This window comes from Enterococcus sp. DIV2453a, from assembly GCF_050533535.1.
Lineage (GTDB): Bacteria > Bacillota > Bacilli > Lactobacillales > Enterococcaceae > Enterococcus > Enterococcus faecalis.
Window position 1 is genome coordinate 2,367,501 of the sequence record NZ_CP172899.1, and the last position, 115,343, is coordinate 2,482,843.

At 38.7% G+C, this 115,343-nt stretch carries 102 protein-coding genes, 2 rRNA genes and 1 other annotated feature (1 of these 105 only partly in view); of the genes, 20 read left to right on the top strand and 84 right to left on the bottom strand.

Annotated elements, in window-relative coordinates:
• The 5 genes from IGK03_RS11500 to IGK03_RS11520 form a co-directional block, all read right to left on the bottom strand.
• Positions 1-811: ribosomal RNA gene (locus IGK03_RS11500) — 23S ribosomal RNA — on the bottom strand (it extends 2,102 nt beyond the left edge of the window).
• 226 nt (positions 812-1,037) lie between these two features.
• Positions 1,038-2,598 (bottom strand): 16S ribosomal RNA (locus tag IGK03_RS11505).
• Together the 16S and 23S rRNA genes form the textbook arrangement of a ribosomal RNA operon.
• Before the next feature lie 434 nt (positions 2,599-3,032).
• Positions 3,033-3,281, bottom strand: coding sequence for a hypothetical protein (locus IGK03_RS11510; RefSeq protein WP_002392518.1), 249 nt, complete (start codon positions 3,279-3,281; stop codon positions 3,033-3,035).
• Positions 3,265-3,636, bottom strand: a complete 372-nt coding sequence (locus IGK03_RS11515; RefSeq protein ID WP_002385270.1) for a hypothetical protein — start codon at positions 3,634-3,636, stop codon at positions 3,265-3,267. Before IGK03_RS11515 ends, IGK03_RS11510 begins: the two co-directional genes overlap by 17 nt.
• A 64-nt stretch (positions 3,637-3,700) precedes the next feature.
• Positions 3,701-4,069 (bottom strand): CvfD/Ygs/GSP13 family RNA-binding post-transcriptional regulator, encoded by a 369-nt coding sequence (locus IGK03_RS11520; protein ID WP_002365178.1) that lies wholly within the window; start codon positions 4,067-4,069, stop codon positions 3,701-3,703.
• 183 nt (positions 4,070-4,252) lie between these two features.
• Here IGK03_RS11520 and IGK03_RS11525 point away from each other — a divergent pair, with 183 nt between their 5' ends.
• On the top strand, positions 4,253-5,419 hold the full coding sequence (locus IGK03_RS11525) for a MalY/PatB family protein (protein WP_002368299.1): 1,167 nt from the start codon (positions 4,253-4,255) through the stop codon (positions 5,417-5,419).
• Positions 5,420-5,452: 33 nt separating this feature from the next.
• Here IGK03_RS11525 and IGK03_RS11530 read toward each other — a convergent pair whose 3' ends face one another.
• Both IGK03_RS11530 and IGK03_RS11535 read right to left on the bottom strand, forming a co-directional pair.
• Positions 5,453-5,659: a DUF3955 domain-containing protein gene (locus IGK03_RS11530; protein ID WP_002355151.1), complete on the bottom strand. Its 207-nt coding sequence runs from the start codon at positions 5,657-5,659 to the stop codon at positions 5,453-5,455.
• Positions 5,660-5,823: 164 nt separating this feature from the next.
• A complete protein-coding gene (locus IGK03_RS11535; protein WP_002355150.1) occupies positions 5,824-6,414 on the bottom strand; it encodes a peptidylprolyl isomerase in 591 nt (196 codons plus the stop codon).
• A 204-nt stretch (positions 6,415-6,618) separates the two neighbouring features.
• Here IGK03_RS11535 and IGK03_RS11540 point away from each other — a divergent pair, with 204 nt between their 5' ends.
• Together IGK03_RS11540 and IGK03_RS11545 are read left to right on the top strand one after the other, a co-directional pair.
• Positions 6,619-7,629 carry an NAD(P)/FAD-dependent oxidoreductase gene (locus IGK03_RS11540; RefSeq protein WP_033625126.1) on the top strand — a complete coding sequence of 337 codons (1,011 nt, stop codon included), beginning with the start codon at positions 6,619-6,621 and terminating at the stop codon, positions 7,627-7,629.
• 148 nt (positions 7,630-7,777) lie between these two features.
• Positions 7,778-8,740, top strand: a complete 963-nt coding sequence (locus IGK03_RS11545; RefSeq protein WP_010707121.1) for a phosphoglycerate dehydrogenase — start codon at positions 7,778-7,780, stop codon at positions 8,738-8,740.
• Between the two features lie 64 nt (positions 8,741-8,804).
• On the opposite strand, the gene IGK03_RS11550 is transcribed toward IGK03_RS11545, so the two are convergent.
• The 19 genes from IGK03_RS11550 to efrA form a co-directional block, all read right to left on the bottom strand.
• A complete protein-coding gene (locus IGK03_RS11550) occupies positions 8,805-10,358 on the bottom strand; it encodes a bifunctional metallophosphatase/5'-nucleotidase (protein WP_033625127.1) in 1,554 nt (517 codons plus the stop codon).
• A 97-nt stretch (positions 10,359-10,455) separates the two neighbouring features.
• Complete coding sequence (locus tag IGK03_RS11555) at positions 10,456-11,736, bottom strand: extracellular solute-binding protein (RefSeq protein WP_002359172.1); 1,281 nt, start codon at positions 11,734-11,736, stop codon at positions 10,456-10,458.
• Between the two features lie 23 nt (positions 11,737-11,759).
• On the bottom strand, positions 11,760-13,049 hold the full coding sequence (locus IGK03_RS11560) for an MBL fold metallo-hydrolase (protein WP_430602326.1): 1,290 nt from the start codon (positions 13,047-13,049) through the stop codon (positions 11,760-11,762).
• Positions 13,033-13,851 (bottom strand): carbohydrate ABC transporter permease, encoded by an 819-nt coding sequence (locus tag IGK03_RS11565; RefSeq protein WP_002355144.1) that lies wholly within the window; start codon positions 13,849-13,851, stop codon positions 13,033-13,035. Before IGK03_RS11565 ends, IGK03_RS11560 begins: the two co-directional genes overlap by 17 nt.
• 4 nt (positions 13,852-13,855) lie before the next feature.
• Positions 13,856-14,731, bottom strand: coding sequence for a carbohydrate ABC transporter permease (locus IGK03_RS11570; protein WP_002355143.1), 876 nt, complete (start codon positions 14,729-14,731; stop codon positions 13,856-13,858).
• Positions 14,731-15,864 carry an ABC transporter ATP-binding protein gene (locus IGK03_RS11575; protein WP_002385276.1) on the bottom strand — a complete coding sequence of 378 codons (1,134 nt, stop codon included), beginning with the start codon at positions 15,862-15,864 and terminating at the stop codon, positions 14,731-14,733. Before IGK03_RS11575 ends, IGK03_RS11570 begins: the two co-directional genes overlap by 1 nt.
• Positions 15,865-16,010: 146 nt before the next feature.
• A complete protein-coding gene (locus IGK03_RS11580; protein ID WP_010707118.1) occupies positions 16,011-16,949 on the bottom strand; it encodes a glycosyltransferase family 2 protein in 939 nt (312 codons plus the stop codon).
• 207 nt (positions 16,950-17,156) lie between these two features.
• On the bottom strand, positions 17,157-17,486 hold the full coding sequence (locus tag IGK03_RS11585) for a HesB/YadR/YfhF family protein (protein WP_016616794.1): 330 nt from the start codon (positions 17,484-17,486) through the stop codon (positions 17,157-17,159).
• A 54-nt stretch (positions 17,487-17,540) separates the two neighbouring features.
• On the bottom strand, positions 17,541-18,206 hold the full coding sequence (locus IGK03_RS11590; protein WP_002355139.1) for a potassium channel family protein: 666 nt from the start codon (positions 18,204-18,206) through the stop codon (positions 17,541-17,543).
• Positions 18,207-18,309: 103 nt separating this feature from the next.
• Complete coding sequence (locus IGK03_RS11595; RefSeq protein ID WP_002355137.1) at positions 18,310-18,942, bottom strand: response regulator; 633 nt, start codon at positions 18,940-18,942, stop codon at positions 18,310-18,312.
• A complete protein-coding gene (locus IGK03_RS11600) occupies positions 18,917-20,020 on the bottom strand; it encodes a sensor histidine kinase (protein WP_002365182.1) in 1,104 nt (367 codons plus the stop codon). Before IGK03_RS11600 ends, IGK03_RS11595 begins: the two co-directional genes overlap by 26 nt.
• Positions 20,017-20,748, bottom strand: a complete 732-nt coding sequence (liaF, locus tag IGK03_RS11605; protein WP_002381168.1) for a cell wall-active antibiotics response protein LiaF — start codon at positions 20,746-20,748, stop codon at positions 20,017-20,019. The genes IGK03_RS11600 and liaF overlap by 4 nt, the downstream gene beginning before the upstream one ends.
• 150 nt (positions 20,749-20,898) lie before the next feature.
• Positions 20,899-21,378, bottom strand: coding sequence for a transcription elongation factor GreA (greA, locus tag IGK03_RS11610; protein WP_002355133.1), 480 nt, complete (start codon positions 21,376-21,378; stop codon positions 20,899-20,901).
• Between the two features lie 260 nt (positions 21,379-21,638).
• A complete protein-coding gene (mltG, locus tag IGK03_RS11615) occupies positions 21,639-23,024 on the bottom strand; it encodes an endolytic transglycosylase MltG (protein ID WP_002415850.1) in 1,386 nt (461 codons plus the stop codon).
• A gap of 207 nt (positions 23,025-23,231) precedes the next feature.
• Positions 23,232-23,909 carry an HAD family hydrolase gene (locus IGK03_RS11620; protein WP_025192103.1) on the bottom strand — a complete coding sequence of 226 codons (678 nt, stop codon included), beginning with the start codon at positions 23,907-23,909 and terminating at the stop codon, positions 23,232-23,234.
• 75 nt (positions 23,910-23,984) lie between these two features.
• A complete protein-coding gene (gene wecB / locus IGK03_RS11625) occupies positions 23,985-25,136 on the bottom strand; it encodes a non-hydrolyzing UDP-N-acetylglucosamine 2-epimerase (protein ID WP_002385282.1) in 1,152 nt (383 codons plus the stop codon).
• 13 nt (positions 25,137-25,149) lie between these two features.
• Positions 25,150-25,641: a gamma carbonic anhydrase family protein gene (locus IGK03_RS11630; protein WP_002367316.1), complete on the bottom strand. Its 492-nt coding sequence runs from the start codon at positions 25,639-25,641 to the stop codon at positions 25,150-25,152.
• Between the two features lie 242 nt (positions 25,642-25,883).
• The gene (gene efrB / locus IGK03_RS11635) at positions 25,884-27,653 is read right to left on the bottom strand and encodes a multidrug efflux ABC transporter subunit EfrB (protein ID WP_430602329.1); all 1,770 of its coding nucleotides are present in this window, start codon (positions 27,651-27,653) and stop codon (positions 25,884-25,886) included.
• Positions 27,650-29,377 carry a multidrug efflux ABC transporter subunit EfrA gene (gene efrA, locus IGK03_RS11640; protein ID WP_010708444.1) on the bottom strand — a complete coding sequence of 576 codons (1,728 nt, stop codon included), beginning with the start codon at positions 29,375-29,377 and terminating at the stop codon, positions 27,650-27,652. Before efrA ends, efrB begins: the two co-directional genes overlap by 4 nt.
• 228 nt (positions 29,378-29,605) lie before the next feature.
• Between efrA and IGK03_RS11645 the strand changes: the two genes are divergently transcribed.
• From IGK03_RS11645 to rnjA, 3 genes are all read left to right on the top strand, one after another.
• Positions 29,606-29,992: a YbaN family protein gene (locus IGK03_RS11645; protein ID WP_002355126.1), complete on the top strand. Its 387-nt coding sequence runs from the start codon at positions 29,606-29,608 to the stop codon at positions 29,990-29,992.
• Positions 29,993-30,297: 305 nt separating this feature from the next.
• Positions 30,298-30,510: a DNA-directed RNA polymerase subunit epsilon gene (locus tag IGK03_RS11650; protein ID WP_002355123.1), complete on the top strand. Its 213-nt coding sequence runs from the start codon at positions 30,298-30,300 to the stop codon at positions 30,508-30,510.
• Position 30,511: 1 nt separating this feature from the next.
• On the top strand, positions 30,512-32,197 hold the full coding sequence (gene rnjA, locus IGK03_RS11655) for a ribonuclease J1 (RefSeq protein ID WP_002355122.1): 1,686 nt from the start codon (positions 30,512-30,514) through the stop codon (positions 32,195-32,197).
• A 105-nt stretch (positions 32,198-32,302) separates the two neighbouring features.
• Here the strand turns inward: rnjA and IGK03_RS11660 are convergent, their stop codons facing one another.
• From IGK03_RS11660 to IGK03_RS11675, 4 genes are all read right to left on the bottom strand, one after another.
• Positions 32,303-32,503 (bottom strand): cold-shock protein, encoded by a 201-nt coding sequence (locus IGK03_RS11660; RefSeq protein ID WP_002355121.1) that lies wholly within the window; start codon positions 32,501-32,503, stop codon positions 32,303-32,305.
• Positions 32,504-32,656: 153 nt separating this feature from the next.
• A complete protein-coding gene (gene radC / locus IGK03_RS11665; RefSeq protein WP_002365188.1) occupies positions 32,657-33,355 on the bottom strand; it encodes a RadC family protein in 699 nt (232 codons plus the stop codon).
• Positions 33,356-33,409: 54 nt separating this feature from the next.
• Positions 33,410-34,069: an HAD family hydrolase gene (locus IGK03_RS11670; protein ID WP_016616796.1), complete on the bottom strand. Its 660-nt coding sequence runs from the start codon at positions 34,067-34,069 to the stop codon at positions 33,410-33,412.
• Positions 34,053-35,375 (bottom strand): bifunctional folylpolyglutamate synthase/dihydrofolate synthase, encoded by a 1,323-nt coding sequence (locus IGK03_RS11675; protein ID WP_033625128.1) that lies wholly within the window; start codon positions 35,373-35,375, stop codon positions 34,053-34,055. Before IGK03_RS11675 ends, IGK03_RS11670 begins: the two co-directional genes overlap by 17 nt.
• 248 nt (positions 35,376-35,623) lie before the next feature.
• Here IGK03_RS11675 and IGK03_RS11680 point away from each other — a divergent pair, with 248 nt between their 5' ends.
• On the top strand, positions 35,624-38,188 hold the full coding sequence (locus IGK03_RS11680; protein WP_016616798.1) for a YfhO family protein: 2,565 nt from the start codon (positions 35,624-35,626) through the stop codon (positions 38,186-38,188).
• Positions 38,181-38,780 (top strand): TVP38/TMEM64 family protein, encoded by a 600-nt coding sequence (locus IGK03_RS11685; protein ID WP_002355114.1) that lies wholly within the window; start codon positions 38,181-38,183, stop codon positions 38,778-38,780. The genes IGK03_RS11680 and IGK03_RS11685 overlap by 8 nt, the downstream gene beginning before the upstream one ends.
• Before the next feature lie 46 nt (positions 38,781-38,826).
• Here IGK03_RS11685 and IGK03_RS11690 read toward each other — a convergent pair whose 3' ends face one another.
• The 7 genes from IGK03_RS11690 to IGK03_RS11720 all read right to left on the bottom strand — a co-directional run bounded on the left by IGK03_RS11690 (position 38,827) and on the right by IGK03_RS11720 (position 47,376).
• A complete protein-coding gene (locus IGK03_RS11690; RefSeq protein ID WP_002397611.1) occupies positions 38,827-41,469 on the bottom strand; it encodes a valine--tRNA ligase in 2,643 nt (880 codons plus the stop codon).
• A gap of 103 nt (positions 41,470-41,572) precedes the next feature.
• Positions 41,573-41,812 (bottom strand) — a binding site (T-box leader).
• 49 nt (positions 41,813-41,861) lie between these two features.
• The gene (tpx, locus tag IGK03_RS11695; protein ID WP_002355111.1) at positions 41,862-42,350 is read right to left on the bottom strand and encodes a thiol peroxidase; all 489 of its coding nucleotides are present in this window, start codon (positions 42,348-42,350) and stop codon (positions 41,862-41,864) included.
• Between the two features lie 63 nt (positions 42,351-42,413).
• Positions 42,414-43,061, bottom strand: coding sequence for a redox-sensing transcriptional repressor Rex (locus IGK03_RS11700; protein WP_002365189.1), 648 nt, complete (start codon positions 43,059-43,061; stop codon positions 42,414-42,416).
• Positions 43,062-43,190: 129 nt separating this feature from the next.
• Positions 43,191-44,405, bottom strand: a complete 1,215-nt coding sequence (gene thiI, locus IGK03_RS11705; RefSeq protein ID WP_010707108.1) for a tRNA uracil 4-sulfurtransferase ThiI — start codon at positions 44,403-44,405, stop codon at positions 43,191-43,193.
• 158 nt (positions 44,406-44,563) lie between these two features.
• Positions 44,564-45,877 carry an NCS2 family permease gene (locus IGK03_RS11710; RefSeq protein WP_002355107.1) on the bottom strand — a complete coding sequence of 438 codons (1,314 nt, stop codon included), beginning with the start codon at positions 45,875-45,877 and terminating at the stop codon, positions 44,564-44,566.
• Between the two features lie 180 nt (positions 45,878-46,057).
• Positions 46,058-46,795, bottom strand: coding sequence for an SDR family oxidoreductase (locus IGK03_RS11715; RefSeq protein ID WP_002359155.1), 738 nt, complete (start codon positions 46,793-46,795; stop codon positions 46,058-46,060).
• Positions 46,795-47,376: a DapH/DapD/GlmU-related protein gene (locus IGK03_RS11720; RefSeq protein ID WP_002375707.1), complete on the bottom strand. Its 582-nt coding sequence runs from the start codon at positions 47,374-47,376 to the stop codon at positions 46,795-46,797. Before IGK03_RS11720 ends, IGK03_RS11715 begins: the two co-directional genes overlap by 1 nt.
• Positions 47,377-47,483: 107 nt before the next feature.
• Between IGK03_RS11720 and IGK03_RS11725 the strand changes: the two genes are divergently transcribed.
• Entirely contained in the window at positions 47,484-48,368 is an 885-nt protein-coding gene (locus tag IGK03_RS11725; protein ID WP_430602332.1) for a LysR family transcriptional regulator, read from the top strand.
• A gap of 19 nt (positions 48,369-48,387) precedes the next feature.
• Here IGK03_RS11725 and rbsU read toward each other — a convergent pair whose 3' ends face one another.
• The 4 genes from rbsU to rbsR all read right to left on the bottom strand — a co-directional run bounded on the left by rbsU (position 48,388) and on the right by rbsR (position 51,711).
• Complete coding sequence (rbsU, locus tag IGK03_RS11730) at positions 48,388-49,275, bottom strand: ribose/proton symporter RbsU (protein WP_002359154.1); 888 nt, start codon at positions 49,273-49,275, stop codon at positions 48,388-48,390.
• 20 nt (positions 49,276-49,295) lie between these two features.
• A complete protein-coding gene (gene rbsD, locus IGK03_RS11735; protein WP_002359153.1) occupies positions 49,296-49,691 on the bottom strand; it encodes a D-ribose pyranase in 396 nt (131 codons plus the stop codon).
• A gap of 15 nt (positions 49,692-49,706) precedes the next feature.
• Positions 49,707-50,624 carry a ribokinase gene (gene rbsK / locus IGK03_RS11740; protein ID WP_002381157.1) on the bottom strand — a complete coding sequence of 306 codons (918 nt, stop codon included), beginning with the start codon at positions 50,622-50,624 and terminating at the stop codon, positions 49,707-49,709.
• A 91-nt stretch (positions 50,625-50,715) separates the two neighbouring features.
• A complete protein-coding gene (gene rbsR, locus IGK03_RS11745; RefSeq protein WP_002370032.1) occupies positions 50,716-51,711 on the bottom strand; it encodes a ribose utilization transcriptional repressor RbsR in 996 nt (331 codons plus the stop codon).
• Between the two features lie 211 nt (positions 51,712-51,922).
• On the opposite strand from rbsR, the gene IGK03_RS11750 reads away from it, so the two are divergent.
• Positions 51,923-52,897 (top strand): alpha/beta hydrolase, encoded by a 975-nt coding sequence (locus IGK03_RS11750; protein ID WP_033625690.1) that lies wholly within the window; start codon positions 51,923-51,925, stop codon positions 52,895-52,897.
• Between the two features lie 62 nt (positions 52,898-52,959).
• Here the strand turns inward: IGK03_RS11750 and IGK03_RS11755 are convergent, their stop codons facing one another.
• From IGK03_RS11755 to IGK03_RS11880, 26 genes are all read right to left on the bottom strand, one after another.
• Positions 52,960-54,327: a PTS ascorbate transporter subunit IIC gene (locus IGK03_RS11755; protein ID WP_002355097.1), complete on the bottom strand. Its 1,368-nt coding sequence runs from the start codon at positions 54,325-54,327 to the stop codon at positions 52,960-52,962.
• A gap of 14 nt (positions 54,328-54,341) precedes the next feature.
• Positions 54,342-54,641, bottom strand: coding sequence for a PTS sugar transporter subunit IIB (locus IGK03_RS11760; protein WP_002355095.1), 300 nt, complete (start codon positions 54,639-54,641; stop codon positions 54,342-54,344).
• 1 nt (position 54,642) lies between these two features.
• Positions 54,643-56,652 carry a BglG family transcription antiterminator gene (locus tag IGK03_RS11765; RefSeq protein ID WP_430602334.1) on the bottom strand — a complete coding sequence of 670 codons (2,010 nt, stop codon included), beginning with the start codon at positions 56,650-56,652 and terminating at the stop codon, positions 54,643-54,645.
• Positions 56,653-56,817: 165 nt separating this feature from the next.
• Positions 56,818-57,042, bottom strand: coding sequence for a hypothetical protein (locus tag IGK03_RS11770; protein ID WP_002415869.1), 225 nt, complete (start codon positions 57,040-57,042; stop codon positions 56,818-56,820).
• A gap of 46 nt (positions 57,043-57,088) precedes the next feature.
• The gene (locus IGK03_RS11775; RefSeq protein ID WP_016616802.1) at positions 57,089-57,490 is read right to left on the bottom strand and encodes an LPXTG cell wall anchor domain-containing protein; all 402 of its coding nucleotides are present in this window, start codon (positions 57,488-57,490) and stop codon (positions 57,089-57,091) included.
• A complete protein-coding gene (locus tag IGK03_RS11780; protein WP_010707083.1) occupies positions 57,471-58,604 on the bottom strand; it encodes a DUF916 and DUF3324 domain-containing protein in 1,134 nt (377 codons plus the stop codon). Before IGK03_RS11780 ends, IGK03_RS11775 begins: the two co-directional genes overlap by 20 nt.
• A gap of 87 nt (positions 58,605-58,691) precedes the next feature.
• Entirely contained in the window at positions 58,692-59,381 is a 690-nt protein-coding gene (locus tag IGK03_RS11785; RefSeq protein ID WP_010713776.1) for a WxL domain-containing protein, read from the bottom strand.
• A gap of 426 nt (positions 59,382-59,807) precedes the next feature.
• The gene (locus IGK03_RS11790) at positions 59,808-60,779 is read right to left on the bottom strand and encodes a dimethylarginine dimethylaminohydrolase family protein (RefSeq protein WP_002359145.1); all 972 of its coding nucleotides are present in this window, start codon (positions 60,777-60,779) and stop codon (positions 59,808-59,810) included.
• Between the two features lie 111 nt (positions 60,780-60,890).
• Positions 60,891-62,336 carry an alkaline phosphatase gene (locus IGK03_RS11795; RefSeq protein ID WP_002381148.1) on the bottom strand — a complete coding sequence of 482 codons (1,446 nt, stop codon included), beginning with the start codon at positions 62,334-62,336 and terminating at the stop codon, positions 60,891-60,893.
• Between the two features lie 87 nt (positions 62,337-62,423).
• Complete coding sequence (locus IGK03_RS11800; protein WP_430602336.1) at positions 62,424-64,337, bottom strand: endonuclease MutS2; 1,914 nt, start codon at positions 64,335-64,337, stop codon at positions 62,424-62,426.
• A gap of 346 nt (positions 64,338-64,683) precedes the next feature.
• Complete coding sequence (gene dagF, locus IGK03_RS11805) at positions 64,684-65,427, bottom strand: 2-dehydro-3-deoxy-phosphogluconate aldolase (RefSeq protein WP_002361094.1); 744 nt, start codon at positions 65,425-65,427, stop codon at positions 64,684-64,686.
• Between the two features lie 3 nt (positions 65,428-65,430).
• Complete coding sequence (locus IGK03_RS11810; RefSeq protein WP_010826765.1) at positions 65,431-66,534, bottom strand: DgaE family pyridoxal phosphate-dependent ammonia lyase; 1,104 nt, start codon at positions 66,532-66,534, stop codon at positions 65,431-65,433.
• A gap of 11 nt (positions 66,535-66,545) precedes the next feature.
• Positions 66,546-67,397 carry a PTS system mannose/fructose/sorbose family transporter subunit IID gene (locus IGK03_RS11815; RefSeq protein WP_010713771.1) on the bottom strand — a complete coding sequence of 284 codons (852 nt, stop codon included), beginning with the start codon at positions 67,395-67,397 and terminating at the stop codon, positions 66,546-66,548.
• A complete protein-coding gene (locus tag IGK03_RS11820; protein ID WP_002355079.1) occupies positions 67,397-68,146 on the bottom strand; it encodes a PTS mannose/fructose/sorbose/N-acetylgalactosamine transporter subunit IIC in 750 nt (249 codons plus the stop codon). The genes IGK03_RS11815 and IGK03_RS11820 overlap by 1 nt, the downstream gene beginning before the upstream one ends.
• 23 nt (positions 68,147-68,169) lie before the next feature.
• A complete protein-coding gene (locus IGK03_RS11825; RefSeq protein WP_002355078.1) occupies positions 68,170-68,664 on the bottom strand; it encodes a PTS system mannose/fructose/N-acetylgalactosamine-transporter subunit IIB in 495 nt (164 codons plus the stop codon).
• A gap of 19 nt (positions 68,665-68,683) precedes the next feature.
• A complete protein-coding gene (locus tag IGK03_RS11830; RefSeq protein WP_010713770.1) occupies positions 68,684-69,085 on the bottom strand; it encodes a PTS sugar transporter subunit IIA in 402 nt (133 codons plus the stop codon).
• A gap of 71 nt (positions 69,086-69,156) precedes the next feature.
• Entirely contained in the window at positions 69,157-71,970 is a 2,814-nt protein-coding gene (locus IGK03_RS11835) for a sigma 54-interacting transcriptional regulator (RefSeq protein ID WP_010713769.1), read from the bottom strand.
• 120 nt (positions 71,971-72,090) lie between these two features.
• Positions 72,091-72,618, bottom strand: coding sequence for a histidine phosphatase family protein (locus tag IGK03_RS11840; RefSeq protein ID WP_002359138.1), 528 nt, complete (start codon positions 72,616-72,618; stop codon positions 72,091-72,093).
• 65 nt (positions 72,619-72,683) lie between these two features.
• A complete protein-coding gene (locus tag IGK03_RS11845; protein WP_338349359.1) occupies positions 72,684-74,132 on the bottom strand; it encodes an amidase in 1,449 nt (482 codons plus the stop codon).
• Positions 74,133-74,228: 96 nt separating this feature from the next.
• Positions 74,229-74,894 carry a helix-turn-helix domain-containing protein gene (locus tag IGK03_RS11850; protein ID WP_010713768.1) on the bottom strand — a complete coding sequence of 222 codons (666 nt, stop codon included), beginning with the start codon at positions 74,892-74,894 and terminating at the stop codon, positions 74,229-74,231.
• Between the two features lie 379 nt (positions 74,895-75,273).
• Positions 75,274-76,482 carry an ABC transporter permease gene (locus IGK03_RS11855; RefSeq protein ID WP_033625280.1) on the bottom strand — a complete coding sequence of 403 codons (1,209 nt, stop codon included), beginning with the start codon at positions 76,480-76,482 and terminating at the stop codon, positions 75,274-75,276.
• Positions 76,479-77,153 (bottom strand): ABC transporter ATP-binding protein, encoded by a 675-nt coding sequence (locus tag IGK03_RS11860; protein WP_002365285.1) that lies wholly within the window; start codon positions 77,151-77,153, stop codon positions 76,479-76,481. Before IGK03_RS11860 ends, IGK03_RS11855 begins: the two co-directional genes overlap by 4 nt.
• A complete protein-coding gene (locus IGK03_RS11865; RefSeq protein ID WP_002361088.1) occupies positions 77,146-78,312 on the bottom strand; it encodes an efflux RND transporter periplasmic adaptor subunit in 1,167 nt (388 codons plus the stop codon). Before IGK03_RS11865 ends, IGK03_RS11860 begins: the two co-directional genes overlap by 8 nt.
• Positions 78,313-78,483: 171 nt before the next feature.
• Complete coding sequence (locus tag IGK03_RS11870) at positions 78,484-78,783, bottom strand: rhodanese-like domain-containing protein (protein WP_002355066.1); 300 nt, start codon at positions 78,781-78,783, stop codon at positions 78,484-78,486.
• On the bottom strand, positions 78,776-80,425 hold the full coding sequence (locus IGK03_RS11875; RefSeq protein ID WP_430602339.1) for an FAD-dependent oxidoreductase: 1,650 nt from the start codon (positions 80,423-80,425) through the stop codon (positions 78,776-78,778). The genes IGK03_RS11870 and IGK03_RS11875 overlap by 8 nt, the downstream gene beginning before the upstream one ends.
• On the bottom strand, positions 80,426-80,740 hold the full coding sequence (locus IGK03_RS11880; protein WP_010713765.1) for a rhodanese-like domain-containing protein: 315 nt from the start codon (positions 80,738-80,740) through the stop codon (positions 80,426-80,428).
• A gap of 168 nt (positions 80,741-80,908) precedes the next feature.
• Between IGK03_RS11880 and IGK03_RS11885 the strand changes: the two genes are divergently transcribed.
• The gene (locus IGK03_RS11885) at positions 80,909-81,169 is read left to right on the top strand and encodes a metal-sensitive transcriptional regulator (RefSeq protein WP_002355063.1); all 261 of its coding nucleotides are present in this window, start codon (positions 80,909-80,911) and stop codon (positions 81,167-81,169) included.
• Between the two features lie 45 nt (positions 81,170-81,214).
• Here IGK03_RS11885 and IGK03_RS11890 read toward each other — a convergent pair whose 3' ends face one another.
• Positions 81,215-82,474 carry an MFS transporter gene (locus IGK03_RS11890; RefSeq protein WP_002368361.1) on the bottom strand — a complete coding sequence of 420 codons (1,260 nt, stop codon included), beginning with the start codon at positions 82,472-82,474 and terminating at the stop codon, positions 81,215-81,217.
• Positions 82,475-82,571: 97 nt separating this feature from the next.
• Complete coding sequence (locus IGK03_RS11895; protein ID WP_002355061.1) at positions 82,572-83,780, bottom strand: pyridoxal-phosphate-dependent aminotransferase family protein; 1,209 nt, start codon at positions 83,778-83,780, stop codon at positions 82,572-82,574.
• 171 nt (positions 83,781-83,951) lie between these two features.
• On the opposite strand from IGK03_RS11895, the gene IGK03_RS11900 reads away from it, so the two are divergent.
• A complete protein-coding gene (locus tag IGK03_RS11900; RefSeq protein WP_002393997.1) occupies positions 83,952-85,577 on the top strand; it encodes a PucR family transcriptional regulator in 1,626 nt (541 codons plus the stop codon).
• A 117-nt stretch (positions 85,578-85,694) separates the two neighbouring features.
• Here IGK03_RS11900 and allE read toward each other — a convergent pair whose 3' ends face one another.
• The 6 genes from allE to sylA form a co-directional block, all read right to left on the bottom strand.
• On the bottom strand, positions 85,695-86,480 hold the full coding sequence (gene allE, locus IGK03_RS11905; protein ID WP_049095622.1) for a (S)-ureidoglycine aminohydrolase: 786 nt from the start codon (positions 86,478-86,480) through the stop codon (positions 85,695-85,697).
• Positions 86,481-86,501: 21 nt separating this feature from the next.
• Positions 86,502-87,725, bottom strand: coding sequence for an allantoate deiminase (allC, locus tag IGK03_RS11910; RefSeq protein ID WP_010707067.1), 1,224 nt, complete (start codon positions 87,723-87,725; stop codon positions 86,502-86,504).
• A gap of 181 nt (positions 87,726-87,906) precedes the next feature.
• Entirely contained in the window at positions 87,907-89,271 is a 1,365-nt protein-coding gene (allB, locus tag IGK03_RS11915; protein WP_010776143.1) for an allantoinase AllB, read from the bottom strand.
• Entirely contained in the window at positions 89,272-90,768 is a 1,497-nt protein-coding gene (allW, locus tag IGK03_RS11920; RefSeq protein ID WP_049095617.1) for an allantoin permease, read from the bottom strand.
• A gap of 593 nt (positions 90,769-91,361) precedes the next feature.
• Entirely contained in the window at positions 91,362-91,874 is a 513-nt protein-coding gene (locus IGK03_RS11925; protein WP_002384774.1) for a GNAT family N-acetyltransferase, read from the bottom strand.
• Positions 91,875-91,892: 18 nt separating this feature from the next.
• Positions 91,893-92,345: a transcriptional regulator SylA gene (gene sylA, locus IGK03_RS11930; RefSeq protein ID WP_430602343.1), complete on the bottom strand. Its 453-nt coding sequence runs from the start codon at positions 92,343-92,345 to the stop codon at positions 91,893-91,895.
• A 192-nt stretch (positions 92,346-92,537) separates the two neighbouring features.
• Here sylA and IGK03_RS11935 point away from each other — a divergent pair, with 192 nt between their 5' ends.
• Positions 92,538-93,230 (top strand): hypothetical protein, encoded by a 693-nt coding sequence (locus IGK03_RS11935; protein WP_002406031.1) that lies wholly within the window; start codon positions 92,538-92,540, stop codon positions 93,228-93,230.
• 164 nt (positions 93,231-93,394) lie between these two features.
• Here the strand turns inward: IGK03_RS11935 and IGK03_RS11940 are convergent, their stop codons facing one another.
• On the bottom strand, positions 93,395-95,056 hold the full coding sequence (locus tag IGK03_RS11940; RefSeq protein WP_016618047.1) for a SulP family inorganic anion transporter: 1,662 nt from the start codon (positions 95,054-95,056) through the stop codon (positions 93,395-93,397).
• Positions 95,057-95,232: 176 nt separating this feature from the next.
• Here IGK03_RS11940 and IGK03_RS11945 point away from each other — a divergent pair, with 176 nt between their 5' ends.
• A complete protein-coding gene (locus IGK03_RS11945) occupies positions 95,233-96,300 on the top strand; it encodes a choloylglycine hydrolase family protein (RefSeq protein WP_126268405.1) in 1,068 nt (355 codons plus the stop codon).
• A gap of 103 nt (positions 96,301-96,403) precedes the next feature.
• On the opposite strand, the gene IGK03_RS11950 is transcribed toward IGK03_RS11945, so the two are convergent.
• Complete coding sequence (locus tag IGK03_RS11950; RefSeq protein WP_010713756.1) at positions 96,404-97,816, bottom strand: glycoside hydrolase family 1 protein; 1,413 nt, start codon at positions 97,814-97,816, stop codon at positions 96,404-96,406.
• Positions 97,809-99,110 (bottom strand): PTS sugar transporter subunit IIC, encoded by a 1,302-nt coding sequence (locus IGK03_RS11955; RefSeq protein WP_033625167.1) that lies wholly within the window; start codon positions 99,108-99,110, stop codon positions 97,809-97,811. The genes IGK03_RS11950 and IGK03_RS11955 overlap by 8 nt, the downstream gene beginning before the upstream one ends.
• A gap of 111 nt (positions 99,111-99,221) precedes the next feature.
• Here IGK03_RS11955 and IGK03_RS11960 point away from each other — a divergent pair, with 111 nt between their 5' ends.
• Entirely contained in the window at positions 99,222-99,974 is a 753-nt protein-coding gene (locus IGK03_RS11960; protein ID WP_002372894.1) for a MerR family transcriptional regulator, read from the top strand.
• A 46-nt stretch (positions 99,975-100,020) separates the two neighbouring features.
• On the opposite strand, the gene IGK03_RS11965 is transcribed toward IGK03_RS11960, so the two are convergent.
• A complete protein-coding gene (locus IGK03_RS11965; RefSeq protein WP_016616577.1) occupies positions 100,021-101,229 on the bottom strand; it encodes a chloride channel protein in 1,209 nt (402 codons plus the stop codon).
• Between the two features lie 207 nt (positions 101,230-101,436).
• Positions 101,437-103,095, bottom strand: coding sequence for a PucR family transcriptional regulator (locus IGK03_RS11970; RefSeq protein WP_202334909.1), 1,659 nt, complete (start codon positions 103,093-103,095; stop codon positions 101,437-101,439).
• Positions 103,096-103,222: 127 nt separating this feature from the next.
• On the opposite strand from IGK03_RS11970, the gene IGK03_RS11975 reads away from it, so the two are divergent.
• From IGK03_RS11975 to IGK03_RS11995, 5 genes are all read left to right on the top strand, one after another.
• Entirely contained in the window at positions 103,223-104,089 is an 867-nt protein-coding gene (locus IGK03_RS11975) for a DUF2877 domain-containing protein (RefSeq protein ID WP_010713751.1), read from the top strand.
• Positions 104,067-105,626 carry an acyl-CoA synthetase FdrA gene (gene fdrA, locus IGK03_RS11980; protein ID WP_010713750.1) on the top strand — a complete coding sequence of 520 codons (1,560 nt, stop codon included), beginning with the start codon at positions 104,067-104,069 and terminating at the stop codon, positions 105,624-105,626. Before IGK03_RS11975 ends, fdrA begins: the two co-directional genes overlap by 23 nt.
• Positions 105,613-107,037, top strand: a complete 1,425-nt coding sequence (locus tag IGK03_RS11985) for a DUF1116 domain-containing protein (protein WP_002355045.1) — start codon at positions 105,613-105,615, stop codon at positions 107,035-107,037. Before fdrA ends, IGK03_RS11985 begins: the two co-directional genes overlap by 14 nt.
• Before the next feature lie 42 nt (positions 107,038-107,079).
• Positions 107,080-108,261 carry a hypothetical protein gene (locus tag IGK03_RS11990; protein ID WP_101008606.1) on the top strand — a complete coding sequence of 394 codons (1,182 nt, stop codon included), beginning with the start codon at positions 107,080-107,082 and terminating at the stop codon, positions 108,259-108,261.
• 100 nt (positions 108,262-108,361) lie between these two features.
• Positions 108,362-109,801 carry a helix-turn-helix domain-containing protein gene (locus IGK03_RS11995; RefSeq protein ID WP_025190593.1) on the top strand — a complete coding sequence of 480 codons (1,440 nt, stop codon included), beginning with the start codon at positions 108,362-108,364 and terminating at the stop codon, positions 109,799-109,801.
• Positions 109,802-109,806: 5 nt separating this feature from the next.
• Here IGK03_RS11995 and IGK03_RS12000 read toward each other — a convergent pair whose 3' ends face one another.
• The 4 genes from IGK03_RS12000 to truA form a co-directional block, all read right to left on the bottom strand.
• On the bottom strand, positions 109,807-112,359 hold the full coding sequence (locus tag IGK03_RS12000) for a cation-transporting P-type ATPase (RefSeq protein WP_430602347.1): 2,553 nt from the start codon (positions 112,357-112,359) through the stop codon (positions 109,807-109,809).
• A 149-nt stretch (positions 112,360-112,508) separates the two neighbouring features.
• Positions 112,509-113,771, bottom strand: a complete 1,263-nt coding sequence (gene sstT / locus IGK03_RS12005) for a serine/threonine transporter SstT (RefSeq protein ID WP_002359106.1) — start codon at positions 113,769-113,771, stop codon at positions 112,509-112,511.
• Between the two features lie 128 nt (positions 113,772-113,899).
• Complete coding sequence (locus tag IGK03_RS12010; protein ID WP_002355036.1) at positions 113,900-114,283, bottom strand: potassium channel family protein; 384 nt, start codon at positions 114,281-114,283, stop codon at positions 113,900-113,902.
• Positions 114,284-114,385: 102 nt separating this feature from the next.
• The gene (truA, locus tag IGK03_RS12015; protein ID WP_049095631.1) at positions 114,386-115,126 is read right to left on the bottom strand and encodes a tRNA pseudouridine(38-40) synthase TruA; all 741 of its coding nucleotides are present in this window, start codon (positions 115,124-115,126) and stop codon (positions 114,386-114,388) included.
• Between the last annotated feature and the right edge of the window lie 217 nt (positions 115,127-115,343).

Here is a 115,343-nt window from a genome sequence, read left to right on the forward strand (position 1 = left end):
CCCACACCTCATCCCCGCACTTTTCAACGTACGTGGGTTCGGTCCTCCAGTGCGTTTTACCGCACCTTCAACCTGGACATGGGTAGATCACATGGTTTCGGGTCTACGACTACATACTCATTCGCCCTATTCAGACTCGCTTTCGCTGCGGCTCCGTCTCTTCGACTTAACCTCGCATGCAATCGTAACTCGCCGGTTCATTCTACAAAAGGCACGCCATCACTCATTAACGAGCTTTGACTTGTTGTAGGCACACGGTTTCAGGATCTATTTCACTCCCCTTCCGGGGTGCTTTTCACCTTTCCCTCACGGTACTGGTTCACTATCGGTCACTAGGGAGTATTTAGCCTTGCGGGATGGTCCCCGCGGATTCCGACGGAATTTCTCGTGTTCCGCCGTACTCAGGATCCTCCTAGGTGTTGTTAGCATTTCGTCTACGGGGCTTTCACCCTCTTTAGCGGAATTTTCCAAATCCTTCAACTATACTAACAGACTACCATATTGGAGTCCTACAACCCCAACAAGCAAGCTTGTTGGTTTGGGCTCTTCCCGTTTCGCTCGCCGCTACTCAGGGAATCGAATTTTCTTTCTCTTCCTGCAGGTACTAAGATGTTTCAGTTCTCTGCGTCTACCTCTAATCAGCTATGTATTCACTGAAAAGTAATATCCTATAAAAGATATTGGGTTCCCCCATTCGGAAATCTCTGGATCATAGCTTACTTACAGCTCCCCAAAGCATATCGGTGTTAGTCCCGTCCTTCATCGGCTCCTAGTGCCAAGGCATCCACCGTGCGCCCTTATTCACTTAACCTTATCAACCTTACGGTTGGGTCTTGATCACTTCTTCTAGCGATAGAAGGTTAATCAATAAATAAGCAATTGAACTTATTAAAAAACTCATTCAACGCGGTGTTCTCGGTTTGTTTTGATTCTTTTTACTTCAATATCCAGTTTTCAATGAACGAATGTTTTGAGAGTAGACCTCTCAAAACTGAACAAAGTAAAGACGAAATGTGTATTTCCGTAATATTCCTTAGAAAGGAGGTGATCCAGCCGCACCTTCCGATACGGCTACCTTGTTACGACTTCACCCCAATCATCTATCCCACCTTAGGCGGCTGGCTCCAAAAAGGTTACCTCACCGACTTCGGGTGTTACAAACTCTCGTGGTGTGACGGGCGGTGTGTACAAGGCCCGGGAACGTATTCACCGCGGCGTGCTGATCCGCGATTACTAGCGATTCCGGCTTCATGCAGGCGAGTTGCAGCCTGCAATCCGAACTGAGAGAAGCTTTAAGAGATTTGCATGACCTCGCGGTCTAGCGACTCGTTGTACTTCCCATTGTAGCACGTGTGTAGCCCAGGTCATAAGGGGCATGATGATTTGACGTCATCCCCACCTTCCTCCGGTTTGTCACCGGCAGTCTCGCTAGAGTGCCCAACTAAATGATGGCAACTAACAATAAGGGTTGCGCTCGTTGCGGGACTTAACCCAACATCTCACGACACGAGCTGACGACAACCATGCACCACCTGTCACTTTGTCCCCGAAGGGAAAGCTCTATCTCTAGAGTGGTCAAAGGATGTCAAGACCTGGTAAGGTTCTTCGCGTTGCTTCGAATTAAACCACATGCTCCACCGCTTGTGCGGGCCCCCGTCAATTCCTTTGAGTTTCAACCTTGCGGTCGTACTCCCCAGGCGGAGTGCTTAATGCGTTTGCTGCAGCACTGAAGGGCGGAAACCCTCCAACACTTAGCACTCATCGTTTACGGCGTGGACTACCAGGGTATCTAATCCTGTTTGCTCCCCACGCTTTCGAGCCTCAGCGTCAGTTACAGACCAGAGAGCCGCCTTCGCCACTGGTGTTCCTCCATATATCTACGCATTTCACCGCTACACATGGAATTCCACTCTCCTCTTCTGCACTCAAGTCTCCCAGTTTCCAATGACCCTCCCCGGTTGAGCCGGGGGCTTTCACATCAGACTTAAGAAACCGCCTGCGCTCGCTTTACGCCCAATAAATCCGGACAACGCTTGCCACCTACGTATTACCGCGGCTGCTGGCACGTAGTTAGCCGTGGCTTTCTGGTTAGATACCGTCAGGGGACGTTCAGTTACTAACGTCCTTGTTCTTCTCTAACAACAGAGTTTTACGATCCGAAAACCTTCTTCACTCACGCGGCGTTGCTCGGTCAGACTTTCGTCCATTGCCGAAGATTCCCTACTGCTGCCTCCCGTAGGAGTCTGGGCCGTGTCTCAGTCCCAGTGTGGCCGATCACCCTCTCAGGTCGGCTATGCATCGTGGCCTTGGTGAGCCGTTACCTCACCAACTAGCTAATGCACCGCGGGTCCATCCATCAGCGACACCCGAAAGCGCCTTTCACTCTTATGCCATGCGGCATAAACTGTTATGCGGTATTAGCACCTGTTTCCAAGTGTTATCCCCCTCTGATGGGTAGGTTACCCACGTGTTACTCACCCGTCCGCCACTCCTCTTTCCAATTGAGTGCAAGCACTCGGGAGGAAAGAAGCGTTCGACTTGCATGTATTAGGCACGCCGCCAGCGTTCGTCCTGAGCCAGGATCAAACTCTCATAATAAAAGTTAGAACAATCTTGCGATTGTTAAGCTCAATTTGTTTGCTAGCATATTGCTTGCTTGTTAAAAATGTTTGTTGTCTTGAATTGAATCAAGACGCCCTACACATTTGGTTCGTCTATTCTTTGTTCAGTTTTCAAAGGTCTACGTTACCTCGCAGCAACTTTTATATCATAACAAACTTTCGTTTGAATGTCAAGAACTTTTTTGAAAAAGTTTTTTTAAGTTGTTTTGCTTGGTTGTTGTTGTCTGTTGTGACAACTTCTATATCTTATCATCTCGTTTGTTATTTGTCAACAACTTTTTTGTTGTTTCTTCAAACTTTTTTCGAGAGATTTGAAATCAAGAATTGTTATTTAATTATTGATTTCTGAATCGCTCAGCTGTGTGACTCGCCTTGCGACATGTAATAATATATCAAGATTTTGATGTTTGGTCAACACTTTTTTTCAAAAAAATTAAAAGAAGTTTTCAATCTGTTTTCATTCTTTTCAATTATTTCGTTTTTAAACTTTTTAAATCCTAATTGTCTATCAAAACAGTTTAATTCCTTACTAAAAATCGAACAATTTGAATCATATATTTGAAATAGTTCGATTAACTTTTTTACGTACAACATAAAAAAAGAAAGAATCTGTTCGATTATCGACAGATTCTTTCTTTTTTGTTTAAAACATTGGGACACCTTCAATATGATATTTTGACCAAATCGTTTTTAATTCTGCAGGTGCTACCCATGTATAGTCTTTATCCATTTCATTTTTAAGTGCTTGTTCATCCATCTCGAAGACAAACAGCGGAACATTTTCTTTATTGATATGCGCGTTAGTTAATTCTACTAAGCTAATTGAAGTAACGTCCAATTGAACCTCTTCTTTGAACCATTGTAGCATACTAGCTAAACCCGTCATCTCATCAGAAACTTTTGCCATCGCAAACTCAATCGCTTCACCTATTGGATGCATCAAAAATTTTTTACTACCATCGTTTAAGTTCAGTATGATTGTTCCAGCGACTTTTTTGTTAGACACGACATCCACCTCAATTAATTTTTAGATTCACTAACAAAAGAAATTGTAACACACTTTCTGAAAAAATACAGAATTATTTTTCAAGCAACTTATCCATTGCTTCATCAATCCATTCTGGAAGTTCTTTGTCTAAGGTTGCAAAGCCAATTTTTTTATTCTTATCCGTAAAATATTTTTTGCGTCGATGGTTCACTGAATGAACTTTGTCTTCAAGGGTTCGTAAAGATAAGCTAATCTTTTGAGAATATTCATCAACATCAATAACTTGAACGGTTACTTTTTGTCCAACGGTTAAGAGTCCATGGATATTTTTAGTAAAGCCAGCTTGTACTTCCGAAACATGAATCAGTCCTTGTGTTTCTTCGTCTAAAGAAACAAATGCGCCATATGGTTGAAGTCCGGTAATTGTGCCAGAAAGTACCATACCAATTTTGTACTTCATCAAATTTCCTCTTTTCATACGATAAATTTCTTTTTCCGTTTCTACTCATTTAAAATAATAGCATTTTTTCAACGTTTGTGCATTATTTCTTCCCTAGTTGTTAAAACTATTGTTTCATCTTTTAAGCAAAATCTACTATACTATAGGAAGTAAGACTTTATATAGAAGAAAAGGAGTTATCTTATGTTTAATTTTAATGAAACCATTGATCGTCGCCACACGAATTGTGTTAAATGGGACACCGTTGAAACGAGTTACCACGAAAAAGATTTACTACCTTTATGGGTTGCTGATATGGATTTCAAAGTGCATCAGCCTATTCTTGATGCTTTGTCACAAGTTATTGAACAGGGCATTCTAGGATATGCGATTGCACCTAATGAACTGTATCAAGCAATTCAAGATTGGCAACGGCAACACCATCAATTGATTGTTGAAAAAGAAGAAATTTTGTTTAATAGTGGCGTGGTACCCAGTTTGGCCACAGCCGTTCAAGCGTATACAGCACCTGCTGATTCTGTCATGATTTGCGATCCAGTCTACCCCCCTTTTGCAGATGTGGTAAAACAAAATGAGCGTAGACTTGTGCGCCATTCTTTACTAGAAGTTAACGGACATTATGAAGTTGATTTGGTTAAAATGGAACAACAGATAATCGAAGAAAAGGTGAAACTGTTACTTTTTTGTAATCCCCATAATCCTGGTGGACGTGTTTGGACAAAAGAAGAATTGCTAGCAATTGGCCGTTTATGCCAAAAACACCAAGTAACTGTGGTTAGCGATGAAATTCATCAGGATTTGATTTTCAAACCGCATACCTTCACTTCCTTCACTGTCGCTGATGAAGCATTTAAGGAATTCACTGTTACCTTAACCGCGGCAACGAAAACCTTTAATTTAGCGGGGATTAAAAATTCAATGCTGTTCATTCCTAATGAAAAACTACGGCAATCTTTCGTATCTTTACAAGACAAAAATCATCAAGGCGGTATCAATACTTTTGGCTACGTGGGAACGGCAGCTGCCTATCAAACAGGGGAAGAATGGCTAACGGCGTTACTGGATTATTTAAAAGAAAATATTGATTTTGCCCTTTCCTTTTTCCGTGAAGAGATGCCTAGCGTTCGTGTAATGGAGCCTGAAGGAACCTATCTTTTATGGTTAGACTTTAGTTCTTATTCGCTAACGGATCGGGAACTTCGCGATACCTTAATTCATAAGGGGAAAGTGGTTCTAAATCCAGGAATTAGTTTTGGTCCCCAAGGTTCTCAACACATGCGTTTAAACTTAGCTTGTTCAAAAGAAACTCTCGAAGAAGGCCTTTTACGTATCAAAAAAGCCTTTAATTAAAAACAGCTGTCCTAGTTTTTAGGACAGCTGTTTTTAATTCTTTCTTTTGCGTTTAGCTAAATAAACTCTGACGAACCAGATACCTGAAAATAGAAGTAAAATTTCTCCAATTATGATTGTATAAAATCCTGGTTCATGAACGATTCCTTGCTGATCTACATACGTAAAAAACGTTCCTATAAATGGGAGTATTACTGCAAACAAAGCCAAGGCCATTGGATATCTGTATTTTTCTAACAAATTTGCTTCCTCTCCTTCTATTCTTTCACTCAGTATCCTATAAAGACTTCATTAAAAGAAGCGATTTGGACGCTTTTAAAAAAAAGTTAGTCGTTTTAAGAAAAAAATAAAGAGTACCAACGAATTTGTCCCTCGTTGGTACTCTCTTTTTCAATTGGTTAAACTTATTCACCAATGATTTCAACTGTGTCCATCACGACGTCAAATGTTGGACGGTCTTGGGCATCCCGTTGGACTCCACCAATTTCATCCACTACATCCATACCATCAACCACATGACCAAAAACAGTATGACGGAAGTCTAACCAAGGTGTTCCGCCTTGTTTGTAAGCTTCAATAATTTCTTCTGGAAAACCAGCATCTTCTAACTGACTCATCATTTGAGCTGGAACATTTTGATTAGTAACAACAAAGAATTGGCTGCCATTTGTGTTAGGACCAGCATTTGCCATTGACAATGCGCCACGCAAATTGAAAACATCCCGAGAAAATTCATCCTCAAATGCTTCTCCATAAATACTTTCGCCGCCCATTCCTGTTCCGGTTGGGTCACCGCCTTGAATCATAAAATCAGGAATCACACGATGGAAAATAACGCCATCATAGTAGCCCTTTTTCGCTAATTCAACAAAATTTTTAACCGTTTTAGGCGCTTGTTCTGGGAATAATTGAACAGTGATGTCGCCTCGGTTTGTTTTAATGACAGCTTTTGGGCCTTTAGCATTTTCTAAATCTAATTGTGGAAATTGTGACATGAGAATGTCCTCCTAGATAATTATTTTATAGTTCCATCATATCGAAAAATGCTGAAAATTGCTATGATCTTTTTCCAATGATTAAAGAATGCTTTGATTCGTTAGCCAAACTTGCTTTTTTCGAAAAGCCGTGCTATTTTGTGAAGTGTTCGCAAAACGATCAATAGTTGTCTCAACCCTAAATGAATTAGGAGGAATTTTCAAATGTCTGATGAAAAAGATATTTATGATTTAACGATTATCGGCGGCGGTCCTGTTGGATTATTTGCCGCTTTTTATGCGGGAATTCGTAAAGCGAAAACGAAAATCATTGATAGCCTGCCACAATTAGGTGGTCAGCTAACAATGCTGTATCCCGAAAAATATATTTATGATATTCCTGGATTCCCTGCTATTAAAGCCGGTGAGTTAATTGCCAATTTGGAAAAACAGATGCAGCCATTTCAGCACGATGTTTGCTTGGAAGAAGAGGTCACACACCTTGCACAGGGAGCAGATGGACTTTTGCGCTTAGACACAACTAAAGGCACACATTATTCTAAAACGGTTATCTTTGCGATTGGTAACGGCGCTTTCCAACCTCGACGTTTAGCTATCGAAAATGTTGAAGCCTTTGAAGGTGAGTCAATCCATTATTATGTGACTGACATGAAAAAATTCGCTGGCAAAAAAGTTGCGATTGCTGGTGGCGGCGATTCCGCAATTGATTGGGCTTTAATGCTAGAAAACGTTGCAGAAGAAGTATCTATTATCCATCGTCGCCCACAATTTCGCGGCCACGAACATAGCGTGGAACAACTGGAAAAATCTAGCGTTTCTATCAGAACTCCTTATATCATTAGTGATATTTTAAAGGAAAATGAAACGTTCACAGGCATCCAATTAACGGAGACAAAAGGTGACCAAACATTGGATCTCCCTCTGGATGATTTAATTATCAATTATGGCTTCACTTCTTCTTTAACACACCTCAAAGAATGGGGATTAGACGTTTCTAGAAATGCTATTAATGTTCATTCCGATATGTCAACTAACATTCCTGGTGTATACGCTGTAGGGGATATCTGTTCCTATGAGGGAAAAGTGAAATTAATCGCTACAGGATTTGGTGAGGCACCTACTGCCGTAAATAATGCTTTACATTACTTACGGCCCGATGCTCGACGTCAACCAGTTCATAGTACAAGTTTATTTGAAAACGGCGTACCTAAATAAGGTTAGCACTGGACTTTAGCAGTTTTTAAGCCAAGGACAAAAATCTAAATCGGATTTTTGTCCTTGGTTTTCTGCTTTACTGAAAAGCCTTTCTTTTTCTCTTTTAAATTTATTTTTGATACAATAAAAAGTGCTAGGAGGAAGAAAGATGAACCAACCAATTATTTATTTAAATGAAGTATTCAACGAAGAACAACTGGAACAAGTGAAAGCTGTGGCACCCAATTATCTAGTTAAAACATCTACCGATTATTTATCCTCTGCTGAAGAAGAGGCCATCGAAATTATGTTAGGCTGGCATAAAGAAATTGGTCCGCGTTTATTAGCCTCTGATACTAGTCACCTAAAATGGATTCAGCTCATTTCTGCTGGTGCTGATTATATGGATTTTGATAAATTAAGAGAAAAGGGCATTCTGTTGTCTAATGGTAGCGGAATCCATAGTGTTTCTATCTCAGAACATGTTTTAGGCGTTTTATTAGCACATACCCGCGGACTGCAAGAAAGTATCCAACAACAAATGCAACACACATGGAATCAAACAGCCCCTTCCTATCAACAACTTTCTGGGCAAAAAATGTTAATCGTAGGCACCGGGCAAATCGGACAACAATTAGCTAAATTTGCTAAAGGTTTAAATCTTCAAGTTTATGGCGTGAATACCTCTGGACATGTGACGGAAGGCTTCATTGAATGCTATTCACAGAAGAATATGAGTAAAATTATCCATGAAATGTCCATTGTTGTGAACATTCTTCCTTTGACTGAAACAACAAAACATTTATACAATCAGGCACTTTTTGAAAAAATGGCTCCTGAAACAATTTTCGTAAATGTTGGTCGCGGCGCCTCAGTAGCAACGAACGATTTGATAACTGCCTTAAACAATAAAACCATTGCTTTTGCTGCCTTAGATGTCTTTGAAGAAGAACCTCTTCCCGAAGATAGCCCTTTATGGGAGATGAAGAATGTTTTATTAACACCTCATATTTCTGGCATGACACCGAAGTTCAAATCAAAATTACTGGCGATTTTTATTCCAAACTTAAATCAATTTGTGACGGATCAGACCCTCGTCAAAAACCAAGTTTCCTTAAAAAAAGGCTATTAACTCAAAAAAGGCCTTCAACCATCTTTCAAGTAATTGCATGGTTGAAGGCTTTTTTTGCTATTTTTTACCAGATAACCTTGAAGTTATCATTTGTCGACGCTTGAATGATTGGATGTTTTTTTAAATATTCTGCAATCAGTTCCGTCATATCAATTTGGATTTCTCGAATAATTTTTTCAGGTTGGAACATTTGATAGTTTCCGCCACCGACTGCACGGTATTGATTTGTCACGATTTCCAAAACATCTTCTGCTTGCACTGCATTACCATGATAATTAAGTTTCGTCACTCTTTCACCAAACGGTTGTCTTAAATCAAGCGTATACTCAATGCCTTCATACATATCATAATTATAGTATTGTGGTTTTGGATCAACATATTTCGGGTTAAAAATTGGTTGGCCTTTTTCTAACACAAAATAAGTAGCGCTTTGTTCTAACGCTTCACGGAGGTCTTGTCCAGTGACACGCAATACAGCCAAGGTATTTGGATAAATATAGTTAGTAATGATATCGCGCATCGTAATTTGGTTATTAAACCCTTTGCCTTCATTGTTAAAAAGTGCAGTCCCTGAAATATCCGTTCCGCTTGAAGCCATTTGGACGTTATTAATAAATTCTATATATGGATGTTCTTTGAGGCGTACGGCATTCGGATTTTGAATCGTCATATCCCCTTCCACATTTCCCACTGGTTGGTCAAGCCACTCTTCTACCTCGTCATGTAACGCTGTTGTCAAAGCTAAAACTTCTGTATCTGGTTGTTCGTTTCCAACAGGATGAATAGCTGCGTCACTTCCAATAACGCGATAGCCTTTAGCCATAGGTTCAATTTCTAAAGTAATTTCTCCAACGAAAGCTCCTCGAAAACCTGGTTGAATCACAGGTATTCCATTCAGTTTTGTAGCAATTTCTCGATGTTGGTGACCAGTGACTAAGGCATCAATCCCAGGAACTTTTTCCAATAAATCGTAGCCTTCATTTTCTCCTGTTAGTAATTCCGTGGGTTCCCCTGTTTCTAAATCTTTTTCAAAACCGCCATGGTAAGCGACAACAACTAGGTCCGCTTCTTCCCGCAGTTTTGGCACGTATTCCGCCGCTGTTTCAACGACACTTTTAAACGTTAAATCTTTGACTGTTGCCGGCTGTTCCCAATGAGGAATATATTGAGTCGTCACGCCAAGGATGGCTACTTTAACCCCTTGTTTTTCTATGATGACATACGGCTGACCGAAATAAGGTTGTCCATCTTTACCAAGAATATTGGCAGCTAAAACTGGCTGTTGATAACTGGCAATTGTTTCCTTTAAATAATCTAATCCGTAATTAAATTCGTGGTTACCTAAAATGCTAACATCATAATTCATTTGATTAATGATTTTAGTGATGGCTTCCACTGAATGTGTTTCTGCTTTTCTTACGTAGTAACTAAGCGGCGAACCTTGAATAAAATCCCCATTTTCAATTTGAAAAACTGGTCCTTTGGCAGACGCCCGTAACTTTTTCAGCATGGTTGCTGCTTTTGCGGTTCCAAAAGGTAAATCCATCTTTTTTTCACTATAACTTGTTGGCATAATGTACCCATGCATATCACTTGTTGCTAAAATTTTTATTTGCATTTTGTTTCTCTCCTTCTTCCGCCCAAAAGAACAGGAAGGTTAGAACACGAGCCATAACGACTCAGATCCCAACCTCCCACGTCTGTTTATTTATTGATTATTGGTTCCATGCTTGTTCAAATTGTGATGTTGCATCTTTCAATAATTTTTTCGTGTCTTTATTTGATGAAGCAAAAATACTTTCCATAATTGTCCGCATTTCATTATAGGCTGAATCAGCATTTTCTTCTACTGGGATAGCGAATAAATCTTTTACTGCGTTTTCAAGTTGTGCAGGTACTTTGGTTGTCTTAGAGTTTTTGTACTCATCACTGTGTAAAACAGATTCTAAAATTGGCATATAACCTGTTTGTTGTGCCCAGTACAATTGTGAATCAGGAGTAGCTAAGAATTTCATGAATTCAAATGCCGCTGTCCGTTGTTCTGGCGTAGCACTATCGAACATATAAATATCTGTTCCTTGTTGTAAGTTGATTTTTTCAGGACGTGGTGCAACACCGTATTCATAGCCACCAGCTTCAGCATCTTTTTGAACAAAACCAGCACCAGCAATACTACCGACAAACATTGCTACCTTTTTGTTTGCAAATGGGCCAGATAAATATTTATCTGAACCAGCTGTGCGGAAGTAACCTGCTTCGATACCATCACGGTAATAGTCCACGACTTCTTGTGAATCTTTGCTTGTTAAATCTAAATCTTTATTAAAATCAACGCCTTTGTTTTTCATTCCAATTGCGTAATAGTTATTTAACGAGTCAAAACCAGCACCAACGACTTCTTTGTTGGATTTTTCGTAAATTGTTTTAGAAGCTTCTTTTAATTCCTCTAATGTTTTCGGTACTTCAACACCATATTCTTTCAACAAATCAGCATTATAGAATAACATTTCTGTCGATTTATTAAATGGAATGCCGTATTGTTTGCCGTCGATTTTGGCGCCGTCTAACAATACTTCACGAATTGGTTCTGCATCTTTCCAGCCGATTGTGTCATCATCCATATATGGTTTTAAGTCCACTAACATTTCATCTTGTGCAGCATTCCATAACCAGCCTGGGTACGCTTGCGTAATTGTTGGTAAATCTTTTGGTGAAGTTAAAGTCGAATTGATTTTGGCTTGTAAATCAGGGTAAGCAGATTGATTTTGTAATTCCACTTTAATTTTTGGATTTTCTTTCATGAAGTCTTTCGTTAATTTTGTTAACGCTTCTTCTTGAACCCCATTCATTGCATGCCAGAAAGTGATTGTCGTATCTTCCTTCACTTCTTTCACAATATCGTTTGATTCTTTGGCCCCATTACCGTTACCACAAGCCCCCAATGCGAAAATAGCTGCGGTTGCTAACACTGTTGTTGCTAGAGTTTTGAACTTCATTTTTTTCTCTCCCTTAAAAAAATTTATAAAACAATTTGCTCGCCACGTTCTGGCAATATTCTTTCACCATACGGGTTTTCCAGTTTTTCTGGTTTTAACGTATGGATTGGAACCAATACTTGAGGTTCAATCAATGCAATAATTTTATCCAGATCTTCTGGAATTGCATGTCCTGAACAAGCTAAACGGACAAAAGTAATGTCTTTTTTAGCCAACAAATCTAAAAACACGCGATACTGTGGATCAAAGTCCCCTAACGGTTGCGCATCACTGTGAATGTATAAACTACCTTCTTGGAGGTTGTCAAACTGGTTCACAACTTGCCACAAATAGTCTGTTTTGTCCTTTAGTAACGTGTCATACGGGATTTCTAACGCTGGATTCAATTCTGGTATTTTACCAGATTCAGCATAATAATAACGAACTTCTATTCCAAATACTTCAAGTAACAACGCAGCCATATTTGCTTCTAAAACGACTGTACGTGGTGACTTTTCAATAATCTTAGCAAAACGTTCCACGTTTGCTGGATAACCATTAAAGGTAATTTGTCGATTCGGTTTTTCTAGTTCTAAACGAACCAAGTGCTGAACAAGATCTTCTTCACTGACAACCGCTATTTGGGCTGGATCTGGTTCACGTTCTGGGAAGCTAATGCTTACGCCTTCCATCATTAATAATTCAGTATGTTTAGCTTTTTCACAAAAAGCTAAAGTCTCTTCACGATTATGGCCATGTAAGCGCAAATCACCTGTGTATGTGATGAAATGGTCAGGCGTGCGAATCAGTAATGCCGAAGCACCGTACGCATCATGATCAACAGGCACGATTTCCACTGAAATTTCGCCAACTTTAATCACATCGTTTTTATTAAGACCAATCATTTCTCGGGTAAAATTCTTTTCTTCAAACGGTGATGGAATCAAAAAATCACCTTTGCGATTTAAACTATTTAGAATCATCTTCGTTTCTTTTAATGTGTACAACGGAACAGCTGGGTCTAAATAATTAATCATGCGCGAATGATCTAAATGGGCATGAGATAAGAAAACAGCGGTGTGTTGATACTCTTTGTCTTCTGCACCATGATATTCATAACCTAAACGTGGATCATATAAGTCTTTTAATTCTGGCACTAAACGATTATTAATTAAGGTTTCAATGTGATCATCGGGCAAATCTAATTCTGGTCGAAATTCTGTACCAAAATCAAAGAAGATGTGGGCATCTTTATACGCCACTTCAATCACGGTTCCTCCAATTGTTAAAATGCCACTGTGAAAAGTCACAGTTGTTTTAGCCTTTGATTCCATTTTTTGCAACTCCTCTGATAATTTCTTTTCTGAAAATCAAGTAAATAATTAAAATTGGAATAACGGTTAATGTTGCAGCAGCCATTTGCAAATGTACGTCACTACCGCTCTCTGTCGCAAAGGCCGATAGTCCATTATTCAATAGACGGTATTTTTTCTCGTTCGTCACCAACAATGGCCACAAGAAAGAATTCCAACTAGAAATGAATGTTAAAATCCCTACTGTTACCAACGCTGGTTTTGACATTGGTACTAAAATACGCCAAATATATTCTAAATCACTAGCGCCATCAATCTTGGCAGCCTTGTAAAAAGTATCAGGAATACCTTTTAAATACCCGTTTAAATAGTAAATATAAAAAATACTAGTTAAAAATGGAATAATTAAGGCGCTGTAAGTATTTAACAAACCTAATTGCGCAATCGTTTGATAATTGGTAAAAATAATAGATTCATACGGAACCATTAACAACGAAATCATCAAAGCAATGACCACATTTTTAAAACGGAACTTCAAACTCGTTAATGCGAATGAAGCTAACACGGCGGTGACTACCGTAGCAATCGTTGTAACGCCTGAAACAAAGACTGTGTTCAAGAAATACCGAAGAAAGGGTGCTTTTTGAAAGACCTCTGTGTAGTTTTGCCATTGTGGTTGTTTCGGAAACATGGTTGGCGGCATGCTGGTCGCTTCAGAGTAACTCATTAAACCAGCTAAAATCATATAGACAAATGGAAATAACGTAATAACGGCTAAAATGCCTAAGAAAACAAATGCGATAATCGTTAAAACTTTTTTCATTGGCTTATTGCCCCACTTTCTTTAAGAGTTTATTTTGTAAGAAAGTGACCACTAAAATAATCACAAATAAAATCACTGTGGCGGCCATCGCAATTCCGGGACGCCCTGCAATGTGGAATTTGTCATAAATATAGTACACTGCGGTTGTGGCACTGTTGGCAATCCCCGCACGACCACCGAATAAAGCATAAACTTGTGTATAAACTTTAAAGGCGCCAATTAAATTGACCGTTAATAAAAAGGCAATGGTCGGGACTAGCTGCGGAAACGTAATACGTCGGAAAATTTCGCCGTCTGAGGCGCCAAACATTTTTGCAATTTTAAAATGTTCTTCATCAATATTTCTCAAGCCCGCCAACAAAATAATAATATTAAATGCTAAACTCGTCCAAACCCCAAAAATAATCAATGTCGGCATACTCATTTGAACATTATCTAGCCAGTTGACAGAAGGAATGCCGAAAAAGCCTAAGACGTAATTGACAATTCCATAATCGCCATTAAAGAAGTAACGGAAGACAATCCCAATGGCAATCGTACTCGTTACATAAGGCATAAAGAAAATCGTTTCAAAGAAACTCTTATGTTTAACTTTTTCAAAGATAATCCAAGCAATTGCTAGGGAAATTATCAAGGCAATCGGTACCACAGCAAATGCATAGAGCGCTGTATTTTTTAACGCTTTATAGAAGATTGGATCATTCAATACACGTTGATAATTTTCTAAACCAGCGTAGCGTTGGTTAATTAAGGAACCTTTTTGGAAGCTCATCCACAAAGAACGAAACAGCGGATAAACGCTAAACAGTAAAATGATTCCTAATGATGGCAGAAGGAAGAGCCATGCTTTTGGTTGATTTTCTGGATTGTATTTTTTCATTAGTAAACCCGGTCTCCCGCTTCGTTAAAGATAAATACTTTTTTATATGAAAAATCAAAAGATAAAGTGTCTCCTTCTTCAATCGCTTCTTCTACACTTACAATTGATTTCACTTGTTCATTTCCTAATGTAAATCGTAAAATACGTTCTCGACCAATCAATTCCACTAAATCTGTCGTTGTGGTAAAGAGACCTGTTTCAGTTGGTACCACATCTTCTGGACGAGAAGCAAACGTATATTTCCCGTCAGTCATTGGCATTTTAAAGCGTGCTTGCTCAAAACGCTCAAGCGGAATTTCAAAACTTTCGTGGTACATTTTGCCGTCTTTCACTTCAACAGACAATAAATTAATAATTGGGTTACCTATGAACTGAGCAACAAATAAGTTATTTGGTTCTAAGTAAAGGTTTTGAGGTTCATCATTTTGTTGAATAACCCCTTCGTTTAATAAAATAATTTTATCACTGATTGATAGCGCTTCCTCTTGGTCGTGCGTTACAAAGATTGTTGTAATGCCTACTTCTTTCACCAAGCGGCGGATTTCTTCACGAATTTTCAAACGCAAACGTGCATCCAAGTTACTTAAAGGCTCATCTAATAATAAAACATCTGGTTTTTGAACTAACGCCCGGGTAATCGCAACACGCTGTTGTTGACCACCAGAAAGTGTGCCTGGCTTTTTATGGCTTAACTCTTCAATATTCGTTAGTTTCATATATTCTTCGGCAATAGCTTGTGCCTCTGCCTTGGGAACTTTCTTACTTCCTACCGTCAAAGGAAACATTACGTTTTCTAGAACAGTCATATGTGGATATAAGGCATAGTTTTGAAAAACGAACCCGATGTTCCGATCTTTTGGTGCTGTTTTGACAACCGACTGCTGTCGAAACTGAATATCTCCATCACTTGGATGTAATAAACCTGCAATTAAGTTTAAAATTGTGGATTTCCCACACCCACTTGGTCCTAACAAACAAACCAAGTCCCCTTGCTCAATCGTAAAATTGACCGATTTTAACGCTTCAAACCCATTATCGAATACTTTTTTCAAGTCGATAACTTCTATCATGACCCAACCTCCAAAAAAACATTTAATAGCATACCTTTTGATTTTAACATTTATTTCTTGCAACCGCGAGAGCAAAGCTGTTTCATTAAGATAAAAATAGGTAAAGTTAATGTATTTTTTATGTAAAAAATGTTGTTTTTCTGAAAAGTCTATTCACACTTTTTTTAATGCGCAACAAAAAAACAGAGAATTTTTCTCTGCTTTTTTGGTTATTTTTTAGAATCTTTTTCTGATTCCTTTACAATATAAATTGGTCGTTTTTTCGTTTCTAAGAAAATTTTGCCGATATATTTGCCAATAATTCCTAAACATAATAGTTGCAAACCACCTACAAAAAGTACAATACAAACCATTGAAGGCCAGCCGCTTGTTGGATCACCATTAACTAATGTTCGAAAGATAATCACTAACATTGCTAGTGCAGAACCAACACACGAAAAGGCGCCAACGTATGAAGCAATATTCAATGGTGTTTCTGAAAAATTGACAATCCCGTCAATTGAATAACTTAATAGACTCCAGAAAGACCAAGAGGTTTCTCCAGCAATTCGTTCTCGATTTTTAAATTCAATATATTCTGTTTTAAAGCCGACCCAACTAAAAATCCCTTTTGAAAAACGATTATACTCAGATAACTCTAAAATCGCATCGACCATTTGTCGGGTCATGACACGAAAGTCACGGGCACCATCCACCATTTCCGTCTCAGCAATTCGATTAATGAGTTTATAGAACATCCGTGCAAAAAAGCTACGAATGGGCGGTTCGCCGTCTCTTGTTATGCGTCGTGTGCCAACACAATCTAAATCTGTACTGGTTTCAATCATCTCAATCATTTGAGGTAATAACTCAGGCGGGTCTTGTAAATCAACGTCCATGACTGTCACTAAGTCACCTGTTGCTTCTTTTAAACCAGCGTATAAGCCCGCTTCTTTCCCAAAATTTCGTGAAAAAGAAAGATAACGGACCTTCTCTGGATGTTCGCGATAAAGCTGTCTTAAAACAGCTAACGTATTATCTTTTGAGCCATCATTCACAAATATATATTCTACTGAATGAGATAGTTGCTGGCTAATTTTTTCTACTTCTTCAAAAAACAGCGGAATCGCTGCTTCCTCATTATAACAAGGGACAACAATTGATAGCATTTTATTTCCTCCACACTTCAGTTAATTATCATTATACCATATGATAGCCTTATTAAATAACGATATCCAATTAAGAATAGCTTAATTAAATAGAAAGAACCTGAGAAAAAATCCAAAACGATTTTTTCTCAGGTTGACTAGCGGTTAAACGAAAGCAACAGAAATAGTCCTACGCACTACTTCAGCCTCTTTTGTTTAGCACTAAAATTATTTTGTTAAATCTTCTTGGTTTGCTTCAAATTGATAACGCGGTTCATCATTCTTTTCATCATAATCAACAAGCAAATCATACCCTTTAAAGAACCAATCATCTGTTTCTTCAATAAAATAGGTAATCCCATCTAGGTTCTCTTTAATCATTGGCTCATCTGGCGCTTCTACAGACATCGCAATGGAAAAACCATCATGAACAGGTGTTTTTCCATAAATTTTTCCGAAAAAACGAATGCCTGTCTCAGGCTGAACCCCGGTTTCTTCTTTAAACCATTGTTGGGCTTTCGGTGTCACTTCTAATTTCATTCTTTGTTCCTCCTTCACATCTCTGTCGCCATTTATTGTAGCACAGCGCAGTGCTTTTAGAGAATAAAGTGCTTAGCCATTCATTTTTTCATCTAATAAATCAACGTCTGCGGTATCACCGATAACTAATAAATTGTCGTTTTCTCGAACAATTTCAGAAGCATCTGGCGAAGCAATTACTTCTGTTTTCGAGCGGCGAATCGCTACCACAGTTAAACCAAATCGTTGACGGAAATTTAATTCTGCTAAGGTTTTATTGTAAAATTTAGGATTGGTGACCCGAACCTCAGCTAATGAAAATTCGCTAGATAATTCAATATAATCTAAAATATTGCGTGAAACAAGTTTGTGAGCAATTCGAATACCCATATCCCGCTCTGGGTGAACGACCATGTCTGCCCCAATTTTATCTAAGACACGGGCATGATATTCATTGACTGCTTTGGCTAAGACATTGGGAACCCCCATCTCTTTAACCATTAATGTTACTAAAATACTCGCTTGAATATCTTCACCAATTGCCACCACTACGTGATCAAAGTTCCGAATCCCTAAAGAACGCAACGTCATTTCATCTTGAGCGTTAGCCACCACTGCATGCGTTGCAATATTCATATATTCATTGACACGGTCTTCACTGCTGTCAATGGCCAAAACTTCTTGACCAGCTTCCACCAAAGTTTGGCATATGCTGCCGCCAAAACGTCCTAAACCAATAATTGCAAAATTTTGTTTCATTTCTTCTGACCGCTCCTGTCTGTTCGTTAAAATTAGTATAACAAATCCATAAATAAATTCCTAGAAGGATTTCCTAGAATTTATTTATGGATTTATCTGATATTTATTTGGCTAAACCATGTTGAAAAGCATAAATCGCCGCTTGGGTCCGATCATCCACATCTAGTTTTGCTAAAATGTTTGAAACATGTGTTTTAACTGTTTTCAAAGTGATAAAGAGTTCATCAGCTATTTCCTGATTACTTTTACCTTGTGCAATCAACATTAAAATTTCGTGTTCTCGATTTGTCAAATCTTCATGCAACACCGGCTCTTGTTTTTTTGTTAACCGTTCCATCATCTTATGCGTCACTTCAGGTTCCAACACACGCTCTCCGCGATAAGTCGCCCGAATTGCATCAGCAATCTCATGTGCTGTTGATGTTTTTAATAGGTAGCCCGCTGCACCAGCTTCAATCGCCGGATACACTTTTTCATCATCAATAAAACTCGTCACAATAATAATCTTGGCTTCTGGCCAATCTTTCAAGATCGCTTTTGTTGAATCAATGCCGTCCATTTCTTCCATTACCAAATCCATCAAAATAACATCTGGACGTAGTTCCAATGCTTTTTCATAGCCAATCTTACCATTTTCTGCTTCGCCTACGACTTCTATATCCTCTTGAATAGATAAATATGATGAAACGCCTAAACGGACCATTTCATGGTCATCCACTAACATTACTTTGATCACTTGCAGTTTCCTCCTTTATGACAGGAACTTTAATTTCAACGCTGGTTCCCTGCCCTTTAAAACTAATAATTTTAACTGTACCGCCCATGCCGACAACACGTTCTCGGATATTATTTAAGCCATAACTACCGGCTTTATTACTTTGTTCCTTCATATCAAAGCCGACACCGTCATCAACAATACGCAATAACACGTTTTTATCGACTTGGTGTAAGTATACCTCTAATTCCTTTGCTTTGGCATGTCTTAAGGTATTTGAAAGTAACTCCTGCACAATTCGGAAAAGATGATCCTCAATGCTGCTATTTAAATGAACATCTTCAACATCCCAAATCAATTCAATTTTAATTTTTGTTTGTAGTTCTTTCAGTAATTGTTCAATACCTTTACGCAAACTTTTTCCTTCTAGACTGATAGGACGCAAGTGCAATAGTAACGCGCGCATTTCCGATTGGGAGGCATTAATGATTTCTGCCACCATGGCTAGTTGTTTACGATATGGTTCCGGGGTTTCTGTTCGTTGTGCTTGTTCATTTAAGGCAGACAACATCATCATGGCTGCAAAAAGTTGTTGACTGACTGAATCATGCAACTCCCGCGCCAAACGATGCCGCTCGTTCTCTAAAATTTCTTCTTTTGTTTGCCCATCCATTAATTGCGGCCGACTGTTTAATAATTGCAATTCTTTAGACATCTCTAATAATTTATTTTTAATCGACCAAATATCTTGTTCGACTTCGGTTAGATAATGATCTTGATTTTCACTGGTCGTTGGTTTGTTTAAGACTGGACTTTCATAATTACCATTGGCCAATAACCGAAGTTTTTCTTCAATCCGTCCATATTGCCCTTTTTGAACCAATGAAATCAGTAAAAAGGTCAATAAGCCTATTAGTAAGGATATGAGAACAATGTGCACAATTAGTGGTAGATAAAAGACTTTTCTCTGAAGAAGCTCTAATAACCACCGGTTTTGTTTAATCGAATGAAAATATGAAAACAATGTAATTAAGATAACAATAAAGGTGCTAAGGGACGCATATAATGAAATCATGCGTCTTGAAATCCGATCGGTCATACACGGATCACCTCAACATCTCCTACTAAAGTGTTCGTCATAATTTTCAAACGACGAAGATTGGTATCGTAATCATTGCTGTAAATTTTTAATGATTCGTTTTTCAATTGATATTTTTCTTCTTCAAAACGTACCGTTCCGTAAAAAGTTGAATGTTCTAACAAAATAGCTACACCTAACGGCACTAGAATTCGCGTGCGGCCAAAACCTTTACGAATAATAATAATATTGTCTTCTTTCGGTAGTAGCGTATTACCTAAATCAATAATGGTGTCCCCAGAGATTAAATCAATATTGATATCGTCCCATTCATAGATATTGTTACCAATGCGTTCGTTGGCAAACCAGCGGCGTTTAAATCGTTTGCCATTTTTAGGTTCTTTTGCCGCCGTCTCCACCATAATCATTTGTTTTTTTCGCCAAGGTGCTCGCTCAGCTATATCCACGCCTGAAATCTCAAAGCCTTTTAAGCCGATAAAGAGTACGCCAAAAATCAACATAAACCAAACAGCCGTGCTGTTCATTGCACCAATGACAATAAAAACAACGCCGAGGACGAATTGAAAGTTGTTAAAATGTGTTTTAGATGCTTTCCTGGAAACGTAGGCCACAAGTAAAACGCCAATTGTTAATAAAACAGCTAATCCAGGATTATGTACAATTTGCCATAACGCCAGAATAAAAAGTAATGCTTCTGCGACGATAAAAAAGCGCCAAGGGTTATTCATAGATTTGCCTCCTCCCTATGTCATTTATTTTACTCGTTTATTTTATTTAATCATAGTGGTTTGCGCCTCAGGTTACCATAGGACTTTAGCCCTAAATATCTTAGATTGCGAAAGGACAGGCCTTGGAAGCTGCCTGCCCTACTCAATTATTTAGTTTGCTTCAACTTTTGTAATTTTAACTGTCATGTCGCCACCAGGTGTTGCAATAATCACTTGGTCGCCTAATTGTTTACCAATTAAGGCTTGTGCAATCGGTGAATCGTTAGAAATTTTACCAGAAAATGGATCGGCTTCGGCACTTCCTACGATTGTGTATTCCTCTTCTTCTCCATCAGGCAATTCTTGGAAAGTAACTGTTTTACCGATGGAAACTTCGTCTTGGTCCACGCCATCATTATCGATGATTTCTGCAAAACGAATCATATTTTCTAACGTTGTAATACGTCCTTCAACGAAAGCTTGTTCATCTTTAGCTGATTCATACTCTGAGTTCTCTGAAAGATCCCCAAAGCTACGAGCGATTTTAATACGCTCTACGATTTCTTTACGTTTAATTGTTTTTAATTCTTCTAGCTCTTGTTCTAATTTTTCTTTTCCTTCAAGAGTCATTGGATATACTTTTTCTACCATGTTAATTCTCCTTTTTCGCTTAACGATACGTAGTTCTTGGTTGGTTATTGAAAAAAATTCCGCTTTCAATCCACAAAAGAGTACCACGCTTTTTCTAAATTGTAAATATAATTATTGAATTTTTGTGATTTTGCTAAATTTTATTTATATAAATTTCTAGTTGCTACTCTTTCCCTCTGTTAAACAGATTACTTTTTGAGTATCTAAAAGCTTGGTGAATCATACAAAATTGATTCACCAAGCTCTTTTATGTTTTCATTTTATTCACTACTTGAATTATTGACATACTGATCTACTAATACTTGATGTTCTTCATATGTTTTTGAGAAGTATACTTTTCCTGTAGAAATATCTGCTACAAAGTATAAATAGTCACTTGGTGTCGGATTCAAGACTGCTTTAATTGACTCCTCACTTGGGCTATCTAATGGTCCTGGTCCATAACCAGTATTTTTATACAAGTTATAAGACGAGTCCACTTCCAAGTCAGCATACGTTACAGTTTCTTTGTGTTCTCCTAGAGCATACAAAATAGAAATATCTGATTGGATCGGCATATCGGCAGCCAAGCGGTTAAAGAATACTTGCGCAATTTGTTTGCGGTCTGCTTCTTTGACTCCTTCTTTTTCAACCAATGAAGCTAACGTTAAGACTTGCTGATTGGTTAAATTCTTTGCATGAATTGTCGGCGTATATTGTTCCATTACTGTGTTCATTTTAGCAACCATCTGTTCGACAAATTCAGGAAGTGTTGCTTTTTTGTAGTAATCATAAGTCGCCGGGAATAAATAGCCTTCTAAGCGATAACGAACACCTTCTGCGGTTGCAGCACTTTCAAGTAAATCAGGATACTTAGCCTTCATTTGATTGAAGAAGTCTTCATTTTTCATTAATGCAATGAAATCTGCTTTCTTGAAATCCGTATTTTTTTCAATAGCTTCGCCAATTTTATCTATATCGTAGCCTTCAGGAATCGTTACTTTGCCATCTGCGATTTTAGTTGGTTCTGGCGTGCCCCCTTCTTTTAGCATTTCACCAATTTCATCGAGTGTCATGCTTGGAGACATTTGATAATAGCCCGCTTGAAAATCTGTTAAGTTTTTAAATTTTACGTAGTAGTTAAAAACCATTCCGCTTTTAATGACGTTGCTTTCTTCTAAAACCGCAGCAATTTGCTTATTAGAAGATCCTTCTGGGATATGCACTTGAACAAGCTTCTTATTGTTCTTGTCTAGTGGTTGTAGCCCAGCGTCTACATATTTATAAAAAGTAAACCCAAAGATTGCCATCATTAAAACCAATACAGAAACTACAATTAACACGATACGACCGACTAAACGATCTTCTTTTTTACGTGTTTGTTTTTTTGTATTTGTTGGCTTTTCGTCTGTTTCAATCGGGGTTGGCTCTTCGACTGTCTGTGTTGTCTTGTCTTTCCCACGTCTTCGAGCAGCTCTAGAACCTGCACGTGTTTGTGTTGTGCGGCTCGCTGTTTCTTGTGATTCATCAGATGAAGGTTGGGGAGACCTATCATTTTTTTCAGAGGAATCAGGTTGATCGCCATCATTTCTACCTTTTAAAGACCCAGTTACTTGATCTCTAAGCGAAGATTTGGGATCTTGGTTATTTTGGTTATCATTAGCCAAAACTAACCCTCCTTACTATTCTATCGTTTATGACTGAAACTATTATACATGAAACCTCTTTAAAATTAAATGTTTTTAATAAAAAGACCGTCATTCCCCGATAAAAAATTCATCATTGACAACGTTTAAAGCCTATGATGGCGCTTTTCTATTGAAACGATAATAAATCTTAAAATCCTCCTAAATTTATCGAAAATCCATTTTCTATTAAGAATTTTGTAGCAAAATAGCACCTAAGCCTTTAGGTGATTGTACTAGGAATGTCGCTCCCGCCTCTTGTAATTCTATTTCTTCACCAAATCCATACAAGACACCTATACTATCTAAGCCATTTTGTTGAGCACCAAGAATGTCATGATTACGATCACCAACCATGATAATCGCTTCTTTGGTTGGGTCTAATTGAGCTTCCGTTAATGCATACTGAATCACATCTGCTTTTTTAGAACGATGACCGTCCATACTCGCTCCATAGATGCCTGTAAAATAACGATCTAAATCAAAATGAGTAATAATCTTTTTTGCAAATTCTTCTGGCTTGGAAGTCGCAATGTATAACTTTGCTCCCGCTTCCTTTAACCTTGTTAGTACCTCTGGGATCCCTGGATACACATGATTTTCAAACATACCTTTTCTCTGATAATACGCTCGATAATGACTCACGGCTTGTTGCGCTGCTTCAGCTGAAGGCGCCATGTGCAAAAACGACTCATATAGAGGCGGCCCTATGAAAGAACGTAACGTCTCCTCGCTAGGAGCTGGCCAGCCTAATTGTTCTGTTGCGTATAAAATAGAACGCATAATGCCGCTACCAGAATCCGTAATTGTGCCATCTAAATCAAATAAAATCGTTTGATACATCTTCACTTCACTACTTTCTAGCATTTTTTTGTCTAATTGATTCTTCAAAATTAAGATACGCAAAAGAAGCACCTTTTCAGCGCTTCTCTGCCTTTTTATTTATTTTGCTGTAAACGTATCTGGTTTTTTATCTGATTGCTGCATTTCATAGGCAATGGCTTCAACGATTCGGCGGCTAGCTTGACCATCCCCATACGGATTTTGTGCATGCGCCATCGCGTGGTAAGCATCAGAATCAGTCAATAATGTTTTCGCCTCTTGATAGACTACTTGTTCGTCTGTACCAACCAATTTCAATGTTCCTGCCGCTACGCCTTCTGGACGTTCCGTTGTATCTCGTAAAACTAAAACTGGCACACCTAAGGAAGGAGCTTCTTCTTGCACACCGCCAGAATCAGTTAAAATTAAAGAACTTTTCGCTGCAAAATTTTGAAAATCTTTGACATCCAATGGTTCAATTAAATGCACACGAGCTAATTCACCTAAGTGTTCCGCTACTATTTCACGGACTTTGGGATTTTTGTGCATAGGGAAAATGACTTCAATTTCTGGATGTTCCATTACAAGTCGACGAACAGCTTTAAACACATTTGCCATTGGCAGGCCTAAATTTTCACGACGATGCATTGTAATTAGCACGATGCGTTGGTCTGTAGGGATTTTTTCCAATAAATCATTTTGATAGTGGGCATCAACGGTGTACGCCATCGCGTCAATCGCTGTATTGCCAGTCACATAAATATGTTCTTCTGGATGATTTTCTTTGATTAAATTGTCCTTACTTTGAGTGGTTGGGGCAAAATAAATATCAGTTAACACGTCTACCAGTTGACGATTCATTTCTTCTGGAAACGGAGAATATTTTTGCCAGGTCCGCAATCCTGCTTCCACATGTCCCACTGGAATCTGTTGATAAAAAGCAGCCAATGCAGCCGCAAATGACGTGGTTGTATCGCCATGAACCAAGACAATATCCGGCTGTTCTGTCACAAGAACCTCAGTTAATAAATTCAAAACACGACTTGTAATATCTGTTAAGGTTTGCCCATCTTTCATGATATTTAAATCATGATTCGGTGTAATTTGAAAATCTTCTAACACTTGATCCAACATTTGGCGATGTTGCGCTGTTACGACTACTACAGAGTCAAATCCTTGACTTTGCTCTTCTAAAACTTTGATTAAGGGCGCCATTTTGATTGCTTCTGGCCGTGTTCCAAAAACCGTCATTACTTTAATTTTCTTCATCATTTTCCTCCTAATTCTATGTTAGTTTCGGGTATTTTTGTTGGCGAAATTCTTCTGCTCGTTGAACGTAATGTAAGGCGTTCGTATGATTACTGGCTATTTCTGCTGCCGTTAACGGACGGATAACCTTCGCGGGTCGACCAAATGCTAAAACATTTGGCGGGATAATTTTGCCTTCTGTCACTAAAGAACCCGCACCAATCAGGCTGTTTTCTCCAATAATAGCATTATTTAGAATCGTTGAACCCATGCCAATCAAAGCACCATCACCGATTTTACAACCGTGTAACATGCATTGATGGCCCACCGTTACATACTTGCCTACAATTGTCGGGGCATCTTCATCAACATGAATAATCGTGCCATCTTGAATATTACTACCTTCACCAATGGTAATTGTGTTACTGTCACCTCTTAAGACCGACTGAAACCAAATATTACTATCCTTCGCTAGTTGTACGTTTCCATAGACATCTGCACTAGCAGCAATAAAATACTCTTTTTTCAAACTCTGTCACCTCTTTTCATTAAGTATAGACAAGAATCCCTCACTTTCATAGTAAAAAAGACAAGAAAAGAGCGTGGGACAAAAATCACTTTGGATTTTTGCTCCACGCTCAAAAACTGATAAACGGCGGGAACAAAAGCAACTCCTTCGGAAATAAGCCGGAATTCTCCAAAAATTACAGAACAATTTTCGGAAATTCCTTCTTATTTCTCGGAGTTAAACGCTTCTGTCCCGACCTCTTTTTATTCCTCATAGTCGCCTTCTTCAGCAAATTGACTATTGTATAGTTTTTCATAGAAGCCACCTTGTTCCAGCAACTCATGATGCGTACCTTTTTCAATGATTTCTCCTTGTTTCATAACAAGAATTAAATCAGCTTCACGAATAGTTGATAGGCGGTGGGCAATAACGAAACTCGTTCGTCCTTCCATAACACGATCCATTGCTTTTTGAATTAAGGCTTCCAAGCGTGTATCGACTGAACTAGTCGCCTCATCTAAAATCAAAATTTTCGGATCAGAAATTACCGCTCGGGCAATGGTCAACAATTGTTTTTGACCAAGGGAAACGTTATCTCCCTCAGAATTGATTTCCATTTCATACCCATCTGGCATTGTCCGAATGAAGTGATCCACATTGGCCGTTTTCGCTGCATCCACAACTTCATAATCCGTGGCATCCAACTTCCCAAAACGAATGTTATCTGCAATGGTACCTTTATACAACCAAGCATCTTGCAATACCATTCCAAATACAGAACGGACATCACTACGGTTCATTTTTTTCGTGTCAATACCATCAATTTTAATGGCGCCTTCTGTTACATCATAAAAACGCATCAGTAAGTTGATTAAGGTTGTTTTCCCAGCGCCAGTTGGTCCCACAATCGCAACCATTTGGCCCGCATCAACTTTAAAGTTCAAATTACGAATTAACGGTTTTTCTGGGTCATAACTAAAGCTGACATTTTCAAATTCAACAGAGCCTAAAATAGGTTCTGGTAAAGGAACATCTTGTTCGTTAAGTTCTTCTTCTGGTTCATCTAGGATTTCAAAAATCCGCATGGTCGAAGCTGAAGCGCTTTGTAAAGCTGCAGACAACTGCGTAATATTCCCCATTGGTTGGCTAATTTGCCAAATATATTGAATAAACGCTTGTAACTGCCCCACTACGATCACACCAGCAACCACATAGTAACTACCAAGGACAGCTACCCCGATATAGGTCCCATAAGCGGTCATTTGAACCAATGGCAACATTAATCCTGAGATAAAGGATGCTTTGAAACCAAAACCATTTAAACGATGATTGACTTGTTTAAAGCCTTCAAGGGTTTTTTTTTCCCGACCATATAGTTTTAAAACACTGAACCCAGTCATATTTTCTTGGACATAACCATTTAAGTCTCCTAAAGAATTTTGCATTCCTTGGAAATATTTCTGGGAGATTTTAACAATTGTTCTTGAAATAATCAGAGACAACGGAATCATAATCACTGAAAAAATCGCCATCAGCGGATTGATTAAGAACATCATCACTACCGCCATCACAATACCTAAGACTGCCGAAACAATATTGATAAAACTTTGTTGCATCGCATTGCTGACAGCATCCACATCGTTCGTCACCCGTGACAAAATATTTCCTTGTTGGTTCTTATCAAAATAAGAAACTGGCAAACGATTGATTTTTTCTTCAATATCTCGACGTAAATCGCGCATGGATTGTTGAACGACATTCGTCATTAAAAAGCCTGACAAAAATTGTGCCACACAATAACCTGTTCCCACAACTAAAATCCAAATTAAACATTGGATTACATAATCAAAATTAATGGATTCGCCAGCCGCAATATTACGGCTAATTTCTGTCGTTGGTAATCCAGTCAAATAAGGCAACGCTGCATTAAAGGCAACGGTTAATATTGTAAATAAAATAACTAAATAAAACGTCACTCGGTACGGTTTAATATAGCGACCGATTCGTTTCATAGAAGAAAAGGCGTGTTTCATGCTAATTCCTCCTCTGACAATTGAGAAGCCGCAATATCATAGTAAATTGGACAAGTCTCAAGTAATTCACGATGTGTGCCAATTCCGACCACGTCGCCTTCGTTTAAAACAACAATGCGGTCCGCATGCATAATTGTTCCAACACGTTGTGCCACAATTAAAACAGTGGATTCTGTTGTTTCTTTTTTCAGACGCGCTCGTAAATTTGCATCTGTTTGATAATCTAACGCAGAGAAACTATCATCAAATATATAAATTTCCGGATTGCGAATAATCGCCCGTGCGATAGCTAAACGTTGTTTTTGACCACCAGAAAAGTTCGTGCCACCTTCTGAAAGAGGTTCATCATAGCCTTGCGGTTTTTGTGAAACAAATTCTGTAGCTTGAGCAATGTCAATTGCTCGTTCCATTTCTTCTAACGTCGCATCTTCCTTACCGTAGCGAAGGTTATCAGCAATTGTACCAGTAAAAAGTAACGCTTTTTGTGGAATATAGCCAATCTTATTGCGTAATGCACTAAGTTTGTACTCTTTTACGTTCACTCCATCGATTAAAATTTCACCTTCTGATACATCATAAAACCGTGGAATCAATTGAATTAATGTTGATTTCCCACTACCTGTGCTCCCAATAAAGGCCACTGTTTCACCAGGTGACGCCTTAAAACTTACATTGCGGATGACTGGGCTTTCCGCATGTCCAGGATAGGCAAAGGTTACATTTTTAAACTCTAGATAGCCTTTAGTAGCTGTTTCTGTTACGCCTTCTTCTTCACGAATAGCTGGTTCCATGTCTAAGGCTTCTTGAATCCGTGAAGCCGAAACCGCAGCCCGAGGATACATCATAAAGACACTGGCAAATAACATAAACGAGAACAGCGCATGGAAAATATATTCAATAAAAGCTATTAAATTCCCAACTTCTAAATCCCCGTGGCTGATTTGAACAGTCCCGCTCCAAATGATTAAGACCATCACAATATTAAATAAGAAAAAGAAGCCTGGTTGGGCTGCTGCCATTAAACGAAACAGACTTTTTGAACTTTTAGTGTAAGTTTCATTGACTTTATTAAAACGAGATTCTTCAAATTTTTCATTAACAAATGCACGTATTACCCGCAATCCAGAAAGATTTTCTCTTAAAATCCCATTGATTCCATCTAAGTTCTTTTGTTGCTTTTTAGATAACGGTTCTGACAAACGAGCAATTCCGACAACTGCTAGCAGCAGAAAAGGCAAGGCACCTAAAACGTACATTCCTAACGACGGACTCGTTCGCATCACCATGTAAAGACTGGCAATAAACATCACTGGCGTCATAAAGCCAAGACGTAAAATATTTCCCATGAAGAGCATAATTTGGTATGCATCATTGGTCGTTCGCGTAATTAAGGAAGAAACCCCAATACTTTCATATTCACTGTGTGAGAAAGTTTGAATCTTTTCAAATAAATCATCACGAATATCACGAACAATGTTTGTTGTAATTCTGGCACCAAAGTACCCCAGCAAAATATTCATTGCGACACCAATAATCGTAATTACAACCATCCAAATCCCTTGCTGATAAATATAGTCCATATCTTTAGGAATAATTCCTTTGTCAATCATTCGTGCTAAAATAGTCGGCAAGCCTAATTCAATTAAAATAAAACCAAACACACAAATAAAATCAGCGAAAAGTAATTTCTTATAACGCATTGTGTAACGCCACATTAACTTCAATTAATCATCTCCTTCTTATCTTACTTTAAATTTTCTAGTACCCCCACTGTATCAAAAAGAAATCGGTAATACAAGCTGTCTGACTAGAAAAAACAGCCTTTCTCTTTCTATCCTTTCTCTTTTAGATTTTCTAAAAAATAGATAATTTTAATGATTTACTTATACGATTAAAATTGCTACTTCCTTTTGATTGTGCCATAATTGGGAAAAACTGAAAGGACCCTTTGAATGAAAAAATTATTCTTCATTTTTCTCGGTTCCTGTACGTTTGCTTTAGGCACGTTAGGAATCTTTTTGCCGCTTTTACCCACCACTGGTTTTTATTTATTAACGGCCTTTTTTTGGATGCGTAGTTCAGATAAACTTTATAACAAATTTTTAGCTTCTTCTTATTATCAAAAATATATCCAAGAAGCCTTCTTTGAGAAAAAAATTACTCGTAAAGGCAAATGGAAACTATTTATTTCCATGTTTCTTTTATTTGCCATTCCGTGTTTAATTGTCCGAAATACGTTGATGACCACGACTTTAGCGATTGTTTATTTAGCTCACGTGATTGGCTTAAGTTGGTATTGGCGTCCTAAAAAAAAGGCACTCGAACTTGATCAAGAATAAGGCGAAACAAGAAGTTTGTTTTTTTTAAAAGTCCAGTGAGTGTTTCTATACTTCCTTATCATTCTATGATAAAATAAGCTTAATTGTTGTTATTCACAACACACGGGACGGTTGAAAAAAGAACACATAAAATCAAATACCCAGAATGAAGCAAAGTCGAGGCTTCATTTCATCATTAACAGATGTTTTTGATGAGCATTCTTTTTTAGGTGATCAGCACCTCGTTTTGTTGTGTTTAATTTTCTGTCTTAAAATGAAAAAAACTATAAATTGCTACTATTAGTAGCTGAAGGAGAAATGAATCGATGATTTACAAAGTATACTATCAAGAAACAAAAATCAGAAACCCAAAAAGAGAAGACACAAAATCTCTTTACATGGAAGCCGATAGCGATGTAATCGTGCGCCAATTAGTTGAAGAAAATACCCCATACAATATTGAATACGTTCAATTATTAGACGAAAAACATCTTGCTTACGAGCAAGAACATGCGGACTTCACTCTAACGGAGTTTTAACATGAAAGTAAACATAAAAAATAACGAAACTGGCGTTTTTGCAATCGGTGGTTTAGGCGAAATTGGAAAAAACACATATGGGGTACAATTCCAAGATGAAATTATCATTATTGATGCTGGGATCAAATTCCCAGAAGATGATTTACTTGGGATTGACTACGTGATTCCAGATTATAGCTACATCGTTCAAAATTTGCATAAAGTCAAAGCACTCGTTATTACCCACGGTCATGAAGACCATATTGGTGGCGTTCCTTATCTTTTACGTCAAGCGAATATCCCAATCTATGCGGGACCACTAGCCTTGGCTTTAATTACCAACAAACTAGATGAACATGGTTTATTGCGAGAAGCGGAATTACACGAAATTAATGAAGATACGGTGATTCGTTTTAGAAAAACAGCGATTAGCTTTTTCCGGACGACTCACAGTATTCCGGATGCCTTGGGCGTTGTGGTTAAAACGCCTTCTGGTAACATTGTCGCAACAGGTGACTTTAAGTTTGACTTTACACCCGTTGGTGAGCCAGCCAACTTACACAGAATGGCGAAATTAGGTGAAGAAGGCGTCCTTTGTCTTCTTTCAGACAGTACCAATGCTGAAATACCCACCTTTACAAAATCCGAAAAAACAATTGGGACCTCTATTTTAAAAATCTTTGAAAAAATTGATGGTCGGATTATCTTTGCCAGTTTTGCTTCAAACATTTTCCGTTTACAACAAGCTGCTGATGCAGCCGTGAAAACAGGTCGCAAAATTGCTGTTTTTGGTCGTAGCATGGAAAATGCCATTGTCAATGGCGAACGCTTAGGCTACATCAAAGTGCCAAAAGGAACGTTTGTCGATGCGGCGGAACTGAATCAATTGCCAGCAAATGAAACAATGATTTTATGTACTGGCTCTCAAGGAGAACCTATGGCCGCGCTTAGTCGGATTGCTAACGGTACACATCGCCAAATTAGTATTCAACCAGGCGATACGGTTGTTTTCTCAAGTTCACCAATTCCTGGGAATACGACAAGCGTTAACCGTTTAATCAACTTATTATCTGAAGCCGGTGCAGAAGTTATCCACGGAAAAATCAATAATATCCATACTTCTGGTCACGGTGGACAAGAAGAGCAAAAATTAATGCTTCGCTTGATGAAGCCTAAATATTTCATGCCTGTTCATGGTGAATTTAGAATGTTAAAAATCCATGCTTCGCTCGCTCAAGATACAGGGGTTCCTGAAGAAAATTGCTTTATCATGGGCAACGGCGATGTCTTAGCTTTAACGGCTGATAGCGCACGTCCTGCTGGTCACTTCAACGCTAACGACGTGTACGTTGATGGAAATGGTGTCGGTGATATCGGGAATGTTGTTTTACGGGATCGTCGTATCTTATCTGAAGAAGGTTTAGTTTTAGCGGTAGCAACGGTTGATATTAAAAATAAAGAAATTATGGCTGGTCCAGACATTCTTTCCCGTGGTTTTGTCTACATGCGTGAGTCTGGTGATATGATTCATGAAGGCCAACGTCTTTTATTCAATGCTCTACGTGAAGCAATGAAAGATAAAAACTGTACCGAAGCAAAATTAGGCGAAGCCATGACGACCGCTTTACAGCCTTTCTTGTTTGAACAAACAGAACGTCATCCAATGATTCTGCCAATGATTATGACTGCCACAGTTAGTGATCAATAAAGCTCTCATTTAATAGAGAAGAAAAATGTTTGTCCATTTTTCTTCTCTATTTTTTCTAACAAAAAAACACCTAACGCATGTTAGGTGTTTTTGGATTATTTTTTATTAGTTTTTTTCTACGTTAACTGCTTGAGGGCCACGGTCTGAATCTTCAACATCAAAAGTCACTGCTTGACCTTCTTCTAAAGTTTTGAAACCATCACCTTGGATAGCTGAGAAGTGTACGAATACGTCGCTTCCGTCTTCGCGTGAGATAAACCCAAAACCTTTTTCTGCGTTAAACCATTTTACTGTTCCTTGTTCCATTCTTTTGTTCCTCCTCGTGCATTTGCACATAAATAGTCGTAACTTTGCTCGCTTCCAATAGAATATTTAAAAAAATTTAAAAAGTCTACATAATTCCAAACAAGATTACCCTTTCATTTTACACGTGATAAAATATTTTTGCAAGAATTGTCCTCATTCTGAAGCAAAAAAATTCTCTTCTCTCAAACTAATGTATCCGCTATCACCAACAATAATATGATCCAACAATTGAATCCCCATCATTTCGCCACATTCTTCCATTCGTTTGGTAAATTGAATATCTTGTGGAGACGGTGTCGGATTGCCAGATGGATGATTATGAGCTAATAGTATGCGAGCAGAAGAATATTTAACCGCTTCCCGAAAAATTTCGCGTGGATGAGCAATACTTTGATTCAGTGAACCTTTGAAAATCGTTTTCTGTTGGATAATGTCATTCTTGGTATTCAAGTAAATACAAATTAAATGTTCTTGTTGCAGCCCCTTCATCTCTTGGAGTAATCGTTGAGCGACTTGTTGACTGGACGTAACTTTACCAAATTTGATTTGACTACTTTGATAAATTCGACACCCCAATTCAATGGCCGCACGTAATTCAATGGCTTTCACTTGGCCAATGCCTTTAATAGCCATTAACTCGTTCAACGTGGCTTGCTGCAAATAAGAAAGTTGCTTAAACTGTTTTAATAGCGTTGCGGCAACAGTCATCACGTCTGCTTCTTTTGAGCCAGTTCGTAACAGAATCGCCAACAACTCTTGATTCGATAATGCTTTTTCTCCTATCGCTAAGAGCCGTTCTCGTGGTAAACAATCACTCGGCATCTCGCGAATAAATAGATCCGATACTTGCATAAAAAACCTCCTTTGCTAGTCATTAATAAACTACGCAAAGGAGTGTTGTTTTTATTATTTTAAATAATGTGGCGCTTGATGTAAACTCTCCAAGACATGTAATGTTTTCTCTTGGATAACTTCAGTTGGTTGCAATAAATCAGGTACCATGATCACTGGAATGCCCGCACTATGAGCCGCACTTACCCCATGAAATGAGTCTTCGAAAATCAAGGTTTTCGGGGCTTCTGTTCCTAAAAGTTGACGAGCTTTTTGAAAAATTTCTGGGTCCGGTTTTGCTCGTTTAACATCCTCTGCTGAAACGATCCCTACAAAACGATCCTGAATCCCAGCATGGCTTAATAACATTTCAATTGCTGGACGGACGTTACTTGAAGCAACTAATCGAGGAATTTTTTGATCATCTAAAAAGTCAAGGAATTCCACCACCCCTGGTTTTAAAGGGACGTTACCAGATCGAAACTCTTGCAGGGTATCCTCATAAGAACGGCGGATAAATTCTTCCACTGTGTCGTGACCATAGGATGCATAAATACGTCGGTAATTCTCTTGTACTTCTTCATCGGAAATCCCAACATAGTCTAAATAGACTTCTTTACTATATGGTAACCCCATTGCATCTGCTACTTTTTGAGTAGATGTATAGTAAATCAACTCCGTATCAAAAAGCAACCCATCCATATCAAAAATTACGCCATCAAATTTCTTCATCATTTCCTCCTATAGTTAAAAGTAATTCTCTTACTTGAGAAACAAAATATAATGAACCTGTTACTAATAATAAATCATCTGTCGACATTTTTTCTAAAATTTCGCCTAAGCCAAATTGCCATAAAGACACAATTTCTGTTAAATCGTCTTCATATTTTTCCATTTCTGTGAGTGCAATAGCTTTAGGGTAATCAAAGCTAGTTAAGTAAAGATGCGCATTCGGTACTTGCTTTAAGTCCTGAATCATCTCATCCACATCTTTAGTTGCTAAAGCTGAAAATAAAATATGAATCGTGTGTTGTGGAAACTCTTTGCGCAAGTTTTCAACTAAGCGTTTTACTGCATGCTCATTGTGGGCACCATCTAAAACAATCAACGGTTCATCACTAAGACGTTCCATTCGAGCTGGCCATTGCGCTTTAGCTAACCCTTGAGTAATGTCTCGTTCTTTAAACGGCAAATGTTGTAGTTGGCAATACTTGTCAAATAATTGAATAGCTACCGCCGCGTTTTCTACTTGGTGACGCCCCAACAAGGGAACTTTAATTTTTGTCAGTTTGCCCATTTCTCCATAGAAATTAAATACTTCCCCCCATTGTGTATCAGGATGTATATATTCCACTTGATACTCTTTGCCAAAACGAAAAATTGGACTCTGTTTTTCTTGTGCGACTTTTTCAATGACTGCTAGCGCATCAGCACAAATATTGCCTGTTACTACTGGGACTTTTTCTTTAATAATACCCGCTTTTTGATAGGCAATTTCAGCAATTGTTTCACCTAAAATTTCTGTGTGATCCTTCCCAATTGTTGTAATTCCCGTCAATAATGGCTTCACGACATTGGTGCTATCAAGTAATCCACCTAAGCCAACTTCAACAACTGCGATATCCACTTGTTCATTCACGAAATAGTCCAAGGCCATTCCTGTCAATGTTTCGAATTCTGTAATTCCAGCCACTTCAGTGATCTGGTCTAATTCTTTAATGATTGGTTGATACTTTTCCACATAGGTAATCAATTGTTCGTCTGAAATTGGTTGACCATTTATCGCAATTCTTTCATTAAATGATTCAATATAAGGAGAGGTAAAGGTTCCGACTTTCAAGCCCATTTCTTCTAATAGACAGCGTAAATATGTCACGGTTGAGCCTTTACCATTGGTTCCTGCGATATGAATCGTTGGCACTTTGTTTTCTGGATGATCAATTTTTTCTAATAACGCATTGATCCGATCCAAACCAGGTCTTGAACCAAAGGGTAACCGGCTATGAATCCATTCAATGGCTTCTTCTATTGTTAATTGCATCTTGTCCAACTCCTTGTCTTCTTCTACATTATAACTAAGTTAGGTGACTTTTTCACTAATAACCAATTGAAACTTTTTCTTGAAAACTTTTTGCATTTTTCATAATTTTGCGTTATTAGCGGATACATTAATGAACTTATGGTAAACTAACATTCTGGATGGTTCATTCCAGCCAGCCAATTAAAAACTATTTTTAGAGCGTTCAACACGCTTATTCATGATTTTTTTATAAAGGTGGACTTATTTTGATGAAAAACAAATCGAAGCTTTTATGGTTAGGAAGTTTTTTCTTGCCGTTTTTACTTCTGTTGCTTGTATGGATGACATTACAACTTGCGCCTTTTGGTGACAACAACTTATTAGTTAGTGATTTAGGCACACAATACATGCCTTTCTTGAGTTTTTTAAAACGCTCTTTTCACGAGGGAATAACTACATTCTACTCTTTTTCCAATGAGATTGGTGAGTCGATTGTTCCTTTGGCAGCCTATTACTTACTGAGCCCTTTTAATGTGTTGGCTTTCTTTTTTCCTTATGAACAATTACCTATAGCAATTTTATGGATTATTACCTTAAAACTTGCCTTGATGGGCACGACGATGTTTAGCTATTTAAAATACACCTATCAAAAAGTTGATGGCACCACGTTACTTTTTTCAACGTCCTATAGTTTCTGTGGCTTTGTCACCGTCTATAGCCAAAACTTTATGTGGTTGGATGCACTAATTCTATTCCCGCTTATCTTATTGGGACTCCAACGTTTATGGGATCAACGAAAATGGGGCTTATACAGTATAACCCTATTTTTAGCGATTGTGACAAATTACTACATGGGTTATATGATTTGTCTCTTTGCTGTTTTGTACAGTATCTATTGGTTCTTTAAAAAGAATACCCAAACCCATGCTATTCGGCAATTTTTTAAACAAAGTCCGTTATTCATCCTCGTTTCTTTTTTAACAGGAACCGCAACTAGCTTTTTATTATTACCTGCAGCAGAAGGGATGCTTTATACAAAAAAAGCAGATTTTGATGTCTCGACGTTCTTTTTAACGCCTAAGTTCAACACTTCGTTTTTCTCGCAATTAGGCTTAGGTTCTATTAATTATGAGTTGCGTTTAGACCATTTACCAACCGTTTTTGCTGGATTATTTGTGACACTCCTCTGTGTTGCCTATTTTCAAACGAAACAAATTGCGTTAAAAGAAAGAATAGCTTCAGCAATTCTTTTATTCATTCTCTTTTTAAGCTTTTGGTTAGAAGCCTTTAATACTGTCTGGCACATGTTTCAAAGCCCAGCTGGTTTCCCTTACCGAAATGTCTTTATTTTTAGCTTTTTATTGATTGTCTTTGCCTATGAAGTTTGGCTTAAAAAAGTGACCATTCCTTGGACCGCACCTATTATTTTTAGTCTGCTGTTAGTCATTGGCTACGGATCTTTGTATTATGGTCCACAAAAGAATCTCTTAATTTCGATCAATTATTTATGGCTAAGTTTACTTTTTATTTGGTTGATTTTCGTTTGCTTGCGTTTAGCACACAAAAAGGCCTTAAGAAACTATGTAGTCGTGGCTTTATTCTTACTGGTCAGCACAGAATTAACAACGAATTTCTGGATTTCTTTTAAACACATGCCCTTTGGTAGCCAAGCGACATTTGCCCAAGATTACCGAAAACACAGCCAATTAATCGATGAAAAAATGGCCTCAGCACCAGAACTTTATCGCATGAAACAAGTCATTCCTTCCAAAGAAACAGGGTTCCGTGAAATCAATAACGGCTACAACAATCCTTTACTTTATGGCTATGCTGGCGTTTCTAGCTATACTTCGACTTTAACTGCCACTACCCAAGACACATTAAGTGCGCTAGGTTTATATCGAAAAAATGATCGCCGGATTGCCTATGTGGATAATTCACAACTAACCAATTTACTTTTAAATGTGAAATATGACTTTTTACCAATTGAAAAACCTACGAGTGAAAAATTGCTAAAAACAGTTGGTTCCACGAAAATCATGGAAAATGATGAAGCGATCGGTATGGGCTTTTTGGCGCCAACCGCATTAACCAAGTTAAAATTAGCAAAAAATAATCCTTTAGATGCCCAAGAAGAACTCCTGCAAACGCTCGTGCCGACGGATAAACCTTACTTTAAAACAGCTTCGTTGATAAATGAACCTCATCATACTAACGAAACAATTGAAGCAACCTTTAAAGTGAATAGCACTGGTGACTTGCATCTTTATATTCCGAATTTAAAATGGAAAAAAGTTACACAATTGAAGGTAAACCAACAAGTTATCTCGACGCCGATTTATATTGCAACCAATCAACTGTTCAATTTAGGGCATTTTGAAAAAGGAACTACCGTGACCCTGTCACTAACTGCTGAACAAGTGGTTGATTTAACTAATTGGCAACTTCAAACTTTAGACCAAACAGCCTTTAATCGTGCGGTTGACAAATTACGCCAACAAGCTCTTCACGTGAATGCAACTAAAAAAGGCCATTTAAATGGCGCACTGAATGTACCTGGAAATGACACTCAGTTACTGTATACGTCCATTCCTTATGACCAAGATTGGCAAGTCAAATCGTCGCTACAAAAAGAACCATTAAAAACACAACGCATTCTAGGTGGCTTTTTAGCTGTTGAAGTCCCAGCTGGCAAACAGCAGTTAACCTTTACCTATCATCCAAGAATGATTTATCTCGGTACTGCCGTCAGCGGAACGGTTTTACTGGGAGCGGCTGGTTATCTTGGCTTTAAAAAATACCGTCGAAAACGTCAGGAGGCCACTCATGACTAATCAGAAAAAATTTTTAAATGGACTCATTCGGTGGTTACCCCTAGTTGGACTGGTGCTTTTCTTCGGCTTAATTTTATGGGGATATTCCAGAGGAATTTTTCATTCTGTTGCTTCCTTGCAAGCTTTTATTAAACAGTTTGGTAACTATGCGGTTCTATGTTTCATTCTTTTACAAATCGTCCAAGTGATTATCCCTATTCTACCTGGAGGAATTTCTTCTGTTGCAGGAATGTTGATGTTTGGCAATTTGCAAGGCCTTTTGTATAGCTATCTTGGATTGATTATTGGTGAGTTTATTGGCTTTTTACTGGTTCGTTACTATGGACGTAGCTTTGTAAAAATAATCCTTTCACCCAATAAATACAAAAAATTTGAAGAGATTTTAGACAAAAATGAACACAATGTCAAAAAGCTCTTAATCTTTACTATGTTAGTCCCCTTCGCTCCAGATGATATTGTTTGTTTAGTGGCGGGAATTACAGATATTTCTTTAAAAGAATTCATGAAAATTGTTCTTTTATTAAAATTCTGGTCTGTGGCTACTTACAGCTACTTAATGTTGTATTTGTTTCAATTATTTGGCAAATTATAACAAAAAGACAACAAAACCAACGTTTGGTTTTGTTGTCTTTTCTTTTTTAGATTGAACGTAATTGGGCAATCCGTTCTTTGACAGCCTCTTGTTTTTCAAGGTAGTCCTTTTCTTTTGCACGTTCTGCTTCCACGACCTCATCTGGTGCATTTGACACAAAACGTTCATTTGAAAGTTTGCCTTGCACACGTTTGACTTCTTTTGTCCATTTGTCTAATTCTTTTTCTAAGCGAGCAATTTCTTCCTCGATATTAATCAACCCAGCTAATGGTAGGAATAGTTCTGCGCCTGTTAATACAGCGGACATGGCTAATTCTGGCGCTTCTATTTCACGACTGATGACTAATTCCTCTGGGTTACAGAAGCGTTCTAAATAGCTAGTATTAGCTGTTAAAAATTCTTCTACTTCTGTATCGTTTGTTTTAATTAACAAGGTAATTGGTTTAGAAAGTGGTGTATTCACTTCTGCTCGAATATTCCGAACCGAACGAATAACTTCTTTCAGAACTTCCATTCCTCGAGCTGCTGCTTCATCGTTAAATTCTTCATGAACAACTGGGTACTCTGCCACAACCAATGACTCACCTTGATGCGGAATTTTTTCCCAAATTTCTTCTGTTACAAACGGCATAATTGGATGCAATAAGCGTAAGATTTGATCCAATGTGTACACCAAGATGCTCCGTGTTGTTTGTTTAGCTGCTTCATTTTCTCCGTAAAGAATCTCTTTACTCATTTCAATATACCAATCACAGAAATCATCCCAGATAAAGTTGTATAATTGGCGACCTGCTTCACCGAATTCAAAGCGATCAAATAATTCTGTCACACGGGCGACTGTTTCGTTTAAGCGCGTTAAAATCCAACGATCAGCGACAGTCTTTTCACCACTAAAGTCAATATCTGCAGCAGTCATACCTTCTACATTCATGATAACGAAGCGACTTGCATTCCAGATCTTATTGATAAAGTTCCAAGAAGCATCCATTTTTTCATAACTAAAACGAACATCTTGACCTGGAGCTGAACCATTTGATAAGAACCAACGCAATGCATCTGCGCCATATTTTTCGATGACATCCATTGGATCAATCCCATTCCCCAATGATTTACTCATTTTGCGTCCTTGCTCATCACGAATTAAGCCGTGAATTAAGACATTTTGGAAAGGACGTTCACCTGTAAACTCTAAGCTTTGGAAAATCATACGACTTACCCAGAAGAAGATGATGTCATAGCCAGTAACTAATGTGCTTGTTGGGAAGTAACGTTGATAATCTTCGCTTGCTTCATCTGGCCAACCCATCGTTGAAAATGGCCATAATGCAGAACTAAACCATGTATCTAAGACGTCACTATCTTGAACCCAGTTTTCACTGTCGGCTGGCTCTTCCATCCCAACATACATCTCGCCCGTTTCTTTGTGATACCAAGCAGGAATTTGATGGCCCCACCATAATTGTCGCGAAATAACCCAATCATGTACATTTTCCATCCAACGTAAAAATGTTTGATTGAAGCGTGGTGGATAAAATTCAACAGCGTCTTCTGTTTCTTGATTTTTCATTGCTTTTTCAGCTAGTGGTCCCATTTTTACAAACCATTGGGTCGATAAACGAGGTTCCACGACAACGCCTGTTCGTTCTGAATGGCCCACGCTGTGATTCATTGTTTCGATTTTAATTAAGCGACCTAGTTCTTTCAAGTCAGAGACAATCGCTTTACGTGCGGCAAAACGATCCATTCCTTCGTATTTTCCAGCCAGTTCATTCATCGTGCCGTCTTCGTTCATAACATTTACTCGAGGTAAGTCATGACGATTACCGACTTCAAAGTCATTTGGATCATGGGCAGGTGTGATTTTTACAACCCCTGTTCCAAATTCCATATCTACATAGTCATCTGCAATAATTGGAATTTCTTTATCGACTAATGGCAAGACAACTGTCTTACCAATAAGTTCCTGATACCGTTCATCTTCTGGATGGACCGCAATCGCCGTATCTCCCAACATTGTTTCAGGACGCGTTGTCGCAATTTCAACAACGCCAGAACCATCTGATAATGGGTAGCTCATGTGGTAAAAAGCTCCTTCAATATCTTTATGGATTACTTCAATATCAGACAATGCTGTTTTCGCTTTTGGATCCCAGTTAATGATATATTCACCACGGTAAATCAAATCTTTCTCGTAAAGAGAGACAAACACTTTACGAACGGCCTCAGATAGCCCTTCATCTAAAGTAAAACGTTCACGGCTGTAATCTAAAGAAAGGCCCATTTTTGCCCACTGTTCACGAATGTGAGAAGCATATTCTTCTTTCCATTCCCACACTTGATCAACAAATTTTTCACGACCTAAGTCGTAACGTGAAATTCCTTGTTGTGCTAGTTTCTCTTCTACTTTTGCTTGCGTGGCAATTCCGGCATGGTCCATTCCTGGTAGCCATAACGTATCAAAGCCTTGCATTCTTTTTTGGCGGATAATCATATCTTGTAATGTTGTATCCCAAGCATGCCCTAAGTGTAGCTTCCCTGTTACATTAGGTGGTGGAATAACAATTGAATAGGGCTTCGCTTTTTTGTCGCCACTTGGTTTAAATAAATCTTGATCTAGCCATTTTTGATAACGGCCAGCTTCGATTTCTGTCGGTTGATATTTCGTTGGTAAGTTTTTTTCTTCTGACATTTTTTCCCCTTCTTTCTTAAAATACGCGATTTGGAGCGGTAATTATTTTACAAATGAGTTTTTTTGGGCTAAACACTAAAATACGCCCTAAAATACTTTCGTATTTTAGGGCGTAGATTCATCTTATTTACGCGGTACCACCTAAATTGCATTTGAATTGAATTCATTCAAATGCCACTCATTCGTGAGATAACGTTCACGAAACGAATCGTTTTACTAACGTACTGTGTTCAAACCATTGACTCACAAGCTACCTTCTCACTGGTTGTGTAAAAGTCTTGCACCTGAACGACTTTTTCTCTAAAACGACGCCAATGATACTCCTCTTGTTCGCTGTCTTTGCTTCATTCTACAATGAAGCGCAAGCAAAGTCAATTTGTAATCTAGAGGGATTACACTTTTTTTGCAGCTTCTAACGCTTGTTGATAATCGGGTTCCGACGAAACTTCTGAGACGATTTCTTCATAAACTAACGTTCCTTCTGGGTCAATCACAAAAATAGCACGTGCTAAACGGCCCATTTCTGGAATATACAAACCATAAGCTGCACCAAATGAGTCTTCAGTATCATGAAGCATTTCCATTTCGACACCCTCAGCGGCACACCAATTTGCTTGTTCTTCAACTGTGTTATTGGAAATCGTGATAATCTGAACACCGTCTAATTTCGCCGCTTCTTGATTGAAACGTTTCGTTTGCAGTGAACAAACACGTGTGTCGATATCAGGAACCACACTAATTAAAACCGTTTTACCTTTATAATCTGCCAAGTTGATTTCTTGGTTGTTTAAATTTTTCAAAGAAAAGACGGGGGCTTTTGTGCCAACTTTAGGCTGCTCACCTGTCAATTCTAATACGTGCCCTTTTCTTGTAACATTCATTCTGAAATCCTCCTTTTCCACTTTCAATAATAAGTATAGTAGAGGATTTTTATGAAGACAATTTTATTGCTTTGGGCTATTTGCTAGTGAAAAAGTTTCATTAAAATAAATCAGTGTTTGCAGTTCCGTTGTTAAATCAATATACTGCACACTAACGTTGGCTGGCACACTGACACGGTCTGGCGCAAAATTTAAAATCGCAGTCACACCCGCTTGTACAATTTTGTCGATAGCTTTTTGGGCATGGTGACTTGGTACTGTAGAAATGGCTACCGTGACCCCTTCTTGTCGAACGAATGCTTCTAACTCAGACATATCATGAACTAATAATCCATTAATCGTGGTGCCAACTAAAGCCGAATCATTATCAAAAGCACAGACAATATTCAAATTCTCGTTGCGTCTAAAATTATTTTTTAATAATGCCTTGCCTAAATTGCCACAACCAATCAGAGCAATTCTTTTTTCTTCTTGCGTATTTAAAATATTACTAAATACCTCAATTAAATACGGCACATCGTAACCATAACCGCTTCGGCCCAGTTCACCAACGTGGGAAAAATCACGCCGAATCGTTGCAGAAGGAATCTGGATCATTTCACTAAACTCTCGTGATTTAATGCGTTTAACACCAGAATCCCCTAACATTTTTAAATAACGTAAATAAACCGGCAAACGTTTTGCCGTTGCTTTAGGCATTTTTTTCTCCATCCTCTGTCCTCCTTGTTACCTACTTCACATATTCAGTTTATCACGGTTCCCCTCTCCGAGCAACTTGTTTGTGAAATAAGTACAAAATAAATACAGTGACGTCTAAGCGACCGTCACTGTATTTATTTCTTATAGGAAATCTGCAAATTCGTCTTCTTGTTTATCTTTCGCTGTTTCTGCTGAAATCTCTGTAATTTTGAGTCCTTCTAAGGCCCGAGCCATTAAACCTTCCAAGTCTAAGCGCGCTTCATAATCTTGCGCTTTATCCAAGCGAGGTCGTGTTTTCGGTTGCGGTGGCGCAAAAATTGTACAACAATCTTCGAAGGGTTGGATGGCTAATTCAAACGTGTCAATTTTTTCGGCAATTTCGATAATTTCTGTCTTATCCATTGAAACAACAGGTCGAATTATCGGTGTTGAGGTAACCTCATTAATTGCTACCATACTTTGAAGTGTTTGCGAAGCCACTTGTCCTAACGATTCACCATTAATAATGACTAAACCTTTCCGCATTTCACGAATTGCATCTGTTAAGCGTAACATTAAACGTCGTGTAATGGTCATTAAGTAGCCTTGGGGAACAACTCGTTTTATTTCTTCTTGAATTTCTGTAAAGGGCACTTCAATAAATTGAATAGTTCCTACATAAGGGACTAATTTTTCAGCTAAATCTTTAGCCTTTTGTAACGCTTGTTCACTTGTATAAGGCGGACTAGCAAAATGGACAGCTTCCACTTCCACGCCACGTTTCATAGCTAAATAACCAGCAACTGGTGAATCAATGCCTCCTGACAACATCAACATACCACGACCACTGGTGCCCACTGGCAATCCACCCGCACCGCGAATCGTTTCATAAGATAAATACGCCGCGTCTTTACGAATTTCAATTCTTAAGTTAATATCAGGCTTTTTCATTTGTACTCGAATTTCCGGAATGGCTTCAATAACAGCCCCACCTAATTCTTGATTCAAGCCATTTGAATCAAGTTCAAATGAATGGTCCGAGCGTTTAGCAGTAATTTTGAACGTCTTACCTGGCGTATAAACTTCCCGAACAACCTCTTGAACCATTGCACGAATCGCTGGCATTTCTTTTTCAATACGAATACTTGGCGAAAAATTTTGAATCCCAAACACTTTACTTAGTTTCGGAATCACTTCTTCACTATCTTCCCCATTTAATAAAATATGCATTCTGTCTCGATCTGCATGGATTTTCAATGCTGGAAAATCAGCTAACGCACGTTTCACATTTTGTGCTAACTGCATGATAAACGTTTTACGATTTTTTCCTTTAGTTGATAATTCGCCATAGCGAACCATAATTTCTGTATATTTCACTCAATTAATTCCTCTCTGTTCCTGTATCTTCACAGGTCAATGTCTTTGCAAATTATACATCAAATAAGGGGCGTTTTTCTAGTGCTTAGTCGAAAAAAATAGTTGATTCATAAGTTCATTGTCTTATGAATCAACTATTTGATAACTTTCTCTCTTGCTTATTGCGCATTCAGGATCCACATGAATCCGACAAAAACAAAGAACAAGCCATACATAATTGGCGAAACTTCTTTCCCGCGTTTTGCCGCAATCATTGTAATTGGATAGAAGATAAAGCCTAAGGCAATCCCATCTGAAATGCTGTATGTCAATGGCATTCCTAACAAGATTAAGAAGGAAGGAATCGCAATTTCCATCTCGTTCCATTTAATTTTGCTTAAGGATTGTGCCATCAAAACACCAACAATAATCAACGCTGGTGCTGTAACTTGCGAAGTGACAACTGCTAACAAAGGAGAAAATAGCAAGCTGAAAATAAATAAAATCCCGGTTGTAATAGCTGTGATTCCTGAACGACCACCCACAGCAATCCCCGCAGATGATTCAACATATGCACCAACTGGCGATGTCCCTAGTAGAGAACCAGCTAACATCGCTGTTGAATCAGCGGCTAAAGCTTTCCCCACACGCGGCATTTTATTGTCCTTCATAAAACCTGCTTGATTGGCTAAGCCCACCAACGTACCAGCCGTATCAAAGAATGTTACTAATAGGAACGTTAAAACCACGACCCACATTTGAATCGTATTGATATCTTTCACATGTCCTAACGCCACTAAAAATGTTGGTTCTAAACTTGGCGCGCTTGAAATAATCTTATCAGGCATTGGAATAACCCCTGTCGCTAAACCAACAATCGTTGAAATCGCCATTCCAATAAAAATACCACCTGGTACTCGACGAACTAACAAAATTGCAGTTACGACTAAGCCGACAATGGTGACCCACGTTGAACCAACATTCAAAGGTCCTAAGCCAACAAGTGTCGCATCATTAGCCACAATTAAGCCACCTTGGCTTAAACCAAGAAAAGCAATAAACAACCCGATTCCACCTGAAATAGCAAATTTCAAGTCTGCAGGAATTGCATCAATAATTAGCTCGCGTAATTTAAAAATTGTAATTAAAATAAATATCAATGAAGCCACAAAAACGCCTGCTAATGTCGTTTGCCAAGGAATCCCCATACCAACAGAGACTGAATAAGCAAAGAATGCATTAATTCCTAAAGCTGGTGCTGTCGCAATCGGATATTTCGCCAACACACCCATTAAAATACAACCTAAAGCACTCGCTAAAGCGGTGGCAGTAAAAACAGCGCCTTCGTCCATGCCAGAAGCACCAAGTACGGTTGGATTAACGAACAAAATATACGCCATTGAGATAAATGTGGTGAAACCAGCTAACATTTCTCGTTTCATATTCGTATTCAATTGTTCAAGTTCAAAATATGAACTTATTTTTTCTTTCATGTTCCGTCCTCCTAAAATCTAAATATTTTACAATGTTCGTAAAATATTCAATTTATTAATGAAACAACGTGTTTAATCATATAATAAACCAACAAATAAGTAAATATCAAATTCTAAATTCTGTAAAAAACGAACAATCACGATTAAAAAAAGTATTCCTTTCTAGGAATACTTTTTAAATTAAATCGTTTGTGTGGTCGGGCGAACAACCATTTCACTGATTGACATACGATCTGGCGTGTCTATGGCAAAGACCACTGCTTGCGCAATGTCTTCCGCCTTTAAGCCCCAACTTAACTGTTCTAGATGTAACGTTTCAGCTACTACTCGATTAGAAATTGTTTGATAAAGTTCTGTTTGTACAGCACCTGGTGAAATAATCGTTGATTTAATGTTATTCTCTCTTTGTTCTTGTCGCAATCCTTCCATAATTGCTCGAACAGCAAACTTTGTTCCACAGTAGACAGCCGAATCTGGATAAACGACATGTCCTGCCACAGAATCAGTAGCAATAATCTGCCCTGATTTTTGTTCAACCATAATTGGAAGAACTGCCGCAATGCCATTTAAAACACCCATAATATTAATATCTAGCATTTGACGCCATTCTCCTTTTGGTGCTTCAATAAGAGGCGCCGTTGGCATAACTCCTGCATTGTTAAAAAGAACATCAATTCGTCCATATTTTTCCATTGTAAGCTTGATTACACGCTGAACTTCCTCTTCTTTCGTTACATCTGCTTGTTGCACGAGAATCGTTGCTTCAGGAAGTTCTTTTTTTATAGCAATTAAACGTTCTTGTCGACGTGCTGCAATGACTAACTTCGCTCCTTTTCTGGCAAGTAAACGGGCTGTTGCCTCACCAATGCCACTGGAAGCGCCCATGATAACAATAACTTTTTCTGATAATGATTTCATTATATTTCCTCCTTATCTTCCTGAATCCAACGAATAATTTTAGCTGGTGTTCCTGCAACAATAGCGTTAGCTGGCACATCTTTAGTTACAGTCGCATTAGCTGCTACGATAGCATTTTCACCAATCGTAATACCTGGTAAAACAGTGACACCCGCGCCTAACCACGCAAATTTTTTAATGGTAATTGGTGCTAGCAATACGCCTCGCCGTTTCATTGGCATTTCCGGATGATTGACACTTAAGAGATTAACGCGCGGACCAATTAAAACATTGTCTTCAATTATAATGCCCCCTAAATCAACAAACATAGCTGCCCGATTAATAAAAATATTTTTACCAAAATGTATATTGCGTCCAAAATCTGTATAAAAAGGCAATAAAATCGTAACGGTTTCGTCAATTTTGTCTTGGATAATCGTGGCAAGAAGATTCCTTACTTCATTATGTGTGTAGGCTTGTTGATTTAATTCTATTAAATAGCGACTATTTTCCTCTTGAATCTGATGAATAAGTTGAAATAGTGGTTCATCTTTATCAATGCTACCTGTTGCAATTAGTTCTTGGAGATTTTTTGTAAGCATTCCTAATCGCCTCCTTTTGCTAAATTTATCGTAATACGTGACAACTCCTCTGTCTAATACTTATAATAAATAGATAAGTATGCGTTTTAGTTATAGGAGGGAAAGTAATGGAATTACGAGTGATTCACTATTTCTTAGCAGTGGTCCAAGAAAAAACGATTAGTGGCGCAGCCAAACAATTGCATGTATCACAACCAACATTATCTAAGCAATTAAAAGAATTAGAGGAAGAATTAGGCGTGATATTATTTATACGAGGAAATCGACAAATACAATTAACACCTGAAGGAGAATATTTAGCTAAACAAGGGCAAGATATTTTAAGCTTAGCGAATAAAACAGTCACCAACTTGTCGCAAAATGAATTCATTAATGGCGAAATCACGATTGGTGGCGGCGAAACAAAAGCTATGTCTTTTTTAGCGAATGCACTACAACAAATAACAAGCCAGCACTCAGCTGATATTCACCTTCATTTATACAGTGGGAATGCAGATGATGTAATAGAACGGCTAGACAAAGGATTATTAGATTTTGGTTTAATTATTGAGCCTGCACCTAAACAAAAATATAGCTATTTAACATTACCAGTTGTAGATACATGGGGCTTAATTACTGTAAAGGACCATCCCTTAGCCACTAAAAATGTTATTACTGCAGCCGATTTAAAAGAAGAACCTTTATTTATTTCTCGACAAGCACAAGTTCCGAGCCAACTCTCTGATTGGCTCGAAGCAAGTCTAGATCAGTTCCGAATCGTTGGGACCTACAACTTACTTTACAACGCTTCACTGATGGTAGAAGCTGGGCTAGGTAGCGCCCTAAGCATTGATGGTATTCTAGAAACAAAGCAAACAAATTTACGTTTTATACCGCTATATCCTGCTTTAACAGCCAAAATTAGTTTAATTTGGCGCAAAAATACGGTTCTTTCCACAGCTGCTGCATTATTTTTAGAACAAATAAAAAAAAGTATTCAACGCCCTGAATAATAGGTCGTTGAATACTTTTTTAAATCATCACTGTGATCGTAGCTGCTGCCAAAATCAAAACTAAGCCGATAATCGTTACGGTCATTTCCTTGGCTGTTTTCTTTTGACCTAAGAACCAAATACCTGTCAATGTTGCAAGCACAACTGATGTTTGGGATAGAATAAAGCCAGTTGCCAAGCCGTTCATATCTGGCTGCGCTGAAATTAAATAAGTTAACGCTGCAAAGGCGAAGAAAAAGCCTGAAAAAATTTGTTTGTAAGAAACAGCTTCTATAAATGGGGATGTTTCCCCACCCTTAATAGTGACAACTGCTGAGTAAATAACTGCCACAATTACCATGCCTATTGCTTGTGGTAAAAAGGCATGCATGCCATCAATTGCCGTCGCTTGGGGTGCTGCAGAGTACGCCCAATAGCCGATTTCACCAACGGCTAATAGAAGAACTGCTTTTTTCATAATCCCAGCACTCTCAGCGGACTCCGTTTCCGACCAGACCGTCATTTTGGCACCAATCATGATTAACACTAAGGCAAATGCGCCTAACAATTTGGCTGTCGCACCTGGCCAGTTTCCTAAGAAAAAGACACCCCAGAGAGAAGCACCTAAAAGTTGGAACGCGGTCGTTACTGGCATAGCACGTGATGACCCAATCATCGTGAAGCATTTAAATGTAATGATTTGCGCACAGGCCCAACCGACACCAGATAAAATTGAAAAGAATAAATCCATGCCCGTTGGAAAAGCTAAACCATTAATCATTGAAAAAATAGCGGCAAAAATTAATGTTCCTAAACTGGTCCCGAGAATTTGATTCACTGGACGACCACCAATTTTGGAAGCGATTGTTGGGAAAAGCCCCCAACCTAGAAGCGGTCCTAAACCGATTAATAATGCAGTCGCATTCATCTCTATTTCCCCTCTCTCGTTTAAAAGACAACGTTACTTTCTAATAAAATATTTGCGTAAGGAGTCATTTCCCCTGTCCGAATAAATGCATGGCAGTTGTTTAATTCTTGTTTCATTTCTGTATGAGGAATAAAACTGATGGGAGTTTCTGGTAAACGAGTTTCAATTGCTGCCAACATATCAGGATTTTCTGTTTTAATTTCTTCTGCTAAATAAATTCGTTGAACTGCCAATTCCTCAAGAACATTGTTTAAAACTTCCATAAAACTAGGGACGCCATTGGTAACTGCTAAATCAATTTTTTCTGTAGTCCGAGGCACTGGCATGCCTGCATCACCAATACTTAATTTATCAAAATGACCCATTTGTGCGATGACGCGGGAAATATCTGAATTAATAACTTTTGTTTTTTTCATGTCGCTCGCTCCTTTTTATTTGTCTGCCAATTCGTGTTGATAAGGAATCGAAGGTTGGGCTCCAAAACGTTGAACAGTCAACGAGGACGCCTTGTTTCCATAACGAATAGCTTCTTCCAAATTGCTAAAGTCTTTCTCTAATATACTACTTAATGCGCCAATAAAAGTATCGCCAGCAGCCGTTGTATCAACCGCTTTCACTTTAAAAGCAGGCACAATACCACTTCGTCCATTGACGTCATAAAAGGCTCCTTTACTACCTACTGTAATAATTACTGCTTCAATCCCTAATTGATGAAGTGCTTCTGCGGCTTTACGCATACTCGCTTCATCTGTGATTTTAATACCTGTTAAAATTTCGGTTTCTGTTTCATTTGGTACAATCATATCTGTCACGTTTAGTAATTCTTCAGGAACTTGTTCTAACGCAGGTGCGGGATTTAAAATCGTTTTGACGCCTGCTTTTTTAGCAATTTTAAACGCTGCAATCGTACTATCAATCGCACTTTCAAATTGGGCAATCACAAAATCACTTTTTTCAATAATTTCTTGATGTTCCTGTACTTGTTTTGGCGTAAAGGCGTTATTGGCTCCTGCGTAAATCATAATGCTATTTTCACCAGCGTTATCTACCATAATAAAGGCTTGGCCAGTAGCTGTTTTCTCTAAAGTGGTGACCCCAGTTAAATTAATTTCATCTTGACTCATTAAATCAGTCATCATAGCTCCAGCGCCATCATTTCCCACAGCACCAATAAAATATGTTTCTGCGCCTGAACGTTTCGCTGCAACTGCTTGGTTTGCTCCTTTACCACCACCCGCTGTAAAATGTTCAATGGCGTGAATTGTTTCGCCTGGTTTTGGCATTTCTTTGACTCTTAATGTTGTGTCTAAATTGATACTTCCGATAATTGTAACCGCGTTCATTTTCATCCACCTCAATAAAATTTATTTTTTCATTCTAATTAAAACGTTTTAGTAAAACGTTTTAATTCCACAACAAAAATATAGCACACCTTGAAAGCTATTTCAAGGGTGCTGTCGAAAATCGTTCAATCAGTTGGACAGGCAAGGTTTGCTCCTCCCAATCTTTTGCAGGCTGATGGATTCTTTCCAATAATAGAGTCGCCGTAGTTTGCCCCAATTGAAAAACAGGTTGAGCAATTGTTGTTAGCGGCGGCGAAACATACTCGCACATATCAACATTGTCATAACCAATAATACTATAATCCTCAGGAATCTTTTTGCCCGCTTCTGCTAATCCTCGATATAAACCAAAAGCAATTTCATCATTGATAGCAAAAATTCCGGTGCTCTCTGTTTTTAAAATTTCGGGGACAGCTTGGTAGCCGCCAGTTTTTGATAATTCTGTTTCGATTAACTGGACCTTTTCCGTATAAACAGAACAAAAACCTTTTAACCGTTGCTGAATATTGACTGGCGCATGTGGTGGCATTACCACGACGACCTGTTTATGTCGTTGCTCTTGTAAATGCTTTGCTGCTAGTTGCCCACCTCTATAATCGTCTGTCAAAACAGCATCGCTAAAGCCTTCTGCTTTTTTTTGGTCAAGTACAATAAACGGAATCTTTTTCGCACGTAGCGTTTCATTAATCGTTTGATTGGAAATTTCAGAACTTGCAATCACAAAACCATCGACACTGCGACGAATCAACTCTGTTAAATATTCATGTTCTCTTGTAACATCTTGGTCCGCATTGCATAACATCAGTATAAAATTTTCTTTGTATAAAACACTTTCAATTCCTCGAATCAATTGCGCAAAAAATGGGTTGGTAATATCAGGTACGATTACGCCAATCGTCTTACTTTTTTTCATCACCATACGCTGCGCAAAATAGTCGGGCTGATAGTTTAATCGCTCTTTTGCAGCCAATACTTTTTCGACCGTTTTCCCACTAAACCGTGCCCCATTCCCGTTTAAAATTTGTGAAACGGTAGTAATGGAGACACCTGAGTCATTGGCAACATCTTTAATTGTAACCTTTTTATTTGTCATCCTACTTCTCTCCTTGCCGTGAACGCGCCCATTCACCGGACCTCTTAATCTCATTTAATTTACTACAATCATTTACTTTACGCAACCACAAATAAATACGTACATTCGTTTAAACCGTCCTTTCATCCCTTCAACAAATTTCGTTGTTCTACTTTTAAAATGTTATACTGTAGAAAAAATGATTTACTTTTTGCTGAATGGAGGGCCTTAATTGAAAAAGAAATCGATTGGTTTGTTGTTAGCTAGCGCATATTTGTTCCACACACGTTCTCGTCAAAAATCCTTAAAAGCCTGTCTTTTTGAAGATTCTTTACGTCTTTCCCAAATTGCTCGCCTTGAACGAAATCCGAAAGTCACCAAGGCTTTTTATCATTGGCAACGATCATTAAATGAACAAATAACTTTGCCAAAACATTTACGTCATCTTTTTCCTCTTCAAGAAATGACTCAATTTCCTACGATGTATCGCATGTCAAACTCCGTTATTGCGCCTACCAAGAAAGCTGTACTGTACCTGCATGGTGGGGGCTTTACATTGAATCTCGCCTATAGCCAATTAGACTTTAGTTATAAACTAATTGAAGATCTCCCTTTTGCAACAGACTATTTTATCCCTGTATATCCATTAGCACCAAATAAGTCTTTTGCTGATATTTATAATCATTGCTATGCTGCTTATCAAGAAATTTTACAGCATTATGATCCCGAAGATGTTATTTTATTAGGTGATTCTGCTGGTGGCACATTGGTTTTAAACGTATTGCAGAATTTAGCCATCGATTTCCCTGAACGATTACCAAAAGCTGCTGTTTTAATTTCTCCTTGGTTAGATGGACATTTAGACATTCCTGTTGCCAAAAGTTATCAAAAAAAGGACAAAATGATTGGCATGAACTATTTACAATTAATTGCCCAAGAGATTGATGACACGGCTAATCACTCCACGCTTTCTTTAAATTGCTTGTCCTTTGATTATCAAAAATTTCCGCCACTTTTTTTCGTGGGCGGCACACATGAAGTTTTTTGTCCTTCCTATCACCAATTTTTAAAACAATTAGGGCCACGACCACAAGATACTTGCCGATTGGTGCCTGGCATGCAACACGTTTTCGCAATGAAACAATACTTGCCAGAAGGACGACAAGCGCGGAAACAAATTGCACAGTTTATCCAAGAACAATGGTAAAAGGCAAATGGGACAGAAGTCAAAACGACTTCTGTCCCACTTGCCTTTTTAGAACAAAGCACTTAGTTTTCTTCGGCGACTTTTTTCTCCCGCATAGTCAAAACAGCGCTAGCCAAAAGAACAACCACTACAAAAGCAATGATTCCTCCTACTAAAAGACTCGGACCTGCCTCACCTAATTTGCCTAAAAATAGGCCTGGGATTAAATAATCTGTATCCGCAAACGTTGAGGATGCTAACTGTAGATCACCCAAGACTGGTAAAATGAATAACGGTAACCAACTAATTAATAAGCCATTAAACGCAGCCCCTAAAATCGCTCCCCGACGTCCCCCTGTGGAATTTCCAAAAACGCCTGCCGCGGCACCACAGAAAAAGTGCCCGACAACACCTGGTATAATCACGGTGGTATTCAGACCAACCATCGCTAACATTGAAATAGTTCCCACAATAAAGCTCACAAAGAACCCAATCAAGACAGCATTTGGCGCATAAGGAAAGATAATGGGAACATCAAGTGCTGGTTTAGAATTAGGCACTAATTTTTTAGCAATTCCTTGGAAAGCTGGCACAATTTCTCCTAAAACCATCCGCACACCCTGTAAAACCACTACGAAACCAGCCGTAAAGGTTCCTGCTTGAATTAATGAAAAGATGATCGCATTTTCGCCATTGCTTAACTCATGCTCGACATAGCCTGTCCCAGCCAGCAAAGCCAAAATCACATAGACAATCGACATCAAAATCATAATTGAGATGGTTGAGTCTCTTAAAAAACCAAAACTTTTAGGAATTTTAATATCTTCCGTTGACTTTTCTTTATTCCCAAAGACTTTTCCAATAAAGCCACTTGCCGCATAGCCGATATTCCCTGTATGACCCATTGCCACTTTATCATTTCCAGTAATTTGTTTCATAAAGGGCTGACAAAGAGCAGGTGTCACTGTTAATAAAGTTCCTTCAAATAAACCACCTAAAAGAATCATTGGCAAACTAACGCTAAAACCGGCCCCCACTAAAATAACGGCTGTCAAACACGAAACGTACATCATCGCTTGACCTGTCAAAAAGATATATTTAAAACGTGTAAAACGCGCCAACAGAATATTAACAACCATGCCTACCAACATAATCAGAGCAGTTGGTGTCCCATATTGTTGCAAGGCAATCGCTACAACTGCTTCATTACTAGGCACCACGCCTTGTGTATTTAACGCGGTTTGGAACATCTCCGCAAAGGGCGTTAACGAGTTCGCTAATAGCCCTGCGCCACCAATTAAAACTAAGAAGCCGACGAATGTTTTCAACGTTCCTTGAACAACATCAGAAAATTTCTTTTTCTGTAAAACTAATCCCAACAAAGCAATTAATGAAACCAGAATCGCTGGCTGGCTAACAATTGAAACAAATAAATTCAATAAAGTTTCCATGTTTTTCCTCCTTCTTATTGATGTGCAATGCCATTGTCATCTAAAACTTTCAAGACTTTCTCCTTCGTTTCATCGTAATCAATAATCGCATTTAAAGGAATGATTTTTTCATCAGGAATTGACCCTAAAGCATCTTGCAATGTTTTTTCGACAAAGAAGTAATCAGCCATATCGCCACTGGCACTCCCGACATCTGTGTGATCAATTTGAAAATTATCTGTATCAACACCGACTTCCTCTAAAATTTGTTGGATATTCATTTGCACCATAAAACTTGTTCCTAAACCACTTTGACAAACTGTAAAAATCTTCATCTTATTTCTCTCCTTCTTGGATAATTGATAGTATTTCTGGGACGGTTTCAGCCGCCACTAAGCGATGTAATGATTCTTTTTTTGATAGAATTTTTGTCAGACTAGATAAGGCCCGTAAATGTGTTTCGTTATCTGAAGCAGCTAAACAAATAAAAAGGTGAATTTCATGCTTAGGATCTTCTAATAAATCGACACTTTTTTGGATTTTTAGTAATGACATGCCTAACTGATTAACGCCATCTTCTGGTCGCGCATGAGGCAATGCTACGTCTGGACAGATATGGATAAATGGCCCAAACGATTCGACTTTTTGAATCATTGCATCAATGTACTTTTCCGTAATACTGCCATTTTTTAATAACGGCTTGGCAGCTTCTGTGATTCCCGCTCGCCAGTCTGCAACTTCAGGCAGGACTTGGACTGTTTCTGTTGTTAATAATTCCGATAACATTGGACGCAGATCCTCCTCTTTTTCTAAAATTTTGTTCATTTTACGATGTAAAATACGATATAACTGCGCTTCTGTGACTCCTTTTTTTAAGGAAATGTAAGGTTTTAACGCATCTAAAATATCTTTAACATCTGGCATGGAAATACCTGGCAATAGCCAATCTGATTGAACTTGGTGCATCAATTGATTTTTCTCCAAAGAGCTCATAATGGGCTTGGTAAGATAAACCTTTTTGGCTGTTTCAATAGGAACCGTTGAGAAAATGATGTCATAACTTTTTTCAGATACATTCTCTATTTCCCTCACCGCATTCGTTTCTTTAAATTCAATCATTGGAAATAGCCGACGCAATTCCGATTGCAAAATCAACGAAGAACTGATGCCACTTGGACAAACAATTAGCGCTTTTAGCTTTTCTTGCCGCTGTTCATTTTTTTGCCCGAAAATTTCTCCACCAAATAATATGGTAAAAAAACCAATTTCCTCTGACGGGATTGAACGTTTCGTTAATTTTTCTAAAGGAGCTAACGCTTGTTCACAAAGATGATAAAGCGACCGATACGATTGTCGAATATCCTTGATTAAAACATTCGGCAAGTAAAAGCCATAGTTAATCCGAAAATAAGCAGGAACCAGATGATAATACACATTCATGAGCAATTCACGAGGCTGTTCAAATTGAACAACGGCCAACAATTCCATTTTCCGAATAATTTCACCAGAAATATCTAATAAAAACTCTAACTTCGTATCTCGCAATTCTCCTTGCAAGGCTGTCATTAAACAAATCGTGAAAAAAAGACTCTCAGTTTCTGCATTCGCCACTGGCCCAACTAAATCACTTAAAATACGACGACTGACGGGATAAGCGCGTAAGGACTGAATTAACTGGTTCTCAGGCCAGACGACTGTTTCATATTTGCCTAATCTTTTTTGAGAAAAAGCAAGAAAGTAACTAATTTCATCCAATCTGCTGGGTACCAGTTGAAGCTGCGCTTCCTGGACGGCTAATTGAATGCCGTCACGCATTTTTGCGTATTGGCTCATTTGATGCTGACTGAGCCAGCAAAATAAAGCAAAGGTGCCCGACTTTTGTTGTAAGAGGCGGGCAAGCCAATTTTTCCCGAAACGACGAATCCGAAATTCATCTCCTTCTAGGTAAAACCCTCGTTTTCGTTCGTAGGATAAAGCAATATTTTCAGTTGCTAGTTGGTGTCGTACTTTTTTGATGTCAGCTAAAATAGTACCTTTCGAAACATCTAAAAAATTTTGGTAATGATACACCGATAGTTCTTCGATTTCTGAATAAGTGAGCAAAAAAATAAGTGCTTGTCTTTCTGTTTCGCTATAAATCACTTGACGTTGTTGAAAAAGTTGTTTTCCCCATTCATTTGCGGAAAGGTTTGGAATGCTGACGATATTCTGTTGAACTTCTCCGCCTATTGTCGAAAGTTGCGTCACTAATTCTCGTTGCGAAAGATCGGTTATTTGTTGAGCCAAAGAGAGCGCAATTTTTTGCCCTGCATACTCGTCAAGGAGATAACTTATTTTATAATTCACAGCTGTGTCCTCCTCCTGTAATTATCATATAATGATAGCGCTTTATTTTCTATCTAAGTTGGGTACAAATGTCTACTGTACTTTTTTGATAAATTGTACCGTTCTTTATTTTAAAGTTAACAAAAACCCGTTGCAAGTTTCTCAAAAACTTACAACGGGTTGTCTTTATGTTAATTGTGTTTGTAATGCGATATTCAGCAAGATAGCTATTGCTACCCAGCCACCACACATCACCAGAAGCAGCCAACTAAACATTGATTGTTTTACTAAAGACTGCTTAGGCTTTGCTTGATGAACAAAATTCATGCTACTTACTAAGAATAGTAAAAATAAAGCAAAACAAAGGACGGCCAAGCCAGCACAAATCCAAATCCACATCGTAATCTCCATCTATATTCCTCCTTCTACAATTGACTCTGTTTATAAAAACAGCACATTATTTTTCCTTTTTCCTTTTTTTATTCAAATAATAGAAACTTATTAGTACTACGAGTAAACAGGCAATACCAAGGCTGTAAAGCCACGTGCTATTTCGTTCACCTGTCCTTGGTAAGGACGTCTGTGCAGCTGTGGGATTCGTCTTAGCAGTGGTTTTTCTGCTCACTTTGTCTTGTTGTTGTGACGTTTTTTTACCTTTATTAGTGACTGGTTGTTCTGTTGACTTAGTGCCACCTTTCGTTTTTAGAGGTGCCTTCCCTCCATAAAACGTCACACCGATATTCGTTTGTCCCGCTTCTTCTGCAAAGCTCTCAGAAGAAGCGGTCAGAATCGCAATGCTGACGGTTAAAAGTATTCCCAATGTCACCAGAAGTGATCCTTTACTTTTCGCTGTCATCATCGCGCACTCCTTGTCTATTTTTCAAGGCTGCCTGTTTTTCTTGTTGTAAATAGGCTTGTTGTTTTAGTATCGCTTTCTGTTGTGTAAAACGCCAAATAGCTAGAATTAGACTCACAATTGTTGCAGCTAACAATCCATAAAAAGCTTGATTCCACCAAGTCGGTAGGACCAATTTCACTACTGCTTCTTTGTTTAATTTCTTGGCTTCTTGACTACTGATGGTAAATTCTTGCTTAAACGGCCACACTTGTTGTTCATCTTCTTTCAAGACCGCTTCTCCTTCAAAAATATAGGTTCCTGGACGTACATCTTCTTTTCCAAAATCTAAGTGGAAGTTCATCGTTGAATTCGGTGCAAAACGAACACTTGGTAAAATCCGTTTGGCATATTCTTTCGTTTCGCCTTTTTTCGTTACTTTTCCTTCTAAACGTACTTCAGGAAAAATAGCGGATGTCGGATTCTGAATAACCGCTTGGACCGATTTATTTCCTAAAGCAATGGTCGGAACTAATTTAACTAATTGAAGAGTCTCTGCTAGATACATCGGTGTATCTTCTGACATTCGTAAAGCAATTGCTACATTAAATCCATATCGACTGGTTAAACCCGTTGATTTTCCTTTTTCTTCCTTTTCATCTTCTGCAAGCGAAGCATAAACACCACCCAAAACTAATCCTTGGAAACCATTCGCTGGAATTTCGACAGTCATTTTGGCTGTTACGGTTTTCTTAGCGGGAACTTTTACATGTTCCTCAGGTAATTTAATTAATGTTGTCAAGGGTACTTTTAAACTTGAATCTGGTTTTTTCTCAAAATCATTGTACACAATTAAACCATTGTCATTCGTCACAGCATTCGCCAAATTTAAATCAATCGTTAATTCTTCATTTGTTTTATTAATTAATGACAGTTCTACTTCTTGTTTCTGTCCTGGTTTCACAATGAGATCGTAGTAGGATTGCGTATTTTTCGCTTGATTCTCTGGAATATTGGGTTTAACTGTAAATTTTGTATTCATGTTGTCATCCGCTTCTTCTGCTTGTACAGCAGAAGGGATGCTTAATGCCATCACACAAATAAAAACTGTGACGATTAGCCAGCGCATTGTCTTCATTATTTGTTCCTCCTATGTATCGAAAAGGAGCCGTGCACCAGTGCGCAGCTCCTTTTCTAGTAATGCAGTATTCTCGTTAGTAACTGTTTATGGCGCAGCCACTAATGTCCAAGTTACGTTACCTGTATACGCACCATTTGTAATTTTTGAACTAGGTGTTGTAATGTTTAATTTTACATTTGATAATTCAGAATCCCATGTACCTTGACCTTTACCAACTGCTGCTGTAGCAATTGATACAGCTGCTCCACCTACTGGAATAGTTGTTCCAGCAAATTCAGGGCTTCCTGGGTCTGCTGCAAAGGCAGCCACATCACGTGAGTATGTTTTTGCTGTTTCATCGTATTTAGCTACCGCACCTGTTTGCGCAAAGGTAATTGAACCTTCTAAAGTAGCAGTACCATTTTTCATTTCAGCAACGCCTGCAGTAACTGACCAACCAGCTTGTGTTCCACGAACATCCCCGACCGCATAACGTTTTGTTTGTGTACCATTTGCATCTAATGAAATCGCTGATAAATCAGAACTAACTTCTGTCGAAGCAAATTTGAACTCTGTTGGAACATATAACAAATCAAAATTTGTATTCGAGCCTGGTTCTGGTTCTTGTGTGCTTCCGTCATCTCCATCACCATTACCACCTGGCAATGAACCACTTGTCATCTCTACGTTTGCTGGTGTTGTACCAGTCGTTGTTGCATGTGCTGCTGCAGGAGCGATGCTTGCCCCTAAAATTGCCGTTCCTGCAAATAAAGTTACCAATGTTTTTTTCTTCATTTTACTCTCTCCTTTATTATCTTGGTTGATTAATGAATAAAAAAGTGAAAAACTTTTCTATCTCAGTAGAACGTAAACTAAGTATAGCGAAAAAAAGACTGCTTGTGATTTCAAATTTTAAACACCTCATGCAAAAAAAATGAATTTACTATAACATCACGGTTCCAACGACTTTTCGTGTCTTTGAAAACGTAATTTTCAAAAGAGATATTGTTTTTCCCCATTTATAAAGTGGTAATTTTATAAAAAAACAGCGAGAAAACGTCAAAACATTAGTAATGAACACTAACATTTTGACGTTTTCTCGCATTTATTAAATCAAAATTTCCTCAATATTTTAAAAAAAAATAGTGAAAACTAAAATTATATCGTTTTCATAGACAAAACGTACATTTTTTCTTACGAAAATTGATAATCACTCGCTGACTATTCTCTAATCAACGCTTGCGTTGTACAACGGAAAGAACCACCTAACATTCTAGAAACATGGTAATCAATTGCCTCAACTTTGATACCTTTTGCTTCTATTTGAGGAATTAAGGTTGTAAACGATTGGTCCGTTATATACGTTTCTTCGTTAAGCGGTAGACCATTTGTCACTAAATACGCTGCTTCTTGCAAAGTAACGTGAATTTTTTCCCAGTTTGCTAATTGCGCAGGAAGCCCATCCAAAAAGGCCTCTTCACAAACAATCATCAAGCCTTCTCTCAACAAGCTTAACGCACAATCTAAGTGGAGAATATGCGGATGTAACCGAACCGGTACCACTTCATAACCAAAATGACCAATCATATTGGCTAACCACTGAATTCCTGCTAGGTTACTTGCCAAGCCAGAGTAGCCCACAAAAATTGTTTTTCCTAGAACTAAAACATCGCCGCCTTCAATAAAGGGACCTGCTTCACTTAAAGCCCCTTCAGAAATGTCAGGTTGTGGCGCAGCAAAATAATAGCCTTCTGCTTCTTGTGTCCACTGCTGAATAATCGGACGAATTGGTAAAATTTCTTGTCGACGGTGTTGAAATCTTAAGTTTCCTTCTATTAAGAGATTACCAATTGTAAAAAAAGGGTCTCGTGAAAAGAAGTTACTATATCCTACGCCCAATTCCTTGCCATGTTCTTTTTCATAGGTTGTCAATAAACGTGGACGAAATACTTCTACGCCATAAGATTCTAATACTCCTTGCATGACTTCTTTTTCTTTTTCCCAACGCACTTGTTGTTCTGGTGCAAAGTCTGCTAAATCACGCCCTTCATTATTCTGTGTTAAACGGGCATTTTCCTCTGTTAAAAAAGTCGTATCCGCTTCATCAAATTTATCTGGTAAACAAAATTGCGATTGTGCTAAAACAACTGAACGCAACGGTGCAAATTCACTTTCAACATGCATTTTTTTCATTATTTGACCTCACTTTTATCTGGTTACCTTCATTATAACAGAGATAAAATTTTTATGCCTTCAATGAAGAAAAAGCAGAACTTCCATACGTTCTGCTTTTTCTTCATTTTGTTATTTGCCAATACCTTTGTCTTTAATCTCAGCTTTTTGCCCGGTGCCATCTACTAAGCCAAAAATAATCTTCGCTTGGTCTGTATTATCAATTTGTCCTGAAAAAGCTTCTGCTTGCGGGCCATAAGCATAGACATTTACATCTTCTCCTGTGTGTCCGCCAGTAGTCCAACCAGTATTCGAACGTTCATCAAAAATCTTTCTTAATGCCTGAGCGATTTTTTCAACATCTTTTGACTCCGCAGCTGTTTTCACTGCTTTCAATTCAGCCTCACTTAATTGAAAATCAATATACTCAGTCACTGTTTTTTCCACATTACCATTTTTAATAATTTCTTCTGCCATGAAATCAGGCGTGCGTTTTGCCGCATGTAAAGGCTCCGTCAACCAGTTGTATTGATCTCCTTTGCCTAAAGACAAGCCACCTGTTGAATGATCTGCAGTTGTAACCACCAATGTTTCACCATCTTTTTTGGCAAAATCGATAGCCTTTTCAAACGCCGCTTCGAAATCTTGCATTTCGCTCATCGCGCCAACAATATCATTGCTATGCCCGGCCCAATCAATTTGGCTACCTTCAACCATTAAAAAGAAGCCTTTTTCATTTTTATCTAAACGTTGAAGAGCCGCTTCTGTCATATCAGCTAATGAAGGAACTTCTTCCGTTCGGTCAATCATTTTAGGTAGCCCGCCTGGTGCAAACAAGCCTAAAATTTTGTCGTCTTGGTTCTCATTTAACGACTTTTTGTCTGTGACATGACCATAACCCGCTTGGGAAAATTCTTTGACTAAATCACGATCTTTCCGCGCAAATAATTCGGAGCCGCCGCCAAGTAACACATCGACTTTGTGTTGTCCGTCGATTTGATCATCAAAATAGTCATCGGCGATTTCTGCCATATTTTTGCGTGAAACATTATGTGCGCCATATGCAGCAGGGGTTGCATGTGTTATTTCAGATGTTGCTACAAGCCCCGTTGATTTCCCCACTTTTTTCGCACGTTCCAGCACTGTTTCTGTTTTGGACTTGTCATTATCGAGTGCTATAGCATTATTATAGGTTTTTACTCCGGCAGCCATCGCTGTCGCTGCGGATGCTGAATCGGTGACATTCTCTTCTTCATCTTCTGGATAAGTGGCTTGCTGTCCGACTAAATAGGTATCAAAAGCTGTTTGGGGAACACGCTTGTCTGAGTGATTGGCTTTGAAATAGCGATAGCCCGTTGTATACGGATTCCCCATGCCATCTCCAATCATAAAAATAACATTTTTTACTGGTGCTTTTTCGGATTCAGTTGCCTTCGCTTCAGCAACCTCTGTTTGTTTTTCGCCGCTTTTTTGTTCAGATAAATTTGTACAACCCGCTAATGTTGTGAATGTTAATAAGGTAACCCCTAGCAAAGCTCTTTTCTTCATTTCCTTGTTTCCTCCTTCATATCTACCCATACATTGACTATAACAAGTCTTAGTTGATTTCTGATAAATAACAAGTAAACAAAGTGTTAAGTTGTTGTGTTGCTTCTGTTAAGTTCCTTATTTGTCGCGTCTTGCTGCTCTTTTTTCGGCCTCTTTGCGTAATTGTTTCTGCGCTTTTTTTGAGCCGCGTTCAATATCTTTGAGTTTCTTTCGTTCATGGAAATCTGTAAATAAACTTTCTAAATCATAGTCTTGCGGATATAGATCTTGTGCTTTCGCTTGTAATTTCAATCGTCTTCGTGGTACATTTTCAATTTTATCATTCACAAATACTTGGATTTCTTGTTCACCCTCATCTGTAAAAACCAACCCAATTTGTTGTGTTTCTGTCAATAGGACACGATCACCTTTTTGATAACGGTGTGTTTCTTCTACAAACGTGGCAAAGGTCGTTTCTTTTGCTTTCAGGGGTTTAAATAAACTTCGATTAGTAGGGTATTCTTTCCGCTGAATATAATGAGCCGCCTTTTCAATGAGCTGTGGCTCCATCTTCATTTTACGTGCAATCCAAAGCGCCTGACTATCGCCAACTTCACCAATTTTCAATTGATATTTGGGCGTTAATGTTTCACGATCGAAGGCCATTGCGGCGGGCACAAAATCGTCATGCTCTTGGGCAAAACGTTTAATTTCACCATAATGGGTCGTTGCAACTACCAAGGCCCCCTTTTGATACATCGTTTCCATGATCGCAATCGCTAAGCCAGCTCCTTCGTTTGGCTCGGTGCCACTGCCAATTTCATCTAATAAAACAAGTGTGTGTCGCTTAACGTTACGCAACATTTCCGCAATATTTTTCATGTGCCCAGAAAAAGTGCTTAACGCATTTTCCAGATTTTGTTGATCACCAATATCGACAAAAATTTCATCTAATACTGGAATCTCTGTGCCCGCTTGTGCTGGAATTTGCAACCCAAATTGTGTCATGACAGTCAATAAGCCAACTGTTTTCAAGACAACCGTTTTACCACCAGCATTGGCACCTGTAATGACAAGTCCTCGATACTCTGCTCCTAAAGAAAACGTCAATGGTACTGCGTGCTCTAATAAAAGAGGGTGTTTTCCTTGAACAATGCGCAAGCGTTCTTCTTTGTTTACTTTTGGCGTAATCCCACCAATTTCGCGACTATACTTTCCTCGTGCAAAAATAATATCTAAGGTGGTCATTGTATCGACGGCTTGATCGACAAGTCGTTCTTGCTCATTAATTAACCCAGTTAGTTCTGCCAAAATTTGATATTCTTCCGCTATTTCTTCCGCTTTTAAGAGTGTCAATTGTTCATTTAATTTACTAATTGCTACAGGTTCAATAAAGACCGTTTGTCCTTTATTGGATTGCTCAATGATTGTGCCTGAAATCTTATTTTTATAGCTAGCTTTGATTGGTACCGTGTAATGTTCCCCTTTTTTCACCATCATATTTTCTTGAATATACAGTTGATTATTTTTATTGCGTAAAAATTTGGTGACTTTTGTTTCAATTTCTTGTTGGCATTCATTGATTTGACGCCGGATTTTCCGAAGTTGTCGAGAAGCATCGGTGGCAACTTTTTGGTTATGGATTTTCGTATAAATTTGTTCTTCGATTGCTCTGAAATCAGCTAAGTGCTGACTGTAACTAAATAGGCGTGGTGTTTGGTATTGATTTTTTTCAAAAAACTTCTGGATTCGCTGACTACTTCTTAAAAAGTCAGCCACCTCAATCAATTCGTTTGGTGTAAGGATTAAGCCTTTTTTCACTTGTTGAAGCAAGCGGGTAATTTGACTCAAGCCCATGAAAGGGACGTGTTGTCCGCTATCAATAATTAAACGGGCCTCGGTTGTTTCCGTTAAGCGGGACTGCACTGTTTCTAAACGTGTTGCAGGGACCATTTTCGCCAACCGTTCTTTACTATACTCGCCAATCGCACGTGTTTGAACTTCTTTAAGAATTGTTGTAAATTGTAATTTTTGAATGGTTTCATGATTCATTTGTTTTTTCTTCCTTTCTATCACGAAAAGAATACCTGGCGCCTTTAAATAAAAACCAGTTTCTATAGAAAAAAGAGGACAGCGTTCTACCGCTGTCCTCTTTATCGTTGGATAAAGGTTACTAAAGAAACCTCTTTTAAGTGAGGTATTTAGTAAATGAGATGACTGACAGGTATCACTTTCTAAGCACACCAAATAAACCTTGCTTGGTTCACTGGTTATTCAACTTATCAATTAGATACCTACGACACTCACCAAAATACCCCACATTCATTTGTTGGTTTTTATTTATTCTCCACTTGAGAGTAGCAAATCTAGCGAAGAAAGTCAACTAAAGATTGGCCCTTTACTTATTCAATGTGTTTTTCATCATGGTTAGTAACGTTTTCACGTCTTCTGTTCTAGTGTCCCCTGTTTCTTGATCGATAATTGAGCTGTAAACATGAGGAATGATTTTTTTAACGCCGGCATCCACCGCAATTTGAACAATTTCTTCAAAGTTTTCTAAATCAATGCCCCCTGTTGGTTCTAAATAAAAGTCATACTTGGCACAAGCTGCTGCTACTGCTTGGTATTCTTCTTTGTGAGCCAAGCCTTTCATCGGGAAATATTTAATGGAACTGCCCCCCATGTCTTTCAACAATTTGATGGCGGTTTCGATAGGTACTTCCGCCGCTGGCGCACCAGAGCTTAACGGACCTGTCGCAATGTTGACATAGCCAACTTTGCCTGTGGGTGAAACCAAGCCATTAATCACTGTTTCGTCTTGACGAAGTAAGGCCCGCGAAGCGCCGACACCTGTGAAGACTTGGTTCACGTGTTGCGGTTGTAAAACTTCTGATAAGCGAGCCACCATTTGACTTTGATTAGGATCGCCAGCCCCTAAGCCGACAGATAAAGCGTTGTTGGTTGCTGCTTGGTATTTTTTCATATCGTCAATGGCTGCTTCATCGGTTTCATAGTTTTTTGAAAGGACGCCTAACACAACATGCCCTTCTGCTGCTTCATAACAGGCTTGGGCATTTTCTACTGAATTGGCTAAGACGTTTAAACAAATGCGTTCTTCTAAATAATTAGGTTTTAATGACATGACTTATTTCTCCTTTGTGTCCATAATTTCTTGTAATCGTTGCACGATTTTGTTCATTTCTTCTTGATTGACAGAACGAATGTCAAACTCAATGATGCCATTGTTGGCTTGATATTCTCGCGTATAAATGGCTGGACTTTTTGCTTTTAATGCTTGGATGACTTCCTTGGCGGTTTTTCTGCCGTCCACTTTGACACTGGCGCGATAAATGTCTCGTCCAGCGCCATCTTGGACGATTTTAGCGGTTAAATCTGACAGGTTGTTGATGGCTTCAACAAACGGTTTTAAGCGCTCTTGCATCGAAGCCCCTGATTCACTGCCATGTGCCAAGTATTCTTCCACTGCTTGCGTAAAGCCTAGGATATTGTCTTTGCCAATTTTCATTGCTCGACCAATGCCTTTGCCTTGTAGGCGCACCCAGTCAATGTATTCTTTTTTCCCGACCACTAAACCGGCACTTGGCCCTTCGATGGCTTTGGCGCCGCTGTAAATCACCAAATCAGCGCCTGCTTCAGTGTATTTGAAAAGATCTTCTTCTGCTGCCGCGTCAACAATTAGCGGCACCTTGTGGCGTTGCGCCACTTTGGCCGCTTCGGCCACCGTCAGCATACTTTTTTGCACGGTATGATGGCTTTTGATGTATAGAATGGCCGCTGTTTTTTCGGAAATCATCATTTCCACGTGTTCTGGACTGCACATGTTGGCGTAGCCAGCTTCCACCACTTGGCCGCCGCCTTGCGCTACCATGACTTCTACAGGCGTGCCGTAGTCCACGTTGTGCCCTTTAGGTAAAACAATCTCTCGCTGTTCGATTTTTTCTGTATAGGGATGATATGCGTGGTACAAGCTGCCTTTTCCAATCAAGGCAGCCACCGATTGGGCAATCCCCGCCGAAGCCGAGGAAACGATTTGGGCATCTTCTACCTTCAACAAGTTGGCTAAAAAGGCCCCTGTTTGCAGACTAAGTTCACTCATTTCAAAGAAATGTTCGCCGCCGAATCGTTGCGCCGCTAGGACTGCCTCCGAAACTTTGGAGACACCTAGAATGGTCATTTTCCCAGAAGCATTGATGACTTCTTTTAAGTGGAATTTTTCGTAACTATTCATTATTTTCTCCTTTATAACAAACCAAAGAATGAAGTGACCAAACTAACTAAGACTATCGTGCCGATAATGATACCGTAACGTGGGCCTTTTTTTACCATGAAAAAATAAATAGCCATGACTGCTGCTAAAGGAAGTAAGCCTTTCATAATTTGATCTAGGATATCTTGTAAAACAATTGTGGCACCGCCAGTAACTTTAAACGTCATCGGGCTAACAATTTTAACATAACTCGCACTTAAAGCGCCCATCATCATCATTCCTAAAACATTCGCTGAATAAATGACTTGCTTAATTTTGCCGTCTTTTAACAAACTTAAGATTGAATTACGCCCTAATGTATAGGACTTATTCACTAACGTCCAACTGATGTATAACGTAATGGCTGTGTACAGAACCAACGGACCGATACTTCCAATCACGTTACCTCCTTTAGCCATTGGAATAAAAATGGAAATGATTAACGGCATTAATGCTGCCCAAATAATTGAATCGCCAATCCCAGCCAGCGGACCCATCAGCCCAGTTTTAATCGATGTGATCGCCGTATCAGAGATCGCTGCGCCATTGGATTTTTCTTCCTCCATAGCAATTGCAATCCCTTGAATGGAAGCTCCTACTGTTCCTTCAGTATTAAAAAAATTCAAATGACGTTTCAGAGCTTCTCTTTGTTGTTCTTCATCGTCTGCGTAAAGTTTTTTAATTGCAGGAATCATCGATGCACAAAAAACTAAACTTTGGAGACGTTCATAAGAATTTGATAATTCACAGCCTAGTTGATAAATCCAAAAGGCTTTGGATAATTCTTTTTTAGTAATTTTTTTCTGTTCCAATTGTTGTTCATTTGCTTGTGTCATTTGTTCCATTATGCTGCCTCCTCACTCAATGCCTTGTTTCTAACTAAAAAGGCAATACAGATTCCTAAAATAGCGACGGCCATAACTTCTGCGCCAAAATATACTACTGCAACAAAACCGATTAAAAAATAAGGAATCAAATTTTTCTTGCCAATTACCATAATTGTTAAGGCGAATCCTAACGCTGGTAAAATACCACCCATTACTTCAAAGCCGTGCATCAACCATGCTGGGATAACTTCTAAGACTTTATTCACCACAGATTGACCAAAAAAGTTCGCCGCAAAAACCAAAGGAAAGCGAATTAAAAATCCCGCTAAAGCTGGATAAACAAACGCAGCTCGGTAAATCCCCCCATAATTTAACTCTTCTGCATATTTATCAGCCATATGCACCCAAGTCGCATTGATGGTCCGCCGTAATTGATCCATAAAGACGCCTAACACACCAAAAGGAACAGCTAGTGCAACAGCCGCCTCGGCATTCATTCCCACACCTAAAGCAATCGGAATCGCGATTGCTGAAGCTAAAGCCGGATCACTAGGCACATTGCCACCCGGTGTGGAGGTGACTCCGAGATAAACAAGTTGAATCCCCGCCCCCACAACCATTGCTTCACTAAGTTTTCCTGTTGCTAAACCAGCCACCAACGCTGCGCCTAATGGCTGAGACAGCATGCCTGAAAATGTGTACCCAAAACGCAAACGTGCAAACCAATAATAAAGTCCCATAATAATTGAAACACCTAAAACGCCCATATGATTCTCTCCTTTTTCTCTGATTATAGTGATTGATATTTTTCAATTAATTTTTGAATTGGTAGGGGATTTTCTTCGGGAATCGCTTGGAAGAAAACATGGATGCCCTTCGTTAAAAGTTCAGTCAAAATTGCAACATCTTCTTCAGATAAATTGATATTTTTTAAAACATTTTTCCGATTTGGTCCGCCACCTAAGCCACCAACTTGAATCTCCTCTTTAATAATTTCTTGGTCCACCATCGCTTTTAAGGTCGTTAAATCTGGCACTAAAAATAACACCTTTTTCTCTTCCTTTTCTTGCGATTCCCAATATTCTTTGGCACTTTCAATCCCTTTAATTACTACAGAAACCCCTGGAGGCGCCGCCATTAAATAAATACTTTGTAAAAATTCATCTTGCTCTAGTTCATCACTCACTACCAAAATTTCATTTGCACCTGATTGTTGTAACCATTTAGTCACTACTTGTCCATGGATTAAACGGCTATCGACTCTTGTTAATACGATTTTTGACATTCTGTTCACCTGTACTTTCTTATTTTGGAATTTCTAAAATTTGACAACTGTCTACTGCTGCTTGTTGAATCAGCTCTGCATCTTGTAAACGAAATCCAGGACCACTTTGTTTCATGACGGATTCTAATAATAACGATGTGCATAATCCGGACACAATCAGGAGGTCATAATCTTTTGATAAACGCAATGCAACATTACTAGGTGTGCCACCTTTAACATCTGTTAAAATTAGCAACTGGTTGTGCCACGTTAACTGGTCAATTTTTTCTGTGACTCGTTCTAAATAATCCCCCAGTGAATCCTCTGCTTGTAATGCTACTTCATGTACATTTGTGACTTCTCCAACAATCATCTGGACGCTTTTGACTAATTCCAAGCCCCAACCATTGTGTGTTAAAAGTAAAATTGGTTCATTTTCCATAAACAAACTCCTTTGCTAATTAATCATTTTATTAAAAGCAATAAGTGTGCCAACTTTCATTTCCGTTTGAATTAAGCCTTTTCAAAGAGCAATTCATAAATATAGCGCACTTCCAAAGGTGGAATCAACAAATTATAGGACACTTCAAGCGGTCGAAACGCCATTTTTATGACAGATACAGCTTCTGGCAACTCTCGATATGACACTTCATAAGCTGTCGGGTCATATTCTGGATTCAACAATTGCCGTTCTAACATACAAGCACAATGAATGATAAAACGAAGTAAAACCTTTTCGTCACTTTTTATTTTAGTTTGCAAGCAAATGTCTGAATAAATCTTAGCTAATTCGATTGAAATGGTTGTAGGATTCAAAACCGTTAGTAAGTCTGTAATAGCTTCGATTGATAATCCTTGAATATATTTAGCTGAAACTTTTTTTAGTAACTCTTGGTTTTGTTTTTCTTCTAAATGATGGCCTAATAATTCGAAAACTAGCTGAATGCCCCGCTTCGATAGTAAATCTTGTAAAGAAATAAACGGAATATCTGGCACTTCTGTCTTTACGGTGCCAATGATACCAACGATTTTCTCTTCTTTTCGAACAAAAGAATGCAAACGATCAATGTCTTCCACTTCTCTTTTCTCTAAAGTAATGATGCGTACATTCGTTAGTAATTCATTAGGAAAAGTTTTTAGTAACAACTGTTCAATTTTAATAGCAGTCCCCATGCCAGTTAGACAGGAAATAATGAGAACTTTTGCCTCGTTGAAGCGACCTTTACTGCAAATCAAGGCGCGATGATTTTTTTCTTTTAAGACTGGTAATAGATACTCAAACGCCGTCGATTCATAAATGACTTCTCGGGCCACTTCTAGCAATGTTAAGAGATTGATATTGCTAATTAGCAGCACTTCCATTTGAAACGTTTGACTGATAGCATTACCAAAGTAAACCAAGGAACCGATGTCCACCATTAAAATAATTTTTTTATACTGATTTTGCTTTACAATTGTACGGACTTTTTCTAATGTTTCTTCCACGGATTGATTAATCGGCATATCAACTGCACGCATGACCGTTGTTGAAAACAGAAGGTTGGTGTACTCAACCATACTGCTGGCCGTCGCGGTACCATGAGCAACGACGATAACGCCACAGTTTTCTTCAACTGAGTGCGCTCTTTTTTTAGCTGTGACTTTACGAATAAATAGATCAAAAAAGAGGATTTCCGTATCAGCAAAAGAAATCCCAAACAATGTTTGTAGAAAGTCCACCATGGTCTTAGCAGCTTGATACTGGGTTACTTTGCCAGAATAGATATTTTTGGTATCTGAATAAAATGTTTCATTCATTTGTGCAGAATAAAAAACAGCAGAATAAAGGTGGACAATTAAAATATTCTGGAAATCCTCTGTCAATTTTTCTTGGATTAATTGTTCAAAAAAGACAATGGCTTCTTGAATTTTTGGCTGCAATGTTTCGTCAATGGCCTCTAAGGCTAGCGGTTCTTGAGCAAAAATGTCCATATCATAAAGTTGCTCGACTTTGTTTTGCATGATTGCTAGCGCATCCTCTGTCGAAAGAGTTAATTTTTTCAAATCCGCATATTCTTTCAATAGAAAATTATAAAAACGATCATTTTTCAGACTTTCCGATTTGAGTAACTCTTGACTGCTTAAATAAAAATGGTTGTATTGAATCGTGAGGCCATCGTTAGGTATCCACTCATTAAAAGCCAGCAGACTTTCTACATCAGGTTGCTCTTTGACTGTCCCCTCGTTTGCTTCAATGCAAATAGTTTCCGTTAATTGATCGAACACTTCTAAATAGGCTTGTGCGCTCATAAATTGAATCGCCGCTTTCAATTCGCCAACGTTGGCTTCAAAATGAGTAAACGTTAATTGTTTCAACGCCTCATAACGAATATGGATATTCTTTTGAATCCGTTGACTTTCTTCTAAGAAAAAGGACAAAATCAATTGAATTTTTTCTTTCAAAGAGCGCTCGGCTAAAGCTGGAATGGCTAATGTCACAGGGATCCTTCTTAAAAACGTTTTCAAAAAATGTTGATTGACGGCTTCGGTTGTTGCAAAAATAAATTTTATCGATACATTTCTTTGTTTTTCGGCTTCACCCATCCGTGTAAAATACCCTTTATCCAAAACTGTAAACAATTTTTCTTGGCCTTCGCTCGTTAATCGATGGACTTCATCTAAAAATAAAAAACCGCCATCTGCCAACTCCACTAAACCTTTTTGGTCATTGACGGCACCAGTGAAACTGCCTTTTTTATAGCCAAACAGATGCGAAGTTAATAATTCTGGATTGTTGAAATATTCTGCACAATTAAAATAAATAAACGGGACTTCTTGGTTCATTTTAACTTGATAAAATTGGTGTAATTGTTCTGCAATTAAGGTTTTGCCCACCCCAGATTCTCCAGTTAGTAAAATATTCAAGCCATTAGGCGGATATAAAATAGCGGCTTTCAACTTCTTGATGGCGTCTGCTAAGCTCCCATCAAAACCAATTACGTTCGCAAATGGATTCATTTTCAGTAGCTGCTTTTTCTTATGTATCTGTTCTGTCTGTTGATAAATGTCCTCTTGCAGCGAAGCGAGGGAATCGTAGCACGTGCTACTTTTAAAAAAAGGAAACTGTTCCTCTAAGTAGTCTTTATCAAAAAATAACACCGGTCTTGATTTAACTTTAACGACTTGGTCTTTTCTCACTAATTCTGAAAGCTCTTCACTAACAGCGGTTCGGGTATAGCCAGAGGCCTGACTTAATTGCGAAGCCGTTGCGGGCAACAAGGTTGCTTTGCTACTTGGATTTTGTACGTGAAACTGTTTTAACGCTTGATGAATATTATCAATTCTCATAGTCTTTTCCCCATTTCTTTTTTGATCCAAAAGTTAATTTATTATACATTAAAACGGAAGCGGTTTCTTATTTACCATAAAAAAATCAAGTCTTTAACCAAAAGATTAAAGACTTGATTTTTATTCTCCGTATTGTACAAGTTGTGTATTTTCACAATGAAAGTCCAAGAAATCTTGGATTTTTTTGCCATTGAAGTAGTTATCAATGACTCGCATAACCGCATTGTGGCAAACAAATAGGTAAGTTTCCTCTGAAGCCAAGGCTTCCTCAATCAAGGGATAAATTCGACCCGCGACATCTAGGACTGATTCCCCTTCTGGAAACGGCAAGGAAATCTCAGAACGATTTTCTTGGAAAGCCGTTGTTTCAATCGGTTCACCATCATAAATGCCAAAATTCATCTCAATTAAACGAGGTTCTGTTTCAATCGTCAATTGATTTCGTTCCGCAATTTTACGGGCTGTTTCTTGCGCCCGTTTTAAAGGGGATGCCAGTAAACGGTCGATTTGAATTCCTTGTTTGGCAATTTTTTCAGCTACCAATTCCGCTTGTTGATAGCCTTTTTCGGTCAATTGCGCTTCCGCATGACCACAAATTCTACGGGCCACATTATAATCTGTTTCACCATGTCTCACTACGTACAGCATTTTTCCACCTCAGTTTTTTGTCTTGTGTCTATTTTATCTGAAATTTGGTCACAATAACACCCTATTTAGCGGTAACTTTTTGGTAATTTAAATTTGCCTTCTTGCTCAAACTGTTCACCTACTTGGAACAAGAGATCTTCACGTCCACGAGCAGCCAACAATTGAATACCTAAGGGTAACCCCGTTGCTGTCACATGTGTGGGCAAGCTGATGGCTGGTTGTCCTGTCAAGTTAGCTAGTTGAGTATACGGTGTTAGCTGTAAACTTTTATCAAAATAATCATAGATTAATTCAGCTAGCTCTGCTTCTGTTAATTCTGCTGCTTGCGCCATTCGTTGACGAATGTGCTCACTTTGCAAATCTTCGTTAATTTTTGGTGCTGAAAAAGCCGTTGTTGGGGATAAAAACAGATCAAATTTTTGAAAAAGTTCTTCCATCGTTACTGCTGCTTGATCCCACAACTGTAATGAATGAACATAGGTGGCTGCTGGAATCTTTTGGCCGAATTGATGCATGGTCCATGAAAAAGGTTCGATTTCTTTTTTACGAATTGGGCGCCCGAGCCCCTGTTGAATGCTATTCATCATCGCTGTAGTTTCTGCGCCGTTCATTTGATAATAGGAGCGAATCAGCGCTGCACCATCGACTGGATAAGGAATCTCAATGATTTCATGACCAGCTGCTGCCAGAAAATCAGCCGCTTGTTTCGCCGCTTGTGTTGCTTCTGGCGAAATCAGTGAGCCGATAGGCGAAGCGGTACACAGAGCAATTTTTAGCCGTTGTTTTTTAGGGTGTGTTTGCCATTCTGCCAAGGGCGCTTGGTAGGGGGCGCCACTGTGGCTACCACGTAGGCCATAAAATAATGCTTTGGTGTCTCTCATAGAAATAGTCAACGCAAAGTCAATCGAGGCACCTTGCCAGCCCCGCCAGCCTTCTGGGCCGACAGGCATGGAGCCACGGCTAGGTTTTAAGCCAATTAAGCCACTAAAAGAGGCGGGAATTCGGATGGAGCCACCGCCATCGCTAGCGCCGGCGATAGGAACAATCCCGCTAGCGACAACTGCGGCAGCGCCGCCACTGGAACCGCCTGGCGAATGTTCCAGGTTCCAAGGATTGCGGGCTGGCCCGTAAAGCGCAGGATCCGTAATATTTTTAAAGCCAAACTCTGGGGCGTTGGTTTGTCCTAAAGGCATCAAGCCAATCGTTTCTGCTTGTTTGACAAAGTTAGAGGTCGTTGTTGCAGTACTATTTTTAAAAAGTTGCGAGCCAGCCGTTGCCGACCACCCCGCTTTTTCTTGGCCTAACATTTTCAAAGGAAATGGCAAACCAGAAAATAGTGTGTCCTGCTGTTTATTTTTTTGATAAGTTGCTTCTGCTTCTTGGCTATCAAAGGTTACAAAGCCATTGATCTTTGGATTTAACTTTTGGACTTTTTTCTCAATATCCTTTAAGAGTTCTGTGCGACTTACTTTCTGTTCTTTTAATTGTTGTACCCAATATAGTCCGTCTTTCATACAGACCCACCTCCTATACTATTCCGTATTAGTATAGCATGGTTTTTAGGGGTCATCCTGTGATGGTGATTTTCATTCGTCAAGAGTTTCTTTATTTTAAGTAAATAATTCGCCAATGTAAGGAAGCAACTGCGGATGCAGTTTGTAGCCTTTATACCGTGTATTTTGGATACCTTGTTTTTTAAAGCCCCCTACTTGAATTTTTTTATTTAATTTTGTCAGCTGTTTGGTCATTTTTTTTCGATTATTGGCTGTTTCTTCTGTGTCATATATTAATTTACAAAGGCGTTCCATTGGTAAGTGTTCTTTTGGCGTACTATACAAGACAGCCAGTAGTGCACGTTCTGTGGCTGTTAGCTTTATTCCCTCTACATCTAACTTTTCATCTTCTCGTTGGATGGGTTTATTTAATTCTGCCAAAAGGAGATTTTCTCTTAATGTATCCAAAGTCGCATCCAATCGTAACCAATTGAGAATGCCATATTGATAGCTAATGCTCAATTCTTCCGAGGTAGGAATGTCTTCCGAGCGAAGAAACAACGGCGTTTTAACTCTGGCTAATTCCTTTAGATATAAATATTGTTCTTTGCGAGGAATCGTTTCGCTGAGAATGATGGCATCAAATTTTCGATAAAACAAATGACTTTCCTTAATTTCACCAATCAAACACGTCGTACAAAAAACTTGGTGATCTAAATGCTGTAAGCGGTTTTGAAAAGCAGTTTCTGATAAAATATTTTTTGTGATGACCATTATTTTCATTCTTGATTCCTCCTTAATTCTTTTTTAGTTCAAAATTTTCTCAATTTTCGTGTTTTGTTTTGATATATTTAGTATACTGGAAATTTTTCGAATTAAAATTTAGAAATTTACAAGCAAATCAGTCATTAACAGTCATTCCTATAATCCCTGATTTATAAAGGCTTTCTAATAGTCTTATTTAAAAAATATTTGTTATTTAATCCTCAACGTGCTATTTTTTCAATTTTTTTCTTTTTATTTAGCTGACAAACGTCAAAAGGTTGGTAGCTAATATCAACCTTTTGACGTTTGTCAGCTATTTTCTCTTGAAATCTTTGGATTTTTTTCTACTTTCACTAAAAAAAACAGCCAAAAGTGGCTGTTTTTTTGCTGTTTGTATTTATTTCATAATATCGATCAAGTCTTTTTTCGAAGCTGCCGAGGCAGGGAAATAGCTAAATACAACCCCGATAAAGACAGAAATCCCAATGGCTAATGAAACGGTCATTAAATCTGGACGAACAGAAAACGGTAGTGCCATTGATGCTAAGTAGGCAATAATCATTCCTAAAAGATAACCAGTAATTCCGCCGATTAAGGTCAAGGCAATTCCTTCTGTTAAGAATTGCTTTTTAATATCACTGGCTGTCCCGCCCAATGCACGTCGGATACCAATTTCCTTAATCCGTTCTGAAACCGAAATGTACATCATATTCATAACGCCGACCCCAGCAATTACCAGTGAAATGGCCGCAATTGCGGAAATAAACAAGGTTAAATTATTTAATAAAGAGCCCATTTCTTTGATGGTATCTTTAACATTATATTCTTGATACGTCCCGCTGTTTTTCATGGTTCCTTGTTGAGAGAGAGTTTTTATTGTTTCTTTCAATACTTGATCTGGTTGATAGCCAGGTGCTACTGTTAGCTTCAACGTAGATGTATCTTTTAGCTTGCCGAAATAATGTTCATAGGTCTTTTTGGGAAAATAAAGCAATGAGTCATCATTACCTGGACCAATGGCACCGCTGGTATTGGTTGTCACGCCAACAATGGTAAAAAGTTGATCTTTATACGGAAAAGTTCGATTAACTGCTGCAGTTGGGTCTTGGTAGAGTTCTTTGGCAACCAGTTCATCTACCACCACTGTTTTATCCAGTTTTGCATTGTCTCCATCATTCAGTTGGCGTCCCGCCAACAATTCTTTGGTGGTTTTGTCGGCAAGTTCATAGGTTACAGAAAGATTTTTCGGTCCTGCTTGAAAATTCAGTGTACCTTTTTGGGCGCCATCAACTTCTCTTTGATCAAAATCAATTTTTTCTACGCCAGGAATCATGCGCACGACCCCTAAATCATTGTCAGTAAACATCGCTTGGTCACTAAACATATCCGAAGTGTTGTAGGCCGAAAAAGAAATCTTTTTCACATTTTCTTTTTGTTTTTCAGCAGATAATTTATCGACCATGTCTTCTTTAAAACCGTTACCGATAGCCACGATGGTAATCACCGAAGCGATCCCGATGACAATCCCTAGCATCGTTAACAAGCTGCGTCGCTTATTTTTCAAAATGGAACGGAAGGCGGTTTTCCAAATAATTGAACGTTTCATGTCAGCACCTCCTCTAAAATCTTTCCATCACGAACTTTAATCAAACGATTGCAGTATTCAATTGTTTCTTCATCATGTGTCACTAAAATAATGGTGACACCTTCATTGTTTAATTGCTGAAAGAGCGTTAAAATTTCTTCCGATGTTTTACTATCTAAAGCCCCAGTTGGTTCATCTGCAATAATAAAACTTGGCCGATTGACAATCGCACGTGCAATGGCAACACGTTGTTGTTGTCCGCCCGAAAGTTGTTTTGGATGCTTCTTGCCTTTATCTGGCAAGCCGACTTTTGTCAGAACTTCGTGGACACGATCTTTGGCTTCTTTTGGGGTTAACCCACTATATAAAAGAGGTAATTCAATGTTTTCTTCAACTGTTAGTGTTTCAATTAAACTAAAATTCTGAAAGACAAAGCCGACTGCTTCATTTCTAATTCGGGATAGTTCCTTATCAGAAAAGTCGCCAATTTCACGGTCTTCAAATAAATACGTTCCTTCAAACTTTTTATCAATAAAGCCTAGCAAATTAATCAAAGTCGATTTCCCAGAACCAGAAGGACCCATAATCGCTAAAAATTCTCCAGCGTCTACTTGGAGGTTAATATCATCTAACACATGCAGTGTTTCTTCTTCGGAATAATAATATTTATGAATATGGGCTAGCTTAATCATTGGCAGCTACCTGAACATCTTGATTATCTTTTAATTCTTTATTGGGATTGGCAATCACTTGGTCTTTCCAGTTCAAGCCACTTTTGACAACTTTACGACCTAAATTTGTTTCTGTTTCAATCGGTGTTTTTTTCGCTTTGCCCGCTTTGTAAACATAGACAAATTCTTTTTCGCCTTCTTTTTGGATTGCTGCTGTCGGTATAATCATTTGCTTTTGCGGCACAGCGATGCTAGTAGACAAGCCTTCTGCCCAAGGAAAATCACCTTCTACTGTAAATTGATAACTCACTACTGGATTACCTTCATTTTTAGCTATTGGGGTTTGCGCAATGGAAACAATTTTGCCTGGCGCTGATTTGCCTGAACCAACGGTCGTCACTGTTACTTCTTCCCCTGTCTGTAATTTATCGTAATCATATTCGGTTACTTTTCCTTGAATATTTTTCTTTTGTGTTGCAATTTTAATGACTGGTTTGTCGGTACTACTCATGGCACTAGCATCGACAGTGACTTGGCCATCAATTGGTGCTGTAACGACTGTGTTAACTTTGCCACGTGTTTGTTCAAGCGTGTTTGCTGCTCCGACGGCATCACTGTTGGCTAATTGAAGGGCTTGGTTAGCTTGGGCGACTTCACTATTCGCAGCACTAACGGCTTCATTCAATTGCTGAATTTCCGCATTTAGTGTTTCTTTCTCTTCAGCCTCTTTTGCGGTGTTTAATTTTTGCTTGGCTGCAGCAACTTTGTTTAACGCTTCATTGTATTTTTGAGTGGCTAAGTTAACGTTCTCTTGTGCTTGTTGAACTTGAAGATTGTTCCGATTAACGGCATTCGCTTGTTCTGTTTCTGTGGCTTGGATGTCTGAGTTATTGTACGTTAACAATGGACTATCTTTCTTGACTTCTTTACCATTTTCAACATTTATTTCGGCAATTTTTCCTAAAGAAGGATCAAAGAAAATATCCCGAGTATCTAGAAAACTCACTTGACCATCTAATTTTAATGAGGCCATTTCTGTAATGGTATACGTTGTGTATTCAGGTTCAACTTCTTTTGAAGAAAAAACTGTTTTTGCTCCGATAAATCCGACGACGACCACTGCGGCACCAATACCGAACCACACTTTTTTATTTCGCTTCTTCTGGCCTGACTTTTTCATTTATTTGTTCCTCCTTGATTTCTGTTGACGAGTTTGTCATTTTATTTAGTATATAATGAATAAAAAAACTGGTCCCTTCATCTTCCTATCATTCCTCTTACAGTTTTGACACATCTTTATCTAACAAAAAAACGTTTATCCTGTGTAAAAGGATAAACGTTTTTTGTTATTTTATTGTTCTAATTGACCCAACCAGCCAGATGTACCACCTAGAACATTGGTTACTTGATACCCTTGTTGACTGAGAAACGCACACGCTTGTGCGGAGCGCGATCCCATTTGACAAATCAGATAATAGGGTTGGTTTTTATCTAATTGCTGATAATTTTCGGTTAAAGTACTTAAAGGTAAGTTGATGGCCTGGGGGACATGCCCCAGTTGGTATTCCATTTCTTCTCGTACATCAATAATCGGTAATTTTTTTCGTTTTGCTTCCTGATAAAATTCAGGCATGCCAATCGTGTTATACATTTTCTAGTTCCTCCGGTTTTACCATTCGATATAGCGCAAAAGCACCATCTAAATTTTTGGCTGAGATGCCTGCTTGTTTTAGCATCCGTTCTGCAATATAACTACGCAAACCGCTGTGACAACTAACAATGTACTCCGTTGACTTGTCTAATTCCTCCAAACGTTCTCTTAACTCATTTAAAGGAATAGAGACAGCATTTTTAAATTGACCATTGGCTCGTTCGGCGGGATTACGGACATCTAATAAAACAGCCCCCTTAGCTAATTCGTTGGATAACTCATGCCATTGAACGTTTTCACTCAATCCTTCTACAAGGTTCATCGCTGCATAACCTAACATGTTCACGGGATCTTTCGCTGAACCAAACGGCGGCGCATAGGTAAACTCTAATTCAGGCAAATCAAAAATAGTTAACTGTCCTTTAATAGCGGTCGCAAGAATATCAATCCGCTTATCTACGCCCTTTGCCCCAATTCCTTGTACGCCATAAATTTCCCCTGTCGTAGGATGGAAAACTAATTTTAACTGAAGATCTGTTGCACCAGGATAATACCCCGCATGGTCTTTTCCACTGATATGCACAACAGCTGTTGTTAGTCCAGCAGCTTTAGCAGCTCGTTCGCTTAAACCAGTTGAAGCGGCGGTTAAATCAAAGACTCGCACAATGGCAGTCCCAATGCTCCCTTGATTTTTTCTCTCTAACCCAGCAATCACATCCGCTACTTGACGTCCTTGGCGATTGGCAGGAGAAGCTAAAGAAATCAGCGCATCTTCTTGAGTGATTTGTTGTTTCACTACAATAGCATCCCCAACCGCATAAATATCGGGTTGATTCGTTTGATAGTGTTCATCAACAACAATACCGCCACGTAAACCAGTTGCTACACCTGCTTCAACTGCTAAGGTATTTTCTGGTTGGACACCCACCGACAAAATGGTTAAATCAGAAGCTAATGTTTGACCGTCTTCTAAGCGAATCACTTGCCCTTCTTCTTCAAAAGCAACCGCAGATTGTCCTGTAATTACTTGAACATTGTTTTTGCTTAATTCAGTTTTGACAAAAGCGGCCATTTCTTCGTCTAATGGCGGTAAAACATGGGGTGCCTTTTCCACGAGAGTGACTTCTAATCCGCGTTTTTGCAAGTTTTCTGCCATTTCCAAGCCAATGAAGCCTGCGCCAATCACGACGGCTCGTTTTGTTTCTGGTGTCAAGGCTGTCATAATTTGATCTAAATCAGGAACATTTCTTAATGAAAAAACATTTTTGGCTTCTGCCAATCCTGTAATTGGTGGCACAAAAGGTTTCGTCCCTGGTGATAAAATTAATTTGTCATAGTGTTCTGTTAAAATTTCTGTTTCATGTTTCACTGTGATCACTTTTTCTATTGGATCAATCGCCACCACTTCATGGTGAGGACGAACATCTAAATTAAACCGTGCCTTTAACGCTTCGGGTGTTTGAACAAGCAGTTGCTCTCTTTCTGCGATTTCGCCAGAAACGTAGTAAGGCAAACCACAGTTTGCAAATGAAACAAAAGGGCCTTTTTCCATGACAACAATTTCAGCATCTTCCATTAAGCGACGTAAACGTGTCGCTGCTGACATGCCACCAGCCACGCCTCCGATAATTACAATTTTCATTTATTTTCCTCCTTTAATTTGACCAGACCATTGGGACATCCCGCCACGAACGTTAATCACGTGATAGTTTTTTCTCGCTAAAATTTTGGCCGCATTTTTACTGCGCATGCCGGACTGGCAAATCACATAGACCTCGTTAGCGGGTTTGTTGTAGGCGGGAATTTTGTTAAGTGGGACATTAATCGCTTGCGGAATATGCCCTGAGCGGTATTCGCTAGGTGTTCGGACATCTAATAACGTTATCTCTTTAGATAAACGTGACTGCAATTCCTTTGTTGAAATACTTGGCGTTTTTTTTAACAATTGAAATAACATCTTTTTCTCCTTCTCTTATATACCTTACGGGGTATATTTAACATGAAAAAGTTAGACTTGTCAACTGAAGAGATTTCTGCCATTTTTAGATTCAAAGAAAAGATAGTTGACAAAAATACCTCGTGTAGGTATATTTTAAACCAATCACTACTCTTAAGGAGGGGCAAAATGACTGAAGAAAAAAAGAAAGTGCTGAATCGTTTACGCCGCACAGAAGGTCAAATTCGCGGGATTCAAAAAATGATTGATGAAGAAAAAGAATGTATCGATGTTATCACTCAGTTGAGTGCGGTCCGTTCTAGTATTGATCGCGTAATGGGGATGATAGTTGCGGAGAATTTAAAGCATTGCTTTGAAAATCCTGAAAAAGACCCTAAAGAACAAGAAGAGCGATTAGCACAAGCGATTAATATGATTGTCAAAAAGTAAAACAACGCAAACTTATTCAATGAAAGATAAGTTTGCGTTGTTTTTTTATTTATTAGACGAATCTGCCCCGCGTTTTTTTAAATTGACAAGCATAAAAAGAATCGTGCCAATTAGTAAAATCACGACGGCGATATAAAAGCCCATGACTTTCGAACCCGTTGTGTCAGAAATTTTCCCAGTCAAAGCTGGGGCGATCACAGATGACATCATGCCGAAAAAGTTAAACACGCCCAAAGTAGTGCCAATTCCAATTTTTGGTGCATTTTCACCTAGCCAAGAAATAATAATCGGTTCTACAGCTAATTTTCCTAAGAACCCATACATAATTAAAGCAATTAATAACAACGTCGCATTACTTACTTGTACAGTTAACAAGAGCATGGCTGTTGCTAAAAATTCTAAAACAACGATGAATTGAACTTTTTTATGCATGTACTTATCCGCCAACCGACTAAAAAATAACGCTCCTGGAATAGAGGCAAATGCGACCAGCGAAGAGGACAATCCAATTGCTGCTCCTTGGAAACCACGTTCGGTACTTAAAAAATTAGGTAACCAAGTCACAATCATATAATATGCATAACAAGTGCCAAAATATAAAATATACGCAAATAGCATATGTGGCGCAAACAGTTTTTTAAAGGGCACTTTTTCTTTTACCGCTCCGTTATCTTTTTCATCAACAACGGTTGGCTGAATCAAGGCCATGTCTTCTTTATGATTGCGAATAATCACTTGAAAAGCCACTAACATACAAATAATCATAAAGGCGGAAATGTACATCATCACTTGCCAAGGCAATCCTTTTTGGGCAACTAAATAACTAGATAAAATCATCCCTAAACCTGAACCAACTGCTGAACCACTGTTGACAATAGCTGTTGCAAAACTTTTTTTGGCTTGAGGAATGTTTTGCGACGTCAACGAGTAAGCCGAGCCATAGAAAGAACCACATCCTAAGCCTGCCAATAAGCTACCTAAGTAAATTGTTCCAATCGTTTGGGCTTGGGCAATCAGTAATGCTGCCAGCGCAAACAAGATAAAGCCTGGAATTAATACACGTTTTTTCCCAATCTTGTCTACCAAGAAGCCTGCAGGAATCTGCATGACTACGTAACCGAGAAAATAAAAGCTAGAAATGGACCCTAGGGCCGTATCGGAAGCGTTACCATTTAGAGACGCACGAATTTGTGGATAAACGGGAGAAAGCGCGGAACGATAAATCCAGATTGTTACCCAGCCCATACATAGTAAAATAACGATTTTTTTCCAATAAGCCAACGAACTTTTTGTCTTGTCTGTCATTTTCTTTTCCTCCACCAATCATTTTTTTGGTTAACGTTTCACAAGGAACAAAAGCACTACGCTTTTTTACGTAGTGACCTTTGTCCTACCTTCTTTTTTAGTTTAAATACTCAGCCAATGCATGAGTACTACCGCTACCGCCTTCAAATTGATAGCCTTGGTGTTTCAATACAGTCTCAAAGGCACTTAAAAAATGCAACACATTGTCTTCGCGACTGCTGTAACCCATATTACCGACCCGCCAAATTTTTCCTTTTAAATCACCGAAGGAAGATGCAATTTCAACTTTAAAATGATCCAGTAATAAGCTCCGCACTTTTTCACCATCAATTCCTTCTGGAATGACCACAGGAATGACTGTTGGTGTTTTTGTGTCTAACTTCCCGAAAATTTCTAAGCCCATTTTTTGCAGACTTTCAACTAAAATACGATCGTTTTTCCGATGGCGTGCGTAGACATTTTCCATGCCTTCTTGAAGTAACAAGCGCAACCCTTCATGTAGCCCATAAATCATTGTAGTCGCTTCTGTATGGTGATTTAAGCGCTCTGGTCCCCAATATTTTTCTAATTGCGATAAATCCAAGTAGTTACTTTGAATGAACCGTTCATTCCGCGCATCCGCGCCAAGCCCTAACTCTTTTTGGTAACGGCCCGCCAGATAGTCGGCCACACGTTGGTTGTAAGTAATCAAAGAAAGGCCTGAAGGTACACTGACACATTTTTGAGTGCCTGCTACCGCAATATCAATCTTCCAATCATCGACCTTTGTTTCGACACCGCCGTAAGTCGCCACCATATCTACTACGAAGAAAATTTCATTTTCCCGACAAAAGGCGCCAATTTGATCCAGCGGTTGCATTTGTGCATTCGCCGTTTCGCCGTGGACCATCGCAACAATTTTTGGTTGATGTTCTTTAATCGCTTCAATCACCGTTGTTTGCTCAAACGGTGCGAGCCAGTCCTTTTCTAAATAAATGACTTCGGCCCGGGCGCGTTCGCAAATTTCACCTAATAAATAAGCAAACCGGCCATACGCAGGCACAAGCACTTTGTCACCTGGCTCAATCAATGCAAATAACCCCGCTTCCAAGCCTGAACGTGACGTGCCATCAATGGCAAAGGCTTGTTGATTCTTTGTGGCAAAAGGTACTTTAATCATTTCCCGAACTTCATCCATAATTTGTAGAAATTCTGGATCGAATTGCCCTAAAATTGGTTGACCCATTTGACGAAGTACCGATGGATGGGCTTCGACTGGTCCCGGCGTCATGATTGTTCGCCGTACAAAATTTGGTTGTTGATACATAGTAATCCCTCACTTCATTTTTAATTCTTCTCTTTTATTATCTTTGGAAAAACCCAGAAATTCATTGTTCAATTTGCACTATTTTGACTTTGTTTTTTAGACATATTCAATAACTATCTTTTGTACTCCTTTTTATTCTTCGCTATACTATAAAAAAAGGAGGTTGTTGTGATGAAAATATTAGCTGAGGTCTTGGCTTTACCAAGATTTTCTGACTTACAATTATTATCGTCTCACTCAAACTTAACACAGCCCTTGGAAAGTGTAGAAATCACGGAAACACCTGATGTGGCTGATTTTATCCCTAAAAATGTCATGATTTTAACAACGGCAATGATTTATAAAGATGATCAAGAAAAATTGAAACCTTTTATTGACTCGTTAAAACAAGCAGAATGTACGGCTTTAGGAATCAAAGTTGGGCGGTTCCTTGACGAAATTTCACCAGAAATTGTTGCCTATGCCAGTGCCGTTGATTTGCCCCTGATTAAAATTCCTAGCACACAGCCACTAGGCGGGTTGTTGCATGAAATTGTAGGCTATCTTCGTGATAGCAAAACCGAACAGATGTCTGTAGCATTTGACATCCAAAAGCGTTTTTCAACATTATTAATGCAAGATGTTGATGCTACGCGCTTCATCGCTGAATTTGCGAAAATTTTAAATGCGCCAATTATTTTATTAAGTCCTTGGCAACAGGTGATTGCCCACTCGAATTATTTTTATGGCAATCAAAAATCAGCGGAGTTTTTTATCAAACAATTATCAAAAGACCACTTTCAACAATTGGCACAAGAAAAGAAAATCTTTCGTTTACAGGATGAGCGACAAGAAAACATTCAAGTAGCTGGCTTTCCAATTCGTGTGAACGATTATTTTCCCTATTATTTATTGGTCTTATCTCCTGAACAGATTCCTTATCCTATTTCTGAATTTGCCATTGATCAGGCCATTTTAGTTTTGACTTTTATGTTATTTAAAAACCAGAAAATTGCTGAATCTTTTGAACATCTCAAAACAGACTTTTTGGACCGCTTGCTTGATACACATCAAGAAGCACTGAGTAAACATCAAAATTGGTTGGAACTTTGGAAAAATTATCGTTTAATCAACAGTGATTATTATCAATTAGCGATTGTCTACGGCGTGACTAAACCAGAAAATGAAACCCATATTCGTTATCAGCAAGCGGAAGGGCAACTAATTTTCCAATGGCTCAAAGAACAATTGCCGGAAATCCTGCCAGATGTCGCCTTGTTTAAATTAAAAAATCAAAATAAAAGTATCTTGATTTTTCAATCTAAAAAAAATGACCATTTGATGATTTTGCAAAACCTCGCTGAACGTTTGCAACAGGCTTTGCCTATTACCATTCGCTTTGCTTTAGGCAATGCTTATGAAAACCTAGAAGATTTGCCTAATTCTTATATTGAAGCTTCCTCGACATTAGAGGCTTCTTTACACGCTCAAAAACCAGCAACTGTGCAATTGTTCCATCCCAAAGGCCTAGCTGGACTTTTTGAAAAGATTGGCACTGAAGATGTTGAATACTTTTGCCAGCAACAATTGAAAGAGTTGGCCTATCCGACGGAACCGACGTTACAAGAATTACGAAAAACCTTGAAAGTTTTTTTAGATTTCAATTGCGAAATTACTAAAACGGCCAACGCTCTTTACCTTCACAGAAACACCATTAAATATCGCATGAATCAATGTGAAAAATTATTAGACACCTCTATTCAAGAGCCTGAGACGAGTTTACTCTTACGGGTAGCGCTAGAGCTTTCAGAAAAATAATTAACAGGAAAATAGCCGAATAAAAGTAACGTCTACCAAGAAAAAGGACTCTACCGTTCACCACTGCGTGTTCAAATCCTATTGTTCCGAGGTCATTACTTTACATTCGGCTTTTCGTTATAATTCTGGTTCACGATTGGCATCTTTGGAATAAACGTACATTAGCGGTTCTTTACGGCCAACCGCATAGGCTGCTTGTGGCACATAGGCACTCATGAAAATATAGTCCCCTTTTTCCACTGGATACCATTCATTGTCCAAATTGTACATCCCTTGGCCACTAATTAAATACGCACCATGCTCTTGGACATGCGTTTCAATATAGGCATGACTAGCGCCTGGTTCAAAAAATAAGATATGCATATTCATATCAAAGTCAAACTCTTTCGGCAATAAACTCCAAAGTAAAACGTCTGTCATTCCTTCATATTCTTCGGGTTGTTGGTCATGAATTGACCCAACCACTTTATAAGGTTGATGGCCCGCCAACGGCTGATAGCGTTTTTTATATAAGAAAACTTCTGTGTCCGCTTCCTGTGCGTTCGCTAAATACATTTTCATTTCAGGCGTAAAGTAGGCGTAGCCCCCGGCTTCAAGCTCATGGGTTTCTTGACCATCTGAAACGCGCAAACGACCGTCAATGACATAAACCAACGTTTGAATCCCGTCGCCACCAAAACCAGTTGTTTGTTGACCATTTTTATGAAACGTAGCAATGTAATCCACAAATGTCGCACCTAATTTAGGTGATCCCAAAATGGAAATATCGACATTTTCAAAACCAGGTACTGCATTTTGCACCAAACCATCATGGGGAATAATGGCGTAATTGTCTTTTTTTATCACAGCTCTTGATGTTAACAATTCTTTTTGGTAACCAACTCGATTATTTTTATAACCCATCACAATTCTTCCTTTTCTATCTTATTTATACGCTAATTCATATAAGGTATCTGCTAAAAGCTTGACGCCTTCAACCAAATCTGGAAATGCCGTTGCTTCTGCTGGATTATGACTAATCCCACCAATACTTGGCACAAATATCATCGCTGTCGGGTAATGGGGCGCAATAATTTGCGAATCATGCCCAGCACCACTATGCATCATACGATACTGATACTTGCCTTCTTTGGCTTTTTGTTCAATAACTTCTACAATTGCTTGATTCATCGGTACAGGGGCTTCATCCATCCAGCGGTCAATTGCAATCGTCAAGCCTAATTCTTGAGCAATTGTCTTCATCCGTTCTTCTAATTCACCTGTAAAATGTCGTAAAAAAGCAGCGTCGGTATGACGGCAGTCAATTGTAAATTCCACTTCTCCAGGCACCACGTTGACTGTATTGGGTTTCGGAATGACTTTGCCGAATGTTAAAACTAACGGATCCCCAATTTCGTTCGCACGATCAATGGCTTCTGCACAAATTTTAGCAAAGCCATATACCGCATCATGACGGTAACTCATTGGCGTAGTGCCTGCATGATTGGCTTGCCCTTTTAAGGTAACCGTGTAGCGACGTTGCCCTACAATACTATGAACAACACCGACTTGGAGCTTTTCGTTCTCTAAAATATTGCCTTGTTCAATATGAATTTCGACAAATGCTTCAATGTCCTCACGTCTTGTTTGCTCCTGCCGAAAATCAAAGCCTTGGCGATGCATCTCATCAACAAACTTTTTGCCTTCGTTGTCAGAGATGTCGACTACTTCTTCACGTTTGGCTTCACCAACGACATTTTTGCTTCCCCAGAAAACCGTTGGAAAACGACTCCCTTCTTCTTCAGCCATGGAAAGCACTTCTAGAGAACGCCGTGGTTTCCCATATTTGTCTAATAAATATTGAACAGCCGTCATGGAAGCAATAACACCATATTGACCATCTAAGGTCCCACCATTAACTACTGTGTCGATATGTGACCCAGTTAAAATCGTTTCCTGAGGAAATTCCGTTCCTGCCACTCGACAAAACAGATTCCCGACTTCGTCAAATTGCGTTTCCAGTCCAAACGCCTCAGTTTGGCTTTGCACATACTTTTGTGCTGCCAACCACGAATCTGTATAAAGTAAGCGTGTCATCCCTCCTGCAGGATCACTCCCAATTGCTGACAACTCTTCGATTCTTTGTTTTAAAACTTTTTCCAAGTCCATCACAAAACCTCCTGACTGATTACACTCTGATTGTAAACGTTTCCCTAGCTATCTTCATTGTACTTATCAAACAAAATTAAGCCTTTTTTTGTGCAAAACAGCCAACGAACATCCTCTAACTCGTGGACAGAGGCGCTAATTCAATCACGCTTCTGTCCCTTTCCATTTCTAAAATAGGTGTTTAATTTTTGATAAATACGCCGTTAAATGCCTCAGTTACTCCAGTTTCTTGTGCGTAAATTGTTTCGCCTCTTAAAATTGTTTGAATCACTTGGGCCCCAATTTCACGACCAATGTAAGGACTAATTTTATTTCGGTATTCTAAATCTTCTGCTTTTAAGATATACGGCGCATTAGGTTTAATTAGTACAAAATCGGCATCCTTACCAATGCTGATGCGGCCTTTTTGCGCTAAGTGATAACGGTCAGCTGGGTTTGCTGCAATCATATCCGCGAATTGTTTCAAGGATAAACCACGTTTTTGGACGGCTTCATCGAATAACACATCGACGTTATTTTGAACACCAGAAATGCCGCCCCAAGCTTCAAAAGCATTGGTTGTATCTTTTAAGTCTGGCGTACAAGGAGAATGGTCAGAGGTTACAAACGCGATGCCGCCTGTTTGCACGTGGTTCCATAAGGCGGCTTGTTGGTCCGCGTCACGAATCGGCGGCGAACATTTGACAACTGGACCAATGGCATCAAGTTCATCCGTGGTAAAATATAAATAATGCGTACATGTTTCACAAGTCACATCTACCCCTTCTGCTTGGGCTTTCAAAACTTCTTCCACGCCTTCTTGACAAGCCACATGGCAAATATGAATCCGACAACCTGTTTCTTTGGCAAATAAAATGGCTTTTTGAATCGCTTCAACTTCGGTAAACACAGGACGTGTAGCTACATATGCCGCTAAAGTCGTTTCGCCATTTTGATAAGCTAACGCGCCTAATTTATCCGTAATTGGCGCATTTTCTGCATGGATTGCTAGCACTTTGCCAGTCTTAGCAACTTGTTTCATTCCTTCATATAGTGAATAATCGTCGACATTTTGAAAATCTCCTTCAATTGAACGATCGCCGCACGTTCCTAAAAAGCATTTATAGCCGGAAACGCCTCCTTCATCAAGTTCCTGAATCCCACCAGCCAAATTGGTCGGGACCACGCCCCCAAATGACCCTACATCTACTTTTAGTTTATTTTCTCCTGCCTTGTATTTGATCTCAAGAGAGGTCTTATCCACAGTTGCTGGAATCTGATTTAAAGGCATTTCCATAAAAGTCGTCACGCCCCCTTTGGCACAAGCGGCCGTTCCTGTGACATACCCTTCCCATTCATCGCGGTAACCACCACCAGGATCGGTAATATGAACATGAGCATCCACCATCCCAGGACTAACGACTAAACCCGTCGCATCAATCACACGTTCTCCTGACAAGTCTTGCCCAATCGCTACGATTTTTCCTTCTTGAACGGCGACATCCGTAATGACTTCTCCAGTTTCTAAAATAACTAACCCGTTTTTAATCACTAACTCTGCTTGCATTTATTTTCCCTCCTGATAAGCTGTTTCTTTCACTTTTTTTGAATCCCAAGTCCATTTTTTTAACACTAAGTACAGCACAAAACCTGTGGCAAAGCCCACAAACCACGAAATATCAGCAATGATTTTAACCTGTGGAATAAATTGACCACTTAAGGAAAGAACCAACGCCAGAATAGTAGCGACATACGCTGGCTTGTTTAATCCGTAAAAGGGATTGGCTTCCTCTTTTTTGTGTTTATCTACGTATAAAGCATTTAAATCAATTTGTTGCTTTTGAACAAAATAATAATTCGCAATCATCACACCAGCGACTGGTCCTAAAACAGCCCCAATTGCGTTCAGAAAAATAAAAATACTATCGGCGTTTTCCATCAGTTTCCAAGGCATAATAAGAAAGCTAATAACACTGGCAATCATGACGCCTTTTTTATACGTCATTTTTTTAGGAAACAGCGCCGCCAATTGATAACCTGCCGGAATGATGTTCCCTGTTGCATTCGTTGAAATAGTCGTTAATAAGAAAACCGACATGGCTAAGACCACCACTGCCACATTATCTAAACGATCAATAATGTTTAAAATATTCCATTCTTGAATCCCAAAATACAGCGAACCACCTAACAGAATAACCACACTGGAAAAAGCGAAAATCCCATAACCAACAACTAAACCTGCTGTTTGCCCCACAACCTGAGCACGTGTCGAGCGCGCATTCTTAGTAAAATCCGCCACACTCGCACCAGGTGCTGACCAAACGGCCACAACCGAGTTAAAAATAATCAGATACGCCACCAGTGGATTGACTGAACGAATCGCACCAGAAACTTGATAAGACAAAATTGGTGTTAAACCGCCCCCAGCTCGAATGGCCCAAATCGTTAATCCAATAATAACGACATAAATCAACGGACTTAAAATGGCGGTAAAACGGTTCAAAATTTTGCTACCACCGAAACCTATTGCCACATTTAAGAGCCAGAAAAGAGTAAACGCCATTAATTCAGGTAGCCTGAGACCAAAAAACTGGAATGATCCACCAATTTCTAAAAAGTTCGGCCAAAATTTCCCGAGAATAATTAATAAAGCCAGCGATCCTGTAAATGTTTGCAGACCAAACCAAGCAATTGCGGCCACACAACCTCTTAAGAACCCTGGCAGTTTTGCCCCGAGACTGCCGTAAGTAGACTGTAAGTGCATCGCAAAAGGAATGCCATATTTAGAGCCAGCCACGCCATTCAAATTCATGAAGGCTGCTACAATGAATGAGCTTAGCACAACTGCCAGCATAACTTGCAGCGGCGATAAACCTAAGAAAATAAAGCCGCCCACTGCTGCATAATTCGGGATATTATGAATCGAACCCATCCATAATGTAAAAAAATTGCGCGCGCCCATTGTCCGTTGTTTCGGGCTACTTGGCAACAAATCCTCATTGTAGCCACGTGCTTTCAGCGCTGTTTCTTCTTGAGCTGTTACTTGAGACACATTTTTCTCCACGACAAACTCTCCTTTTTATTAAAATTTTTTTCTATTAAAACACCCTGCCTTCTCTTTTTTGTCACTTTTGCACAAACATGCGTACTACTCTCATCACACGAATTGTAAGCGCTTTTTATAACAATAATCATTAGTTACCCCAACTAAATAACAAACGATTCTTTGTTCACTTTGAACGAAAAAATAGCAACCTTTTTTATATCGCCCTCTCACTCTAGAAAATAAGAAACAAATCTTTTTATTCACATATTATGTACAACTTCTCTTTTCAAATGCTAAAATACGTTTATTATTAAAAATGACATAAATAAATTATACAGTTAAATGAAATCCAACACAACATTTTTTAATCAAACACACACAAAACAGATAAACTGAAGTGGATTTTCAGGAAGAGACCCATCCTGAAAAAAGACACTGACAAAAGAGTTTTCTCACAAGATCGACAACTTTTCACAGATTCAAAATCTTCTTTTTCAATTTTTACGTTTTTAAAAATAACATTTTGAAAATAAAAAAATGCTTAATTTTAGTCAAAAAAATAAACAAAGATTTCTGATTTTATCAGAAATCTTTGTTTCTAAATTTTCTTGCTACAATTCCTTTAACAAAATAAAATCCGTCTGTTCATCGTCTCCCATAAAAAACGAATGTTGACTATAATAACGGTAGCCAATCGTTTTATAAAATGCCCGCGCCGCATCATTGTGTTCCCAGACACCTAGCCACAGTGCTTTTTTACCAAATTCACGAGCTTTCTCTTCCGCCAGTTCTAACAATTGTGTCCCCAGCTTCTTTCCTTTAAACGCAGGCAAAATATACAATCGCTCAACCTCGAGCTTTTCTGGCCCCATCGGTTCCGTTTGTGCCGTCTCACGATTTAATTTCATGTAGCCAGCTAATTGATTATCGACAAAGATAAAATAAAAGTCAGAGTGGGGATTAGCCAATTCCTTTTGTAATTTTTCTAAATTGTAAGCTTCTACTAAATAGGCTTGCATATTTTCTGGGGTATTATATGGTCCGAAAGTATCTGTATAAGTTTCAATGCTGATTTCTTGTAACGCTGGTGCATCTTCTATTGTTAATTGTTTTATTTCTCCCATCAATCAGTCGTCCTTTCCTTAATAATTTCGAGTGTTCCCTTTTTTGACAAATTCCCAATCTTCGCTGACATTTTTACGCATCCGGACTAAGTACTCTGCCAATTGTGAAATTTCCACTTCTGACAAGCCTTGCAAAGCCACTTGATTCGAGTGTTGATTTTCGCGCACAATGATTGGATAAACGTTTTTCCCTTTTTCTGTGGCATAAATCCGCTTAATTTTTTTGTTGATTGCATCTTCTTGACGATAAATAAAGCCTTGTTCTTCCAAACGCTTAATCGCCCGCGCCGCTGTGGTTCGATCAACTTTAATCAGTTCGGCGATCTTTTCTTGGATAATTCCAGGATTTTCACAGACCCTGACCAAATAAAGATATTGTCCTCGTGTTAAAAATAATTCCTTAAATTCAATATTACTGATTGAATCTAAGGCCCGCGCAATCATGCCAATTTCTCTTAAAATATCTGTCACTAGGACACTTCCTTTCGCTAATATTTTATGATTGTCATTACTTTAACTTATTTTTGTTGCAAATGCAACAAAAATAAGTATAAAAACTACAGATTTAAACAATTTGAGCATTCGTGAAAATAAAATAATTATTTCTTTTGTTATATTAACAAGTAAGATAAAATTAGTTATAGCGTCTATAGGAGGAATAGTATGAAAAAATTATTTTGTGTTATTTTAGTTATTTTTTTAACAGGTTGTAGTTCTCAAAAAGCGAATGAACCTAAAAAACAAGAAAATTCTACCAATCATACAACATCAATAAAAAGCAGTACTAATCATTACAGTTCTAGCACAGAAACAAGCTCTAATAATAAACTAAAAGAAACTTCAGAAAGTGCCAGTACCACTCAGGCTTCGGCAAAGTCTAAAAATGAAGTATCCACAAATGTCGAAGAAGCAAATTCTTTAGAAGCAACACCTTATGCTGTCGATCTTAGTAGTTTAAACAATCCACTCGTATTTAATTTTAAAGGAATGAATGTGCCAACTTCAATTACGTTAGAAAACTTAAATTCAACACCAACTGCTACCTTCCGAACTAAATTGTTTGGGGCTGAAAATGGTCAAGTGAAAGAAGCCATTAATAAATATGAGCTATCTATAAATACAATTCCTACAAAAGAGATTAGAATATTTTCAGCGGCCGATAACAGTATTCGCACCGTTAAAGTAAATACAGAGTTAATTTTAGGAACTAATATTTCTTCAAACGATGAACAAAATAGATCGGGTACTTTATACTTATTCAACAATAAAAATGGTTCGATATCTTTAATCACTCCTAACTACGCAGGCAATGTTACGGATGATCAAAAAGACGTTATGCTAGAAGTAATTCAATAAATAACCTAAAAAAATAATAAAGAGAAAACTTCATACTGAGAAGTTTTCTCTTTATTATTTTTTAGGAACTCCTCTAGAAACTCGTTTTAGTCCCCACTTATTTTTCTTATTTCTTCACCCATTAAGCACGCAATAGAAAATAGAACATTTCATTTGAAAATGAATTATTGTTCTGCAACATGCACCGTTTGTAAAAATTCTGCGACTGAGAAATGGTATTCTTTCTCTTGATTTCCTTGAATGGTTCGAATCATTTTTTCAACTTCTGGTTGCAGAGCGGCAAATTGAACTTGTTGTCCACGACCTTCTGCTGCAAGACAAAATTCTTCTAAAATATCTAACGCCGTACTATCAATGCTAGGAACTCCTCGCATTGAAAATACTACACCACTTTTTGTTTCCAATTGCAGTAACGTTTGTTTCAATCGTTCAGAAGACATGAAAAATAACGGGCCACTCAAATAAACCACCACCCAATTTTCTGTACACTCGGTCGGTACTAGCCCCATTCTTGACCAATCGACTTCCTCAACATTAATCGTAATCACGGCACTTTTCACAATGAAAAACAGGCAACCAGCTAAGACCCCTAAAACAATCGCTAAACTCAAGTCAAAAATAACGGTCGCTACCATCGTTAAAAAGAATAAACATAAGGCTGTGTGGAAACGTTTCTGGAAGAATTCTTTAATCACCGACCATTCATTCATTCGCCACGCTGTCACCACTAAAACACCAGCTAACGCAGGCATGGGAATTTTAGACATGACTGGCGATAAAAGCAACATCGATAACAATAAAAAGACTGCATGAAAAATACCCGCTAAACGTGTTTGCGCACCAGATTTAATCACTACGCTCGTGCGGGCAATCGCTGCCGTTGCAGGTACGCCACCGAAAAATGGCAAAATTAAGTTGCCAATTCCTTGTGCCACTAGTTCCTGATTACTGTCTAATGGTTTCCCTGTCATGCGACCAGCCGAAGCGCCACAAAGCAAACTTTCAATCATACCTAACATAGCAATGCTAATCGAAGGCACCAAAATATCCTGAAACGCACTTAATTGAAGTGAACCAAGTTCCAAACGTGTATCACTAAAAATACTTGTCGGAATTTTCCCTACAGTGGCCACTGGCAGTTGAAAAACCACTGTTGCTAACGTAGCTAAAATAATCATCACCAATGAAGCTGGTATCATCGCATTCCACTTTTTCGGAAAGAATACTAATCCAAGCACCACTAAAATCGACATAACCGTCGTTGGTATACTTAAATCAAAGCCCAATGAACGATAACTGCTGATTTTCTCAATTAAATTGTGTCCTTCTGAACGAACCCCAAAGAAATTATCAAGCTGCCCCAACGCAATAATAATAGCAATTCCTGAAGTAAACCCGGTAATGACCGGTGACGGAATAAAAGAAGTCAAGCTCCCTAAACGCAAAATCCCTGCCAAAAGCAAGAAAATTCCCGCCAAAAAGGTGGCCAACAAAATCCCTTGCATGCCATGGACTGCCGCAATTGACATTAAAATAGCTGCCATCGCACCTGTTGGTCCTGAAATTTGATAAAACCCACCCGAAAGGCTCCCAATCACAATTCCAGCGATAATCGCCGTGATCATGCCAGCTGCTGCAGTGGCGCCGCTGGAGACCCCAAACGCTAACGCTAACGGCAACGCGACGGCTGCGACAGTCAAACCTGCCAAGAAATCTTTTTTCAATTTTTTTTGATTATACCCTTTAAATTCATCCCTTATCATTTGTGTGTACTTTTTAAACATTCGCATCCTCTTTTCATGAAATTTCCATTCTAAAGATATCATATTTTCGGAAAGATAATAAGGTGTTTTGTGAAGGAAATCGCTAAAAAATTTTTTTCACCTCATTTAGACAAAATTGTCTAATATTTTAAGAATTTAGCCACCGCTGTTTCCTAGAGTATGATATGCTTAACTAGTAAACAGGCTTCACAAACTTACATTAATTGGGGGAAACTATTATGTGTACAGGCATCAAGATTATTTCCAAAACAAATGATATTTTTTATGGACGTACGATGGATTTTACGTTTGACTTTTTTGGCAACGAAGATCCAATTGCACCAAAAATCCCTACTCTAATTGCTCAATTTCCAAAAGGTACAGTTCTAAATAGCCAACTAAATCCTTGGACGGCAAAATATTCCTTTATGGGACTAGCAATGTCAGGCACAGATCAACCAGCGAACGATGGTAAAACCGTCAGCCTTGCTATCACAGATGGTATCAACGAAGCCGGCTTATCTGGTGATATTCAATATTTAATGGAATCTTCAACAGCACCTGCTGAAAGTTTAGCAGATCGTGGTTTAACACCTCATATTGCAGAAGAAGTACTCGCTTATATTTTGAGTAATTTTGAAAGCGTTGACGAAGTAAAAATAGCTTTTGAAAAAATCGGCCTGTTAGATCAAAAATTCCAACTTGATTCATTGGGGGAAGTTCATTTCACCTTACACTGGACCATTAATGATAAAAATAATAATAGTATCGTTTTGCAACCAACAGATAACGGAGCGTTCGTCATTTATGATTCGATTGGCGTAGTCACAAACAGCCCAGAATACAATTATCATTTAACCAATGCACGAAACTATATCGGGATGCGCAACTATGCTATTAAGGAACCTTACACTTTAAAATCAGGCGCAACACTTGACCCAATTGAAGGTGGGACTTCTTACGGACTATTAGGAATCCCAGGAGACTTCACTTCGCCGTCACGCTTCATTCGTGCGTTATACTATTCTGACAATCTCCAAGAATTTGATAGCTCTGAAGGGATTATGCAACTCTATCGCGCCTTCCAAACAGTGATGATTCCTCGGGGGATTGGCCATTTAGGTCAAAGTAATTCTCTGTCTGATTTCACACATTATTGGTCAGGATATGATGTGACTAATTTAACCATGTATGTCCAACCAGAAAGTACTACCTCATTTACAAAATACACTTTGGATCCAGCTTTAACAGAAGTTACTACTTTTGCTGTTTCTAACGAGCTACTACTAACAGATTTAAATCAATAAAAACACAAACAACGTCTCTGACCAGGTACTTAGTCAGAGACGTTATTTCGTTCATGCGTTTAGTTGTTCAGTTATTTTATCATACCACTCCGGAAAATAGAGCTTACAACTCTGCACCATTGGACTCAATGATCTTTTGATACCAGTAAAAAGAGGCTTTCTTTTTTCGAGCCAGCGTCCCCTGACCTTCATCATCTAAATCTACATAAATCAAACCATACCTTTTACCAATTTCTCCAGTTGAAGCACTAATTGAGTCGATGGCACTCCAGACGGTAAAACCAATTACTGGCACACCATCTAAGACAATCGCTTGTTTCACTGCCAGCAAATGTTGTTGTAAATAATCAATGCGATAATCATCATAAATTTCACCATTTTCTGAACAATGATCAACTGCTCCTAAGCCATTTTCAACAATCATAATTTCTTTCTCATATCGTTGATACAAACGATTTAAACTAATCCGCAGTCCCAGTGGATCCACTTGCCAGCCCCATTCAGATTGCTCTAAAAATGGATTTTTCCCTCCTGTTGCCATATTTCCTGCTGCTGTTTCTGGTGCAGTAGTCCAACTCATATAATAACTTATACTAACAAAGTCCACCACACCTTCTCGTAAGTCTTGTTCATCTTCTTCTGTAATAACTAGTTGGACACCCAGTTGCTCCAACATTTTTTTAGCCCACGGAGAATAATATCCTCGAATCTGAATATCACCAAAATAATAGGTTTCCTCATCATCCATCATTGCTTGAAAAACAGATTCAGGGTGACAATTGTGCGGATAAGTCGGGCCATACATAAGCATTGTTGCAAAACGATAGTTACTTGAATATTTCCGACCTAATTGAACCGCTTTTGCACTTGCTACTAACTGATGATGCGCCATTTGGAAAATTTCTTGATAATTTTCCGTATGAATCCCAGTAGAAAAATAAGGCATATACGTAATAACATTAATCTCATTAAACGGAATCCAATAGCGGACACGATCACTGAATCGTTGAAATAGCGCTTCACAAAAGCGTAAATAGAACGTAATGACTTGGCGATTTTTCCACGAACCATATTTTGTCACTAAATTTTCTGGTAAATCAAAATGTGAAATCGTTATAATTGGTTCGATTCGATGACGCTCTAGCTCGTCCAAAATTTTTTCATAAAATAATAAACCTGCTTCATTAGGCCGTTCCTCTTCTCCAGTTGGAAAAATGCGTGACCATTGGATTGAAAATCGAAGACTTTTAAATCCCATATCAGCGAACAGTTGGATATCTTTTTGATAACTTTCATAAAAGCCAATCGCTCGATGAGAAGGATAGTATTGATTTACATCCACTTGTTGAGTTATTTGACGTTTCTCCCCTTTTTTACAACGCAAAGCTAAATCTAAATTACTCAAGCCTTTTCCGTCACGGTTATAGGCACCTTCTACTTGAGTAGCAGAAATTGCACCACCCCACAAAAAATCATTTGGCATACTGCTCAATTGTTTTTTTTCGCTGCTACTCATTTTCTTGTTCTCCTGTCGCTAAGGTCTGCTCTTCTTTCACTGCTCGTTCATCAGCCATACGGAAAAACGGATAATATAACAACGTCAGAGCAATTACCACAGCAATCATTGCCAACCCAAAGCGAATGCCGCCATAGAAAGTTTCTGCAACAACTGGTGGTGTCACCCAAGGTAATTCAACCGTTGGATTATAGTAATTTAAGAAACCAACTTTATAGAATAAATGTAACACCAAACCACCGACAGCTGTTGAACTTACCAACGGAATAAAGAAAATAGGGTTCAGCATAATCGGAACACCGAAAATCAATGGCTCATTAATATTGAAAATACTTGGTACAACACCTAATTTACCAAGGGATTTGTATCGTTCTGATTTTGCTCTTAACATACAAAAGGCTAAACCAATCGTATTCCCAGTTCCGCCAACCATAATAATACTAGAGAAAAACATAATTTCTGGATAAGGCAACGCTTGACCAGCAATAAATGCATTAATATTAGCTAGAAAGACTGGCGCCATCACAGCAAAGAAAATATTAATAATTGGACTTGGATGAATACCAAAAAACCATAATAGATTTGCTAGTGTAAAGACTACAATAACCGTCATTGGTGATTGACCTAATGATGCAATTGGTTTACTCACTAGCTCGGTTAAAAAGCTCATCGCATCCCCCGAACCAGTATATGTGAAAATAGCTTTGACTAATAAAGCTACCACAAAAATTATCATGGCTACAAAGGTTGGACTTAACGAATCTGTCACCATCGTAGGAACGGAATCAGGTAATTTAATTCGTAAAAATTCTTTTTTCATTAAATAACTATATAACATAGTTACACCTAAACCGACTAGAATAGCTACAAAAATCCCGTCAGTCCCAATTGATGCTGTTTTAATGACAACTGTTTCTTCTCCACCTAATTTAACGGCAAACTGTGGTACCAAGATCAAGAAAAATGCCAAAGATAAAATAACACTAGTGATGGGATTTTGTTTTTCCATCTTCGCAGTTTCATACGCAATAGTACAAACAATGTAAACAGCGTACAAGCCACTGGTCATAGCAATGACTTCTTGAATGATTGGAGCTAACCCAATGGATGTTAAAAATTCTTGCCAAATTGGAATAGGAAAATTCCCCACAATTGCGATAAAAGCAACCCCTAAAGAAACGGGTAAAACAGCCATCATCCCATTAGTTAGTGCTTGAATGACCTTACTTTTTTGCATTCTTTCAGCGATTGGACCAATAAACTTTTCTAAAAAACGTTGAAACTTATCAAACATACAATTCTCTCCTCTTTCTAATTTACGTTGAGTATACACCTTAAAGTTACTTCAAGGTAAAGCGGTTTTATAAACTAATTTTGTGTTATACTAAAATTGAGGTGAATGCTGATGAACCAAGACCATCTTTACTCGCTAGAAACGATTGCTTCCTTGTTGAAAATTCCTAAGTCCACATTGCGCTATTGGGAAAAAGAACGGTTGATTCATTCTGTTCGAGGCGATACAAATGATTATCGACAATACACAACAGAACAGCTGATTGCTATCTGTGAAATCAAGTTTTATCGCGACTTAAATTTTTCCATTAAAGAAATTAAAAACTTATATACCAATCCATTATCAGATACCCAGAAATTACTAGAAAATGCACGTCAAGATTTAGAAGAACGCATTACACAGTTAAAGCAAATTCACAGAAACTTAATCACTTATCAACAAAAATATGAAGAAGTCAGCCAACTACAAGAGGAAGTCTTGAAAGAAGAAATACCGCCGTTTAAAACTCTTTACTATTTCCACCCTGCTAAAGCAGAAAATCTTTTGCTTTACTTAAATGATCCAAGTATTTTAGGCTTTGTTTTATCACCAGATGAACAAACTATTGAACATTTTTCAACGACTAATAAAGACAGCGCCGCTTTCCCTTTAGTCTTACACTGGGAATTCGATGCTTCTAAAAGCTACTATAGTCAACTGATTCGTATAGAAGAAAGTAGCAATCAGTTGCAGCCACAACAAATTCAGAAAAATCTAATTTACTTAAAAGAACAAGGCTATCAAGTCCATCAACTATTGGGCCGCTATCTGCTTTCAAAAAAACATCAAGATTACTATCAACTATGGTTTGAGTGTTCTAATTAGAAAAACGTCAAATCGGCTTAATCCCCTAAGTCGATTTGACGTTTTTCTAGTTACTCTTAATGATTTTATTTTTCAATAGCCATTGTAAAAATAACACAAGGACTACAACTGGCCAAAGCGTGATTGGGAAAAAGAGCCCCACAAAAATGCCTGGTACAAGAATCGTCCCTAAAATCTGGGTTGTTAAACTCGTAGCAAAAATTGCGACAACAAAAAGCGAGTCAATTGTTGGGAAAAATTGTGCGACCGCAAACCCGATTAAAATAGCTGAAAAAACGACGGGAAAAATATCGCCACCTATCCAACCTGTCTGTAAACAAACTTGTAAAAATACTAGTTTCATTATCGCAGCGACCACCAAGATATACCAGGCTTGTTGACTACCAAAACTAGGAACTAAATGCATAAAAGATTGTCCTGAAAATAGTAATCTTGGCATTAAAACAACAAAGAGAAAAATACAAGCTGCACCAAAGCTTACCAGTATGCTTTGCTTTTCTTCAAAAGGTTGGCATAGTTTAGCCAGAGCAGCTTGCAACCATTGATAGGCGTTACCAATCACAAAAGCAGTTAATAAAGCGGGTAAAATCAGCCATAACGAAGCCATTTCAATTTTTCCAGTTCCTAACTTCGTAATAAACGATGGGTGTCCCACCAATTTCATTAAAAAGGTAAACACCACCAACCCGTTCACAATAAATAACCCGTTCATCACTTGTTTCAGTTTCTTTTTATCCGCAGGAGCGAGCCTCGTGTCGTAGCGCTGAACAAACTGTTGCGGATGTAGCAAGCGCTGAATTTTTGTCCAAAATACTTGCTGTTCTTGCTCGTCATAATGAAAATAAAGGTACCTTAACTTATCAGATTGCCAGACTGACAACGAAATAATTGCTCCCAACAATGCGGCTTCAGGACCGACACCAGCCCCGAAAATTAAAATTACCAAGGCGGCCAATAAATTTCTAAACACTCCTGAATAATCGACCGATTGTTTCGCCTTCAATTCTGTCAGAGCCTCATGCGCCGTTTGTGGTACTTGTCCGAAGCGTTTCTTCAGATAACTCAATACCAACGCTCCTAGCACACACAAGATAAAATAATAGAGGATTGGCCATTTCATTTGCGCTGGCAACACCTCCCAGAGCAGAGTTGTTAGCTCTCCTTCAATGATTAAAAACGCTCCTGAAATTCCCGCGATGATACTACTTAAAAATAACCCACTGACGATAATTGTCCACATTTTTCTGTTACGCATACTTCCTCCAAATGATAGTTGTTTCTTTTATAGTAGCAGATAGTTAGTGGTTTGTGTTTGAAGATTTTGGGAAGGATTTATTTTTTTGAAAAAATTGAGGTTATGAAAAGATTCCATTTTTTATTGATTAAATTATCCTTCTTGTATAATCGTTTCTTTTAGCTATATATATTCCATTAAATTAAAAACCGCCACTTATATTGCTTCTTAAGTTCCCACAAACAACGCCACTTCCAGTGCCAACAAGTCCACTTCCTTATCAAAATCCAACAGCACTAGCTGTTCAATTTTCTCCAATCGTTGTAACAAAGTATTACGATGAATAAAGAGCTTTTTGGCTGTTTGAGACAAGTTTCGTTTTGATTGAAAATAGACATTCAGTGTATGGACAAAGTCGGTATGTTGCTGTTGATCACTTTTCTGCAATGGTTGAAGATATTTGTTTCTGAGGGTTGCTTGTCCTTCTTCTAAAAAATAACGTTGTAGTGTCTGTCTAAAATGAAAATTCGCGTAGGAAGCAATCCTCATTTCAGGTTTTTCCGCAATGAATTGACGTTGAAAGGCTAAAACGTCAATCGCTTGTTGATACGATTCATGAATCTGGGTCAGACCTTGAATCTTAGGTCCTATTGTTAGGAAAAGTTCCACATCTTCTTGTACTTTCATTAACTGATTTATACTACTTTGTGCTAGGCGTTGCATCATTTTCAGATAATCGCCTTCTTTTTCAGGTGGATCTTCAACTAATAAGACAAAGGAACTGTCAATTTCAATACAAACAATTTTTTGTTTGTCCCCTAAGATAACTTGGTTTAGCTGGTTGCCTAAAATAGACATTCTTTCTTGCCTTTGGCGTTCATTTAAGGTTAATGAAATTAGCAAAATCGCATAGGGCTTATCTATTGTCAAGCGATAATACTGTTGAAATTGTTGGAAAACAGCTTGATCCCTCTTTTCATGCGCAATCAGCTTAAAAAATAATTCGTTTCGTTGTTGGTATTCTTCAAATTTCCGTGAGTATTCCAATTGCAATTGTAAAAGTAAGTAATGAGCTGTGATTTTAAAATGAGCCACATCGACTGGCCGTAATGGAGCCAAGGTGTTCCAGACGAGTAAATAATATAAAATAACATTTTTCTTTTTAATTGGATAAATTTCAATTGGCACCACTTGGTTCTGGAGTTTCAACTGTAAATGAATCGGTTCTTGATAAAAGCGTAATAATGGATGACTTTGTTCCAATAATTGTTTTTGGAACTCTGAGGTTTCTTGTCTATCTTCTAAAATGCTAGAAATACGAATTGGATTTTTAGGCAAGTCAAAAAAATTAACTCCTTCAAAATGGTCATTCAATAACAAGACAGGATTTTGAATGGTTTCTGCTAGATCCTGTAGTAAATGAAAACTGCTACTTCCCGTTTCTAAGATTTGATAAATTTTATTATGCAATGCGGTTTCTTGCGCATTCATGTCAAATTGTTCTAACGTGACACGACTTTTCAACACGTCAGCAATTTGCGAAAAGGTGTAGTTGTAAGGAATTGCTAAAATAGGTACATTCATTTCATTTGCTAGTTTGATTAGGTCTGGTGGAACTTCTTCAAAATAACGTTGGGTTTTAAATCCTAAGGCAGCACAATGGTGTTTGGCTAGTTCTTTCAAAAAATTTTTCTGTAATTTCCGATCATCTTTAAATATGTACCCTGTCGTTAACAGCAGCTCACCTGCTGTTAGCCAATCTAAAATATCAGGATTTTCTAAAATATTGACTTTTAAAATCGGTTGGTCCTGATTTTTATGTCCTGCCACTAAGGTAATGCCAGGTAATTCTTCTAACGTTAATAAATCACTCACTTTTAACATCATTTATCCTCCCAATGTACAAATTGTCCATTCAAACTTGTAAATCAATGTCATTTTTAGCAATTGTTTAGCGTGCTGGATTCTTTTATTATGAATTCGTGAAAGCGCTATTAAAAAGGAGGTCGTTGGAATGACAAAAATTTTAGCTTATGACCAAACGATTTTATCGAAACTCCCTCATCAAACATTGACTAGTTTGCAATGTTTTACGCACGCTATTAATTATGGTCATGTAGACACCCAAGAAATTCTCTTGACCATTTCAACGCATCCCGAACATATAGCACCTAACACGATTATACTCGATGAAAAAAAACTTAGCCATTTCGCTGATTTACCTGTCCAAATTGAGCCCCTGTTTATCCGGTTAGGCCGACGACAATTAACCCTAGCCGATGCCCAAATTTGGCAACCAACGCCACTTTATTTAACACCCAGTAAAACAAAAATAGCTATTTTTTTAACGTATATTCAGCAAACTCGTTTCAATCCTTGGCAAACGCTTTTTCCTGCTTCGTCGTCAACCTTTCTTTTTGATTCTTATAGTCGGACCCAGATTCAAAAAGAAATGGTTCATTTTCAACAAGCTTGGGAGCAAAAATCTTTTAAAATAGCTCTTGATTGTTTAACGAAGATTTTGGGATTGGGGATTGGTTTAACTCCCACTGGCGATGATTTTATCACAGGATTAATTGCTAGTTTTTCTGCATTACAGCAGCTTCCCTCGAATTTCCAACAGCTGGCTGTGCTAGCCAAGGAACGAACGAATGCGGTCAGTTATGCGGAAATCCATGAAGCAGTGAACGAGCGGTTTTCTCAGCTAGTTCAGCGTGTTTTTTTATCAATTGAAAGTGGAAATACAAACGAAATGGCTCAAGCGGTTTCAGCTTTAGAGGAGGTGGGCTCAACTTCAGGAAGCGACATACTTTGCGGCATTATTTTTGGTTTAAAACTATTTTGTGAGGAGAATAATCATGACAATTCAAACAGTAATTAAAGAGAACGCCTATTTTGATTCAGTTACTTTAATGACCATTTCAACACGAGCCAATGAACTGGCTGGAGTTAAAACCGCAATGATTGGGATGGGAACCGACATGAATCTTGAAGTGATTCGGAATGTTGGTTTATATACACCCGCCTTGGATCATGTTACAACGGGCGATTTATTAATTGTTTTAGATCTTGATGACCAAGCGAACTCAGAAGAAATTTTACAGCAAGTCGACGAGTTATTTACGAAGAAAAAGAAAACCGCTTCTTCTGAAGTAACCTATAAGACGTTAGATTCAGCCCTTCATGAAGAGCCTGATGCCAACTTAGTTGTAATTTCTGTCAATGGAAAATTTGCTGCACGAGAAGCGCATAAAGCTTTAGATCAGCAAAAACACGTCATGCTCTTTAGTGATAACGTGACGGTTAACGAGGAATTAGCGTTAAAACAAAAAGCACACGAAAAAGAACTGTTTGTGATGGGTCCTGATTGTGGAACAGCGATTATTAATGGCGTTGGGTTATGTTTTGCTAACGAGGTACGTTCAGGAGATATTGGAATTGTCGGCGCTTCTGGTACGGGTAGCCAAGAAGTTAGTGTTCAAATCCATAAATATGGTTATGGGATTTCACAATTAATTGGTACTGGTGGCCGTGATTTGTCTGCTGAAATTGGTGGGCTGATGATGCTTGACGGGCTGGATGCTTTAATGGCTGACGAACAAACTAAGGCAATTTTGCTTATTTCTAAACCGCCTGCTCCAGAAGTAACAGAGAAAATTTTAAAAAAATTAGCTGTTTCAACTAAACCAGTTGTTATTTATTTTATCGGCAGTGAACAAACGGAACGAAAAATAGACAACGTCACTTTTGCTACTTCTTCTCTGGATGCAGTTCAAAAGGTGATTCAATTTAGTCAAACACAGGAAGCGGAAACCAGCCTCTATCAAAATCCGACAGGCGCAACGTTAACAGCCATCCAACAGCAACAAGCCCCTTCTCAAAAATTTGTTCGTGGGTTGTTCTGTGGTGGCACTCTTTGTGATGAACTTTTATATGCTTTAACAGAAGTCTCTGATGATGTTTATAGTAATATTCATAAAATTCCTGAACGGCAATTAGCAAATCCTGACCACAGCCAAGCACATACATTGATTGATTTCGGTGATGATCGTTTCACAGAAGGACGCCCACATCCAATGATCGATCCGACTTCTCGGATTACTCGCATTCTTCAAGAAGCCAAAGATCCTGAAGTGGCAGTTTTAGCGTTAGATTTTGAATTAGGTTATGGTTCTCACGAAAATCCTGTTGGCGTGTTAGCGGAGGCGTTAAAGGAAGCCAAAGCAATAGCGAAAGCAGATGGTCGTGAGTTAGCCATTATTGGCTATGTTTTAGGGACCGAAGAAGATCCACAAGATATTCATGAACAGCGGAAAATTTTAGAAGATTTAGAGGTTCTCGTTGTCGACAGCAGTCATCAACTTTGCGAAGCCACCAAAACTTTTGTAAAAGGAGCGAACGAACATGAGCAGAAATGATCTTTTTAAACAGCCTTTAGATACGATCAATGTAGGCATTGACTTTATTCATGAAGATATGAAAAAACAAGGGATTCCTTCACATCAAGTAAATTGGGCACCGCCAGCCAATGGTGACCCAGAGCTATTGAAATTATTGGATCAATTAAAAAATCCAACACTTTATGAAAAAATCCAACAAGCCAACGAAGAAGCGGTTACCCGCATTATTCAATCAAAACCTATTTTAGTAGGATTTGATAAAGCAATTAATGTCATGCCCGATATGACTGAAACGACCATTTTACATGCTGGGCCACCCATTACTTATGAAAATATGTGCGGACCGATGAAAGGTGCCGTTCAAGGAGCGCTTGTTTTTGAAGGATTAGCAAAAGATCTAGCTGATGCCGATCGGGTTGCTCGTTCTGGCGCGATTACGTTTTCTCCTTGTCATGAACATGATGCCGTTGGTTCCATGGCTGGCGTGACTTCTCCGAATATGTACGTTCATATTATCAAAAATGAAACGTACGGCAACACGGCTTTTACTAATTTAAGTGAACAATTGGCGAAAGTTTTACGATTTGGTGCAAATGATCAATCCGTCGTGGATCGCCTGATTTGGATGCGCGATGTTTTAGGTCCATTACTTCATGATGCCATGACTTTTTGTCCAGAAGGCATTGATTTACGCTTAATGCTTTCGCAAGCCTTGCATATGGGTGATGAGTGTCATAATCGCAATGTAGCTGGAAGTACGTTGTTAGTCCAAGCATTAACACCTTACATGGTTCAAACTGATTTTTCTCGTGAACAATTAAAAGAAGTATTTGAATTTCTTGGCAGTTCTGACTATTTTTCTGGTCCGACTTGGATGGGCGCCGCTAAATGTGCGTTAGATGCTGGGCATAATGTGGAGAATAGTACAATTGTCACCACCATGTGTCGCAATGGGGTCGAATTTGGGATTCGTGTCAGTGGGATTGGCGGAAATCACTGGTTTACGGGGCCTGCCCAACGGGTGATTGGTCCGATGTTTGCTGGTTACACACAAGAAGATGCTGGTTTGGATATGGGCGATAGTGCTATTACAGAAACGTATGGTGTTGGCGGATTTGCTATGGCAGCTGCACCAGCAATTGTCCCATTAGTTGGCGGAACAGTGGCAGAAGCATTGAATTATTCAAAAGAAATGCTGGAAATTACTACGAAAGAAAATCCCAATGTCACGATTCCTGTTTTAGATTTTATGGGGATTCCTTCAGGCATCGATGTCTTAAAAGTCTTAGAAACAGGGATGCTGCCTGTCATTAATACTGCTATTGCTCATAAAGAACCGGGGATTGGTATGATTGGCGCTGGATTGACTAATCCGCCAGCAAATGTCTTTAACGAGGCACTAAAAGCTTTAGTAGCTAAAATAAACTAATTTCAAAAACTTAGTAAAATGTCATTTTTTTGGAGCGATCATATGAAAAATAAATCGATCAATTACGAAGCCGTTTTAGCTCTTGTTGTAAAAATTTTTTTGGGAATGTTCCTGTATTGGATCATGAATGACTTTCGACATGTGTCTAACTTTTTTCCTTACAATGACGTAGTTACCAAAGTGAATCAGCAGGGATTTTACAAATTTATCTATTTTGTTATGAACTTCACGGAAGGGGAATTTTACGGTGGACTTTTTACAACGCTTTTCTTACTAATCGGTGGTCTGATTGCTTGGCAACTTTATCGGAAAAATTCAAAATGGCAGGGATTTGCAATTGCTGGTGGTTCTGGTGCTTGGCCTTGGGTACTTGCTTCTCAGCTACTTTCCCTCTTTTTAACTATTTATGTTTTTGATTTTACACGCTTTTTTACAAAAGAAGTGTTGTGGTTACCAACGTTTATTGTGGTGGTCGGCACGCCGCCAGCTTTAACGCTCGTTTATGGTCCTGGCTGGAAAAAATTAGGAACGATTTCTCTGTTGAGTGCGCTTTTCACCTTTCCGTTTGCCAATTGGCTGAATGCGCAATTGATGCCCCTTTTAAATGTACCTGGGACAGTTTCCAACGTTACCACAATGGCTTTTGTTGGCTGGATTGTTTCAGCCATCTGTCATCAACTTCCTTGGATGGTTCCTTCTGTTGCACCAATCGCTCAGAAGCGGCAAAAACAACCTAAAATTGAAAATACGCAAACCTTTCAATGGTCAATACGACGCACTTTTGCTGACTTCTCCGAAGCTTGGTTTTATGGAAATGAGTTAGTTGGAGGTTTGGTAATTCTAGGCGTTTTAACAGATTGGTTTGTCAATATTAATCATATTACAAATGGTTCTGGCTTGGTTCCTGACATTTTAATGGGACAAATGATTGCTTCGGCTGTGGGTGTTTTTCTTTATCGAAAACATTTCGCTGAAGAAGGTTGGTATCCAACATTTATGCCACTGGTCAGTATTGTTCCTGGTGTGATTTTAATGATGGGTGGTGGCTTTTGGCTTTCCCTGACCATCGCCGTTTTAGCAGGAATCAGTGCGGCCCCTGTCGGTAGCTATATTGCTAAACGATTACCTCCGTTTGTTCCTGGTGCTGTCGGCTTTGTATCAGGAATGGCTGTTGTAACCATTTTATTGTCAGCCGTTTTGCATACATTTGATATTTTTGTATAGTGAATAAAAAGAAGCGAATGACGATTCGCTTCTTTTTTTAATTGACCAATCCCCTTTTTATCCGTATTCTTAAGCAAAAGGAGGTTTTGCCATGTACTCCATGTTAAAACGTGTGATAACGGAAAAAGATTTGCTTCGGCAAATTCGTTTGTTGGAACAGTTGTTAAATGTTCCTCAGCTGACAGCCAAGCGTTTAGCCACGCAAATCCAGACGACAGAGCGAACCGTTTTTTCGGATTTACAGTATATTCGCAGTCAATTACCCGCCGACTGGTCCATTGAAACCGATAGCAGTGGTATTCGGTTACGTAATCAGGGGAATGCGCAAACCAATGAGCTTTGGTCATTATTTTTACCTCAATCCATTAGTATTCAACTATTAAAAGAGCTACTATTTACGAAAGAGTTAGTAACAACTTCTTTTTTGAGCACTAGTGGTGTTTCTTATGAAACTTTGAAGCGACATATCAAAAAAATGAATCTGGCCTTACGTGATTTTCATTTAACGATTCAACTAACCACGACGACCATTCAGCTAATTGGGGCAGAAAGCAATATTCGGATTTTTTATCACCGTTTGTTGGTGCCTTTTACTCATAATAATTATTTTTTTGACGATTATTCTATTCATGAGGAGCATTATTTTCAATTTTTGAAACAAGTTTACAGTAGTGAGTTGATGGTGGAAACGGAAGAAATTTTTGGTGCTTGTTGGTTTTTCATTAACACGATTCGCAACAAAGCCAATTGCCGAGTGAGTCAATTTTCTTTTGACTCAAAAGATGTCTTGTTTCAACTTTATCAACCGTCCTTGGCAAAGCTTTATGCTTCTGAAGGCATCTATTTGCAAGGGGAAGAAAGTTTTTTTGCCTTCTTTTGTTTCTTAGAAAGCTGGAATTACGATAATGTCTATGGCGAAACGTTGGCTTCTGCGCTCCACACTCATTACAGTCAGCTGCGAAAGTCGTTACAACAGTTTGTCACTAATTTGTCCACTGAAGAAGCCCGGCCTGATTTAATCCAAACAAATTTATTGGATAATCTGTTATTGTTATTCATTAAATATACCGAGTCCCCAACACTTTCTGAGCAATTTCAATTGGAATATCAAGAATTAATGACCGAACAAGCCGCAGAAGACCTTGCGTTATCAAAGAGCAACCAAGAACTTTTGGAGATTTTATCTCGCTACACCACGATTGAAGAACCGACTTATTTTCTTAGTTTGGCTTCTTTGTTAGAAAAACAAGCCAGTTATTCCATTCAGGCGCAAACGATGACTGCCTATTTCCTCTTTCAAGGGGAACCTGCTTGGAAAGCTTTTTTACAACAAGAATTAGCTGCTTATTTAGGTACTCGTGTGAAATTACAAGCCATTGAATATGTGGAACTAAGCCAGTTGACGTTAAATGAAGCCGACATAATTATTTCCAATTTCCCCTTGGATCATCTTGATTTTCCTGTCTTTTATCTCTCTTTAATTCCAACAAAAAATGAACTCCGCCGACTAGCAGAGCTCACTCTTCATTCTTATTTTTAAAGGAACTAGCGAGGACATTCGCTAGTTTTTTGGCTTTCTTTCGTCATGAGTCGTTTGGTTATATATTTTTCCCCTTCAACAAGGAAAAACAGACTCACAACATGGACACAAATCATTGCTAATTGAAGGCCATTTAAAGAAGTTGTGCCAATTAATTGCTGCGCTACTGGCAAGTAGACCACTAGTGCTTGTAGTAAAAAGAGGATTCCTAATGAAGCAAACAACACTTTATTTTGGAAAAATCCTGTGCTTAACGACGGATCAACCAACTTACGACAGTTGATCATATACGCTGCTTGCGCTAAGACGATACTTTGTAAGAGGAACGTTTGCTGTAAGGCTTGGCCCTCAAATTGTAACGCCATGAGGTAACCTGGTACCATAATGAGTACCGACACATAGACGATTCTAAAAATACTGTACTTTGTTAAAATGCCTTCGTTGACATCTCTTGGTGGTCGTTTCATGGTATCAGCACTCGCTTTTTCAAAACCTAATGCATAAGACAAAGTAATCGTAGTTACCATGTTTACCCATAATATCTGGACAGGTGTCAACGGTAGAGGATGATTCATTAAAAGCGCCCAGACAACAATTAAACCTTGTGCTAAAGAGGTTGGCAAGAAGAAGGTAATCGTCTTTTTCAAGTTATCAAAAATGCGGCGTCCTTCTTTCACAGCTTTAGCAATCGTATGGAAATTATCATCTGCCAAAACCATATCTGCGGCTTGTTTGGTTACTTCACTTCCTTTAATTCCCATGGCAATTCCGACATCGGCTTTCTTTAGTGCTGGCGCATCGTTCACGCCATCGCCGGTCATCCCGACAATTTCACCATTGTTTTGTAAAGCCGTGACAATTCGTAATTTATGTTCTGGCGTCGTTCGTGCAAATACATCGACTTTTTGAACGTGCTGGGCTAATTCTTCATCTGACATAGCATCAATTTCTAATCCTTCAAGGACTTTTTTCGTATGCTTTAAACCAACCTGCTCGCCAATGGCTTGCGCTGTATCTTTATGGTCTCCGGTAATCATTTTGACGGAAATACCTGCTTCTTGAGATTCTTTGACGGCTTGAATGGCACTTTCTTTTGGCGGATCGATGATGCCTGCCAGTCCAGCAAACGTCAATCCTGACAATGTTTCATGTGTCAGTTCCTGTTGTGACGTAACTGTCTTATAAGCGAAACCTAATACCCGTTGTCCTTTTTGCGCTAATTGCGCAGCTTGTGCTTGCCAAGCACCTTTTTGATTATCAGATAACATAGAAAGTTGTAACAATACTTCTGGCGCACCTTTGACATAAATAATTGAACCTTCTGCTTGCGGATGGCGAGTGGCCATGTATTTATAACTTGAACTAAACGGAATTTTCTTTTCTACAGGGCGTAAAGACAGTTGATCCTGATCAACATATTGTAGTAAAGCTAACTCGGTAGGATTCCCTTGTAAGTCGGCGATTTTTTGTTGGTCTTGTAATTTCAATTCTTGACAGTTGGCCATAATCTCTTTGACAATGGTCATTTCTTCAGTCACTACATCCATTACCGTCATTTCATTTTTAGTTAGCGTTCCTGTTTTGTCTGAACAGATAACTGTCATTGAACCTAATGTTTCAACGGAAGGCATGCCTTTAATAATCGCATTTTCTCTAGCCATCTCATGAACACCCATCGATAAAATCATCGTTAACACAGCAGGTAAGCCTTCTGGAATCATTGCTACAATTAATGCAATCATCGCAGAAAATAAGAGGCTCCATTCCATGCCATGACGAAAAGTGGTAAAGAAAATCAGAAACACGATCAAGACCATAATCCCTTGGAAAATTTGCTTGTTTAATTGGTGCATTTTCCGCACGAGCGGCGTTGTTTTTTGATCTACTGACTGCAACGCGTGATTAATTTTTCCAACTTCAGTGGAATCTCCTGTTTCTACTACAACGCCCAAGGCTGAGCCCGCTTGGACAAGAGTTCCTGAAAAAGCCAAATTCTTTTGATCGCCTGTTGGCAATTCTTCATTCAAGGAACCGGTAATTTTCTCCACGGCTTCTGATTCGCCTGTCAAAATTGATTCTTCAATCGTCAGATTATGAACATCAAATAAGCGCAAATCTGCTGGGACTACATCGCCAGCTTGTAACGTGACTACATCTCCCAGAACCAATGTTTCAGAAGAAACGGTTGTTTTTTGTCCATCAATTAGAACGACTGCCTCTTGGCCCATCATCTGTTTCAGGCCGTCTAATGATTCTTCTGCTTTACGCTCTTGCCAATAACCGACAAAGCCATTGACAAGTACCACTAGAAAAATGATACTTCCTTCGACCACTTCGCCTGTGGCAAATTTTAGAATTGCGGCAGCGAGTAAGACCACCATTAGTAAATCTGTAAAATGTTTGGCTAGCTTTTGCCACGTTTTCAGTTGTTGTTTTTCTTCAATTTTATTTGGACCATTCGTTTGTAAACGTTGCTGACGTTCTTCGCTAGAAAGACCCGTTTGCTTCGTCTTAGTCTGCTCGATTACTTTTGTTGAGGAAAGTTGATACCATTTCATTTCGTGTACCTCCTATTTACTTGATACCTTTATTATAGAGAGGATTTTCTTCACAAAATGGTCGATAATTTCAGTGGCCCCTGAAAAAAATGGGGCCGAGATTATTAAAGAAAGGAACAACCCGCATTTTAGCGGGTTGTTCCTTTCTTTTAAATATTTTCTTGTTCGACCACCAATTGACTTTTGCCAATTAACGCTTTGACATCAATACTTTCACCATTTTTACGTCGGTCTGCTAACTCAACTGAGGTGGTAAACAACAAGTCACTAGAAGAGTTCAACGCTGTTTCAATGGAATCTTGGACTACGCCGACGATAAAGCCAACGCCGACGACTTGCATGGCAATGTCATTGGAAATGCCAAACAAACTACATGCAAGCGGAATTAACAACAAGGAACCACCAGCAATTCCTGAAGCCCCACAAGCAGAAACAGCGGCGATGATACTCAACAATAATGCTAAATAGATTGGCACGGACATGCCTAATGTGTGGACTGCCGCCAATGTCATAATGGTAATCGTAATGGCTGCGCCGCCCATATTAATCGTTGCGCCTAGCGGAATAGAGACCGCATAAGATTCTTCATTTAAATCCATTGCTTTCGCCAATTCCATATTAATGGGAATATTGGCCGCAGAACTGCGTGTAAAGAATGCGGGAATCGCACTTTCCTTTAATACAAAAAAGACTAACGGATACGGATTTTGCCGAATATTCCAAAAAACAATCGCTGGATAAACGACTAAAGCAACCACGGCCATCGTACCAATTAACAATAATAATAACTGACCATACTTGGCTAACCCTGCAATGCCTGTGGTTGCCACCGAATGAAACACCAAACCTAGAATTCCAATTGGCGCAATGCCGATAATCATTTGAACGACCGTGGTAATCCCTGTTGAAAGATTGGCAATCACATCCTTGGTAGCGACCGAACTTTGACGTAACCCAATACCGATTAATGAGGACCAAAATAAAACAGATAAATAATTGCCTTCAATCATCGCTTGAATCGGATTTTGGACAACGCTTGTTAACACATTACTTAAAACATCACTAAGTTGCGTTGGGGCTGCTTGCGCTTCCTGCGCCGCCTCCAAGACAATCTTAACGGGAAACAGATAGCTTGCCGTCACGGCAACAACAGCTGCCAAAAATGTCGCTAACAGATACACAACTAAAATTGATCCAACATATGTTTTCGCCCCAGCCTTTTGTTGGGCTAGCGACGCAATAATTAAGACAAAAACTAAAATCGGCGCAATTGCTTTTAAGGCGCCCACAAACAATTCACCAAGAACGCTGATGAAGGTCCATTCAGGCACCAAGAAACCCAAGGTGGTTCCAATCACAATCCCTATCATGATTTTTTGAATTAACGATAATTTCCGAATCGCTTTGACCATTCACTTCACGCTCCTTTAAAATAAAATACAGTTTGGGACATACTACCATAATTATTAAGATAAAAAAAGAGTGTTTCTCAAAAAACTTTCATTTTTCGAGAAACACTTGGTCAACTCATCAATTTCGTCTATTTTTCTGAAGACTTTTCCGCTGAATGTTCTTTGTTTTTATGGTGATGGTGGTGATGACTTTGTTTAGAATACAAGTAGGATTTTGCTACGACCGAAATAAACATAGCCATAATCCCCAAGCCTACTGTAGCATAAACCATGGTGAAAATTTTTCCCAAGTCAGTAACTGGATGCACATCTCCATAACCAATCGTGGTTAACGTCATGAAACTTAAATATAACGAATCTAATGGCGACAATTTTTCCACTGTTGAATAAAAAATAGTCCCACTCAACAACGTAGTTGCCAGTAAAAAGAACAAGGCACGCGTGTCTTCTTTTTTTAAGATACCTAAAAAAGATGAAAATAATTTTTTGACAGAAATAAGTAAAGATAGCAAAAAAATGACCTCTTTCTATTGTTAATCTCTTCTTAACGTTAGCACTTTTTAGATGAAGTTCAACTTTTTAATTGGTGTGGTTAAAGAAAATTTATTTTTTTGTTATTTATAATACACTTCATCTAAAAATAACCCTTGTGCAGGAGCCGTTTCACCTGCGCCTTCTCGGACTTTTGTTGCGAATAATTCGTCAATTATCGCTAATTCTTTGGTGCCTGCACCAATTTCTAAAAGTGTCCCAACGAGGATGCGGACCATTTTATGCAAGAAACCATTGCCCACAAAAGTGAACTGTAACATTTCGCCGTTTCTTTCAATCGTAATCTTTTCAATCGTTCGAGTAGTCGGTTTTTTGGTTTTTTTCAATGCTGAAAAACCAATAAAATCATGGGTCCCTATTAATTTTTGGCAAGCTTGTTCCATTTTTTCTTGATCCAACGCTTTGGGAAAGTGAAAACTATGATACCGTTCAAAGGCATTAGGAATTGGGCTATTCCAAACATAGTAGCTGTATTGTTTGCCTGTGGCGTTATACCGTGCATGAAAACGTTCAGGCATTTCTGTAACTTCTTTAACAACAATATCGCCAGGTAAATATCGATTTAAAAAGGATAACATTTCGGTTGTTGTTAGTGAACTAGTCGTTTTAAAATTCGCTACTTGACCACGTGCATGTGTGCCGGCATCCGTTCTGCCTGAGCCAATAATTTCAATCGGTTCACCTGTCATTTGTGTTAAAATACTTTCAATTTTCCCTTGAATCGTTTTCTCTGAATTACCTAGTCGTTGCCAACCTGAGTATCTTTTACCATCATATTCAATGGTTAATTTTATGTTGCGCATGGGCGAAGCTCCTTCGTATTCTTTTTCTCTCTTATCATAGCAGAAATAGGTGGATTTTTCTTCTTTTCCAAGAGAGCCTGGGACAAAAATCACTTTGGATTTTTGTTCCAGGCTTAAAAATTGATAAACGGCGGGAACAAAAGCAACTCCTTCGGAAATAAGCCGAAATTCTCCAAAAATTAAAGAACAATTTTCGGAAATTCCTTCTTATTTCTCG

Coding starts and splice junctions, on each gene's coding strand:
- IGK03_RS11520 (WP_002365178.1), bottom strand. CDS start 4,069: ATGAAGTACAAAATTGGTATGGTACTTTCTGGCACAATTACCGGACTT.
- IGK03_RS11525 (WP_002368299.1), top strand. CDS start 4,253: ATGTTTAATTTTAATGAAACCATTGATCGTCGCCACACGAATTGTGTT.
- IGK03_RS11535 (WP_002355150.1), bottom strand. CDS start 6,414: ATGTCACAATTTCCACAATTAGATTTAGAAAATGCTAAAGGCCCAAAA.
- IGK03_RS11540 (WP_033625126.1), top strand. CDS start 6,619: ATGTCTGATGAAAAAGATATTTATGATTTAACGATTATCGGCGGCGGT.
- IGK03_RS11545 (WP_010707121.1), top strand. CDS start 7,778: ATGAACCAACCAATTATTTATTTAAATGAAGTATTCAACGAAGAACAA.
- IGK03_RS11550 (WP_033625127.1), bottom strand. CDS start 10,358: ATGCAAATAAAAATTTTAGCAACAAGTGATATGCATGGGTACATTATG.
- IGK03_RS11555 (WP_002359172.1), bottom strand. CDS start 11,736: ATGAAGTTCAAAACTCTAGCAACAACAGTGTTAGCAACCGCAGCTATT.
- IGK03_RS11560 (WP_430602326.1), bottom strand. CDS start 13,049: ATGGAATCAAAGGCTAAAACAACTGTGACTTTTCACAGTGGCATTTTA.
- IGK03_RS11565 (WP_002355144.1), bottom strand. CDS start 13,851: ATGAAAAAAGTTTTAACGATTATCGCATTTGTTTTCTTAGGCATTTTA.
- IGK03_RS11570 (WP_002355143.1), bottom strand. CDS start 14,731: ATGAAAAAATACAATCCAGAAAATCAACCAAAAGCATGGCTCTTCCTT.
- IGK03_RS11580 (WP_010707118.1), bottom strand. CDS start 16,949: ATGCTATCAATTGTTGTCCCTTGTTATAATGAGGAAGCAGCGATTCCG.
- IGK03_RS11590 (WP_002355139.1), bottom strand. CDS start 18,206: ATGAAACAAAATTTTGCAATTATTGGTTTAGGACGTTTTGGCGGCAGC.
- IGK03_RS11600 (WP_002365182.1), bottom strand. CDS start 20,020: ATGACCGATCGGATTTCAAGACGCATGATTTCATTATATGCGTCCCTT.
- liaF (WP_002381168.1), bottom strand. CDS start 20,748: ATGAATAACCCTTGGCGCTTTTTTATCGTCGCAGAAGCATTACTTTTT.
- greA (WP_002355133.1), bottom strand. CDS start 21,378: ATGGTAGAAAAAGTATATCCAATGACTCTTGAAGGAAAAGAAAAATTA.
- IGK03_RS11620 (WP_025192103.1), bottom strand. CDS start 23,909: ATGCTAGAAAGTAGTGAAGTGAAGATGTATCAAACGATTTTATTTGAT.
- wecB (WP_002385282.1), bottom strand. CDS start 25,136: ATGATGAAGAAAATTAAAGTAATGACGGTTTTTGGAACACGGCCAGAA.
- efrB (WP_430602329.1), bottom strand. CDS start 27,653: ATGAAACACGCCTTTTCTTCTATGAAACGAATCGGTCGCTATATTAAA.
- IGK03_RS11645 (WP_002355126.1), top strand. CDS start 29,606: ATGAAAAAATTATTCTTCATTTTTCTCGGTTCCTGTACGTTTGCTTTA.
- IGK03_RS11650 (WP_002355123.1), top strand. CDS start 30,298: ATGATTTACAAAGTATACTATCAAGAAACAAAAATCAGAAACCCAAAA.
- rnjA (WP_002355122.1), top strand. CDS start 30,512: ATGAAAGTAAACATAAAAAATAACGAAACTGGCGTTTTTGCAATCGGT.
- IGK03_RS11660 (WP_002355121.1), bottom strand. CDS start 32,503: ATGGAACAAGGAACAGTAAAATGGTTTAACGCAGAAAAAGGTTTTGGG.
- radC (WP_002365188.1), bottom strand. CDS start 33,355: ATGCAAGTATCGGATCTATTTATTCGCGAGATGCCGAGTGATTGTTTA.
- IGK03_RS11670 (WP_016616796.1), bottom strand. CDS start 34,069: ATGATGAAGAAATTTGATGGCGTAATTTTTGATATGGATGGGTTGCTT.
- IGK03_RS11675 (WP_033625128.1), bottom strand. CDS start 35,375: ATGCAATTAACAATAGAAGAAGCCATTGAATGGATTCATAGCCGGTTA.
- IGK03_RS11680 (WP_016616798.1), top strand. CDS start 35,624: ATGAAAAACAAATCGAAGCTTTTATGGTTAGGAAGTTTTTTCTTGCCG.
- IGK03_RS11685 (WP_002355114.1), top strand. CDS start 38,181: ATGACTAATCAGAAAAAATTTTTAAATGGACTCATTCGGTGGTTACCC.
- IGK03_RS11690 (WP_002397611.1), bottom strand. CDS start 41,469: ATGTCAGAAGAAAAAAACTTACCAACGAAATATCAACCGACAGAAATC.
- tpx (WP_002355111.1), bottom strand. CDS start 42,350: ATGAATGTTACAAGAAAAGGGCACGTATTAGAATTGACAGGTGAGCAG.
- IGK03_RS11700 (WP_002365189.1), bottom strand. CDS start 43,061: ATGGAGAAAAAAATGCCTAAAGCAACGGCAAAACGTTTGCCGGTTTAT.
- IGK03_RS11710 (WP_002355107.1), bottom strand. CDS start 45,877: ATGAAAGAAAAAATAAGTTCATATTTTGAACTTGAACAATTGAATACG.
- IGK03_RS11715 (WP_002359155.1), bottom strand. CDS start 46,795: ATGAAATCATTATCAGAAAAAGTTATTGTTATCATGGGCGCTTCCAGT.
- IGK03_RS11720 (WP_002375707.1), bottom strand. CDS start 47,376: ATGCTTACAAAAAATCTCCAAGAACTAATTGCAACAGGTAGCATTGAT.
- IGK03_RS11725 (WP_430602332.1), top strand. CDS start 47,484: ATGGAATTACGAGTGATTCACTATTTCTTAGCAGTGGTCCAAGAAAAA.
- rbsU (WP_002359154.1), bottom strand. CDS start 49,275: ATGAATGCGACTGCATTATTAATCGGTTTAGGACCGCTTCTAGGTTGG.
- rbsD (WP_002359153.1), bottom strand. CDS start 49,691: ATGAAAAAAACAAAAGTTATTAATTCAGATATTTCCCGCGTCATCGCA.
- rbsK (WP_002381157.1), bottom strand. CDS start 50,624: ATGAAAATGAACGCGGTTACAATTATCGGAAGTATCAATTTAGACACA.
- rbsR (WP_002370032.1), bottom strand. CDS start 51,711: ATGACAAATAAAAAGGTTACAATTAAAGATGTTGCCAATGACTCAGGT.
- IGK03_RS11755 (WP_002355097.1), bottom strand. CDS start 54,327: ATGGAAACTTTATTGAATTTATTTGTTTCAATTGTTAGCCAGCCAGCG.
- IGK03_RS11760 (WP_002355095.1), bottom strand. CDS start 54,641: ATGAAGATTTTTACAGTTTGTCAAAGTGGTTTAGGAACAAGTTTTATG.
- IGK03_RS11770 (WP_002415869.1), bottom strand. CDS start 57,042: ATGGAGATTACGATGTGGATTTGGATTTGTGCTGGCTTGGCCGTCCTT.
- IGK03_RS11775 (WP_016616802.1), bottom strand. CDS start 57,490: ATGATGACAGCGAAAAGTAAAGGATCACTTCTGGTGACATTGGGAATA.
- IGK03_RS11780 (WP_010707083.1), bottom strand. CDS start 58,604: ATGAAGACAATGCGCTGGCTAATCGTCACAGTTTTTATTTGTGTGATG.
- IGK03_RS11785 (WP_010713776.1), bottom strand. CDS start 59,381: ATGAAGAAAAAAACATTGGTAACTTTATTTGCAGGAACGGCAATTTTA.
- IGK03_RS11790 (WP_002359145.1), bottom strand. CDS start 60,779: ATGAAAAAAATGCATGTTGAAAGTGAATTTGCACCGTTGCGTTCAGTT.
- IGK03_RS11795 (WP_002381148.1), bottom strand. CDS start 62,336: ATGGGTAGATATGAAGGAGGAAACAAGGAAATGAAGAAAAGAGCTTTG.
- IGK03_RS11800 (WP_430602336.1), bottom strand. CDS start 64,337: ATGAATCATGAAACCATTCAAAAATTACAATTTACAACAATTCTTAAA.
- dagF (WP_002361094.1), bottom strand. CDS start 65,427: ATGTCATTAAAACCTAATTATTTAGAAGAACGCATTTGTTTAAACGTC.
- IGK03_RS11810 (WP_010826765.1), bottom strand. CDS start 66,534: ATGAATAGTTACGAAAAATTCCACTTAAAAGAAGTCATCAATGCTTCT.
- IGK03_RS11815 (WP_010713771.1), bottom strand. CDS start 67,397: ATGGAACAAATGACACAAGCAAATGAACAACAATTGGAACAGAAAAAA.
- IGK03_RS11820 (WP_002355079.1), bottom strand. CDS start 68,146: ATGGGCGTTTTAGGTGTTTCAATTATTATGGGACTTTATTATTGGTTT.
- IGK03_RS11825 (WP_002355078.1), bottom strand. CDS start 68,664: ATGTCAAAAATCGTATTAACAAGAGTCGATAGCCGTTTAATCCATGGA.
- IGK03_RS11830 (WP_010713770.1), bottom strand. CDS start 69,085: ATGGAAAATGAACCAATTTTACTTTTAACACACAATGGTTGGGGCTTG.
- IGK03_RS11835 (WP_010713769.1), bottom strand. CDS start 71,970: ATGAGAATTGATAATATTCATCAAGCGTTAAAACAGTTTCACGTACAA.
- IGK03_RS11840 (WP_002359138.1), bottom strand. CDS start 72,618: ATGCTGTACGTAGTGAGACATGGTGAAACAGATTATAATGTGGCCCGT.
- IGK03_RS11845 (WP_338349359.1), bottom strand. CDS start 74,132: ATGAAAGACGGACTATATTGGGTACAACAATTAAAAGAACAGAAAGTA.
- IGK03_RS11850 (WP_010713768.1), bottom strand. CDS start 74,894: ATGAAAATAATGGTCATCACAAAAAATATTTTATCAGAAACTGCTTTT.
- IGK03_RS11855 (WP_033625280.1), bottom strand. CDS start 76,482: ATGAAACGTTCAATTATTTGGAAAACCGCCTTCCGTTCCATTTTGAAA.
- IGK03_RS11860 (WP_002365285.1), bottom strand. CDS start 77,153: ATGATTAAGCTAGCCCATATTCATAAATATTATTATTCCGAAGAAGAA.
- IGK03_RS11865 (WP_002361088.1), bottom strand. CDS start 78,312: ATGAAAAAGTCAGGCCAGAAGAAGCGAAATAAAAAAGTGTGGTTCGGT.
- IGK03_RS11870 (WP_002355066.1), bottom strand. CDS start 78,783: ATGTATAACACGATTGGCATGCCTGAATTTTATCAGGAAGCAAAACGA.
- IGK03_RS11875 (WP_430602339.1), bottom strand. CDS start 80,425: ATGAAAATTGTAATTATCGGAGGCGTGGCTGGTGGCATGTCAGCAGCG.
- IGK03_RS11880 (WP_010713765.1), bottom strand. CDS start 80,740: ATGTTATTTCAATTGTTAAAAAAAACGCCAAGTATTTCAACAAAGGAA.
- IGK03_RS11885 (WP_002355063.1), top strand. CDS start 80,909: ATGACTGAAGAAAAAAAGAAAGTGCTGAATCGTTTACGCCGCACAGAA.
- IGK03_RS11890 (WP_002368361.1), bottom strand. CDS start 82,474: ATGACAGACAAGACAAAAAGTTCGTTGGCTTATTGGAAAAAAATCGTT.
- IGK03_RS11895 (WP_002355061.1), bottom strand. CDS start 83,780: ATGTATCAACAACCAAATTTTGTACGGCGAACAATCATGACGCCGGGA.
- IGK03_RS11900 (WP_002393997.1), top strand. CDS start 83,952: ATGAAAATATTAGCTGAGGTCTTGGCTTTACCAAGATTTTCTGACTTA.
- allE (WP_049095622.1), bottom strand. CDS start 86,480: ATGGGTTATAAAAATAATCGAGTTGGTTACCAAAAAGAATTGTTAACA.
- allC (WP_010707067.1), bottom strand. CDS start 87,725: ATGGACTTGGAAAAAGTTTTAAAACAAAGAATCGAAGAGTTGTCAGCA.
- allB (WP_010776143.1), bottom strand. CDS start 89,271: ATGCAAGCAGAGTTAGTGATTAAAAACGGGTTAGTTATTTTAGAAACT.
- IGK03_RS11925 (WP_002384774.1), bottom strand. CDS start 91,874: ATGGGAGAAATAAAACAATTAACAATAGAAGATGCACCAGCGTTACAA.
- IGK03_RS11935 (WP_002406031.1), top strand. CDS start 92,538: ATGAAAAAATTATTTTGTGTTATTTTAGTTATTTTTTTAACAGGTTGT.
- IGK03_RS11940 (WP_016618047.1), bottom strand. CDS start 95,056: ATGATATCTTTAGAATGGAAATTTCATGAAAAGAGGATGCGAATGTTT.
- IGK03_RS11945 (WP_126268405.1), top strand. CDS start 95,233: ATGTGTACAGGCATCAAGATTATTTCCAAAACAAATGATATTTTTTAT.
- IGK03_RS11950 (WP_010713756.1), bottom strand. CDS start 97,816: ATGAGTAGCAGCGAAAAAAAACAATTGAGCAGTATGCCAAATGATTTT.
- IGK03_RS11955 (WP_033625167.1), bottom strand. CDS start 99,110: ATGTTTGATAAGTTTCAACGTTTTTTAGAAAAGTTTATTGGTCCAATC.
- IGK03_RS11960 (WP_002372894.1), top strand. CDS start 99,222: ATGAACCAAGACCATCTTTACTCGCTAGAAACGATTGCTTCCTTGTTG.
- IGK03_RS11965 (WP_016616577.1), bottom strand. CDS start 101,229: ATGCGTAACAGAAAAATGTGGACAATTATCGTCAGTGGGTTATTTTTA.
- IGK03_RS11970 (WP_202334909.1), bottom strand. CDS start 103,095: ATGATGTTAAAAGTGAGTGATTTATTAACGTTAGAAGAATTACCTGGC.
- IGK03_RS11975 (WP_010713751.1), top strand. CDS start 103,223: ATGACAAAAATTTTAGCTTATGACCAAACGATTTTATCGAAACTCCCT.
- fdrA (WP_010713750.1), top strand. CDS start 104,067: ATGACAATTCAAACAGTAATTAAAGAGAACGCCTATTTTGATTCAGTT.
- IGK03_RS11985 (WP_002355045.1), top strand. CDS start 105,613: ATGAGCAGAAATGATCTTTTTAAACAGCCTTTAGATACGATCAATGTA.
- IGK03_RS11990 (WP_101008606.1), top strand. CDS start 107,080: ATGAAAAATAAATCGATCAATTACGAAGCCGTTTTAGCTCTTGTTGTA.
- IGK03_RS11995 (WP_025190593.1), top strand. CDS start 108,362: ATGTTAAAACGTGTGATAACGGAAAAAGATTTGCTTCGGCAAATTCGT.
- IGK03_RS12000 (WP_430602347.1), bottom strand. CDS start 112,359: ATGAAATGGTATCAACTTTCCTCAACAAAAGTAATCGAGCAGACTAAG.
- sstT (WP_002359106.1), bottom strand. CDS start 113,771: ATGGTCAAAGCGATTCGGAAATTATCGTTAATTCAAAAAATCATGATA.
- truA (WP_049095631.1), bottom strand. CDS start 115,126: ATGCGCAACATAAAATTAACCATTGAATATGATGGTAAAAGATACTCA.